This window comes from Pseudomonas sp. CH61 (assembly GCF_059429415.1).
In genome coordinates, this window is the sequence record NZ_CM182098.1 from 5,900,001 (window position 1) to 6,015,343 (window position 115,343).

The following is a 115,343-nucleotide window of genomic DNA, read 5'->3' on the forward strand; positions in this document are numbered from 1 at the left end:
CAGCGACTTATTTTCAGTGGCGAGCTTAACCGAATAGGGGAGGCGTAGCGAAAGCGAGTCTTAATAGGGCGTCTAGTCGCTGGGAATAGACCCGAAACCGGGCGATCTATCCATGGGCAGGTTGAAGGTTGGGTAACACTAACTGGAGGACCGAACCGACTACCGTTGAAAAGTTAGCGGATGACCTGTGGATCGGAGTGAAAGGCTAATCAAGCTCGGAGATAGCTGGTTCTCCTCGAAAGCTATTTAGGTAGCGCCTCATGTATCACTGTAGGGGGTAGAGCACTGTTTCGGCTAGGGGGTCATCCCGACTTACCAAACCGATGCAAACTCCGAATACCTACAAGTGCCGAGCATGGGAGACACACGGCGGGTGCTAACGTCCGTCGTGAAAAGGGAAACAACCCAGACCGTCAGCTAAGGTCCCAAAGTTATGGTTAAGTGGGAAACGATGTGGGAAGGCTTAGACAGCTAGGAGGTTGGCTTAGAAGCAGCCACCCTTTAAAGAAAGCGTAATAGCTCACTAGTCGAGTCGGCCTGCGCGGAAGATGTAACGGGGCTCAAACCATACACCGAAGCTACGGGTATCATCTTCGGATGATGCGGTAGAGGAGCGTTCTGTAAGCCTGTGAAGGTGAGTTGAGAAGCTTGCTGGAGGTATCAGAAGTGCGAATGCTGACATGAGTAACGACAATGGGTGTGAAAAACACCCACGCCGAAAGACCAAGGTTTCCTGCGCAACGTTAATCGACGCAGGGTTAGTCGGTCCCTAAGGCGAGGCTGAAAAGCGTAGTCGATGGAAAACAGGTTAATATTCCTGTACTTCTGGTTATTGCGATGGAGGGACGGAGAAGGCTAGGCCAGCTTGGCGTTGGTTGTCCAAGTTTAAGGTGGTAGGCTGAGATCTTAGGTAAATCCGGGATCTTAAGGCCGAGAGCTGATGACGAGTGTTCTTTTAGAACACGAAGTGGTTGATGCCATGCTTCCAAGAAAAGCTTCTAAGCTTCAGGTAACCAGGAACCGTACCCCAAACCGACACAGGTGGTTGGGTAGAGAATACCAAGGCGCTTGAGAGAACTCGGGTGAAGGAACTAGGCAAAATGGCACCGTAACTTCGGGAGAAGGTGCGCCGGTGAGGGTGAAGGACTTGCTCCGTAAGCTCATGCCGGTCGAAGATACCAGGCCGCTGCGACTGTTTATTAAAAACACAGCACTCTGCAAACACGAAAGTGGACGTATAGGGTGTGACGCCTGCCCGGTGCCGGAAGGTTAATTGATGGGGTTAGCTAACGCGAAGCTCTTGATCGAAGCCCCGGTAAACGGCGGCCGTAACTATAACGGTCCTAAGGTAGCGAAATTCCTTGTCGGGTAAGTTCCGACCTGCACGAATGGCGTAACGATGGCGGCGCTGTCTCCACCCGAGACTCAGTGAAATTGAAATCGCTGTGAAGATGCAGTGTATCCGCGGCTAGACGGAAAGACCCCGTGAACCTTTACTATAGCTTTGCACTGGACTTTGAATTTGCTTGTGTAGGATAGGTGGGAGGCTTTGAAGCGTGGACGCCAGTTCGCGTGGAGCCATCCTTGAAATACCACCCTGGCAACTTTGAGGTTCTAACTCAGGTCCGTTATCCGGATCGAGGACAGTGTATGGTGGGTAGTTTGACTGGGGCGGTCTCCTCCTAAAGAGTAACGGAGGAGTACGAAGGTGCGCTCAGACCGGTCGGAAATCGGTCGTAGAGTATAAAGGCAAAAGCGCGCTTGACTGCGAGACAGACACGTCGAGCAGGTACGAAAGTAGGTCTTAGTGATCCGGTGGTTCTGTATGGAAGGGCCATCGCTCAACGGATAAAAGGTACTCCGGGGATAACAGGCTGATACCGCCCAAGAGTTCATATCGACGGCGGTGTTTGGCACCTCGATGTCGGCTCATCACATCCTGGGGCTGAAGCCGGTCCCAAGGGTATGGCTGTTCGCCATTTAAAGTGGTACGCGAGCTGGGTTTAGAACGTCGTGAGACAGTTCGGTCCCTATCTGCCGTGGACGTTTGAGATTTGAGAGGGGCTGCTCCTAGTACGAGAGGACCGGAGTGGACGAACCTCTGGTGTTCCGGTTGTCACGCCAGTGGCATTGCCGGGTAGCTATGTTCGGGAAAGATAACCGCTGAAAGCATCTAAGCGGGAAACTTGCCTCAAGATGAGATCTCACTGGAACCTTGAGTTCCCTGAAGGGCCGTCGAAGACTACGACGTTGATAGGTTGGGTGTGTAAGCGCTGTGAGGCGTTGAGCTAACCAATACTAATTGCCCGTGAGGCTTGACCATATAACACCCAAGCAATTTGCGTCGAAGAGACCAGATTGCGGTGTGTGAAGACGAAACGAACCGAAAGTTCGATGTTCACAAACACCGAAAGCTGTCACATACCCAATTTGCTGAAGCGAGGCCATCTGGTCACGACTCAGTACCCGAATTTCTTGACGACCATAGAGCGTTGGAACCACCTGATCCCATCCCGAACTCAGCAGTGAAACGATGCATCGCCGATGGTAGTGTGGGGTTTCCCCATGTGAGAGTAGGTCATCGTCAAGATTAAATTCCGAAACCCCAATTGCGAAAGCAGTTGGGGTTTTGTTTTAGTAGAAACATCCGTTTTTGCTGGCTTGTTACCGTGTTGACGGGCCAGATACAGAATTTCTTGACGACCATAGAGCGTTGGAACCACCTGATCCCATCCCGAACTCAGCAGTGAAACGATGCATCGCCGATGGTAGTGTGGGGTTTCCCCATGTGAGAGTAGGTCATCGTCAAGATTGAATTCCGAAACCCCTGTCTGCTAACGCAGACAGGGGTTTTGTCATTTCAGGGCTTGTAAAAGCCAATTCTCACATCGCTTTACGTGCCTTGCTGGTACGGCGAGCCTGCCATTTGCGCCACCAGATGTAGACGCCAGTACCTGACAACCCTGCAATCAAAACACCTAACACCGCGATCATTACTTGCCCGGTCACACCAATGATCCTTCCTCCGTGTATCGGTAACTGCAACCGGTAAAACTGTTCCCCTAACGTCCCCTGTCCTGCGATCTCCTGCCCTAACAAGCGTCCATCCGTTCCATGAAAGAACAACCAGGATTTGCCATGGGCTTCAGTGTCGTGCTGCCCAAATCCTGCGCCGTAGAAGTTGTACTCAAAGCTGTAATACAACTCCCCGATCGCTGCAGTCAGTCCTAACCTTTTCCCCTCCTGTAGTGCCCTTTCGTACGCTTGCTGGTAACTCAACTGCGTCACCCCAAGATCACCAACAGGCATTCGCCCCCGAGCCTCATAGACGCTCGGCTCGATCGGTGAAAATAGCGACACCGCAGGCTTGAACACCTGGCTCGGTAAGTTCATCGCTACGCTGCTGACGGCGATCGGCAGCAACAACAGCCACAGCCACAATCCCCCCGCACGATGCAGATCGAAGTTCAGCCGGTAGGCATGCCCACCCTTGACCTTCCAGGCCGTCGACCACTTCTTCCAGAATGGCTTTCCTCTCGGCAATGTCAGCCACAGCGCAACGAAGCAATCGATCACCCAGGCAATGGCAACCAGGCCCATCAACAACAATCCCCAATTACCCGGCAACGTCAGGTTGTAGTGGAACTCAAGAATGAACGGGACAAAATTCTCCCGTTGAAAACAGCACTCGCCCCAATACCTCTGGCCCTTTTGCTCAGCATTCACCGGATCCAGATAGAACAACTGATTACGCTCAGCGAATGGCTGGCCGGTTCCCGGATCGTTACGCGGGACCATCGCAAGCAACGCGGTGTGGCCAGTCTCATTCGGGTACTCCATGTACCAGACCTGCAACTTTGGATGGGTACTCTGCACGGCATCAACCAATTCACCGGGCGGCAGTCGCTCACCCACTGCAGACGCGGCATAAAACTGCGGATTCAACCATTCATCCAGCTCATGATTGAACGCCAGGATGCTTCCCGTGACCCCGGCAAGCAGCAAAAAAACTGCGGTGGCCAAGCCGATATAACGATGCAACAAAACCAAAAACGCACGCATTGGAATTTCTCCACAGAAACGACAAAGCCAGCCCCTGAAACATCAGGGGCTGGCTTTTTTATGCACCGGACAAAGGCTTAGAACTGGTAGCTGACCGTCGCCGCGACGTTGCGCTCTTCACCCATGTAGCAGAAGTTCAAGCTCGCACAGGACGCCACGTAGGACTCATTGGTCAGGTTGTTCGCGTTCAGACGCACATCGACGCCCTTCAAGCCGACCTTGCTCAAGTCATAACCAATCGAGGCATCAAATAATGTGTAGGAAGGTACCTTCAGGGTGTTTTCCGCATCAGCCCAGCTGTAACCGACATATCGCACACCGCCACCCAGGCGCAGGCCATCGAGCGCGGCGCTGTCGAATTTGTAGTCAGCCCACAACGACGCCATATGACGCGGGGCCTGCGTCGGTGAGTTGCCTTTGTTCTCGATCACTTCGGTCGGTGTGCTCAAGGTGCTGACCATCGACTTCGAGTATTCGATATCGGTGAAAGTGTAGCTGCCGAGCACTTTGAGGTTGTCTGTCAGCTGCATGTGCGCTTCCAGTTCCAGGCCTTGCGAGCGCACAGCGCCGACCGCGCGGTAGAAGTTTTCCTGCGGCAGTTTGGTTGCCAGGTTTTCCTGATCGATGCGGAACAGCGACGCGGTGAACAGGTTGTCAGTACCCGGTGGCTGATACTTCAAGCCGACTTCCCATTGTGTTCCGTCGGTAGGAGCCAGCGGGTTGCCGGCGCTGTCGGCGTAGGAGTTAGGGTTAAACGATTCGGAGTAGCTGATGTAGGGCGCCAAACCATTATCGAACAGGTACAGCGCGCCGGCACGGCCGGTGAGTTTGGTGCGGCGATCATTGATCTCTGTGCCAACCGGACGTCCGGCCTCAGCGATACGGTTTTCGTCCGACGTCTCGACCCAGTCCTGACGCAAACCCAGCGAGAAACGCCATTTGTCCATCTCGATCAAGTCTTGCAGGTAGACCCCGGTCTGTTCCAGGCGCCGCAGGTAACTGGTCTCGCCATACATGTCGATCGCCGAATTGCCGTACACCGGATTGAACGCATTGATCGGTGCAAGACCGCCACTGGTCCAGTCGACCACGGTTTTACGCCGCTGATAATCCGCGCCCATCAGCACCGTGTGTTTGGTCGCGCCGGTGAAAAATTCCGCCTGGAGCATGTTGTCGACGATAAACGCATGCAGACGCTCATCCCCGCCGGTGTAATAGCGGTTAAGTTCGTTGCTGCTCGGCGAGGTCCAGCCATAGGCGTAGACCTGATCCAGGTTCACTTTGGAATCGAGATAACGAAAGTTCTGTCGCGCGGTGAAGACATCGTTGAAGCGATGTTCGAATTGATAACCGAACGATTGCTGATCACGCGAGTAACCATCGACGCCCGGCTCACCTTCGAAGAAGTGTGGCGAGATACGGTTGCCGTTGCGCTGATGAATGGTGCCGTCGGCCGGTACACCGCCGTGGTAACCGCCATCTGGATCGTGTTGCAGATAAGCCTGCAGCGTCAGCGAGGTGTCTTCACTGAAATCGATACTCAGCGTGGGTGCGAGAGCGAAGCGTTTTTCCTTGTTGTGGTCGAATTGCGTGTCGGACTGATCCGTTAACCCGGTCAGACGATAGGCAATACGCTTGTCGTCATCGACCGGGCCGCTGAAATCAAAACCGACTCCGCGCTGACCCTGCGTTCCAACCGTGGCTTGCACTTGATGGTAAGCCTCGTACAGCGGTTTCTTGCTGGTCAGCGCCACCAGGCCGCCTGGTGAACTGCGACCGTACAGCACCGACGAGGGTCCCTTGAGAATGTCCACGCGCTCCAGGAAATATGGGTCGACTTGCATGGTGCTGTAAGTACCGCTGTCGCCCATCGACTTGAGGCCGTCGAGGTAGATGTTGTCCACCGAGCCGTCGTTGAAGCCGCGCATTGCCACGTAGTCATAGCGATGAGTCGCGCCGTACGGATTGGTCAGTACGCCCGGGGTGTAGCGCATCGCTTGCGAGACAGTCTGCGAACCCTGATCGTCCATTTGCTCGCGAGTGACCACAGACACGCTTTGCGAAGTTTCCAGCAACGCGGTACTGGTCTTGGTGGCGATCTGGCTGTGAGTGGCGTTGTAGCCATCCATGCTGCCCAAGGCGTTGCCGAGGGCGAAGCCTTTGATGTCGGTGGTCGGCAGGGCCAGTGCTTCGGTCTGAGCCAATGGGCGCAGGATGTAACTGCTGCCGTCCTGACTAACTGCTTCCATACCGGAGCCACCGAGCAAATGGCTCAACGCCTGATCGGTGGAATAATCGCCCTGAACGCCCGGCGATTGCCGTCCTTGAGTTTGCTGCGGGGTCATCGACAACGTGATGCCAGCCTGACGGGCAAACTGATTCAGCGCCTCACCGAGAGGGCCCGCAGCCACATTGTAGCGATGGCTGACTTCACCGCCAGCGGGAGTCGCCGCCATGCTTATAGCGGGGATCACGACAACGCCCAGTGCGGTCGAAAACAGCGCCGCGCGAATAGCGTGGCGCAACAGGCCAGATTCGGAATTGAAATTCAGAGAGTTCTTACAGGTGGCGCGGACAGTCATTGTCGGTTTCCGTAGGCAGTCGCGAAGGCTGAGTTGAAGTGCTTACTGACTAAGCCGGACTGGCTGAGAAAACCCGCCAGAATAATTTCAGGCGATGCGCTCCAGCGTCACCCACCAACGCGTGCGATAGCGCAATTGCACCGGCAACGTCTGCGGCAGAATCGCCAGCAGTTTGTCGGTGTCTTCCAGGCGGAATACACCGGACAGACGCAGCTCCGCCACTTCCGACGCGCAATTCAGAAAGCCCTGACGATAACGGCTGACTTCGCTGAGGAAATCCCCCAGACGCATATTGCGCGTGACGATCAAGCCATCGACCCAGGCGCCAGCGTCCATGTCCAGCGTCGGGGCCGGACGGACCTGGTGATGGTCGATCAGATAACTCTGCCCGGCGAGTGCTTCTACCGAGGTGCCGCCGGAGTGGATGGCAACCTGGCCATGGGTGACGCTGAGCCGCGTGCAGTCATTGTCCTGACGCAGGATGAATCGGGCATCGAGGGGCTCATAAGTCCCGTGACGATTTTGTACCCGCAGCGGCCGATCAGTCGGCGTGCCCTCGTCGGAGCCACCACACGTGACAATGATCTCGCCGCGAGTCAGTTTGATCAGGCGCTGTTGCGCGGTGTAATCCAGATCCACCGCGCTGGCAGTGTTCAACTCGATCCGGGTACCGTCCGGCAACTGGAAGCCGCGCCGCTCGCCCGTCGCCGTAGCGTAATCGGCGCTCCATTGCTGCCAAGCGGCAGTGTCCTTGGCCAGCCATGCAGCGGAGCCCATCAGCAATGCGCCAGACAATAGCTTCAGCGCCTGTCGCCGGCCCAAACCCTGCGCACTGTTTTCAAGGGTGTTGAACGCCACTTGCGCACCGGGCACCGCGCGCAGGTTATTGCTCAACTCGGCTTGCAGCGACTGCACCCGTTGCCAGGCCAGTTCGTGCTCATGGTGTTCGGCGCGCCACTGTTCGCACTGGCGATTCAGGCGCGGATTGCCGTGATTGTTGCGCAGTCGCAACAGCCAGTGAATGGCCTGCTTGACCACCTGTTGCTGCGGCTCGGTGCGGCGGCTCAGAGAAAGATTATCCACAGGCATCAGCTTTCGTACCGCAGCACGTAGCAGTGATACAGCGCATCGGCGACGTAGCGTTCAACTGAGCGCAACGACAGTCCCATCTGCTCGGCGATCTGCTTGTGGGTCAAACCTTCGCACTGCGCCAGCAGAAAGGCCTGACGCACTTTCGGCTTCAGTCCTTCAAGCATCCGCGCAATGCTCTCCAGCAATTCGATCACCAGCGCCCGGGCTTCAGCACTCGGTGTTTCTGCTTCCGGCAAATGGGCGATCGTTTCGAGATAGGCCCGTTCGATTTCTTCGCGGCGCCAATGGTCGATCACCAACCCACGAGCGATGGTCCGCAGGAAGGCGCGCGGCGCCTTGAGTTCGAGGCGTTCGGTGCGTTGCAACAGACGGACGAAAGTGTCCTGGGCCAGATCTGCCGCATCCGCCGCGTTGCCCAGCCGTGCGCGCAGCCAAGCGTTAAGCCAGCCGTGATGACTACTGTAAAGCGCCTGTACTGCAAACTCAGGTGAGGACATGAACGCGAACGTCACAAATGATAATTACTCGCATTGTCATCAAGGGTTACGAAATTTGCAACAGCCACCCGAACATCAGCCCTGAAAAACATCGGGGAGGACGCTCTGGCACGCCGTTCGGCGGGAATCCTTCAGAAATGTCATCCATTTCCCGCTCAGCCCTAAGATTTCTCCGACACGTGCCGACAGACTGGTGAGACATGCGTGCACCAAAGTAGAGCGGCCTGAAGAACGCTGCCTGCGCTGTACATGGAATGTTGCATCCGGAACGCATCCCCACTTTTCGCATAAGAAGTCCCATGAAATGAATCTCAAGTTCAGCCATAAAATCCTGTTGGCCGCCTCGGGCGTCGTGGTCCTGGCGTTCGCGCTGTTCACCCTCTACAACGACTATCTGCAGCGAAACACCATTCGCCAGAACCTCCAGTCCTCTGTGCAGCAGGCCGGTGATCTGACCGCCAGCAGCGTGCAGAACTGGATGAGCGGGCGGATTCTGGTGCTGGAAAACCTCGCGCAGAACGTTGCCCATCAGGGCAAGGACGCGGATTTCCCGGGTCTGGTCGATCAACCAGCCTTCACCTCGAACTTCCAGTTCACCTACGTCGGTCAGGCCAACGGTGTGTTCACCCAGCGCCCTGACGCGAAGATGCCGGACGGCTACGACCCACGTCAGCGTCCTTGGTACAAGCAAGCCGTTGTGGCTGACAAAACCATGCTGACGCCGCCGTACATGGCGGCCGTCGGCGGGCTCGTGGTGACCATCGCCATGCCGGTGAAAAAGAACGGCGAGCTGCTCGGTGTGGTCGGTGGTGACCTGAGCCTGGAAACCCTGGTGAAGATCATCAACTCGGTGGACTTCGGTGGCCTTGGCCATGCGTTTCTGGTCAGCGCCGACGGTCAGGTGATCGTCAGCCCGGACAAAGACCAGGTCATGAAAAACCTGAAAGACATCTACCCGAACACCAGCGTGCGCATCGAGAAGGGCAACCAGAACGTCGTGCTTAACGGCCAGGAACGTATTTTGTCGTTCACTCCGGTCAGCGACCTGCCGAATGCGCAGTGGTACATCGGTCTGTCGATCGATCGCGACAAGGCCTACGCCGCACTGAGCCAATTCCGCACTTCGGCGCTGATCGCGATGTTTGTCGCCGTGGCCGCGATTGCCTTGCTGCTGAGCCTGTTGATCAATGTGTTGATGCGTCCGCTGACCACCATGGGCCGTGCGATGCAGGACATTGCTCAGGGCGAAGGCGACCTGACCCGTCGTCTGGTTGTGGAAAGCAAAGACGAGTTCGGTGAATTGGGCAGCGCGTTCAACCAGTTCGTTGAGCGGATTCACGCGTCGATTTCCGAAGTGTCTTCCGCCACCCGCCACGTGCATGATTTGTCGCAACGCGTAATGGCGTCGTCCAACGCCTCGATCGTCGGCTCTGACGAGCAAAGTGCACGCACCAACAGCGTCGCTGCGGCGATCAACGAGCTGGGCGCCGCCACGCAGGAAATTGCGCGCAACGCCGCGGATGCTTCGCAACACGCCAGCGGCGCGAGCGAGCAGGCCGATGACGGGCGTCAGGTGGTCGAGCAAACGATCCTGGCGATGACCGAGCTGTCGCAGAAGATCAGCCTGTCGTGCACGCAGATCGAAACCCTGAACGCCAGCACCGACAACATCGGCCACATCCTCGATGTGATCAAAGGCATTTCGCAGCAGACCAACCTGTTGGCGCTCAACGCCGCGATCGAAGCAGCGCGTGCCGGTGAAGCCGGACGTGGTTTTGCGGTGGTGGCGGATGAGGTGCGTAACCTCGCCCATCGCACCCAGGAATCGGCGGAAGAGATCCACAAGATGATCACCTCGCTGCAGATCGGTTCGCGCGAAGCGGTGACCACCATGAACGCCAGTCAGGCCTCCAGCGAGCAGAGCGTGGAAGTGGCCAACCAGGCCGGTTTGCGTCTGGTCAGCGTGACTCAGCGCATTGGTGAAATCGACGGCATGAACCAGTCGGTGGCCGCGGCGACCGAAGAGCAGACCGCCGTGGTGGAAACCCTCAACGTCGACGTTAACCAGATCAACCTGCTGAACCAGCAGAGCGTGGCCAACCTCAATGAAACGTTGAAGGATTGTGATGCGTTGTCGCAGCAGGCCAATCGCCTGAAGCAATTGGTCGACAGCTTCAAGATCTGACCTCAAGTCAGACCGCGTTATCGTTCATCGCGAGCAGGCTCACTCCTACAAATTAAACCGGGTTCCATCTGAAGGAACCCGATCAACTGTAGGAGTGAGCCTGCTCGCGATAGCGGTCTAGAACTCACCGCCGAACTCAGGCCTTAAACAAACAGCCTCAGCACATTCCCCATCGCATCATCCGCAAACCCCTGCACAAACTCCTTGAACCCCGGCAACGCCTCTTCACCGCCCGAAGCCGGCTCGGCAATGATCGTCCACGTCGCCCGGGATTTACCTGCGCCCAGCGACTCCACATTCATCGCCGCCCACAGATTCGCCACCCCCAGCGTGTTGTAAATCGTCGTCCAGGTCATGCTTCGCGCCTGCTCATCGCGGGAGTTGAGTTGCTCGACCACCACGTTGCCATCCTTGAAGAACTTCTTGCGCAGCGAGGACACGCCCTCGCCGGTCATTTCGATGTGCGACAGCGCCGGAATGAAACGGTCGAAACCGCCGAAGTGGCCGACCACCGCCCAGACTTGCGTCGCGTCCGCTGGCACTTCCACCGAAGACACAACGTGGCAGCCATGCGGGTTTTGGATCAGGGTATCCGGTTGCAAATTGCTCATGGTGTTGCTCCTTTTTGTTGGATCAGATGAAGTTGATTTGTTTCAGGTAGTCGCAGCCGCGACGCAGCAGCGCCGGGGATTTCTGCGGGTAGTGCGCGCCCATCTGCTGCACGCCGGCTTCAGCGTTGGCGTGGCCGATCAGGGAGATGTCGCCGATGTCTTCTTCGAAGCCGTTGAGGTAGAAACCGAGCACGCCGAACAGCGCGTTGTCGGCGTCGACCCGGCCCAGTTGCTGTTGCCAGTCAGCGACGCTGACCAACGCGAACTCGCTGCCGCTTTCGCGGAACGACGCGACATAGGCGTCCCAGCTCAATGGTTCGGGGTTATGCAGGTTGAACACCGCACGTTCCGGCGAATAACGGCTGGCGTGGAAGGCAATGAAACGGGCGAGAAAGTCCACCGGCATCAGGTCGAAATTCAGTGCGAACGCCGGTACCTGGCCGAGCTGGATCGAGCCTTTGAGCATCAGCATCAAACGGTTTTTGTGCGGCTGACAAACGCCGCTCAAGCTGTTGAAACTGATGTTGCCGGGGCGATACAGATTGACGCGTACGCCGCGTTCCCGCGCTCGTTCGAGGATGCGCTCGCCGACCCATTTCGACAGGTTGTAACCGTTGCGAATGTAGATCGGTGGCGTCAGTGCCGCAGGCAGTTCCAGCACCCGTCCCGCGTCATCGACCGTGCTTGAAGCCGACAGCGTCGAGACAAAATTGAAGACCTTTTTGCTCTGCCCTTCACACAAGCGCAGCAGGGCGAAAATCGGTTCGACGTTGTCCGCCGCCAGCGACTCGTAATCAAGCACGTGATTGACGTTGGCGGCGTTGTGCACCAGTGCGCCGAATTCACGATCCAGGCGTTGATAATCGTCGTCGTTCAGGCCCAGTTGCGGGCGCGTAATATCGGCCGCGTAAACCCGCACGCGACTCAGATCCAGATGCTCCAGGCGGTTTTCACTCAGTGACTCGGCAAAGCGTTGCGCCGCCGTTTTCCCGCCGCCATCGCGTACCAGACACGCGACTTCGCTGGCGCCCCAACCGAGCAGTGCCTCGACGATGTGCACGCCGACAAAACTGTTGGCGCCAGTGACGATGACCTTATGCACATCGCCCATGCGGCTGATCGGCAGTGGCTCGATATCAAGCGCGCGCTCGGCGTCGGCCATGGCCTGGGCGCTGAGCACGGCGCTGTCATCGGTGCCACGCACCAGCGTTGCCAGTTTGATGATGGTCGGCAGTTCGATGAAGCGGTTGATCGAGATGCTGCGGCCGAACTCCTCACGCAGCCGCAGCAACATCCGTGACAGCAGAATCGAGTGACCGCCGAGATTGAAGAAGCTTTCGTCGGTGGAAATGTCGCTGGTTGGCAGCTCCAGCAGCTCCGCCCAGATCTCCAGCAACAGCGCTTCGTCGGCATTCGCTGGCAGGCATTTCGGCCCGTTGTCCTGCACGCTCACCGGCAGTTCCAGCAGCGCCTTACGGTCGACCTTGCCGTTGCTGGCGAACGGCATGCTCGACAGCTCGGTCCACGCTACGGGTTGCATGTAGTCGGGCAGAAACTGCCGGGCGTGGGTCTTCAGTGCTTCGCGCGCGGTGTTCGATTGCGGCTGGGCGAGGAAGGCGAGAATGCGCCGCTGACTGTCGATCACTACTGCGATCTGCCGATACAACTGGCTCTCGCGCAGGCAGCGTTCGATTTCTTCCGGCTCGACCCGGAAGCCGCGAATTTTCACCTGATTGTCGCGCCGTCCGCACAGCTCGATGCCGTGCTCGCCCCACTTGGCCATGTCGCCGCTGCGGTAAGCGCGCAGCGTTTGGCCGTCCGGCAGATTCAGGGTCAGATAACGTTCGGCGGTCTGCTGTGGGTTGTTCAGATAACCGAGGCAGACGCCGGGGCCAACGATGAACAATTCGCCGACGGTGTTCTGCGGCACCGGTTGCAAATCGTCGTCGAGAATCAGCACCTGGCTGTTGGCGATCGGCGCACCGAGGCTGCGGTTGCTGTCGCCGGGTATCAGTTGACGCGCAGTGATCAGCACCGTGGCTTCGGTCGGGCCGTAAAGGTTGTGCAGCGTGCCCTGACGCGTCAGCTGCTCGATGACGAACGGCTCGCAGACATCGCCGCCGGTCGTCACCTGTACGCCTTCCAGTTGCTCTAGCGGCAGGATGCTCAACAGCGCTGGCGGCAGGAAGGCGTGGGTCAGTTGCCGGCGCCGGATCAACGCGACCAGTTGCAGCGGATCGCGCCGTTGCGTGTCGTCGGGCACCACCAGTTCGGCGCCTTCGAGCAGGGTCGGGAAGATGTCGATCAGTGATGAGTCGAAGCTCAGTGACGAGAACTGCAAGACCCGACTTTCTGCCTGCAACTGCACGTAATCGGCGCACCACGCCGAGAAGTGTGCAAGGTTGGCCTGACTGAGCAGCACACCCTTCGGATGCCCAGTGGTGCCCGAGGTGTAGAGCGCCATGCACGGCGCATCGAGCTCTGGGCGTCGGCACATCAGCGGTTGGCTCAGATCCGCGTCTGCGCTGGTGATGTGACTGACATCCAGCCCCGCCATGGTTTCGCCAAGCGGATGCTCGCCATCATGCAGCAACAACAACGCGCCCGAGTTTTGCAGAATGTGTTGCTGGCGCTGCAACGGATGACTCGGTTCCAGCGGCAGATACACCGCACCGCTGCCGAGGATCGCCAGAATCGAGGCGAACAGCGCCGGGCTTTTCGGCAGGCAGATGCCGACCACCCACGGTTGCGGATGTTGCTCGAGCAAGGGCTGCAAACGCTGTTGGATCGCGCGACTGTGGGCGTGCAGTTGGCGGTAGCTGATCGACTGTTCGGCGAGGTGCAGCGCCGGTCGTTCGGCATGACGGATCAGGCTTTGTTGCAGACGCTCGATCACTGGGAGCTGCGCCTGCTTCAGCAGCGCCGGATTGGCCGTGTCATTGAGGCGATGGACGTACGCCAGGCTGTCGAGAAACAGCAGGTTTTCCATCCGCTCGAAATCCGGTGCAGTCACCGGCGCGACCTGCTGAAGATAGTCAGCATCGCGGGAGATGCGGCTGACCAGCAGCGCCACTTCGTCCACCACCTGCGTCAGCACTCGCTGGCGCAGCGCCTGACCGTTGCCGGACGGCTCATCGCCGATCGGCACACGACTGATCAGTGACGAGCCGAGGAAGCACAGCAGGTCGAGTGTCGGCAAACCCGCCGCGCTCAGCGCGCCAACCCCCAAACGCAGATGCAGGTGTGGGATCGCGCAGAAATCGCCGGCGCCGATGAAGCCATCGTCGATGATCAAATCCACCGTCGATGCCGCCACGCCGCTGCGCCGCAAGGAGTGCCCGTGTTGTTCCAGTTCCTGCGCCAGGTCGGTCATGGCCTGGCTGGCGCCAATCAGCAAAATGTCGAGACGTTTCATGTCGGCCTCCTCATCAAACCAGGTAATCGCGCAAGGCGTGCTGCACGCACGGCGTGTCGAGCAGCGAGCTGTTGTGGAAGAACTTGACGATGTTGCCCACCAGCGGATGGTGGCGATTGATCGGGAACGCGAGCCCGGCCATCTCGTCCCTGAGCGAGCGCCGTGTGGCCTCGCTGACCGGCAGCGCGTCGATCAGGCGCAGGTCGAAGGATTTCTGGATGTCGTTGGTCAGGTAATGGCCGATGAACACCGGCAGAATCTGCGCGATGGTTTCGCGATCCGCCGCGCTGGCGGTGTGCCAATAGATGCGCACCATCCGCGCCCAGAAACTCGAATGGCGACCCTCATCGAGCAAGTGATCGGCCATCAGGCCTTTGATCGACGGCTTGACCGAGTCGTCGCGGGCGAACGCGGCGACATCGCCGGTCACGGTGTTTTCGGCGATGGCCACGCAAATCAATTCCATCGCGCTGCGCAGGTGTTCCGGTGCCAGCGCGACGGCGGCGGGAATAGCCCGGCTCAGTTCGATCTGATCGGGCAACTGAATCGGTTCGATGCCGGTCATCGCCACCGTTTGTTGCATGAAATCCATCGCCACCAAGGCGTGGTAATCCTCATCGACCACCACGGTCATCGCGTCGTAACGACAGGCAAACGGGAAGGCCACGGCGAAGCGATTCTTGGCGATGCTGCGCGCGGTCTTGTCGACGATCTCGGTCTCGAAAATCACTACGTCGTTGATGAATTTGTACAACGTCTGCACCAAGGCGAAATCGCGCTGCTGCGGACAGTCGCGCAGAAAGGTTTCGCTGAGCACCAGCGGCTGACGACTGAGCGGGTAGATCAGGCGTTCATCGTCTTCCAGCACGCGGCGCGGGCGAGTGCGGATGGTGGCGCGGTTCTCCCAGGCGTCGGCAAAGGATTGATAGTCGGCAGCGTTCATTGGGTCACCTCCGCCAACGGTTCGCGCATGCTCAGGCGCAGGCCGTCCCACAAGGCGATGCGGCTTTCCACGGCAGCGATGGCGCTGGCGTAGACCTCGGCTTCACGTTGCGGGTCGCCGTCGACCAGGCGTTCGAGCAGGTGTTCTGCCGCCGGGCCATGGTCTTCGGAGTCGACCTCGATATGCCGCTCCAGGTAATAGCGAAAGGTCGGCGCCTGTTCGATGCCGATGCCCCAGTCGTCAAGAATGCGCTGGAACATGGTCGGGATCACGCTCTCACGGCCATGCAGAAACGCCGCCGCCACGCTGTGCCCCGGGGCATGCAGGGCGGTGCGCAAGGTGTCGCGGACAAACTGCGCGGCGGCCGGATCAACCTCGACGCTTTGCAGCGCGACGTCATAGCTCACACCTTCCTGTTGCAGGGCGACAAAGCGCTCCACGGCCGTGGTACTCGCGCCGATTTCGCGCATCGCATCCAGGTACAACTCGAAATGGCTGTAATGACCTTCGTTCAGGCGATCATCCGATTCTTCACCCAGAACGATCTCGTTGATCAACCGGGCGGCGTGAGGGTCACGCGGCGGTAGCCAGGGCAAACGCGTGCAGGTCAGTTCCTGCTGCAGGCGTTTGGTCAGCGACATGAAATCCCAAACGGCAAATACGTGGGTTTCCATGAAACGCCGCAAGACCGATAACGAAGTGATCTCGGAAAAGATCGGGTGAATACTAAGTTCGGCTTTCTTCAGGGCGAGTTGGTTCTTATTGGGCATCATGATGTCCTTTATCGTTGATGTTAAATTGAGCTGTTCTGGCAGCTGCGCAATCATTGAAACGACGACTTAATTATTTTCTGTCGGCGGACGACAGGCTTCCTTCCTGATAGGTAAGTGCGGATCGATATACCTGTGACATGGCGTCATGTCTGCCCATAAGGCGCTGCCTGCTTGCTGCTGGCGTTGGGCGGGTGCCGAAGCGAAGAACAAAGTTCAAACTTGGCGAGGAAAAGCTAATACACCGACAAAGTATTTAACAAGTACATTCTTAATTATTTTAAGTTTGCTGTTTTTTGAAGTTGAGTAGATCCGATAAAACTTTTGGCTGAAGTTTTATTTGGGCGTAGTTGCTCCTTTCGGCGAATAACGGCCAAAATTGATCGATAAGAGTGAATGCCTCACTCGAAGCAACTTTCCAGTAATAAGAGTTGAATGATTTAAAAGGGCGGAAGTTGGCCGTGACCCCGCGCCATGACTTCCTTTTTCCCGTGGCAAGGCTCCTTCCGTAGGTTCCTGGTGCGGGGACTGCGCCGTCAGGGCGGCGCGTCGCCCGTTCTTTATGGGGTTGGCCGTTCAAGAGTGCGGGTAAATGAGCGCCACGGCTATTACCGATTCATCAACCGCGAGGTGCAAATTTCGGACTGAACGGCGCAGGGGGGTTAGAGCGGGCAGGCGGATCCGCCCACCCGAGGGTTGGCAGATCGCTGGGGGATTTGTAAGCGGGTGATTCGCGGGTAAGTACGCGCTCAGTGCGCGGCTTTGCGGCTTTGCGCGGCGGGGGTGGCGAGATAGCGGGTAATCACCTCGACGCCCCGATTAAGGTGCTGCTCGAGGAGTTTGATCGACAGTTCAATGTCGCACTCCTGCACGGCTTGCAGCATCGCCCGGTGATCGTCCTGGGACAATTTGCCCAGGCCCATGGCCTCAAGATTGAAGCGCAGAAAACGCTCTTCTTCGTTGAGCCCGTCTTCGACCAGGCGCAGCAAGCGTTGGTTGGGCGCCTTGCTGTACAGGGCCATGTGGAACAAACGGTTGAGCCGGCCGATTTCTGTGTAATCGTGTTGCGCCTCCAGCTCTTCGATGTAACCGGCCGCGCGCGTGTGATCGGCAGCGGTCAGCAACGGAATCGACTGGCGCATGGCTTCGGATTCGAGGAGGATGCGCAGCTCGTAGGTTTCGGTGGCATCGCCCTGAATCAATGGCGCGACCACTGCACCTTTATGCGTAGTAACGCTCAGCAGTTCCTGGGCTTCGAGCTGGCGCAAGGCTTCGCGTACCGGCATGCGGCTGACGCCGAACAAATCGGCCAGATCCTGCTGGCGCAGCGCCGTGCCGCAGGGCAGACGACCATCGAGGATTGCCGAACGCAGGGTTTCTTCGATCACCGACCGGGCCAGATGCGCAGGAATCGGTCCATCGACTTTAATGCTGTGCAGCGGTTTGGGCTTCTGTGTCACGACTACGCACCCTGTATGTCGGCCTGATTTGGATCCAAATGACACTAGTGATTGCTCTACAGGTTGTCAAACCTTGTAAAACATCGGGCGCCAACTGAAGTTTAGCGCGTCGTCGATGATCTCATGGTGCCATTGTTTTTTGCCGGGCTAAGCTTCACCATCAAACGCTTTCTATCCTGCCTCCTGGAAACCTGCTGTGGCGGTACGTTTCGCGATCCCCCGGACGTTGCGCTGGCTAGGCTGCGCACTGTTGCTGGCCGGCATGATGCTGGGCGGTCTGCATGCCGATTGGGATTTTTCCACGATAAGCCGCAAAGCCACGGCGCTCTACGGACCGTTGGGTGCCGGGCAGCAGCGCATTGATGCCTGGCAAAATCTGTTGGCCACGCAGAAACAGGTCAGCGAGATGGAAAAGCTCAAAGTGGTGAACCTGTTTTTCAATAAACAGGTGCGCTACGTCGAGGACATCGATCTGTGGCACGAGGTCGACTATTGGGAAACGCCGATCGAAGCCTTATGGAAAGGCGCCGGCGACTGCGAAGACTATGCGATCGCCAAGTATTTCAGCCTGCGCCACCTCGGGGTTTCCAGTGACAAGCTACGCATCACCTATGTCAAAGCGTTGCGCCAGAACCGCGCGCACATGGTCCTGACTTACTATGCCACCCCCGATGCCATGCCGCTGGTGCTCGACAGCCTGATCGATCCGATCCAGCCGGCGTCGCAGCGAACCGATTTGCTGCCGGTCTACTCTTTCAATGCTGAAGGTCTGTATTTGCCGGGGGCCAAAGGCAACAAGAAGGTCGGTGACACCAAACGCCTGTCGCGCTGGCAGGATGTCTTGAAGAAAATGCAGGCCGAAGGTTTCCCGGTCGAGACGACTAACTAGGAGCACGCGCTCAGATGTCTTTGTTCAAACAGCTGTTGATCGCTATCTGTCTGTTCCTGGTGGTCGCCTTCACCGGCAGCTTCATGGTCAGTCTGGAAAGCTCGCGCACCCAGTACGTCAACCAGTTGCGCTCCCACGCGCAGGACGCCGCGACGGCGCTGGCCTTGTCGCTGACGCCGAATATCGACGACCCGGCGATGGTCGAGCTGCTGGTCAGCTCGATTTTCGACAGCGGTTATTACGCGAGCATTCGTGTGGTCGATCTGAAGACTGATCAGACGATTGTCGAGCGCAGCGGCATTCCGGCCGTCAGCAATGTGCCGGACTGGTTCGTCAAACTGATCGGTCTGGAACCGGCTGGTGGCGATGCACTGGTCAGTCGTGGCTGGGAACAGGCCGCGCGGGTCGAGGTGGTCAGCCATCCGATGTTCGCCGTGGCCAAACTGTGGCAGAGCGCGTTGGGCAGCCTCGGCTGGCTGCTGATCTGCGGCGCAGTGAGTGCGGTGCTCGGGGCACTGCTGCTGCGTCGGCAGTTGAAGCCACTGGATTACATGGTCAAGCAATCGCACGCCATCGCCCGCCGCGAATTCCTCAGCCTGCCGGATCTGCCGCGCACGCCTGAGTTGCGTCGCGTGGTGCAGGCGATGAACCAGATGGTCGAGAAGCTCAAGGCACTGTTTCAGGAGCAGGCCGAGCGCAGTGAAAAACTGCGCGCCGAGTCCTATCAGGACAACCTCACCGGGCTGGCCAACCGCCGTTATTTCGAGATGCAGTTGAATAATCGGGTGAGCAACCCGGAGCAGGCCAGCTCCGGTTATCTGCTGCTGTTGCGGGTCAAGGATCTGGCCGGGCTCAACCAGCGTCTCGGTGGCCAGCGCACCGATGAACTGCTGAAAGCAGTTGGCGAACAATTGTCCCGCGAATGCGCGAAGTACCCGGAAACCCAGAACCTTGTCACCCGTATTCGTGGCGGTGAATTCGCCGTGCTGGCGCCGGGGCTGGTTCGTGAAGAAGCGCTGCAACTGGCGCAGAACCTCGACAATGCCTTGAGCAGTCTGCACGCTACCGGCGCGACCGACGTCGCGGCCGTGGCGTCGATCGGCCTGGCGCCATTCACCCACGGTGATTCGCCGCAACAAGTGCTGACGCTTGGCGATCAGGCGCTGGCGCAAGCCGAAGGGCAGGGCGAGCAGAACTGGGCCTGCATCGATCAGAGCCTGACGGCGGATGTCGGCGACGATCACCACGCTTGGCACCGTTTGCTCGATCAGGCCTTGAGTCAGCAGCGTTTCGAGCTGTATTTCCAACCGGTGGTCGCCGCCGCAGACACGCAACTGGTGCTGCATTACAAAGTGCTCTCGCGCTTGCTCGATGATCAGGGCCAGACCATCCCGGCCGGGCGCTTCCTGCCATGGCTGGAGCGCTTCGGCTGGACCGCGCGGCTTGATCGGCTGATGCTCGAACGCGTGCTGGAACAGATGAAAGCGCATGAGGATTCGCTGGCGCTGAACCTGTCCTCGGCGACCCTGGCTGATCCGCAGGCGCTGAACAAAGTCTTCGAGATTCTGCGTGCGCACTCCAACCTGGGTTCACGCCTGACCCTTGAGATCGGTGAGGAACAGCTGCCGGAGCAAGCGGTGTTGGAGCAGTTGACCCGGCGTCTGCGTGAACTTGGTTTCTCGCTGAGCCTGCAGCGCTTTGGTGGGCGCTTCAGCATGATCGGCAACCTGGCGCGGTTGGGGCTGGCGTACTTGAAGATCGATGGCAGCTATATTCGTGCGATTGATCAGGAGAGCGACAAGCGTCTGTTCATCGAGGCGATCCAGCGTGCGGCGCACAGCATCGATCTGCCGCTGATTGCCGAGCGCGTCGAGACGGAAGGGGAGTTGGCGGTGATTCGCGAGATGGGCTTGTACGGGGTTCAAGGGCAGTTGTTGGGTGAACCGAAGCCTTGGCGGTGAGTCATTGCAAAAGCAACCCTCACCCTAGCCCTCTCCCAGAGGGAGAGGGGACTGATTGGGGGATATTCGGGAGATACGCCGACGTGAAAGATGTCCGCTGAATCCGTAATCGACTCGACTTCTCAGGTCGATGTATAACGCCAGACACCTCGGTCGGCTGCTCTCCGTCGGGGAGAGGGCTTGTATGGGATTCAGGGGCAGTTGTTGGGTGAACCGAAGCCTTGGCGGTGAGTCATTGCAAAAGCAACCCTCACCCTAGCCCTCTCCCGGAGGGAGAGGGGACTGACCGTGGGATATTGATGTAATACGCCGACGTGAAAGATGTCCGCTGAATCCGTAATCGACCCGGTTTTTCAGGTCGATGTATGGCGCCAGACACCTCGGTCGGCCCCCTCTCCCTCGGGGAGAGGGCTGGGGTGAGGGTAGGCTTTTGATTACGGGGGATCAGATCAACCCGCCCTCATCCTCATCGATCAACTGGCTCAACCCGCCCAACGCTTCCCGCGCCTGTGTCCGGTCCATCAACTTGGCCTGGGCCGCCGGCGGCAGATCGGTGACACGAATCACGCCTTTCTGGGTCAGCACCTGAATCAGGTCGTCGAGGACCCGAATCATTTCGAAGTCACTCTGCTTGAGCTGTTTGAGGCTGGTTTCCACCACTTCGTTGGCGAACCAGGCCTGGATTTCATGGCTGTCGGCCGGCAGGGTTTCCGTGGCCTCGGCGTAGGCCGCGGCTTCCACGCGAATCAACAGACCTTGCGCATCGCGTTGCACGTAAAACATTGAGCATCCCTCGGAAATGAACCAGCGTCATGCTGTCAGCAGCATAGCCAACTGCGCGCGAGTATGCGGTGCGGCGACGCAATCGTCACCGGTCCGGACCGCACAAACGTGACGGCCGCCCCATTGGGGCGGCCGTCTTGTTCACGTATCAGCTGTTGTTGTGGTCGACCTTGATGGTCGGGTCACTGCCGGCAATCAGGTTGTGAATGTTGGCGCTCGACCAGTTGTTGCCTTCCAGTTTGATCGTCACGTCCGGGGTTGCCGCAGCAGCATCGCCGGAGTTGAACTTGCCCGCCGAGCTGACTTGCAGCGACGACGTGCCGTCGACCGTGGTGATCTTCAGGAAGTTGTCGATGGTGCTGCCGGTCTCGCCCTGCAACAGATCGCGCAGATCGATACGGTCACCGTCAGCGGCTTTGAAGTCCTTGATCACGTCGTTGCCGGTGTCGCCCGCCTTCCAGACGAAGGTGTCGGCACCCGAACCACCGATAAGGATGTCGTTGCCCTGACCGCCGATCAGCGTGTCGTTGCCAGTGCCGCCGAGCAGAATGTCATTGCCTTTGCCGCCATCGAGCCAGTCGTTGCCGCCCGAGCCGAAGAGGATGTCATTGCCTGCGCCACCCAGCAGCGTGTCGTTACCGTCATGTGCGCCGGAGACATCGAACGCCTGATAGTGCTCGGTGATGTACTGGTGCACGTTGCTGGTGGTGACTTTGCTGACATCGACCCCGGTTTCCTTGGCCACGAACGCCTGCATCGCCTGATAACCCTCGCCGGCAATGCCGTTGAAGCTCACCAGATCGCCGAACAGGATGTCATTGCCGTCGCCACCGCTGACGGTGTCGTTGCCCGGCATCGTCGCCTCGGTGTGGCCGATGATCGAGTTGGCCAGGTCCTTCGGATCGATGTTGGTCTGCGGCGTTTTGTCCGAGTCGTAAGGCTTCAGATCGTTGAGGCTGACATCGTTGTTCAGTCCGATAGCCTCGACGTTCGACAGACCGCTGAGCAAGGCAAAACCACTGGTCGAGTTACTGGTCGTTGCCGAGTTGGTGCTGTTGCCGGTACCCGCCAGACTCGACAACTCATAGGTGCCGTCGCCCTGCGCGTGGATGGTGCCCAGATTAGTGCCGCTCCAGCCCCACCACGAACTGTAGGTTTGCAGGGTCACTGTGCCGGCGCTGTTGATCGTCAACGCATGGGTATTGTCGATATAAGTGCTGAAGGTATCGCCCGGCTTGTAGTTGCTGGTTTTCACCACATCGTCGAGCTTCACGTTGCCGTACAGCGTCGGGTTGGTCTGCTCGCCGCTCTGGTAGTAGGTCGGCTGGCCGTCGGTGATGAAGTACGTGAGGTTCTTCGCCCCGCTGTTGGCCACCGCGTCAGCGCTCTGGAACCAGTTGGCCGTGGTTTTGAACACGTCCTCATAGTTGGTACCGCCACCGGAGGCCATCGAGTCCAGTACCGCTTTGAGTTGCGTCAGCGCGTTCGGGTCGTTGAGGTTCACCGACACCGACTTGTTGACCTGGGTATCGAAGTCGACGAGGAAAATGTTCACCGTGCCCGAATTGCTGCCGCCCAGGCTCTGCTTGAGGCTGTTGAACACCGAGGTCAGCGAGTCTTTGGCGGCGTTGAGCGACGAACTGCTCATGCTGCCGGAGCTGTCGACCATGAACGCGATGTTGTAGTTGGTACCCGGCACCACGGTCAGGCCACCGATGTCGGCGACGATGATGTCGTTGCCATCGGTGCCGGTGACGGTGTCATCGGCCGAGGTGGCGACAATGGCGTTGTAGACCGCTGGCACCACGCTGACCGGAATGGTCGCGGTGCTGCTGGCCGAGCCGCCGACCATCTCGGTGGAGGTCGAGGTCACGGTCAGGTTGAACTGGCCGTTGTAGTACGGCGGTGGCGTTACGGTCAGGCTGCCGAGGTTCCAGCCGGTGACGTTGGCGTCGCCGCTGCTGGCGGTGACGGTGAAGGTATGACCCGCGCCATCGCTGAGCACCGAGCCGACCGGTGCACCGCTGATCTTCACGCTCAGGGTTTCCGAGCCGTCGGTGTCGGTCAGGGCGGTGGTGATCGCCGACAGTTTCACCGTGGTGCCTTCGGCTCCGGTGTTGAGTTTGTAGCCGTCGTAATAGCCTTCGCCGTTGCTGCCGTGCAGATCGGAGACGGTCACGCCCGAATTGATCAGATCCTGCACGCCGGTGTAGATCGGCACGCCGGCGCTGCTCAGGTCGATTGGCGTGCTGCCGTTGACCGACAGGTTGACGTCGTAGCTGCCCGGGCCGCTCTGGTTGTGGTGGTAGATGTCCAGGGTGTAGTAGCCGCTGGTGGTCGGGGTGAACGAGCCGTTGAGGTTGCCGCCCACGCCCCACGTGGTCGAGGCCACGCTCTTGCCACCGATGGTCACCAACAGGCTGTCATCACCGATACCGCTGAAGGTGTAGGTCTTGCCGGCTTCCAGATAGATCAGGCCCGAGGTCTTCGACGCTGTGCCGGCGGTCACACTGCCGTCGGACTGCACGTTGTTCACATTGGTGCTGGTGTTCGGTGTGCCAGCGCCGTCGATCACATTTTTCAATGTGGTCGAATCTGCGCCGTTGCCGTTGGTGCCCAGACCCGACAGGCCGGTCCAGACTTCCTTGATCAGGCCGGTGGACTTCACGCTGTTGTCGGCCACGCTCACGGTCGGCGCATCCGCCACCGGCGTAATGTCGATTTTCACGGTGCCGGTGTTGCCCAGCAGTTGGCCGTCGGTTGGCTGGAACTTGATCTGTGCGTAGTCAGCCTGGTTGTTGCCCAGACCTGTGCCGCCGTAACCGTTGACGCCCGACTCGTTGGCATCCGGCAGGAAGCGCAGCTTGCCCGCGTCGATGTCAGCCTTGCTGAAGGTCTGGTTGTTGGCGACGTCTTTCCAGGTCGAACCGTCCAGATACTGCAGTTTGCCTTCGCCCGGCAGTTGGGTGATTTTGATGCCGAGGCTGCTGGCCGGGCTGTCGACGTCGGTCACACCGAAAGTCGACCAGCCGAGTACCAGCGGCGTGTCTTCGGTGCCGGTGACATTGCTCGGTGCAGCGACCGGTGCGTCGTTGACCGCCACCACGTTGACCGTGGTGGTCGCGGTGTTGGAGTAGTTGCCGCCATCGGTCACGGTCACGGTGATGATCCGCGGTACGGTGCTCGGGTTTTCGCTGCCGTTGGTGAAGCTGATGTTCTTGATGGCCTGCATGTAATCAGCCAGCGTCGCGTTACCGGACAGCGTCAGGGTCACGGTGCCGTTGGTGCTGTTGGCATTGATGGTGATGCCGTTGACGCTGTTGCCCAGGTTCAGCGCATCGCCGTCCTGACGGTTGGTCAGGACCACGGTGGCGCCGGTGAGCAGGGTGCTGTCCGGGTCAGTGATGCTGATGTCGGTGTCGGCAATCGACACGCCGGCGCCCGGGGTGTTTTCGGTGAAGGTCACCTTGTAGTCGGCACCGGTGGCGCCGCTGGAGTTGTTGGCGTCCAGGTCGAGCACGGGCGGCGCATCGTTGTCGATGATCGAGGTGCTGACGCTGCCATTGGTGCTGCTGACCGCAAGGTTCTCGAAGTTGCCGCCGGTGGCCGAATCGATCTTGACCACGAAGTTCTCGGTGCCTTCGGTGATCTTGTCATCGATGGTGGCGACGTTGAACTGCGCGCTGCTCGCACCGGCCGGGATCTTCACGGTGTACACGCCGGTGAAGTCCGAACCGTCGGCGGCGGTGCCGCTGTAGACGATCTTCAGGGTCACTTCGGTTTGCGCCGGGTGGTTCAGGCTGACCGTGTAGCTGGCGGTCTGGCCTTCGGTTACCGAACTGCTGCCAGTGATGCTGACGGTGGTGGTGTCGATAGTGTCGGTGACGTTGGTCACGGCTGGCGTGTTGCTGGTCACGAGGTTTTCGAAGCCCCCACCGCTGGTGCCAGTGATGGTTGCCTGCACGGTGCCGGCGTCTTTGTAGACGTCATCGGCTGGCGCTGGAACGGTCACGGTGCCGCTGGTTTTGCCGGCGTCGATGGTGATCACCGAGCCATTGCTCAGGGTTACGGTGACTGGCGAGCCAGCGGCGTTGGTCAGGGTCGCGGTGTAGGTGATCTGGCCACCTTCGGCCACGGTGCCGGTCGCGGACAGCGTCAGGTTGGTGGTGTCGACGGTGTCGGTCACGGTGGTGCTGACCGGGGTTTTGTCGGCCACGAGGTTTTCGTAGTTGCCGCCCGTGACGTTGCTGATCGAGTTGGTCAGCGGGGCGTGACCAGTCAACGCATCGTTCGGTGCGGTGGTGGTCACGGTACCGGTGGTCTTGCCGATGTCGATGGTGATGGTCTGACCGTTGGCCAAGGTCACGACAACCGGCGCGCCAGTCACAGCTGCACCGACAGTGGCGGTGTAGACGACGTTGCCGCCCTCAGCCGCAGAGCCGGTGGCCGTCAGCTTCACGGTGGTGGTGTCGATGGTGTCGGTGACGCTGGTCACGGCCGGAGCCGTGCTGGTGACCAGATTTTCGAAGTTGCCACCGGTGGCGGCGCTGATCGTTGCCTGGACGGTGCCAGCGTCTTTGTAGACGTCATCGGCTGGCGCCGGGACGGTCACGGTGCCGCTGGTTTTGCCCGCGTCGATGGTGATCACCGAGCCGTTGCTCAGGGTTACGGTGACTGGCGAACCGGCAGCGTTGGTCAGGGTCGCGGTGTAGGTGATCTGACCACCTTCGGCCACGGTGCCGGTCGCTGACAGCGACAGGTTGGTGGTGTCGACGGTGTCGGTGACGGTAGTCGAAACCGGAGTCTTGTCGGCGACAAGGTTCTCGTAGTTGCCGCCAGTGACATTGGTGATCGAGTTGGTCAGCGGTGCGTGGCCTGTCAAAGCGTCGTTAGGTGCAGTGGTGGTCGCGGTGCCGGTGGTCTGGCCAACACCGATGATGATGGTCTGACCGTTCGACAGGGTTACCACAACCGGCGAGCCAGTCACTGGAGCACCGACGGTCGCGGTGTAGACAACGTTGCCGCCCTCTGCCGCTGTGCCGGTAGCCGTGAGTTTCACCGTCGTGGTGTCGATGGTGTCGGTGACGCTGGTCACGGCCGGAGTCGTGCTCGGCACGAGGTTTTCGAAGTTGCCACCGGTGGCGGTGCTGATCGTGGCCTGCACGGTGCCGGCGTCTTTGTAGACGTCGTCCGCTGGTGCAGGAACGGTCACGGTGCCGCTGGTTTTGCCGGCGTCGATGGTGATTACGGCGCCGTTCGACAAGGTCACGGTCACTGGCGAGCCAGCGGCATTGGTCAGGGTCGCGGTGTAAACAATCGAACCGCCTTCAGCGACCGAATTGGTAGCGCTCAGCGACAGATTGGTGGTGTCGACAGTGTCGGTCACGTTAGTGCTGACCGGGGTTTTGTCAGCCACGAGATTCTCGTAGTTGCCGCCCGTCACGTTGGTGATCGAGTTGGTCAGCGGCGCATGACCGGTCAACGCATCGTTCGGTGCGGTGGTGGTCGCGGTGCCGGTGGTCTGGCCGACGCCAATAGTGATGGTCTGACCGTTGGCCAAGGTCACAACAACCGGCGAACCGGTGACTGGCGCGCCGACAGTAGCGGTGTAGACAACGTTGCCGCCCTCGGCTGCAGTTGTTGTTGCAGTGAGTTTTACGGTGGTGGTGTCGATCGTGTCGGTGACGCTGGTCACGGCCGGAGTCGTGCTCGGCACGAGGTTTTCGAAGTTGCCACCGGTGGCGGTGCTGATGGTCGCCTGCACGGTACCCGCGTCTTTGTAGACGTCATCGGCTGGCGCTGGAACGGTTACGGTGCCAGTGGTTTTACCGGCGTCGATGGTGATCACGGCGCCGTTCGACAGGGTGACGGTCACTGGCGAGCCAGCGGCGTTGGTCAGCGTCGCGGTGTAGATGATCGAGCCGCCTTCGGCCACCGAACCTGTCGCGCTCAGCGACAGATTGGTGGTGTCGACAGTGTCGGTCACGGTAGTGCTGACCGGCGTTTTGTCAGCCACGAGGTTTTCGAAGTTACCGCCGGTCACGTCGGTGATCGCGTTTGTCAGCGGTGCATGACCGGTCAATACGTCGTTAGGCGCGGTAGTGGTCGCGGTGCCGGTGGTCTGGCCGACGCCAATGGTGATGGTCTGACCGTTCGACAGGGTGACCACGACTGGCGAGCCCGTCACTGGCGCGCCGACAGTTGCGGTGTAGACGACATTGCCGCCTTCAGCGGCAGTGGCGTTGGCAGTCAGCTTCACGGTGGTGGTGTCGATGGTATCGGTAACGCTGGTGATAGCCGGAGTCGTGCTCGGCACCAGATTCTCGAAGTTGCCACCGATGGCGGTGCTGATCGTCGCCTGCACGGTGCCGGCGTCTTTGTAGACGTCGTCGGCTGGCGCTGGAACGGTCACGGTGCCGGTGGTTTTGCCGGCGTCGATGGTGATCACGGCGCCGTTCGACAGGGTGACGGTCACTGGCGAGCCAGCGGCGTTGGTCAATGTCGCCGTATAGACGATCGAGCCACCTTCAGCCACAGAGCCGGTCGCGCTCAGCGACAGGTTGGTGGTGTCGACGGTGTCGGTCACGTTGGTGCTGACTGGCGTCTTGTCGGCCACGAGGTTTTCGTAGTTGCCGCCGGTCACGTTGGTGATCGCGTTGGTCAGTGGCGCATGACCGGTCAATGCATCGTTTGGCGCTGCGGTGGTTGCGGTGCCGGTGGTCTGGCCAACACCGATGGTGATGGTCTGACCATTGGCCAAAGTCACGACAACTGGCGAGCCGGTAACCGGTGCGCCTACGGTAGCGGTGTAGACAACGTTGCCGCCTTCAGCCGCCGACTCAGTGGCCGTCAGTTTGACGGTGGTGGTGTCGATGGTATCGGTGACGCTGGTCACAGCCGGCGTCGTGCTCGGCACCAGGTTTTCGAAGTTGCCACCGGTGGCTGTGCTGATCGTCGCCTGCACGGTGCCGGCGTCTTTGTAAACGTCGTCAGCCGGCGCAGGAACGGTCACGGTGCCGGTGGTTTTACCGGCGTCGATGGTGATCACGGCGCCGTTCGACAGGGTGACGGTCACTGGCGAGCCAGCGGCGTTGGTCAGGGTCGCGGTGTAGACGATCGAACCGCCTTCAGCAACCGAGCCAGTCGCGCTGAGCGACAGGTTGGTGGTGTCGACAGTGTCGGTCACGTTGGTGCTGACCGGGGTTTTGTCAGCCACGAGGTTCTCGTAGTTGCCACCGGTCACGTTGGTGATCGCGTTGGTCAGTGGCGCATGACCGGTCAACGCATCGTTTGGCGCTGCGGTGGTTGCGGTGCCCGTGGTCTGGCCTACACCGATGGTGATGGTCTGACCGTTGGCCAGCGTCACGACGACAGGCGAGCCGGTGACGGCTGCACCAACAGTGGCGGTGTAGGTGACCGTGCCACCCTCAGTTGCCGACTCGGTCGCAGTGAGTTTGACGGTGGTGGTGTCGATGGTGTCGGTGACATTGGTCACGGCCGGCACGGTGCTCGGTACCAGATTCTCGAAGTTGCCGCCGGTCGCGGTCGAAATGGTTGCTTCGACTTTGCCTGCATCTTTGTATACGTCATCCGCCGGTGCAGCGACGGTGACGGTGCCAGTGGTTTTACCCGCCTCGATGGTGATCACGGCGCCGTTGGACAGCGTCACGGTCACTGGCGAGCCTGCGGCGTTGGTCAGCGTGGCGGTGTAAACAATCGAACCGCCTTCGGCCACAGAGCCGGTCGCGCTGAGCGACAGATTGGTGGTGTCGACGGTGTCAGTGACATTGGTCGAAACCAGCGTCTTGTCAGCCACCAGATTCTCGTAATTGCCGCCGGTTACACCGGTGATCGAGTTGGTCAGTGGCGCCTGACCGGTCAGCGCATCGTTCGGTGCGGTGGTGGTCACGGTGCCGGTGGTTTTGCCGACTTCGATGGTGATGTTCTGGCCGTTGGCCAAGGTCACCACGACAGGCGAGCCGGTCACTGGAGCGCCGACAGTGGCGGTGTAAGTGACGGTGCCGCCTTCAGCGACCGACGTATCAGCCGTCAGTTTGACGGTCGAGGTGTCGATGGTGTCAGTCACTTCGGTCACGGCCGGAACAGTGCTCGGCACCAGGTTTTCGAAGTTGCCGCCGGTGGCGGTGGAAATCGTCGCTTCGACTTTGCCGGCGTCTTTGTAGACGTCATCAGCCGGAGCAGGAACGGACACGGTGCCAGTGGTTTTACCCGCCTCGATGGTGATCACGGCGCCGTTGGACAGGGTCACGGTGACTGGTGAGCCAGCCGCGTTGGTCAGCGTCGCGGTGTAGACGATCGAGCCCCCTTCAGCGACCGAGCCAGTCGCGCTCAGTGACAGGTTGGTGGTGTCGACGGTATCGGTGACGTTAGTCGAAACCGGAGACTTGTCAGCCACCAAGTTCTCGTAATTGCCGCCGGTAACACCGGTAATCGAGTTGGTCAGCGGCGCGTGGCCGGTCAGGGCATCGTTCGGTGCGGTGAAGGTCACGGTGCCGGTGGTTTTGCCGACTTCGATGGTGATGTTCTGACCATTGGCCAGCGTCACGGTGACCGGCGAGCCGGTCACTGGAGCGCCGACAGTAGCGGTGTAAGTGACGGTGCCGCTTTCAGCCACGGAGGTATCGGCCGTCAGTTTGACGGTCGAGGTGTCGATGGTGTCGGTGACTTCGGTCACGGCCGGCACAGTGCTCGGCACCAGATTTTCGAAGTTGCCGCCCGTTGCCGTCGAGATCGTCGCTTCGACTTTGCCGGCGTCTTTGTAGACGTCATCCGCTGGCGCTGGAACAGACACGGTGCCAGTGGTTTTGCCGGCTTCGATGGTAATCACCGCGCCGTTCGACAGGGTCACGGTGACTGGCGAACCAGCGGCGTTGGTCAGGGTGGCGGTATAAACAATCGAACCGCCTTCGGCCACAGAGCCGGTCGCGCTCAGCGACAGGCTGGTGGTGTCGACGGTGTCAGTGACGCTGGTCGAAACCGGTGTCTTGTCGGCCACCAGATTCTCGTAATTGCCACCGCTTACCTCGGTGATTGCATTGGTGATCGGTGCGTGACCGGTCAATGCATCGTTCGGGGCGATGGTGGTTGCGGTCCCGGTGGTTTGGCCAACGCCGATGGTGATGGTCTGGCCGTTTGACAGGGTGACGACAACAGGCGAGCCGGTCACTGGAGCGCCGACAGTGGCGGTGTAAGTGACGGTGCTGCCTTCAGCGACCGACGTATCAGCCGTCAGTTTGACGGTCGAGGTGTCGATGGTGTCAGTCACTTCGGTGACGGCTGGAACCGTGCTCGGCACCAGGTTCTCGAAGTTGCCACCGGTAGCGGTGGAGATCGTCGCTTCGACTTTGCCCGCGTCTTTGTAGACGTCATCGGCCGGAGCTGGAACGGTCACAGTGCCAGTGGTTTTACCGGCTTCGATGGTGATTACCGCGCCATTAGACAGCGTCACGGTGACTGGCGAGCCAGCCGCGTTGGTCAGCGTCGCGGTGTAGATGATCGAACCACCTTCGGCCACGGTGCCGGTCGCAGTCAGCGACAGGTCAGTGGTGTCGACGGTATCGGTGACATTGGTCGAAACCGGCGTCTTGTCCGCCACCAGATTTTCGAAGTTGCCGCCGCTTACCTCGGTGATCGCATTGGTGATCGGCGCGTGGCCGGTCAATGCATCGTTCGGCGCGATGGTGGTCGCGGTGCCGGTGGTCTGGCCAACACCAATGGTGATGGTCTGACCGTTAGCCAGGGTCACGACCACAGGCGAACCAGTGACTGGCGCGCCGACGGTTGCGGTGTAAGTCACGCTGCCACCCTCGGCCGCCGACTCGGTCGCGGTCAGTTTGACGGTGGTGGTGTCGATGGTATCGGTGACGTTGGTCACGGCCGGCACGGTGCTCGGCACCAGATTCTCGAAGTTGCCGCCCGTTGCATCCTTGATCGTCACTTCGACTTTGCCGGCGTCTTTGTAGACGTCATCGGCAGGCGCAGCAACGGTCACGGTGCCGGTAGTTTTGCCAGCCTCGATGGTGATCACCGAACCGTTCGACAGGGTCACGGTTACCGGCGTGCCAGCCGGGTTGGTCAGCGTCGCGGTGTAGACGATCGAACCGCCTTCAGCCACCGAATCGGTTGCGGTCAGGTTCAGGTTGGTGGTGTCGGTAGTGTCCGAAACCGCGGTGTCGGCGGACTTGCCGTCGACCGCGAGTTTTTCGTAGTTGCCGCCGGTGGCGCCGTCGATGGTGACGCTCAGCGAGCTGCCACCGGCCAATGGGCTGTTCGGTGCAACGAAGTTCACCGAGCCGGTGGTTTCACCGACAGCGATGGTGATGGTCTGGCCGTTGGACAGGGTCACGACAACCGGTGAACCCGTCACTGGCGCGGTCACGGTCGCGGTGTAGACCACGGTTTCGCCTTCGGCGACGTTCGCCGTGGCAGTCAGCGACACGGTGGAGGTGTCGATGGTGTCGTTGACGGTGGTAACGGCCGGAGCAGTGCTGGTAACGAGGTTTTCGAAGTCGCCACCGGTCGCGCCTTTGATGGTCGCTTCAACGGTGCCGGCATCTTTGTAGACGTCATCTTTCGGTGCGTCGACGGTCACGGTGCCGGTGGTTTTGCCGGCGTCGATGGTGATCACGGCACCGTTCGACAGGGTCACGGTGACCGGCGAGCCAGCAGCGTTGGTCAGGGTCGCGGTGTAAGTGATCTGGCCGCCTTCGTCCACCGCGCCGGTCGCGGTCAGCGACAGATTGGTGGTGTCGACGGTATCGGTCACGGTGGTGCTGACCGGAGTTTTGTCGGCCACGAGGTTTTCGTAATTGCCGCCGGAAACGTCGGTGATCGCGTTGGTCAGCGGTGCATGGCCAGTCAGCGCATCATTCGGTGCGGTGGTGGTCACGGTGCCGGTGGTTTTACCCACTTCGATGGTGATGTTCTGACCGTTGGCCAGGGTCACCACAACTGGCGAGCCAGTGACTGGCGCACCGACCGTGGCGGTGTAGGTGATGGTGCCGCCTTCAGCTGCAGACTCGGTGGCGGTCAGTTTGACCGTCGAAGTGTCAATGGTGTCAGTGACGTCGGTGACGGCTGGCGTGGTGCTCGGAATCAGGTTCTCGAAGTTGCCGCCGGTGGCGTCCTTGATGGTGACTTCGACTTTGCCGGCGTCTTTGTAGACGTCATCGGCAGGCGCCGCAACGGTCACGCTGCCGGTGGTCTTGCCCGCTTCGATAGTGATCACCGAACCGTTGCTCAACGTCACGGTCACTGGCGTGCCAGCCGGGTTGGTCAGGGTTGCGGTGTAAACGATCGAACCGCCTTCCGCCACAGTGCCGGTGGCGCTGAGCGTCAGGTTGGTAGTGTCGACAGTGTCAGTAACAGTGGTCGAAACCGGAGTTTTGTCGGCCACGAGGTTTTCGTAATTACCGCCGGAAACGTCGGTGATCGCATTGGTCAGCGGCGTGTGGCCGTTCAACGCGTCGTTCGGCGCTGTGGTGGTCACGGTGCCGGTAGTCTTGCCGACTTCGATGGTGATGTTCTGGCCGTTCGCCAGGGTTACGACGACCGGCGAACCGGTGACTGGCGCGCCGACAGTGGCGGTGTAGGTGACGGTGCCACCTTCAGCCGCCGACTCGGTGGCGGTCAGTTTGACGGTGCTGGTGTCGATGGTGTCGGTGACTTCAGTCACGGCCGGAACAGTGCTCGGCACCAGGTTCTCGAAGTTGCCGCCGGTAGCGTCCTTGATGGTGACTTCGACTTTGCCGGCGTCTTTGTAGACGTCATCGGCCGGTGCCGCGACGGTGACGGTGCCGGTGGTCTTGCCCGCTTCAATGGTGATCACCGAGCCGTTGCTCAGGGTCACGGTCACCGGCGTACCGGCGGGATTGCTCAGGGTCGCGGTGTAGATGATCGAACCGCCCTCGGCGACCGAATTGGTAGCGCTGAGCGACAGATCAGTGGTGTCGACTGTATCAGTGACCGTGGTCGACACCGGGGTCTTGTCGGCCACCAGGTTTTCGTAGTTGCCGCCGGAAACGTTGGTGATCGAGTTGCCCAGCGACGCCTGACCGTTCAATGCGTCATTCGGCGCGGTGGTGGTCACGGTGCCGGTGGTTTTGCCGACTTCAATGGTGATGCTCTGGCCGTTAGCCAGAGTGACCACGACAGGCGAACCCGTGACCGGCGCGCCAACAGTGGCGGTGTAAGTGACAGTGCCACCTTCAGCGACAGTGGTGTCGGCCGTCAGTTTCACGGTCGAGGTGTCGATGGTGTCAGTCACATCGGTCACGGCTGGCGTCGTGCTTGGCACCAGGTTTTCGAAGTTGCCGCCCGTGGCGTCCTTGATTGTGACTTCGACTTTGCCGGCGTCTTTGTAGACGTCATCGGCAGGCGCCGCAACGGTGACGGTGCCGGTGGTTTTGCCCGCTTCGATGGTGATCACCGAGCCGTTGCTCAATGTCACGGTGACTGGCGTGCCGGCCGGGTTGGTCAGCGTTGCGGTGTAAACAATCGAACCACCTTCAGCCACGGTGCCGGTCGCGCTCAGCGACAGGTTGGTGGTGTCGACGGTGTCGGTCACCGACGTCACGGCCGGAGTTTTGTCGGCCACAAGATTTTCGTAATTGCCGCCGCTGGCGCCGTCGATTTTCACGCTCAGCGTGTTGCCGCCGGCCAGCGCATCGTTCGGTGCGGTGAAGTTGACGCTGCCGCTGCTGGCGCCGACCGGAATGGTGATGGTCTGGCCGTTGGACAGGGTCACGACAACCGGCGCGCCGGTGACCGGAGCGGTCACGGAAGCGGTGTAAACCACCACGCCGCCTTCAGTGGTGCTGGCGGTAGCGGTCAGCGAAACGGTGCTGTTGTCGATGGTGTCGGTCACGTCGGTGACCGCTGGAGTCTTGTCGACCACCAGGTTTTCGAAGTTGCCGCCGGTGGTCTTGGTGATGCTCGCGTCGACCTTGCCGGCGTCCTTGTAGACGTCATCGGCAGGCGCTGCGACGGTCGCGGTGCCGGTGGTCGCGCCCTTGGCGATGTTGATCACCGCGCCGTTGCTCAGGGTCACGGTCATCGCCGTGCCTGCCGGGTTGGTCAGGCTCGCGGTGTAGACGATCGAGCCGCCCTCGGCGACCGAACCGGTGGCGCTCAGGCTGATATTGGTGGTGTCGACCGTGTCGGTCACGGTGGTGACCACCGCGGAACGGTTGGCATCGACCTGCTCGAAGTTGCCGCCGCTGTGGCTGGCAATCGCCGTCTGTACTTTGCCGCCGTCGATGTACGGGGTGTTGGCAGGGGCAGCGAAGTTCACCGAGCCGCTGGTGGCGCCAGCGGCGATGTTGATCACCGCGCCGTTGGCCAGGGTCACGGTCATGGCGGTGCCGGCCGGATTGCTCAGGGTCGCGGTGTAGGTGATCTGGCCACCTTCGCTGACGGTGTCGCTGGCGCTGAGGGTCAGCGTGGTTTTGTCGACGGTGTCATTGACAGTGGTGCTGACCGGGGTCTTGCTGACGTCGAGTTTCTCGAAGTTGCCGCCAGTGGCGTCGGTCATGGTCACGGTGAGCTTGCTGACGTCTTTGTAGACGTCGTCGCTCGGCGCAGCGATGGTCACCGAACCGCTGGTTTTGCCAGCTTCGATGGTGATGGTCTGGCCGTTGCTCAGGTTGACGGTGACCGGCGTTTGCGCGGCGTTGGTCAGGGTCGCGGTGTACGTGATCGAGGTGCCTTCGAGCACATAGCTTTCAGCGCTGAGGGTCAGGTGCGTGGTGTTGATGGTGTCGGCAACGTTGGTCACCGCTGGCGTCGGATTGGCCACCAGATTTTCGAAATTGCCGCCGTCGGTGCCCTTGATGGTCACTTCGACTTTGCCGGCGTCTTTGTAGACGTCATCGGCCGGGGCTGGGACGGTCACGGTGCCGGTGGTCTTGCCGGCGTCGATGGTGATGGTCGAACCGTTGCTCAGGGTCACGGTCACCGGAGTGCCGGCCGGGTTGGTCAGCGTCGCGGTGTAAACGATAGAACCGCCTTCGTTGACGTTGCCGGTGGCGGTCAGCGAAACGGTGGTGGTGTCGACGGTGTCGGTCACGGTGGTGCTGACCGGAGTTTTGTCGGCGACCAGGTTTTCGTAGTTGCCACCGGTAACGTTAGTGATCGAGTTGGTCTGCGGTGCATGGCCGGCCAGTACGTCGTTTGGTGCGGTGGTCGACACGGTGCCGGTGGTTTGGCCGACAGCGATGGTGATGCTTTGGCCGTTAGCCAAGGTGACTACGACTGGCGAGCCGGTCACTGGCGCGCCAACAGTGGCGGTGTAAGTGACGGTGCCGCCTTCAGCAGCAGTTTCGGTGGCAGTCAGCTTCACCGTCGAGGTGTCGATGGTGTCAGTGACGTCGGTCACGGCTGCAACGGTGCTTGGCACCAGGTTCTCGAAGTCGCCGCCGGTGGCGTCCTTGATGGTCACTTCGACTTTGCCGGCGTCCTTGTAGACGTCATCGGCAGGTGCAGCGACGGTCACGGTGCCGGTGGTTTTGCCCGCTTCGATGGTGATTACCGAGCCATTGCTCAGGGTCACGGTGACGGGCGAGCCTGCTGCGTTGGTCAGGGTCGCGGTGTAAACGATCGAACCGCCTTCAGCCACGGTACCGGTGGCGCTGAGCGTCAGGTTGGTGGTGTCGGTGGTGTCGGTCACGGTGGTGCTGACCGGGGTTTTGTCAGCGACCAGATTTTCGTAATTGCCGCCGCTGACCTCGGTGATTGAGTTGGTCAGTGGAGCATGACCGGTCAGCGCATCGTTCGGTGCGGTGGCAGTCGCGGTGCCGGTGGTCTGGCCGACGGCGATGGTAATGGTCTGACCGTTGGCCAGGCTCACGATGACCGGCGAGCCGGTGACTGGCGCGCCGACGGTCGCGGTGTAAGTGACGGTGCCACCTTCAGCAGCGGTCTCGGTCGCGGTCAGTTTTACCGTCGAGGTGTCGATGGTGTCGGTCACGTCGGTGACGGCTGGCGTGGTGCTCGGAACAAGGTTCTCGAAGTCGCCGCCGGTGGCGTCCTTGATGGTCACTTCGACTTTACCGGCGTCTTTGTAGACGTCATCGGCAGGTGCGGCAACGGTCACGGTGCCGGTGGTTTTACCGGCCTCGATGGTGATCACGGCGCCGTTCGACAAGGTTACGGTGACGGGTGAGCCGGCTGCGTTGGTCAGGGTCGCGGTGTAAACGATCGAACCGCCTTCAGCCACCGTACCGGTGGCGCTGAGGGACAGATTGGTGGTGTCGGTGGTGTCGGTGACGGTGGTGCTGACCGGAGTTTTGTCAGCCACCAGATTTTCGTAGTTACCGCCGGAAACCTCAGTGATCGAAGTGGTCAGCGGCGCATGGCCGGTCAGCGCATCGTTCGGTGCAGTGGCGGTTACGGTGCCGGTGGTCTGGCCGACCGCGATGGTGATGGTTTGGCCATTGGCCAAGGTCACGACGACAGGCGAACCGGTGACCGGCGCGCCAACGGTCGCGGTGTAGGTGACGGTGCCGCCTTCAGCCACGGTGGTGTCAGCGGTCAGTTTGACGGTCGACGTGTCGAGGGTGTCGGTCACTTCGGTGACAGCCGGAACGGTGCTTGGCACCAGGTTCTCGAAGTTGCCGCCAGTGGCGTTTTCGATGGTGACTTCGACTTTGCCGGCGTCTTTATAGACGTCATCAGCGGGTGCCGCGACGGTAACGGTGCCGGTGGTTTTGCCCGCTTCGATGGTGATCACCGAGCCGTTCGACAGGGTCACAGTCACCGGAGTGCCGGCCGGGTTGGTCAGGGTCGCGGTGTAAACGATCGAACCGCCTTCAGCCACAGAGCCGGTGGCGCTGAGCGAAAGGTTGGTGGTGTCGGCAACGTCAGTGACGTTGGTGGAGACCGGGGTTTTATCGGCGACCAGATTTTCGTAGTTGCCGCCCGAAACGCCAGTGATCGAGTTGCTCAACGGCGCGTTGCCGGCTAGCGCGTCGTTAGGCGCGGAGGTGGTCACGGTGCCGGTGGTTTGGCCGACGGCGATGGTTATATTCTGGCCGTTGGCCAGGGTCACGACAACCGGCGAGCCGGTGACTGGCGCGCCGACGGTCGCGGTGTAAGTGACGGTGCCGCCTTCAGCGACCGAGGTGTCAGCCGTCAATTTCACGGTCGAGGTGTCGAGGGTGTCGGTCACTTCGGTGACGGCCGGAACGGTGCTCGGCACCAAGTTCTCGAAATTGCCGCCGGTGACGGTATTGATGCTGACTTCGACTTGGCCGGCGTCTTTATAGACGTCATCGGCTGGTGCTGGAACGGTCACGGTGCCGGTAGTCTTGCCCGCGTCGATGGTGATCACCGAGCCATTGCTCAGGGTCACGGTCACTGGCGTGCCGGCCGGATTGGTCAGGGTCGCGGTGTAAACGATTGAGCCGCCTTCAGCAACGCTGCCGGTCGCTGACAACGACAGATTGGTGGTGTCGATCGAATCGGTAATGGTGGTGGTCGCTGGCGTGGTGTTCGGCACCAGATTTTCGAAGTTGCCACCGGTTGCGCCGGTAATCGTGGTGCTGACCGTGCTGCCATTGTTGTAGACGTCGTTGGCCGCTGTCGGCACGTTGACGCTGCCGGTGGTTTTGCCGGCTTCAATGGTGATGGTCGAACCGTTCGACAGGGTGATCGTCACCGGCGTTTGCGCGGCGTTGGTCAGGGTCGCGGTGTAGGTGATCTGGCCACCTTCGACGACGGTGCCAGTGGCGGTGAGGCTGACGTTGGTCGTGTCGACCGAATCAGTAATCGTGGTCACTGCTGGCGTCGGGTTCGGCACCAGGTTTTCAAAGTTGCCACCGGTGGTACCGGTAATCGTAGTGCTGACGGTGCTGCCGTTGTTGTAGACGTCATTGGCCGGGGTCGGCACGTTGACGACGCCAGTGGTCTGGCCGGCTTCGATGGTGATGGTCGAACCGTTCGACAGGGTGACGGTCACCGGGGTTTGCGCCGGATTAGTCAGGGTCGCGGTGTAAGTGATCTGGCCGCCTTCGGTGACGGTCGAGCCAGCGGTCAGCGTGACCGTGGTGGTGTCGATCGAATCGGTGATGGTGGTCACCGCAGGCGTTGTGTTCGGCACCAGATTTTCGAAGTTGCCACCGCTGGCACCGGTGATGGTGGTGGTGACGGTGCTGCCGTTGTTATAGACGTCGTTGGCCGGGGTCGGCACGTTGACGGTGCCGGTGGTCTGGCCGGCGCCGATGGTGATGGTCGAGCCGTTCGACAGGGTGACTGTCACCGGGGTTTGCGCCGGGTTGGTCAGGGTCGCGGTGTAGGTGATCTGGCCGCCTTCGGTGACACTCGGCCCGGCCGTCAGGGTGACGGTGGTGGTGTCGATGGTGTCGGTGACCTGCGTCGTCGCCGGGTTGGTCGGCGGTGTCACGGTGATGCCGTTGCCGCCGGTGGTGCCGGTGACGGTCACGTCGATCTGGCTCGGGTCGTTATAAACCGTGTCGTTCGGCGCCAGCGGCACGTTGACCGTGCCAGTGGTGGACCCGGCCGGAATCACAATCACCGCGCCGTTGGAGAGGGTGATGGTCAGGTCGGTCAGCGGTGCCTGGGTCAGGGTCGCGGTGTACACCAGCACGCCGCCGGCTTCTGTGATGGTCGGCGTGGCGCTGAGGCTCAGGGTCGATTCACGCAGGGCGTTGGTGGTGGTATCGGTGGTCTGGCCGCCGGTGATGTTTTGCGCAGCCTGACCGGCAGCGTTGATGCCTGCGGTCGGGAAACCAATGGTCGGGTCAACACGGCCAGCGGTGGCGTCGAGCATCACGAAACTGTGACCACCCCCGGCGGCACCGCCCGTGCCTGCGGCGCTCGGGCCTGCAGCGGTGGCGTCAAGCGCGGTAGTCGGGTCGACACCGGCGGCGATGGCTTGCTGCAGTTCGGCTACCGACGGCGCAGCCTGCGCGGTGGCCTCAGCCAGGTCCGTGCTGGAGTCGGGCGCGGTGGCGCTCCACTGGGTTTCGCGACCCAGATCGAGAGTGCGGCCATCAGCCAATTCAAGCGACACGGCGCCGGAGAGGCCGGTGTCGACCTGGTCGCCGACAAACAGGCGATCGCCTTCAACGAGTACGCGACGTACACCCTCAGGGGAGACTACAAATACCTGACCGACAATGCTTTTGACGATGGCAACAACACTGCTCATTGAAGACTCTCCGGGTGTCACGTTCAGTTGACTTCCATGGACCTGAAGGCATGGGCGCCGACTCAGTCTGGACGTACTTTTAAAATTTGCGAATCAAGTTTGACGCGTTAATTCGTCAATAATTTGGCTAGATTCTTTCGCTATTAACTTTATGCCAAACTATTGACCTTCTGGGTGCCATCCTAAACAATCGCCCCACTAATGTCACATTGATATTTCCGCGGCGACCTGTCCTTCAGCGTGTGATCCAGTTCCTGTTTTGAACTTTCCGACATACGGTCAATCTGGTTGCCATCATCCGACGCAGCGCCACGTTTTGCTGTGATTCAAGACAAGAAGTTCTGGGAAATTCCTATCATGCGTTCGCCCCTGCTTTTCGCCGTACCCTTCGCTCTCGCCGCCTCGTTTGTACAAGCACAATCCTTACCAGAAGCCATGCAGCAGGCACTGGATGTCCATCCGGAAATCCAGGCAGGGGTCAACAGTCGTTTGGCGGCGGATTATCAATTAAGAGCGGCAAAAGGTGGATACCTGCCGAAGGTCGATCTGCTCGGCGGTTATGGCCGTGAAGGCACCGACAGCGTTACCACCCGCGCCAATTCCGGTAACCACTACGAAACCCTGAACCGTAGCGAGTCAAGTTTACGTCTCTCACAAATGGTCTTTGACGGTTTTGCGACGTCCAGCGAAGTCGGGCGTCAACAAGCCACCGTTAACTCTCGCGCCTACTCGTTGCTCGGTACTTCCGAGCGCACCGCGCTGACCGTCGCCCAGGTTTATCTGGACGTGCTGACCCGTCGTGAATTCGTGCGTCTGGCTGAAGAAAACCTCAAGAGCCACCAGCGCATTTACGACCAGATCCAGCTGCGCACCCAGCGCGGTGTCGGCAGCGGTGCCGACCTCGATCAGGCCGAAGCGCGAATGGCCCAGGCGCGCAACAACCTGATCACCGAGCAGACTAACCTCGCCGACTCGGAAACCAACTTCCTCAGCGCCGTTGGCCAGATGCCCGATCAACTCGAGCGTCCGGCGCCGTTCATGGCGATGATGCCGGCCAACCTCAATGAAGCGCGCCAGCAGATGCTGGAAAACAGCCCGATCCTGCGTTCGGCCGAATCCGACATCGCCGCCGCCGAGAAGCAATACGAAACCGCCAAATCGACCTTCTACCCACGTTTCGACGCCGAACTGGGCCGTACCGCCGATAACGATCTCGATGGCCAGAACGGCCACAACAACGAATGGCAAGCCATGCTGCGCATGCGCTTCAACCTCTATTCCGGTGGCAGCAACAAAGCCGATCTGGAATCCAAGTCGTACCTGTCGAACCAGGCGTTGGACATCCGCAACAACGCTTTGCGTCAGTTGAACGAAGAGCTCGGCCTGGCCTGGAACGCCTTGAACAATGCGAACGCGCAGGTGCCAATCGCGCAGCAATACGTCGATCACAGCACCTCGGTGCGCACCGCTTACCAGCGTCAGTTCAGCCTCGGCGAACGCACCCTGCTCGATTTGCTCGACAGCGAAAACGAGTTGTTCACCGCTTCGCGGCGTCTGGCGGAAATCAAAAACATTCAGTTATTTACTCAGTACCGAATCAAGGCGACCATGGGCGAGTTGCTCAGAAGCCAAGGAGTGGTCGCACCGTTGGCATCCGTTGTGCAGAACGACGTCAAGCCCAAGGTCCAGCTGCCTGGGATGAATTGAGTTATCCCTTTTCAACTGTCAAAGAGTGTCGAGCGTGGAATCAGAAGTCAGTCGAGTTCAACTCAGTCATGATCCACGCGCGTTGCACGACGATCCGTTACTGGACGGTCTGCTCGCCCTTTGCATGCTGCACCAGAAACCCGCCAGCGCGGCGATGCTGACCACCGGCCTGCCGCTGCCCAAACAACGCCTGAGTGTCGAGTTGCTGCCCCGTGCGGCGGCTCGCGCCGGCCTGCAAGGTCGGGTGCTACAGCGCAAGCTGGAAGAGATTCCGGCGATCGCCATGCCGGCCTTGCTGCTGCTCAAGGATGGCCGCAGCGCCGTCCTGCTCGGCTGGCAGGGTGACAACGAAGCGCGGGTGCTGCTCAGTGAAACCGACGGTGGCGAGTCCGTCGTCAGTCGCGAACTGCTCGCCGACGACTACACCGGCAAAGTCTTCTTCGCCCAGCCGCAGCACAAATTCGACGTCAACCACGGCACGCTGATTCCGCGTGCACGCTCGTGGTTCCGCGACACCCTCAAGCGTTCGCGCTGGCTGTATGCCGATGCGATCGCCGCGAGTTTCCTGATCAACATCATCGCCATGGCCGCGCCGCTGTTCGTGATGAACGTCTACGACCGCGTGGTGCCGAACCAGGCCGAAGCGACCCTGTGGGTGCTGGCGCTGGGCATCACCGGCGCCTACCTCTTTGACCTGATCCTCAAGAGCCTGCGCAGTCTGTGCCTGGATCTGGCCGGGAAGAAAACCGACCTGATCATTTCGGCGACGCTGTTCGAACGCATCGTCGGCATGTCGATGAAATACCGCCCGGCGCGGGTCGGCAGCTTTGCGCAGAACATCCACGAGTTTCAGAGCCTGCGCGACTTCCTCGCCTCGCTGACCCTGACCAGCCTGATCGACCTGCCGTTCACCATCCTGATCTTTATTGTTATCGCCATTCTCGGTGGGCATCTGGTGTGGATTCCGGTGCTGGCATTCCCGATTGCCCTGCTGATCGGCTACGCCTTGCAGAAGCCGCTGGTGGCGACCATGGAGCGCACCATGGCCCTTGGTGCCGAGCGCCAGTCGAGCCTGATCGAAACCCTCGCCGGCCTCGACGCGGTCAAGGTCAACAACGCCGAGAGCGAGCGCCAGTACCAGTGGGAACAAACCATCGGCACCCTCAGCCGCCTCGAACTGCGGGTGAAAATGCTCTCCGGTCTGGCGATGAATATCACCTTGCTGATCCAGCAACTGGCCGGGGTGATCATGATTGTCTTCGGCGTCTACCAGATCATCGCCGGCAACCTGAGCATGGGCGGTCTGATTGCCTGCTACATGCTTAGTGGCCGCGCCCTCAGCCCGCTGGCGTCGCTGTCCGGTCTGCTGACTCGCTATCAGCAAGCGCGAGTGACCATGACCTCGGTCGACCAGATGATGGAGTTGCCGCAAGAGCGCAATTTCGAAGAGCGCCCACTGAGCCGCAAGGTCCTGCAAGGCGCGATCGAATGCCGCCAGCTCAGCTTCACCTACCCGGAACAACAGAATCCGGCGCTGAAGAACATCAACCTGGTGATTCGCCCCGGCGAGAAAATCGGCATCATCGGCCGTAGCGGCTCGGGCAAAAGCTCCCTCGCCAAATTGCTGGTTGGCCTGTATCAGCCGGATGACGGCGCCTTGCTGGTCGACGGCGTGGATATCCGCCAGATTGACGTCAGCGAGCTGCGCTACAACATCGGTTACGTGCCGCAAGACATTCAACTGCTGGCCGGCACCCTGCGTGACAACCTCGTCTCCGGCGCACGCTATGTAGAAGACGAACTCGTCCTGCAAGCCGCCGAACTGGCCGGCGTCCACGAATTCGCCCGTCTGCACCCGCAAGGTTATGAGCTGCAAGTCGGCGAGCGCGGGCAGAACCTCTCCGGTGGCCAACGGCAGAACGTCGCGCTGGCCCGGGCCTTGTTGCTCAACCCGCCGATTTTGCTGATGGACGAGCCAACCAGTGCGATGGACAACACCGGTGAAGAACGCCTCAAGCAACGCCTCGCCGCCGTGATCGAAAACAAGACCGTGGTGCTGGTCACGCACCGGGCTTCACTGTTGTCGCTGGTCGATCGTCTGCTGGTGATCGACCGTGGACAAATTCTCGCCGATGGCCCGAAAGCCGCCGTGATGGAAGCGTTGAAGAAGGGGCAGATCAGTGTTGCTTAAGTCGGGTTTCAAGGATTCGATCCGTCGCTACTTCAAGGGCTCGGCATCGCTGCAGGGCCAGCCGCTGCCGGAGGTCAACAAAGCGCTGATCGAAGACGCCCCGCGCGTCGTGCGCCTGACCATCTGGGCGATCATCGGCTTCTTTATCTTCCTGCTGCTGTGGGCCAACTTCGCCGTGATCGACGAAGTGACCAAGGGCGACGGCAAAGCGATTCCGTCGTCGAAGATTCAGAAAATCCAGAACCTTGAGGGCGGGATCATCTCCGAGCTGTTCGTCAAGGAAGGTCAGATTGTCGAAGCCGGCGCACCGCTGATTCGTCTCGACGACACGCGATTTGCTTCTAACGTTGGCGAAACCGAAGCTGATCGTCTGTCGATGCTGTTGCGCGTAGAGCGCCTCAGCGCTGAGGTTGACGACCGGCCGCTGAATTTCCCCGAGGACGTGCTCAAAGCCGTGCCGGGTCAGGCAAAAAGCGAAGAATCGCTGTACATCAGCCGTCGTCAGCAACTGCACGACGAGATCGGTGGTTTACAGGAGCAGTTGATTCAGCGTCAGCAAGAGCTGCGCGAATTCGCCTCCAAACAAGCGCAGTATCGGCAGCAGCTCGGCTTGCAGCGGCAGGAAATCAACATGTCCGAGCCGCTGGTGGCCCAGGGCGCGGTGTCGCCGGTGGAAGTGCTACGTCTGAAGCGTGCCGAGGTGGAAACCCGTGGTCAGCTCGATGCCACGACGCTGGCGATTCCGCGCGCCGAATCGGCGATCAAGGAAGTGCAGCGCAAGATCGACGAGACGCGCGGCAAATTCCGCAGCGAAGCGCTGACCCAACTCAATGAAGCGCGCACCGACCTGAACAAGGCCAGTGCGACCGGCAAGGCCCTGGAAGACCGCGTCAGCCGCACGCTGGTTACCTCGCCGGTGCGCGGCATCGTCAACAAGTTGCTGGTCAACACCATCGGCGGCGTGATCCAGCCAGGCAGCGACATGGTCGAAATCGTACCGCTGGATGACACCTTGCTGGTCGAAGCGAAGATCCGTCCGCAGGACATCGCCTTCCTGCACCCGGGGCAGGAAGCGATCGTCAAGTTCACCGCGTACGACTACACCATTTATGGCGGGCTCAAAGCCAAGCTTGAGCAGATCGGTGCCGACACCATCACCGACGAAGACAAGAAAACCACGTACTACATCATCAAGGTGCGCACTGAGCGCAGCCACTTGGGTACCGATGAAAAGCCGTTGCTGATCATCCCGGGGATGGTTGCGTCGGTGGACATCATTACCGGCAAGAAGTCGGTGTTGAGTTATCTGCTCAAGCCGATCATTCGTGCGCGGGCTGAGGCTTTGCACGAGCGCTAGATTTGCAGCGCGGCTAATGGCCTCTTCGCGAGCAGGCTCGCTCCCACATTGGATCTTTGTTAAGCACTCATTTTGTGCTCACCAACGAACCCCTGTGGGAGCGAGCCTGCTCGCGAAGGCGTCAGCGGGAACACCACATCCCTGTCAGGAAGTGACAAAAACCGTCACTCACCATCCAGTCCATTCCGCCATATCGTTATTCATTAACGGTATTTAATTTCCGATTCTTATAGCTATAAAGTCATCCCCCTGCGTACCTGCCGACCAATCGGCGCGCCGCACGACCTGAACCAACACGCAATCCAGCGTGAGTGTCTGATCGACGAGCGCGCCCGTGAGCGTGCCGTGCGTGGGAGATGGAAAGATGTCCGCAGCTACTGCTTCCCCAAGCGCCGCGACCGCCGCGCCGCAATCCTTTGAAATCCGCCCGTTCAGCGGTGCCGTCGGCGCCGAAATCATTGGCCTCGACCTCACCCGGCCGATCAATGATCAAGACTTCGCGCGCATCCATCGCGCGCACCTGGATCACCACGTCGTGGTGTTCCGCGCCCAGCAAATCACCCCGCAACAGCAAATCGACTTCAGCCGCCGCTTCGGCGTGTTGCAGATCCATGTGCTCAAGCAGTTCCTGCTGGCCAATCACCCGGAAATCCTCATCGTTTCCAACATCATCGAAAACGGCCAGAACATCGGCCTCGGTGATGCCGGCAAATTCTGGCACTCCGACCTCTCCTATAAAGAGCTGCCAAGCCTCGGCTCGATGCTCCACGCACAAGAATTGCCGTCCGAGGGCGGTGACACGCTGTTCGCCGACATGCACAAAGCCTGGGACAACTTGCCCGAAGCGTTGCGCAAAGCGGTCGAGGGCCGCAGCGCTGCGCACTCCTACACGGCGCGTTACAGCGAAACCAAATTCGAAGGCAACTGGCGCCCGACCCTGACCCCGGAGCAACTGGCCCAGGTCGCGGAAGTGGTGCACCCGGTGGTACGCACGCACCCGGAAAACGGCCGCAAAGCGCTGTTCGTCAGCGAAGGTTTCACCACGCGCATCGTCGGCCTGCCGGAAGACGAAAGCCAGCAGCTGCTGACCGAGCTCTATGCCCACAGCGTGCTGCCGCAGAACATCTACCGCCATCAGTGGCAGCCCCACGATCTGGTGTTCTGGGACAACCGTTCGCTGATCCATCTCGCCGCCGGCTGCCCCGCGCACCTGCGCCGCAAGCTGTATCGCACGACCATTCAGGGCGACGCGCCTTTCTGATTCGCCGGAGATTGATCAAAAAATGAACGCTCCCTTGCAAGGCCACGCGGCCAGCAACCCGATCGCTCGCAGCGAAGCGCTGCTCGCGGTCGATCATGTCAGCCTCGAATACCGCACCCCGCAACGCGTGGTGCGTGCCACCCACCAAGTCAGTTTTGAAATCGACCCGGCCGATCGCTACGTGCTGCTCGGTCCATCCGGGTGCGGTAAGTCCACCTTGCTCAAAGCAGTGGCCGGCTTCATTCAACCGTGCGAAGGCGAGATCCGTCTGCAAGGCCAGCGCGTCGACGCGCCGGGGCCGGACCGGATTGTGGTGTTTCAGGAATTCGATCAGCTGCCACCGTGGAAAACCGTCAAACAGAACGTGATGTTTCCGCTGCTCGCTTCGCGCACGCTGAAGAAAAAAGAAGCCGAAGAACGCGCGCTGCACTATCTGGAAAAAGTCGGGCTGGCAGCGTTCGCCGATGCTTACCCGCACACCCTGTCCGGCGGCATGAAAGCGCGCGTGGCGATTGCCCGGGCGCTGGCGATGCAGCCAAAAATCCTCTTGATGGACGAACCGTTCGCCGCCCTTGATGCACTGACCCGACGCAAGATGCAGGAAGAATTGCTGCTGCTCTGGGAAGAGGTGCGCTTCACCCTGCTGTTCGTCACCCACTCGATTGAAGAGGCGTTGGTGGTCGGTAATCGCATCCTGCTGCTGTCGCCGCATCCCGGCCGAGTGCGCGCCGAAGTGCACAGCCATCAATACGATCTGCACAGCCTCGGTGGCGTGGCATTCCAGGAGTCGGCACGGCGCATTCATCGTCTGCTGTTCGACGAAGGCCAGTCGCCGGAAACCGAGCGTGACCACGACTTCAACGACATTCGCATCGCCTATTGAGCGGCCAGGAGGACTACCCGATGAGCCATTCATCATCTGTGCGTGAAGAATTCGAAGTTGTGCTGGAGCCGCTGACTGAAGTGCCGGTCGAGCGGGAGTTGTCGCTGGGTACGCGGCTGTGGCAACAGGGCTGGTTGCGTAAAGGGCTGATCCTGATTGTGCTAGCGGTGCTGTGGGAAGTGGTCGCGCGGATTCAGAACAATGACCTGATGCTGCCGAGTTTCTTGCAGACCAGCCACGCGCTGTTCGAGGGGCTGCTCAGTGGTGAGCTGCTGAACAAGGTGTGGATCTCGCTGGTGGTGCTGATCAAGGGCTACCTGATCGGCATCGTTTTGGCGTTCGCCCTGACTACGTTGGCGGTATCGACGCAGTTGGGCCGTGATCTGCTGAGCACGATGACCTCGATGTTCAACCCGTTGCCGGCGATTGCCCTGTTGCCGCTGGCGCTGCTGTGGTTTGGTCTGGGGCAGAACAGCCTGATTTTTGTGCTGGTGCATTCGGTGTTGTGGGCACTGGCGTTGAATACCTATGCCGGGTTTCTCGGCGTTTCCGAAACGCTGCGCATGGCTGGGCGCAACTATGGTCTGAAGGGTTTGCGACTGGTGCTGTTCATCCTGATCCCGGCCGCGCTGCCGTCGATTCTCGCCGGGTTGAAGATCGGCTGGGCGTTTGCCTGGCGCACGTTGATCGCCGCTGAATTGGTGTTTGGCGCTACCAGTGGCAAGGGCGGGTTGGGTTGGTACATCTTCCAGAATCGTAATGAGCTGTACACCGACAAGGTGTTTGCCGGGTTGGCGGTGGTGATTCTGATTGGCTTGCTGGTGGAGAATCTGGTGTTCGATACGCTGGAGCGGGTGACGGTCAAGCGCTGGGGTATGCAGCGGTAATTCTGTAGCGTTGCGGCTGGCCTCATCGCGAGCAGGCTCACTCCTACAGGGGATCTGCGTAGGACACAAAATCTGTAGGCACTGAAGATCTAATGTAGGAGTGAGCCTGCTCGCGATAGCGTCAGTCATGCCACCTCAATACTTGAAGAATGTTTGCTAGCATTGCGCCCAGATCAATACTGATCGGCCATGAGTGCTCAGCATGCAACTCCCGGACATGAACCTTCTGGTCGCCCTCGACGCCTTGCTCGACGAGGGCAGTGTGGTCGGCGCTGCACGGCGGATGAACCTCAGCCCGGCGGCCATGAGCCGCACCCTGACGCGGATCCGCGAAGCCATCGGCGATCCGATTCTGGTGCGCGCCGGTCGGGGGCTGGTGCCGACTCCCAAGGCATTGGAATTGCGCGAACAGGTGCGCGATGTGGTCGAACAGGCTGCGCTTTTGTTCCGCTCGGCGGACACCGTGGAGTTGAGCAGTTTGCGCCGCCGCTTCAGCATCCGCGCCAACGACTTTTTCATCGGTGTCTACGGCGGCAAGCTGTTCGACACCCTCGACCAACTGGCGCCGCACTGCGAACTGCGTTTCGTCCCCGAGGGCGACGGCGATGATGAAGCTCTGCGTGAAGGGCGCATCGACCTGAGCGTCAGCAACACCCGGCCCGTCACCCCGGAAGTCAAAGTGCAGAACCTGTTTTCTACACACTTTGTGGGCTTGGTACGCGAAGACCATCCATTACTCGACGGCGAAATCACCGCCGAGCGCTACGCCGGGTTTTCCCATATCAGCATGTCGCGACGCGGCATCGCGCGCGGCCCGATCGATACGGCGCTGAATGCGCTGGGGCTGGAGCGCCGTGTGGCGGTGATCGCGCCGAGTTTTCATGCGGCAATGTTCGCTTTGCCGGATTCCGACTTGATCCTGCCAGTGCCCAAGGAAGCGTTGCTCAGCGTCCGCCGGCTCGGGCTGAAACTGCGCTCGTTCGACCTGCCAATCCCGTTGCCGACGCTGATGCTGACTCAAGCCTGGCACCCCCGATTCGACAAAGATCCGGCGCACCGCTGGCTGCGCGAAACCCTCAAGGCCTGTTGCGACGAAACCTGGCTGGCTGCCCAGCCTTAATCCCCCAGCCAATACAAAACCTGTGGGAGCGAGCCTGCTCGCGAAAGCGCTGGATCAGTCACCAATGATATTGACTGACCTGACGCCTTCGCGAGCAGGCTCGCTCCCACAAGGGATATCCATTGATGCGTCTAGCGCACTTATAAGCTGCCAATAAGTCAATTTTCGTCATTGCCAAGCCCGACTAAGATGCTCCGGTATTTTTCCCTCCGGAGTGTGAATTCATGACATCCCTGACGGCAGCAGCGCCCATCGCTGTGGCCAACCCGGCGAAGGCGGCGACGCCACCGGTGTTCGGGGCGCGGATCATCATTGGCCTGGTCGGCGTGCTGCTGGCGGTGCTGGTGTCGGGCCTCAACGAGATGGTCACCAAGGTGGCCCTGGCCGACATCCGTGGCGCGCTGAGCATCGGTTACGACGAAGGCACCTGGCTGGTTGCCAGCTACACCGCCACTTCGGTCGCGGCCATGGCCTTCGCGCCGTGGTGTTCGGTGACCTTCTCGCTGCGCCGCTTCACCCTTTGCGCGATCGGTCTGTTCACGTTGCTCGGCGTGCTGTGTCCATTCGCGCCCAACTACGAAAGTCTGCTGCTGATGCGCATCCTGCAAGGTCTGGCCGGCGGTGCATTACCGCCGATGCTGATGACCGTCGCCCTGCGCTTTTTGCCAGCGAACATCAAACTCTATGGCCTGGCCGGCTACGCCCTGACGGCGACATTCGGCCCCGGCCTCGGCACGCCGCTGGCCGGTTTGTGGACTGAATACGTCGGCTGGCAGTGGACGTTCTGGCAAATCATCGTGCCTTGCCTGATCGCCATGGCGATGGTCGCGTGGGGCATTCCGCAGGACCCGCTGCGTTTGGAACGCCTCAAATCGTTCAACTGGAAAGGTCTGCTGCTGGGCTTTCCAGCGATCTGCATGTTGGCGATCGGTTTGCTGCAAGGCAATCGGCTGGACTGGTTCGAATCGAGCCTGATCTGTGGATTGCTCAGCGCCGGCGCGTTGTTGCTGGTGGCGTTTCTGATCAACGAGTGGTCGCAGCCGATTCCGTTTTTCAAGTTGCAGATGCTCGGTATTCGTAACCTGTCGTTCGCCTTGATGACCCTGGCCGGTGTGCTGATAGTTCTGCAGGCGGTGGTGTTGATTCCGTCGAGTTATCTGGCACAGGTGCAGGGTTATCGCCCGGCGCAGACTGCCCCGATCATGCTGATCGCCGCGTTGCCGCAGTTGATCGCGCTGCCGCTGGTGGCGGCATTGTGCAACCTGCGTTGGGTTGATTGCCGCTGGGTGCTCGGGATCGGTTTGAGCATGCTGGTGCTGTCCTGCCTCGGTGGCTCGCTGCTGACCGCGCAATGGATTCGCGACAACTTCTACGTTCTGCAATGGCTGCAGATCTTCGGTCAACCGATGTCGGTGTTGCCGCTATTGATGTTGTCCACCGGCAGCATCCAGCCGCAGGACGGGCCGTTCGCCTCCGCGTGGTTCAACACGGTGAAAGGCCTGGCGGCCGTGGTCGCAACCGGCGTGATCGAAGCGCTGACCACGGCGCGCCTGCATTTCCACTCAACCATGCTCGTTGACAGTCTTGGCAATTCGCCGCTCGCCGATCACAGCGATCCGGGCCTTGCCCATCGCCTGCACGAACAGGCTGTGGTGCTGACTTCTTCCGATCTCTATGTGTGCATGGCCGGCGTCGCGGTGGCGTTGATCCTGCTGATTTTCTGGCTGCCGACGCGAATCTATCCGCCGCGCGCGCCGACCTGATCGCTGTACTGAAACAGAAGGTTTTTATGACGACTCAAGCAAAGCAAAAACTCGCGGTGGCTGTGGCGGCCGCGCTGGCTGTAGGCGTGCTGGTGTATCTGGCGCTGCCCGGTGTGTTTGGCAAACGTACGCAGCAAAACACCAACGACGCTTTCGTCTCCGCCGACTACACCCTGGTGGTGCCGCGCGTGGCCGGTTTCATCAAGGAAGTGCTGGTGGAAGACAACCAGCAAGTGAAGGCCGGACAGTTGCTGGCGCTGATCGATGATCGCGATCTGCGCGCTTCAGCCGAGGCGGCGGATGCGCAAACTCTGGTGGCGCGAGCGCAGTTGCAGAACGCCAAAGCGACGCTGGAACGCCAGACGTCGGTGATCGCCCAGGCGCAAGCTTCGGTGGTGTCGGCCAAAGCTGAAATGGCTTTCGCCCAGCAGGAGTTGAATCGCTACAACCATTTGGCCGGCGTTGGTGCCGGCACCGTGCAAAACGCGCAACAGGCGCGCACGCGCATCGATCAGGCCACGGCTCATCTCGACACCGCCACGGCGAAACTGGCGGCAGAGCGCAAGCAGGTCGACATTCTTACCGCTCAACGTGACGCCGCCGAAGGCAGTCTGAAGCACGCACAAGCGGCACTGGAAATCGCCAGTTTTGAACTCTCCTACACGCGCATCACCGCGCCGCAGGACGGCATGATCGGCGAACGGGCCGTGCGCGTCGGCGCCTATGTGACGCCGGGCAGCAAGCTGCTGGCGGTGGTGCCGTTGCAGCAGGCGTATGTGGTGGCGAACTTTCAGGAGACGCAACTGACTGACGTGCAGCCAGGGCAAGAGGTGCAAGTACGCGTCGACAGCCTGGGTGGTGAAGCGCTGACCGGTCGTGTCGAGAGTATCGCCCCGGCGACGGGCGTGACCTTTGCGGCGGTGAAGCCGGACAACGCCACCGGCAACTTCACCAAGGTGGTGCAGCGGATTCCGGTGAAAATCATGCTGGAGCCAGGGCAGCCGCTGGCCGAGCGCTTGCGCGTGGGCATGTCGGTGGAGGCGAGCATTGATACCAAAAGCTCGGCGACATCGGTGCGTGAGGTGACTCAGCGATGAGCCGTGTTGATCGAACCGACGCCTTCGCGAGCAGGCTCGCTCCCACAGGGAAAACGCAATCCAAAATGTGGGAGCGAGCCTGCTCGCGAAGAGGCGCGTGGCAGCCAATCACCTTGAGTGCCTTGCTCGCAGTAACTCTCACCGCTTGCACAGTAGGCCCTGACTTCCAAAAGCCTCAAGCCACACAAATCGCCGACTGGGCCAAACCCGCCAAGTCCGCCCCCAGCCAAGCCGTCAGCGAACCCCTGAACGAACGCTGGTGGGAAGTCTTCCACGACCCGCAACTGTCCGCGCTCACCCAACGTGCGGTGCAGAGCAACCTCGACCTGCAACTGGCCAGCAGTCGTCTGCAGCAAAGCCGCGCGGCTCGCCAGGTGATCACCGCTGACCGTTATCCGAGCACCGCCGCCACGGGCAGTTACGCGCGCAAACGCAACAGCGGCGAGGGCCTGAACGACCCGTCCGGGCACAATGGCGATTCCGCCTTCAACCTGTGGGACGCCGGTTTCTCCGCTTCATGGGAACTGGATTTCTGGGGCCGCGTGCGCCGCGAAACCGAAGCCGCCGACGCCAACCTCGAAGTCGCCGAAAACGACCGTCGCGGGGTGCTGTTGGCGGTGCTCGCCGACACCGCACAAAACTACATTCAACTGCGCGGCGTGCAGAACACCCGCGCCGTCACCGAGCAGAACCTCGACGTCGCCCGGCACAGCTTGAAACTCTCGCAACTGCGTCTGGCCGACGGCGTGGCGACTGATCTCGACGTCGCCGAAGCCGCCGCGCAAGTCGCGGCCATCGAATCGCGCTTGCCGGCGCTGGAACAACGCCGATCGCAACTGATCAACGCGATCAGCCTGCTGATGGGCGAACCGCCACAGGCATTGGCCAAGGAGTTATCCACAGACGCCGCCGTGCCGCAGTCGCCGCTGCAAGTCGCCATCGGTCTGCCGTCACAATTGGCCGAACGCCGCCCGGACATCCGTCAGGCCGAAGCGCGCCTGCATGCTGCTACCGCCAATATCGGCGTGGCCAAAGGCGATTTCTATCCGCGCATCACCTTGTCCGGCAACCTCGGCTCGCAAGCCATGCAGCTCAGCGATTTCGGTTCGTGGGGCTCACGCGCGTTCGGCATCGGCCCGCAATTCAGCCTGCCGCTGTTCGACGGCGGACGCCTGCGTGGCATGCTGCAATTGCGTGAAGCACAGCAGCAGGAGGCCGCCGTCGCCTACCAGCAGACCGTGCTGCGCGCTTGGCATGAAATCGACGATCAGTTGACCGCTTACAACGCCAGCCAGCGTCGTCGCGACAGCCTCGCCGAAGCCGTCCGCCAGAACCAGATCGCCCTGCGCACCGCGCAACAGCAATACGTCGAAGGCGTGGTCGATTTCGTCAACGTCCTCACCGTGCAAAGCGCGCTGCTGGCGACGCAGGAGCAGTGGGTGGAGAGTTCGACCGGCGTGTCGCTGGCCATGGTCGGGTTGTACAAGGCCTTGGGCGGCGGTTGGCAATCGGTGTATCCATAGGCGAAAGTCGCCGCCGGGTTGCCGGGTGTCGTGAAAGCGCCAACCGGCATCGACGGTTCTGCTGTGGCTGACCTAAAGTGATGGGCAGGTTGGCGCGTCATACTCTCGTGGCGCTGCGGCGCGGCAAGAGGAAGCGATGGCGGTCAACAGAGTCACGCCAATGGGCGACACGCAAGACCCGTTTGCCGCGCCCGGTTCCTGGTTCGGCAGTCTGCGTTGGGTGCGCTGGGTAAAAGATCACTGGCTGTGGCCAATTCTGGTGCTGGCCGCGTTCGTGCGTTTTTATGATCTGACGGCGGCAGCGATCTGGGGCGATGAAGGCTCCAGCCTGCTGCTGGCGCGCTACTCACTGAGTGAAATCTGGCAGCACGCTGCATTTGATGTGCATCCGCCGCTGTACTTCATGCTGCTGCATGGCTGGGTCGTTATGTTCGGGGACGGCATTCTCGCGGTCCGCACTCTCAGTGCGCTGGCCGGCATTGCGGCGGTTGGGCTGGGCGTGTGGCTGGTGGATCGCCTGGCCACTCGCCGCGCCGCGTTCATCGCCGGATTGTTGCTCGCACTGCTACCGACGGCGGTGCGCTACAGCCAGGAAGTGCGCATGTACGCGCTGCTCGGTGCGCTGCTGATTGCCGCAAGCCTGGCGCTGGTCTACTGGATCCGGCACCCGCGACGTCAGCGCTATCTGGTGTATTACGTGCTGCTGATGAGTGCAGCGTTCTACACCCATTATTTCGCCGTGCTGGCCGCACTGTGTCACTGGGTTTATCTGCTCGGCATTCGCGTGCAGCGCGGTTATCGCTTCCGGCATATCCAGCGCGCGGACTGGTGGTTGGCGAATCTGGCAATCGGCGTGCTGTATCTGCCCTGGTTGCCAAAACTGCTCGACTTGATGCAGCACATGCAACAACTCGAAGTCGGCGGCGATGTCGGTTGGGAGCCAGCGGTGACGCTGGGTTCGTTGCCGTCGATGATCTGGTCATGGCTGATTCAGGACGATGGCGAGAGTCTGCCGCTGCTGGTCTTTGGCGCGCTGCCGTTGGCACTGCTGGTGCTGGCAGTTGTGGCCGTCATACGCGATCGCAGTGTGTCGCGCGGCAGCATTCTGCTGGCGCTGTACACCGGTCTGCCGCTGTTGCTGGTGTTCGCGGTGTCGTTCATCACGCCGGTATTCATTGAGCGATATCTGACGGCATTCGCCCTCGGTTTACCGATGCTGGCGGCGTTGGCCATTGATCGTTTGTATAGCCGCGTTCGCATGCTTGCTTTGGCGGTGCTGGTAGCGCTGGTCGGCGTGGAACTGGTCGGTGTGAGCAACAACGCCACGGTCGACAGTCATGATCAACTCGACACGGTCGTGAAGTACGTCAACCAGCATTTCCTTCCCGGTGACCGCATCGTCACCAGCGACATGCTCTGGTATCTGAGCTACGTCTACTACGATCGCAGCGGGGCGCAGGTGCGCCTCTTCACGCCACCTAAAGCCGATGGCCAATCGACGCGGCCAAATGAGTACGGGTTCGGCACGCTGGTGACGAGTGATGTCTATCTGAACAGCCTGACGGAGCTGTCAGCCGGAGGCCGGGTCTGGCTGGTCGGAACCGTCGACGAGCCACAAGAGTTCTCAGCGCTACCCGCAACCTGGCAGGCCAGCGCTGAAGTCCATGCGGGCGGGATGCAAGCACGCTTGTTCGTGCCCAAACCTGCGGGTGAATAGGCGGGTCAGGATTTCCCCGACAAATCCGCCATGCCCTTGAGCAATTCAATCGGCAGCGGAAAGACAATCGTCGAACTCTTGTCCCCGGCAATCGAACTCAAGGTTTGCATATAGCGCAACTGCATTGCCCCAGGCTGGCGACCGAGCATTTCCGCTGCCTGCATGAGTTTTTCCGAGGCTTGCAGTTCGCCTTCGGCGTGAATCACCTTGGCCCGACGTTCGCGCTCGGCTTCCGCCTGTTTGGCGATGGCGCGGACCATCGATTCGTTGAGATCGACATGCTTGATCTCGACGTTGGCAACCTTGATCCCCCAGGCATCGGTTTGCGCGTCGAGTACCTGCTGGATGTCGATGTTCAACTGCTCGCGTTCGGCCAGCAGCTCATCCAGTTCATGTTTGCCGAGCACCGCACGCAGGGTGGTTTGCGCCAGTTGGCTGGTGGCGGAAAGATAATCCTCGACCTGAATAATCGCCTTCTGCGGATCGAGCACGCGGAAATACAGCACGGCGTTGACCTTGACCGAGACGTTGTCGCGGGTGATCACATCCTGCGGCGGAACATCGAGCACCACCGTGCGCAGGTCGACCCGAACCATTTGCTGGACCACCGGGATCAGCAGGATCAGGCCGGGGCCTTTGACCTGCCAAAAACGGCCGAGCTGAAACACCACGCCGCGCTCGTATTCACGCAGGATGCGGAACGTCGAACCGGCGAGGACAATCACCAATAGCAGCAGCGCAACAAAACCGATTTGCAGACCCATGATCACTCTCCGAGCGGTGCCGCGTCAGTCGCGGCCACTTGCAGCAACAATCCCTTGCGCGCCACCACGCGTACCGGTTGCCCGGTGTGCAGCGGCGTGGCGCTGAGCACTTGCCAGCGTTCACCTTGCAGTTGCACCCAGCCATTACGGGCATCGCCCGGTTGCACCGTGGTGATCGCGGTCACGCTGCCGAGCAGGCCGGCGTCGCCACTGACCGCATGGCGCGGGCGGGTTTTCAGGGCGCGGATCAGCAGCGCGAGCAACAGCAGGGCGCTGATCAGACCGAGGCCGATCATCATCGGCACCGGCAACTCGGCGTTGCTCAGAATCAGCGCACCGATGACGAACATGATGATGCCGCCCAGCCCGATCACTCCGTAATTGGGCAGTGCAGCTTCAGCGATCAGGAAGACGATGCCCAAGGTAATCAGCCACAAACCGGCCGGACTCATCGGCGGCAACGGGGTGTCGGCAGCCAAGGCTGAGCCGCTGATCAGCAGGAGCAAGGCAAGCGCACAACATCGGCTGTTCACGTGACCCTCCGCGAGCGTCATGTCTGGTTCTTACAGTCTAGTTGAGGGTTGCAGTGGTTGAATTTTGATCAGTGTGAGGATGTGTCCAGTGGGCGGATTTACCGGCGTCAGCACGCCGCCGAACTAGACTCAAAGACACGGCAACCACCGTTCAGCGCAACACCGAGGTGCATCATGCGTATGGCAAGAAAGGTGCAGAGCAGCTTGAACCGGGCGCACTGCGAATACGACATCGTCGCTCATCGTCACTCGTCCAGCAGCCTGGAAACCGCGCGGGTCGCCGGAGTGCCCGCCGAGCGCGTGGCCAAATCGATCATCCTCGACGACCACCACGGGCATTACCTGATGGCCGTGCTGCCGGCCAGCCGTCACCTGGATTTGAGCAAAGTGCGCAACAGCGGCGAATGGCAACTGACCCGCGAAAGCAATCTGGCGCACATCTTCGACGACTGTGAACGCGGCGCGGTGCCGCCGCTGGGTGGCTCCTATGGCCTGGACATGGTCATCGACCCATTGTTGACGCGGCAGAAGGATATTTACCTGGAGGCGGGCAACCACAACTATCTGCTGCACATGAGCATGCCCGAGTTTCTGAAAATGGTGCCGCATGCCGAGGTGCGGGAGTTGAGTGATTAGGTGTTGCGGCGCTGGCACTGACGCCTTCGCGAGCAGGCTCGCTCCCACAGGTTGATCGCATTCCCCTGTGGGAGCGAGCCTGATCGCGAATAATCTTCCAAACACCCCATTTTTGAAGGAGTTGATCAATGGAAAGCCCAACACACAACCTCCCATCCCTGTTCAAACAACTCGGCCTCCCCGACGAACCGGTCGACATCGACAAATTCATCGCCACCCATTCCCCGCTCAAACCCGACCTGCATTTGGCTGATGCGTTTTTCTGGACGAAGAGCCAAGCGGAGTTTTTGCGTGACGAGATTCTGGATGACGCCGACTGGGCGGAGGTGGTGGATCAGTTGGATGTGTTGTTGCGTAAGGGCAGAAGTGTGTAAAAAAAATTGTAGGAAAAGGCTGAAATGTAAAAAAAACATGCGAGATGTAAAAAAAACTGGGCTTTAATCGTCGCAGTGAATTTTTTATGTGGACGATGACGATGCCAACTGTTGGATATGCCCACCTGCGTGATGCGCTGAAGCTTAATGCATTTGCCCCCAAGCGCATTGCGATGATCAAACCGGTTACCCGGATTACCTTGATCGGTGAGTGTCTAGCGGTTCCAAGCGGCGTCGCGCCGGCACAGGGTTCGACACTTGAGCACATCTTGTTTGCTCTGAAGCATGAGGGAATAAACCTGTGCATTCTTGCTCAGGCGCTTGAAACCGTTGAAGCGGACGAGTTGCTAGGTGAGTTGAGCCGATCACCTAACGGGGTATTTATCCGCAAAGCCTGTTTTCTTTGGGAAAGTTTCACGGGCAAACAGCTGGAATATTCCGTACCGGTTCGGGGCAACGTTGTCGCTTTGTTTGATCCCAAGCGTTATGTCACCGGGCCTGCAATTCGAAATAGTCGTTGGCGGGTAGATTTTAACGGGTTGGGGTCAATGCGTTACTGCGCCACAGTCGAGCGTACGACGGAGCTGCAGGCGCTGCTTGATCTGGACATCCTTGGTCGAGCCCAGGCTTTTATGGCGACGTTGCCGCCGGAAATGATGGATCGGGCAATCAATTGGGCCTATCTGCATGAGACCCGCGATTCTTTTGCTATTGAGAAAGAAGAGCCCAACGAAGAAAAGTCGCGCCGTTTTGTTCGGCTTCTCCGCCAAGCCCATGAGCGAACAGAGTTGAGCGAAGACTATTTGGTCGAGTTGCAGAACAGTACGGTTTCCAATCCTTTCGATAAAGCTGTGCTTTTCCGTCATGAACAGAACCATTTACACAACGGCTTGAGAGGCGCAGCTGGCGTCAGCTATGTCCCGCCTCCACCGCAATTGTGCAGGGAGTTGATGGACGAGTTGATGAGTTTTGCCAATCACTCAGCCAAGCAGGTTGATCCGTTGATAGCTGCAGCGGTTGTGGCTTTCGGGTTTGTCTTTCTTCACCCGTTCATGGATGGCAATGGTCGACTTTCACGTTTCCTGATTCACCAGACGCTTTGCCACTCTGGCGCTCTAAAAAATGGTTTGTTGTTACCGGTTTCCGTAGCGATGAAACACGAAGAGTCTGGCTATCTCGAAGCGTTAAAGGAGTTCTCGAAACCAGCAAGAGAGTTCTGGAATGTCACTTGGCTGGACGCTGATCAGATGGCTTTCGATTTTATTGGGCACGACTCGATCTATCGATTCTGGGACGGGACTCAATGTGCAGAATTTACCTTGCAGATGGCCTTGCGAGCATTGGAAGTGGAGCTGCGCGAGGAGACCGAGTTTCTTGAAAAATACGACTACGTCATCAAAGAGGTGAATGGGCGTTTTGACGTACGGGGGAGCGACCTCTCGAAACTGGTAATGATGTGTCTGGACAACGGTGACAAAGTTTCAAAGCATCGACGTAAGCAGTTCCAGTTCAGCGTGCCGGAGGAGGTTTTCGATTTCATTGAGCAGATTGCGGGTGATTTCGATTCGGTAGGCTAACCCTGAACAGGCAATTTGTTTCAAAACTTGACTGAAATTCCCCTCCAATGCGATATTGATAGTTAGCAAACTAACAGTGTGCATTTCCCCGTGCCGAACGAACTCGACGCTCTCCAGATGAACATCAGCAGTGCCATGGTGGTTGCCGCCAGGCATTGGCGGAAGATCTGCCAGACCACGCTGGTCAACTACGGAATCTCCGAAGCCTGCGCCGTGCCGCTGTTGATGATCGGCCGCTTGGGCGAGGGCGTGCGCCAGGTGCAAGTGGCGCAGGCGGCCGGGATGGAGAGTCCGTCGCTGGTGCGTCTGCTCGATCAGTTGTGCCATTCCGGCTACGTCTGCCGCACCGAAGATGCCCAGGATCGCCGCGCCAAATGCCTGAGCCTGACCGACACCGGGCGTGAACTGGTGCAGGCTGTCGAGATCGAACTGGTGCGCTTGCGTCATGAGGTGCTCGAAGGCATCGAGCAAAGCGATCTGGAAGCTACGCTTCGGGTACTCAGAGCTTTTGAGGCGGCCAACCCGCCATGGGTGGTTAATTCTTGAACGGTTTTTTCTCCGGCATTCCGCCGGCCCGCGACTGGTTCTACGGGGTGCGGACTTTTGCAGCGTCGATGATTGCGCTATACATCGCCTTGCTCATGCAAATGCCGCGTCCGTATTGGGCGATGGCCACGGTGTATATCGTTTCCAGCCCGTTTCTTGGACCGACCAGTTCCAAGGCGTTGTACCGTGCCATCGGTACTTTTCTCGGTGCCGCAGCGGCGGTTTTTTTCGTGCCGATGTTTGTTCAGAGCCCGTATGTGCTGGTGGTGGTCATCGCGCTGTGGACGGGGATTTTGTTGTTCCTGTCCCTGCAACTGCGCACGGCCAACAACTATGCATTGATGCTCGCCGGTTACACCCTGCCGCTGATTGCCTTGCCGGTGGTGGATAACCCGCTGGCGGTGTGGGACGTGGCGGAAGCGCGGACCGAAGAGATTTTCCTCGGCATCGCTGTCGCCGCCGTGGTTGGTGCGATGTTCTGGCCGCGTCGCTTGGCGCCAGTGTTCAACGACGCGGTGAGCAAGTGGTTCGCCGACGCGACGACCTACAGCCTGAAATTCCTCAGCCGCGATGTGCAGCCCGAAGAAGTCACTGCGCTGCGCATGGCCATGGTTGCCAACTTCAACAGCCTCGAATTGATGATCGGCCAGTTGCCCCACGAAGGCGCGCGACCGCAAACCGTGCGCAACACCAAGGAATTGCGCGGGCGCATGATTCATCTGTTGCCGGTGATCGATGCGCTGGAAGATTCGCTCTACGCCCTCGAACGGCGCACGCCGGAACTGGTGGAAAAATTCGCACCGCTGCTGGCCGCGACCCGCGAATGGCTCGCTCATCAGGACGCCGATCTCGATCGCTGGCAAGCCCTGAAAGATCAGCTCGAAGCCCAGCAGCCGAGCATCGAGGCACTTGAGGATCGCAGGCAGTTGCTGTTCTCAAATTCGATTTATCGCCTCGGCGAATTCATCGATCTGTGGCAAGACTGCCGCAGTTTGCAGGACGCGATTCTTTGCGAACGCCAGGACAGCTGGCGCGCGGTTTATCGCCACTGGCGCCTGGGTCGGCTCACCCCGTTTATCGATCGTGGGCTGATGCTCTACTCGGCGGCCTCGACCGTTCTGGCGATCATCACTGCCTCGGTGCTGTGGATTCTGCTCGGCTGGCCGGACGGCGGCAGCGCGGTGATTCTCGCCGCGGTGGCCTGTAGCTTCTTCGCCTCGATGGACGACCCGGCACCGCAGATTTACCGGTTCTTTTTCTGGACCGGCATGTCGGTTTTGTTCGCCAGCCTTTATCTGTTTCTGATACTGCCCAACCTGCATGACTTCCCGATGCTGGTGCTGGCGTTTTCCATTCCGTTCATCTGCGTCGGCACGTTGACGGTGCAGCCGCGGTTCTTCCTCGGCATGCTGCTGACGCTGGTCAACACCTCCTCATTCATCAGTATTCAGGGGGCTTACGACGCGGACTTTTTTGCCTTCGTGAACTCCAACCTCGCGGGTCCGTTAGGGCTGTTGTTCGCGTTTATCTGGACGCTGGTTGCACGCCCTTTCGGTGCCGAACTGGCGGCCAAACGCCTGACGCGTTTCAGCTGGAAAGACATCGTCGACATGACCGAGCCGGCCAACCTTGCCGAACACCGCAAATTGGGCGTGCAGTTGCTCGATCGACTGATGCAGCACCTGCCGCGTCTGGCCCTGACCGGCCAGGACACCGGCATTGCCATGCGCGAAGTGCGTGTGGGCCTGAACCTGCTCGATTTGCTCGCCTATACCCCACGGGTGACCGGCGCGCCGAACGCGCTGTTGCAGCAAGTGGTCAGTGAAGTCGGCGAGTATTTCCGCGCTTGCCTCAAGGCTGGCGAACGCTTGCCGGCGCCAGCGCCGTTGCTGATGACCCTCGATCGCACTCGTCGCGCACTCAATGGCCACGGCGACGATGAAACCCGTCTGAACCTGTTGCATGCCTTGAGCGGTTTGCGTCTGGCGTTGTTGCCCGGCGTCGAATTCGTCTCCAGTGCCGACTCCGAAGAACCGCTGCCCGATGGAGCGCCCCTATGATCGGTGATCTGGACATCAGCGGCATTTTCCTGCCGACCCTGCTGGTGTTGATGGGCATCACTTATGTGCTGTTTTTGCTGGTGCATGCCGTGCTTACGCGCGTGCACTTTTACCGTCTGGTCTGGCACCGGGCATTGTTCAACGTGGCCCTCTACGCGGTACTGCTGTACGGCGTGGACTCACTCAGTCGATACCTGATGACATGAAAAAACCGTTTTTGACCATCGGTCGCGTGGTACTGACCCTGCTGATCGTGACTTTTGCCGTTGTTCTCGTCTGGCGCATGGTGATGTATTACATGTTTGCGCCGTGGACCCGTGACGGCCACATTCGCGCCGACATCATCCAGATCGCTCCGGACGTTTCCGGGTTGATCCAACAGGTTGAAGTGAAAGACAACCAGTTGATCAAGCGTGGCCAGGTGCTGTTCAGCATCGACCAGGATCGCTTCAAACTGGCCCTGCGTCAGGCCAAAGCGGCTGTCGCCGATCGCGAAGAAACCCTCGCCCAGGCCCAGCGCGAAGCCAAACGTAACCGTGGCCTCGGCAACCTCGTACCGGCTGAGCAATTGGAAGAAAGCCAGTCGAAGGTCGCTCGCGCGCAATCGGCACTGGCCGAAGCCATGGTCACCGTGGACAGCGCTCAGCTCAACCTCGACCGCTCAGTGATTCGCAGCCCGGTGGACGGTTACGTCAACGACCGCGCGCCGCGTCCACAGGAATTCGTTACCGCCGGGCGTCCGGTGCTGTCGGTGGTCGACAGTAATTCGTTTCACATTGACGGCTATTTCGAAGAGACCAAACTCGACGGCATTCATGTTGGCCAGTCGGTGGATATTCGTGTAATCGGCGACCGCGCCAAACTGCGTGGGCATGTCGAAAGCATCGTCGCTGGTATCGAAGACCGTGACCGTACCAGCGGCAGCAACCTGTTGCCGAACGTCAACCCGGCGTTCAGCTGGGTGCGGCTGGCGCAGCGGATTCCGGTGCGGATTGCCTTTGACGATGTGCCGGAAGACTTCCGCATGATCGCCGGGCGCACTGCCACGGTATCCATTATCGATGACGCAAAAATCGACGATAAAAAGCAGGAGCCCGCGCAATGAGCAGGGCGCTGATGATCGCCGGGTTGGGCGTGATGCTCTCGGCCTGTCAGATGGTCGGGCCGGACTATCACGTGCCTGAGGATGCGGCGGTGCAGCGCAAGGATTTTCAGGGTGAACTGGCCGTGGCCGGCAAACCTGTAGTTTCGGCGCCGGTGCCGGCGGACTGGTGGCGGCTGTATAAAGATGCGCGGCTGGATCAACTGGTGCAGCAGGCCATGGCCTCCAACACCGATTTGCGCGTCGCGGCGGCGAACCTGCAACGGGCTCGCGCTCAGGTCGATGAGGCCGAAGCCGCGGGCGGCTGGAGCGCAGGTGTGAAGATGGGCGCGCAGCGTTTGCAAGAGTCTGGTCAGGCATTCTTGCTGCCGGAAAAAGTCCCGGTCGATAACGTCGGCGACATCGGCATCAGCGCTTCTTATCAGTTCGATCTGTGGGGCACCTTGCAGCGTGGCATCGAAGGCGCAAAGGCCAATGCCGACGCGACCCAGGCCGCGGCAGACACGGCGCGGATCACCTTGGTGGCGGATGTTGTTCGCGCTTACACCCAAGTCTGCGCGGCCAACGAAGAACGGGAGATCGCCCAGCACTCTCTCGACCTGCAATCGCAAAGCACCACGCTGATCCAGCGACTGCGCGACGCCGGTCGTGGTGACGAAACCCAGGTCACCCGTTCGCAAACCCAGTTCAAATCCCTGCGCGCCGACTTGCCGCGTTATGAGGCCGCGCGTCAGGCCGGGCTGTTCCGTTTGTCGATGTTGTTGGCGAAACCGGTTGATCAGTTGCCCGCCGGCACCGCGACCTGCGCCGAGTTGCCGAAAATCGCCCAGTTGGTGCCGGTAGGCGATGGCGCTGCGCTGCTCAAACGTCGCCCGGACATTCGCCAGGCCGAACGTCGTCTGGCCTCTTCGACCGCCGGGATCGGCGTCGCCACGGGCGAGTTGTATCCGGACATCAGTATCGGCGCGACCATCGGCACTGTTGGTCTCATCGATGACCTGGGTGATCCGTCGACCAACCGCTGGGGCTTTGGCCCATCGCTGAGCTGGAAAGTGCCGACCAACGGCGCCCGTGCGCGTATCCGCGAGGCTGAAGCCAGCACCCAAGGCGCACTGGCGCACTTCGACGGCGTGGTGCTCAACGCCATTCGCGAAACCCAGACCGGTCTGGCCCAGTACAGCGCGCTGTTGCAACGCCGCGATGCGCTGGCCGATGCCGAGCAGTCGGCGAAACTGGCCGCCGACCAGACTCACCGCTTCTTCCAGGCCGGCCGCGAGTCGTTCCTCGCTGACCTGCAAGCAACGCGCACCTACACCGACGTCACCGCGCAATTGGCCGCCGCCAACACCCAGGTTGCGATGAGCCAGATCGATTTGTTCCTCGCCTTGGGCGGTGGTTGGGAAAGCGGACGAACGAACGCTGCAAGCCCCGGCAAACCCTGAGGCCGTTGCTATGCTTTGAAGTGTTGAAGGGGCGCCCCGTGCAAAGCGCCCCTTCAGCGCACATTGCTAGCGCTGGTCTAGGGGAAACCAATAATGAAAAACCCTTACGCTCTCGGCTTCTGGTGCGCCTTGGTAGCGTTGTTGCTGCTCTCGGCCACTTATTTCTACGGCATCATGCTGGCTCACCAGATCGACAAGGCCATGGTCTTCCTCGACAGCGCCGTCGCGCTGATCGCGGTCATGGCAATCGTCGTCGTGGCGTGGGCGTCGATCCAGGTGCAGCGTGTCAAGAAACGGCAACTTGAACAGGGCAAGACTCTGGTGCTGATCTGGGACACCAAAGTCGCTCTGCGCCGGGTCGAAACCGTGTTCGACCGGTATTTCTGGGGCAGTTACTGGCAGCCGGGGCGAACCTTCGCCGAAGTCATGGGCGAACTCACCGGCACGCCGTTGGAAAAGAGCCTCGAAGCGCTGAAAAAGCAGTGCCTGGAACTCGACAAGCAGATTGATGGCGAGGGCTGGCACTGGCTCAACAATGCCCGCGAATTATCCGATGTCGCCACAGCGATGGCCCGTGAACGCTATCAACTGGATTTCTGCGATCCGCGCGCCGACGGGGCGGGCGGGGCGGTGATCGATCGGGACTTCGAAGTGCTGGTGTACACCTGGACCGCGCGGCTGAAAAGCTTTGATCATCAACTGGATGAGATTGAGGTTCAGTATTCCTGATTTTCTGCTGAATCATCTGGCCCCTTCGCGAGCAGGCTCGCTCCCACAGGTACAGCGTTGTCCTTGTGGGAGCGAGCCTGCTCGCGAAGGCGGACTGAAAAACAGCGAAACTCTTCCAGCCTAGCGACTGTCCACTCTCCCCATAGACACTCTTTAACCTTTAAACATTGGGCCACCTTGCGCGCCCGGTGCTAATCTCCACCGCTGAATTCAGCGGAGTCGAGCCGCGACCCGGTCACGGGTTCAGGGAAGACGACGACACTCACAGCCACGGAAATCGATCAGGTCATTCATGAATAAATCAGCAGGCGTGCTTCTCGGAATTGTTGTTGCCATCGGCGCGATCAGCGCAGGCGGGGCCTGGTACACCGGGACCAAGATCGAAGGCGTGCTCAACAACGCCGTCAGCAACGCCAACCAAGAGCTGCAAACCGCGATGGCCGGCTCCAACGGCACTGCATCGCTGGAGCTGGTGTCGCTGGAGCGCCACACCTTCACCAGCACCGCGCACTACCGCCTCAAAGGTGAAGGCGAGATGTTCGGCGATGCACCGGTCGAACTGCTGTTCGTTGATCACATCGAACATGGCCCGCTGCCGTTCTCGCGTCTGGTTTCGCTGAAATGGCTGCCGGTCATGGCCACCAGCAACTATGAGCTGGAAAAGAATCCGGCCACCGAAAAATGGTTCGCCGCCACCAAGGGCGCCGCGCCGCTCAAAGGCGTGACCAGCATCGGCTACGACGAATCCACCACCAGCACCCTCGATCTGCTGCCGTTCGAAACTGCACTGGATGAGCAGTCGAGTCTGAAGTTTTCCGGCCTGACCATGAACATTTCTGCCAACGCCAAAGCGCAGAAGGTCAAGGCGGACGGCTACATGGACAACCTGAAACTGGTCACCGTTGCTGAAGATCAGGCTCCGGTGCAGGTCGAACTCAACGGTCTGACCCTGGCCAGCAACCTCGCCAAGAGCAGCTACGGCTACTACACCGGGGAAAACACCCTGGTGCTGACCAACAGCAAAACCACCTTCGGCACCAAGCAATCGGTGCTTGGCGTGAAGAACTTCGAAATGAAGAACCTCACCGAAGAAAACGGCAGCAATGCCTCGGGCCGTGCGGACTATAAGGTTGGCGAAGTCAGCCTCAACGACAAGAAAATCGGTTCGGCGAACATGGCCATGAGCCTGAAGAACCTCGATATCCCTTCGACCATGTCGCTGATGCAGGTCTACCAGACCAAATTGCAGCCGTACGAAAAAGCCGCCGCCGAAGCCGCAGCCCAAGGCTTGCCAGCGCCGGAGCTGAACCTCACCGAAGCGGAAAACGCCCAGGTCAAAGCCGACCTGCAAAAACTGCTGGCTGCCGGCCCGCAGTTTGCGTTGGAAAACCTCTCGTTCAACACCGCCAACGGCGAGAGCAAAGCCAATCTGGTGATCGACCTGACCAAGCCGCAATCGATGGACTTGCCGCCGGATCAACTGGGCAAACAACTGATCGCATTGCTGGATCTGAATATCCAGGTGTCCAAGCCGATGCTGGTCGATCTGCTCAGCGTGCAGGCACAGCTGGATGGTCAGACCGATGCCAAAGCCATCGTCGATCAATCCAAGGAAGCGGCCGACATGTTCGCCGGCATGGCCGTCGGTTCGCAGTTGGCAGTCGTCGACGGCAGCAACGTGGTGACCAAGCTGCATTACGCCGCCAATCAGGTCGAATTCAACGGCCAGAAGATGACCGTCGAGCAGTTCATCGGCTTCCTGATGAGCAAGTTCGCCGGCGTCACGCAAGTGCAGTAATTCTGCGTTCTTGATAGCAACGCCCGGCCTCTGTATCGCACAGACGCCGGGCGTTTTGCTGTCTGGCGTTCGGGTTTTCGGCTGAACCGCCAGCACGATTCTGAACAATTATTGTGTTCCGGAGATCGGTCTGCGCTTGCGTGCAAAACTGCCTGACTAAGCTTGGCCGTTGCATCTGCATTGGCGGCCACCGTTACGAAAGGGCAAGGAGGGCATTGCGACCCGGCTGGCCATGTAAGGATGCTGACGAATGCCGCGGATTGATGTTCCCGTATTACATCGTGGTTTACGCCCTTTGTTTCGAGTCGCGCTGTGCAGCCAATTGCTCTGGCCGGCGCTGGCGTTTGCCGATACACCCTACGATCAGATGGTGCGCGACGCCCGTGCCGGGCAAACCACGCCCGCACTGACGATCTTGCGTCAGGTGCCGCCCGGCCAGTCGACCACCGGGCAGATCAGCGATCACCTGCAGATCGCCAGTTGGGCCGGACTCGACGCCGAAGTGGTGCAGGTCTATGAAACCCAGGGCCGCGACCGCGTGCTGCCGGTGCAGGCGCTGACCGCCACTGCCCGTGCCTATCGCAACCTCAAGCGTTGGGATCAAGCCACGCAGGTCTACAACAAGGCCTTGGCGCTGGAACCGGATAACGCCGACCTGCAATTGGGCCTGGCCCTGACCCAGGCGGATGCCGGCAAACCCGACGAAGCGGTGATCCGCGCCAAAGCGCTGGTGGCGGCCAAACCTGATGATCCGTCGCGCCGTCTCGCCTTGGGCTACGCCCTGACCCGTGACAACAAACCTTACGATGCCCTGTTCGAATACGATCAGGCCTTCAAGCGCGCCGGCAGCAAGCCGGAAGTCGCTCGCGAATACGTGGTTGCTCTGCAAAAGGCGCGTTTGCCGGAACCGGCGCTGCGTCTGGCCAATCAGCGTCCGGGGTTGATCGATCCGGTCACGTTGCGTCGCCTCGAAGGTGATCTGGCCGCCGAGCGCGTGCGTCTCGCCGAACTCGCCACCCGCAGTGAAAAAGAACGCTACGTCATCGCCGACCGCGCACTGGCCGACTACGACAAACTGCTCGCCACCTGGACACCGGACGCCACGGCTCACGACGACGTGATTCGCTGGCGCATCGACCGCATGGGCGCGCTCAAGGCCCGGGCGCGCACCGCCGACGTCATCACTGAATACCAGAAGCTGCAAGCCGAAGGCGTGAAGATTCCGACTTACGCCCTGCGTTGGGTAGCGGCGTCGTATCTGGATCAACGTCAGCCGGAAATCGCCACGGACTTGTATCGTCAAGTGCTGGCGGCGCCGGATGCCGATGTCGGCGACCGACTCGTAGACACCACTGCGCTGTACTACTCGCTGCTGGAAAGCGACCGCGCTGATGAGGCGCGCAAAGTCGCCGAGGACGCCGCCAAGTCCCAGCGTCCGCGTGTCGAACTCAAAGGGCTGCCCATCGGCAACCCCAACGATGAATGGATGGACGCCCAGCAACTGGCTGCGCAGGCCGGCACTTACAGCGCTGACTTGCCCCACGGTGAGGAGCGTTTGCAGACCTTGGTCGATCAAGCGCCGGGTAACGTCGGTTTGCGTCTGGCTCAGGCCGATTTGTACCTGGCCCGCAACTGGCCGCGCCGCGCAGAAATGCAGCTCAAGGAAACCGAGAGCATGGTGCCACGCGCCATGGGCCTGGAAATTGGCCAGGCCCACACCGCGATGGAATTACAGGAATGGCGGCAAATGGATGCGCTGACCGACGACGTCGTCGCACGCTATCCGGATAACCGCCAGGTACAGCGTCTGGCCCGTGAGCGCGAAGTGCATGACATGTCCGAGCTGCGCGTCGAAGCCTACGGCGGCAAGGCCAATGGTGGCGGTAGCGGCGATGCCGGAGCCGTCAGTGGCAGCCGCGATTTTGGCATCCAGACCACCCTGTACAGCCCGCCGATCGATGAAGACTGGCGCGTGTTCGCCGGGGTCGGGTATGCCACCGGTGACTTCGCCGAAGGCACCGGGCACCACCGCTTTCAGCGTGTTGGCCTGGAACGCCGCACCCGCGACATGACCCTCGAAGCGGAAGTGTCCAATCACGATTACGGTTTCGGCGACAAACAAGGCGCGCGTCTGGCGATCGCTCGCGACATCAACGATCACTGGCAGTACGGCGGCAGCCTCGAATACCTCTCGGCCGAGACACCATTGCGCGCGCTCAACAGCGACATCAAAGCCAATGGCGGCAGCGGTTTCATTCGCTGGCGCGCCAACGAAAGCCGCGAGTGGCGCCTGTCGGTAAGCCCGTCGCACTTCAGCGACGGCAACAACCGCGTCGAAGCGTTGCTCACCGGTCGCGAGGGCGTCTACAGCGCGCCGAACGTGCAGGTCGACGCCGGTCTGGAAGTCGGCACCAGCCACAACTCCAAGTCTGATGATGTGCCGTACTTCAACCCCAAATCCGACTTCAGCGTGATGCCGCTGGTCAACGTCAATCACGTGCTCTACCACCGCTACGAAACGGCCTGGAGCCAACAATTCCAGGCTGGCGCGGGAACGTACAGCCAGCGTGAGCACGGCACCGGCGGCATGGCCCTGCTCGGTTACGGCCAGCGTTATGCCTGGAACGACGTGTTCGAGGTGGGCGGTTTGCTCAGTGTGATCAACCGGCCCTACGACGGTGATCGGGAGACCGATCTGCGTCTGCTCGTCGACCTCACTTTCCGCTTCTAGAAGAGTTTGAAGATGCCTTTGATTTCGCGTTTCATCCTTCTGCTGGGAGCGCTGCTGATCAGCGCCTGCGCCCAGCAAGCCCCGGCCTTCGCGCCGCCGTCCGAGCGTCCGCTGGCGGCCAGCGAAAAACCCTGGCCGAAAAATCACGTGCTCGGCATTGCCTATCACGACGTCGAAGACCGCGATCCTGATCAGGCCGTAGTTGCGGTGCGCACCGAGCGCATGATCGAGCAACTCGCGTGGCTACGCGAGAACGGCTACAAACCGGTCACCGTCGACCAGATCATGGCCGCGCGCAAGGGTGGTCCGGAGCTACCGGCGAAAGCAATCCTGCTCAGCTTCGACGACGGTTATTCGAGTTTCTACACCCGCGTACTGCCGGTGCTGCGCGCCTATAACTGGCATGCCTTGCTGGCGCCGGTCGGCAGCTGGATCGACACGCCACTCAATCAACCGGTGGATTTCGCCGGTGCTCCGCGTGCGCGTTCCGACTTTCTGACCTGGGATCAGATCCGCGAAATCTCACGCTCCGGGCTGGTGGAAATCGCGGCTCACACCGACGCCAATCACAAAGGTATTCTGGCCAACCCGCAGGGCAACCTGCAGCCTGCGGCGGCCACCCGGCGTTATGATCCAGTGACCAAGCGTTATGAATCCGAGGCTGATTTCCAGGCGCGGATCCGCACTGACGTGAACAACATCTCGGAAAAAATCCGCAAGGTCACCGGCAACAAACCACGCGTCTGGGTCTGGCCGTATGGCGCGGCGGACGGCACATCGCTGACGGTAGTCGGCGAGGCGGGCTACGAAATGGCCCTGACCCTCGAAGACGGTCTCGACGCCCTCGACAACCTGATGAGCAGCCCGCGCTTTCTCGTCGCTTCGGATCCTGACGGCGAGCGTTTCGCCAACAGTATCGTCGACGTGCAGTCGGATTTCGTCATGCGCGTTGTGCATGTTGATCTGGACAACGTTTACGACCCGGATCCGGCGCAGCAGGACATCAACCTCGGAAAACTGGTGCAGCGCATCGCTGACTTGGGCGCCAACACGGTGTTCCTGCAAGCCTTCGCCGATCCCAAGGGCGATGGCCTGGTGCATTCGCTGTACTTCCCCAACCGTCACTTGCCGGTGCGTGCGGATATTTTCAACCGCGTCGCCTGGCAACTGCGTACCCGCGCTAACGTGAAGGTCTTCGCGTGGATGCCGGTGCTGAGTTTTGGTCTCGACTCGAAACTGCCGCGCGTGACCCGTTGGGACCCGAAAACCGGCATCACCTCGGTGGATCCGGATCAGTACCAACGCTTGTCGCCGTTCGATCCTGAAGTGCGACGGATCATCGGTGAAATCTACGAAGACGTGGCGCGCCTGACCTCGGTCAACGGCATTCTTTACCACGACGACGCGGTACTGTCGGATTTCGAAGATGCCGGTCCTGAAGCCTTGAAAGCCTACGCTGCCCACGGTTTGCCGGGTTCGATTGGCGCATTGCGCGACGATCCGGCAGCGATGCAGCGCTGGACGCGCTTCAAGAGCCAATACCTCATCGACTTCACCAACGAGCTGACCGCCAAAGTCCGTGCGATTCGCGGTCCGCAAGTGCAGACCGCGCGCAACATCTTCGCCGAGCCGATGCTCAACCCCGAGAGCGAAGCATGGTACGCACAGAACCTCGATGACTTCCTCGTGACCTACGACTGGACGGCACCGATGGCCATGCCGCTGATGGAAAAACAGACCCAGGCAGAGTCCGGCCCGTGGCTGGAAGCGCTGGTGGCCACGGTCAAAAAGCGCCCCGGCGCGCTGGATCGCACGGTGTTCGAGCTGCAGGCACGCGACTGGACGAAAAAGGATCAGGCCGACATTGACGCTGCGGTGATTGCGGACTGGATGGGTCGCCTCAAGCGTCAGGGCGCGACCAGTTTCGGTTACTACCCGGACAACTTCCTCGACAACCTGCCGGACCTGAAAACCGTAAGGCCTGCACTCTCCAACAAATGGAATCCATAACATGCTGGATAGACTGTTAGCCCTGCTTGTTCTGGCGATCGTCCTCGGCGTACCGCTGGGGCTGATCTTCCTGGTGACCGGGCAGTTCCTGATGGACTTCGTGTTCTTCTACCCGTTGTTCATGTCCGGCTTGTGGATTGCCGGCGGCCTGTATTTCTGGCTGCACTGGGAGCGCCACTGGCCGTGGCAGGACGACACCCTGCCGCCGCCACTGGAAGGCGAGCCGCTGATCTCGATCCTGATCCCTTGCTACAACGAAGGTGACAACGCCGCCGATACGATCCATGCAGCGCTGGCCCAGCATTACCCGAACATCGAGGTCATCGCGATCAACGACGGCTCCAAGGACAACACCGCCGAAGTGCTCGATGCGCTGGCCAAGGAAGATCCACGTTTGCGCGTGCTGCATCTGGCGGAAAACCAGGGCAAGGCTGTCGCGCTGCGCATGGGCGCCATCGCGGCGCGTAGTGAGTATCTGGTGTGCATCGACGGTGATGCGCTGCTGGCGCCGAACACGGCGGCTTATCTGGTCGCGCCGATGCTGGATAACGCACGCCTCGGCGCGGTGACCGGTAACCCACGGATTCGCACACGCTCGACGCTGGTCGGGCGGGTGCAGGTCGGCGAGTTCTCGTCGATCATCGGGCTCATTAAGCGAACGCAACGGGTGTTCGGGCGAATTTTTACCGTCTCCGGCGTGATCGTCGCATTCCGCCGTACCGCGCTGAACCGCATCGGATACTGGAGCCCGGACATGATCACCGAAGACATCGACATCAGTTGGAAACTGCAACTGGATCACTGGAGCATCTTCTACGAGCCGCGCGCGCTGTGCTGGATCCTCATGCCGGAAACCCTCGGTGGGCTATGGAAGCAACGACTGCGCTGGGCGCAGGGCGGGGCCGAAGTGCTGTTCAAAAACATCCGTGGCATCTGGCAGTACCGCCATCGTTACCTGTGGCCGCTGCTCTTTGAATACTGCCTGTCGACCGGGTGGGCATTCACCTTCCTGTTGTCGGTGATTTTCTGGGCCGTCGGCAAGTTTGTGGTCATGCCGGAAGCCATCGCGGTGGATCACCTGATGCCACCAGCGTTTACCGGGTTGCTGCTGGCCTTCGTCTGCCTGGTGCAGTTCGCGGTCAGCATCGTCATCGATCGGCGCTATGAGCCGGGGTTGGGCCGCACGATGTTCTGGGTGGTCTGGTATCCGTTGGTGTTCTGGCTTGTCAGCCTGCTGACCACGTTGGTCAGCTTCCCCAAAGTGCTGTTCGGCCAACATCAGAAACGTGCGCGTTGGGTCAGTCCTGATCGGGGCATCAAACCGATCGGCGATGACGAAGAGGAGGTCATCAAATGAAAATCATCCGGACTCGCCAGCGGCCCTTTCTGGTAGTGATCGATGTGATCCTCACCGTGCTGGCCTGGGTTGGCCTGCTGTTTCTGCTGATCCGTGGCTTGTGGCCGCTGGTCGAAACTCACGCTGGCGGGCCGCTGATCGATAAATCGGCGTTCGACGCGCTGGGCACCCTGCAGATTTATCTGTGGATTGCCTTGGTCAACGCGGTGATTCTGATTTCCTGGGCGCGTTATCAGCAGCGCAAGAGTCGCAGTTTTTCCCAGCGCAGGCTGCCGTCGCCGGTGATCGACGATGAAGGGCTGAGCAAGAGCTTCAAGCTTTGTGATGACCGCTTTCAGAAACTGCGCACGCCCGGGGTGATGACCATTCACAACGATCAGGAAGGCGACATCAGCCATGTGGTGACGCATTTCTGGCCGGTGCAAAAGGAAGAATTGCCACCGCCGCTGGCACCGCTGGAGCACCCGCGGGTGATCTTTCTGCATGCTGAAGATGATGACAATCGTGAACCTCTTCCCCGTTAATTGATCATTCCCACGCTCCGCGTGGGAATGCTTCTTGGGACGCTCCGCGTCCAGTGACGCGGAGCGTCAGGGGCTGCATTCCCACGCAGGAGCGTGGGAACGATCAATCGGCCGCTAATCGCGGATCAGTTCCCAAGCCTCTTCCATCGGCAGCGGTTGCCTCATGCGCTCGGTGAGTAACGCCATCGCTCTTTCTTTCTCGCAAGCCACGGCGGCAACTACCATACCGTTTTTACCGAACAGACCAATAAATGGCGGATGTTCAGGCTCGCCAAGAAACTCCACCTCATCCCAGTGCTCAGCGTGGCCAAGGTAGTCGTAATTCTTGCCGAAATGCCAGGTCCAGAAGAACGGCACGTCGAGGTAATGTTCGTCGCCACCGAGCATATTGGCAGCGGCGATACGCGCGTGTTGTTGAGCCAGGCGCCAGTGCTCGATGCGTTGCAACTGGCCGTTCAACGGGAACGTGGCGATGTCGCCGATGGCCCACAGATTTTCGCTCACACGCAGGCCGTCATCGACGCGCAATGACTGATCCTTTTCCCTCGGCAGTGACGCGAAAGCTTCGGTGGCCGGGTGCACACCGATCCCGGCCAGTACCAGATCCGCAGAAAGCCGCAGGCCATTGTCCAGCAGCACCGCCTCGACTTTGCCGTCGCCGATGATCTCGGTGGCCTCGTGTTCGGTAATGAATTTCACCCCGTTCTTTTCGTGCAACGTGCGAATCGTTTTGCCCACGGCTTCGCCGAATTGCGCGGCGAAAGGAATCGCGTGCCGAGCCAGCACCGTGACGTCGAGGCCGTATTGGCGCAGGGCCGAGGCGCATTCGAGAGCGATGAAACTGTCGCCGATGATCACCGCGCGTTGCTCGGGTTTGGCGGCATTCATTATTTGCTCTGCCTGGGCTTTTGAGCGCAGGACGAAGACCTGCGGCAGGTCGGCGCCGGGCAATTCCAAGGAATTGGGTTCACCGCCGGTGGCGAGCACGGCCGCGTCATAGCGCAGGGATTGACCGTCGCTCAGATGCAACGTCTGGTTTGCAGCATCCAGCGAGGTGATTTGGTTTTCCAGTCGCTCGATGCGCTGCTCTTTATAGAAAGTTTCATCTCGCAGCGGCGGCGCTTCCTCGGGTGGCATTTCCCCGGCGAGGACAAATTTGCTCAGCACCGTGCGGTCGTAACCGGCATCGGCCTCGCGGTCGATCATGACGATGCGGCCACCGAAACCCTTTTCCCGCAGCGCCGCTGCACACGCGGTGCCTGCCGCCCCGGCACCGACGATTACAAAAGTCCGCGAATCATCCGCTGGAGGTGCATGCGGATCCGGCAACGGCTGATCGTCGACCCAGACCTCCTCACCACGCAGTTCCAGCGGATAGCGCTTGAGGCCGTCGAGCGCCGGCGGTTCGCACAACGCGCCGTCCTCCGCGCGAAACGCAGCCTTGTGCCACGGGCAGATCAGGCGTCCGTGACACACCGCGCCCTCAGCCAACGGCGCGCCGGCATGTGGGCATTCGCCCTGAAAGGCGCGTAGCTGCTCACCGATGCGCAACAGCACAATCTTGCAGTCGCCGATTTCAACTTGCAGGCCACGGTCTTCAGGGACATCGGCAATACAGGCGACACGGTGCAGGGGCATGGTCGGCTTCCTCGCGGGCATTTCTCTTGTGAGTTTGCGCGGTAGTGCGAGGTTCAGCCATTTGCCACTGCCACGGCACGAACGGTACAGCTATAGTTTGCAGGCCGACGACGGCCCCACTGCACAAGGTGCTCCCGGAATGACCCGATTGACCTCTCTCAACCCCTGGCTGGCGGCCCTCGCCGTCACCCTTTGCGTGCAGTTTCCGGCGCAGGCCCAGGAGCGTTTCACCCTGAACATTCCGGGTGTTTCCGATAACCGCCTGTTCACCTCGGCCGCGGCCAGCGATGCGGCCGGCTGCGGTGGCAAGAACCAGTCGCCGGCCCTGAGCTGGAACGCAGGTCCTGCCGGTACCCAGAGTTATGCGATCGTCATGCACGACCCGGACGGCCAGAAAGGCCTGGGCGTCGATCACTGGATTCATTACGGCATCAAATCCACCACGCGCCAGATCGCCGCGGGCGTCGGCGCCAAATCCGCGTTCGAAGGTGTCGGCGGCACCAACAGCAAGGGCAATACCCATTACATGGGGCCGTGCCCGCCAGTGGGCGACAGTGCGCACCACTACATCATCCAGATCTACGCACTGGATTTGGCCCCGGATGCCTTGCCGGCCGGTCTGACCCGCGCTGAGCTGATGGAAAAAATCAAAGGCCATGTGCTGCGTAACAGCAGTGCGGTGCGGCGTTATCACCGCTGAAATTTTTTCGCGGCGTTTAACCCGAACTGAAAGGGCTGCCCGTCTCAGTGGATGAATGATCAATTTCATCCCGAGGTCAGCCCCCATGTCTCATCCTCTCTTGCGTCCTGTTGCGGTTGCTGTGTTGCTGGCGCTCGCCGGTTGCGGTGCTTCGTCCACACCCGATTCCGCCGCTGTGCCAGCGCCGGCGCAGCCTGAGGTGCTGGTTCAGCAGGAAGCGGTCATGGCTGACACCTCAATGGCCAAACGCGCGCTGTACAAGATGCCCAATGCGGGCGGTGCGCCGATGCCGTTGAGTGAAAGTTATCCACAGGGCTATCGCGATACGCAGCGCGAGCAATATCAGGCGTTGGCCGACAACCCGATCCATAGCGTCGTCGAAACCCCGGTTTCAACGTTCAGTGCCGACGTCGACACGGGCGCTTATGCCAACGTCCGTCGCCTGCTCAATCAAGGCCGATTGCCGCCGGAAGGCGCGGTACGGCTGGAGGAAATGGTCAATTACTTCCCCTACGACTACGCGCTGCCCAGCGACGGCTCGCCATTTGGCGTGACCACTGAACTGGCGACCTCACCGTGGAACCCGCACACCCGCTTGCTGCGCATCGGCATCAAGGCTTCCGACCGCGCCGCGGCGGAACTGGCCCCGGCCAATCTGGTGTTTCTGGTCGATGTCTCCGGCTCGATGGATCGCCGCGAAGGCTTGCCGATGGTCAAAAGCACGCTGAAATTGCTGGTCGATCAATTGCGCGATCAGGATCGCGTTTCGCTGGTGGTGTATGCCGGCGAATCGCGAGTGGTGCTGCAACCGACTTCCGGACGCGAGAAAGCGAAAATTCGCACGGCCATTGAACAATTGACCGCCGGTGGTTCGACCGCTGGCGCCTCGGGTATCGACCTGGCCTACCAAATGGCGCAGCAGGCCTTCATCCCCAAAGGCATCAACCGCATCCTCTTGGCCACCGACGGTGATTTCAATGTCGGCGTCAGCGACTTCGACAGCCTCAAACAAATGGCTGTGGATAAACGCAAAACCGGAATTTCCCTGACGACCCTGGGTTTTGGTGTGGATAACTACAATGAACACTTGATGGAACAACTGGCCGACGCCGGCGAGGGCAACTACGCCTACATCGACAACCTGCGCGAGGCGCGCAAAGTGCTGGTGGATCAGTTGAGTTCGACCCTCGCCGTGGTGGCAAAAAACGTCAAATTGCAGGTGGAGTTCAACCCGGCACAGGTCAGCGAGTATCGCCTGCTTGGCTATGAAAACCGAGCGTTGAAGCGTGAGGATTTCAGCAATGACAAAGTCGATGCCGGCGAAATCGGCGCAGGACACACGGTGACCGCGCTGTACGAAATTGTTCCGGCGGGCGAGAAGGGCTGGCTGGAGCCGCTGCGTTACGGCAAGTCGGAGCCAGTTGTTTCCGGGAAAAGCGGAGAATTGGCGATGCTGCGTGTGCGTTATCAACGTCCTGAGGGTGGGAAAAGTCTGCTGATCGAGCGGCCGATAGCCAATCAGACCGCGCCGGCTAGCGAGGATCTGCGTTTTGCTGCTGCCGTTGCCGCGTTTTCCCAGCAGCTCAAGGATGGCCGTTACACCGGCGACTTCAGCCTGAAAGACACGGAGACACTGGCCCGTGGCGCTCGTGGCGATGATCGCTTCGGTTTGCGCAATGAGTTCGTGCAACTGGTCGAACTGGCGCAGAGCTTGCGCAACTCAACCGCATCGAACGCGTTGGCCACTGAACAACGGATTGAATAAGTGAGTCGTCTGAAAGGCTTCATCAGTCAGCTGTTTGCCTCGGCAGACAGCTCAACCGCCAGCAGCGATGAATCGCTGCTGGCGCGTTATCGCGAGGGCGACGGCGCCGCGTTCGAGATCTTGTACGCGCGCCATCGCCAAGGCCTGTACCGGTTTCTGCTCGGCTTGAGCGGCAAACCGGAACTGGCCGACGAAGTATTTCAGGAAACCTGGCTGAGCCTGATTCGCAGCGCCAGTCAGCCACAAGGCCGGGCGACATTTCGCACATGGCTGTTCCAGATCGCGCGCAATCGCCTGATCGATCACTGGCGCAAGCATGGCGCCCAGCAACCGCTGCACGACAGTTATGATGAACAAGCGCATGCCGTCAGCGACGAGGCGAACGATCCCGAACAACTGCTCAGCCTCAGCCGCGACAACCAGCGTTTGGAAAGCGCCCTGCAAACCCTGCCCGCCGACCAGCGCGAAGTGTTCCTGCTGCGCGCCCACGGCGACCTCGACCTGGCACAAATCGCCAGCCTCACCGAAGCACCGCTGGAAACCGTCAAAAGCCGCTTGCGCTACGCCCAGCATAAACTGCGTCGGCTGCTGGCCGAGGAGGTACTGACATGACTGACGCCCGCCAGACACCCGAAGATCCGCTGATCAAACATGTGCGCGAACAGCACAACGCCAAACCACCAGCGCACCTCGATGCGTTCATCCTCAACGCCGCGCAGCGTCAAACCCCTGCGCCGAAACCAAGCCTGTGGAAACGCTGGCTCGACGTCTGCCGCAAACCGCGCTGGCAAGTCGCATTCGCCAGCCTCGTCGGCGTGGCATTGATGCTGTCGCTTGTCCAGCGTGCTCCTGAGCCGCTGCGTCAGTACGACTACATTCCTGCCCCCGAGCTAGCAGTGCCCATGACCGACACGGACTCAGCGCAACTGCACCGATTGTCTGCCCCGGCCGGCGCCCTGCCAGCACCTGTGCCGATGATCGAAATGGCCGCACCGATGCAAGATCAAGCGATCAGCGCCGATGAAACCAAACTCAGCAAACGCGCCACCGCCCCGGCCAATGGCCTCGACGCACAACTGCGCGAAGTCCTGCGCCTGCGCGAATCCGGCCAATCGCAAGCCGCCGACAGCCTGTTCAACAACCTGCACAAACGCTACCCGAACGCCGATCTCGATGCCCGACTTGAGCAGTTGCGGAAAAAATGACCACTTGATCCACCAGCCATTTGGCATTGCCCCGCAAAAACGCGCACTATCGGGGCATTGCCAATGCGCTGGAGGACAACGTGGCAGCAAAAATTGACCGCATCGCCCAACTGCTCAACTGCCCGGAGAAGGGCGAAGAGATGCGGCGCGCGATTACTGAAGCACGTAAGGAATTTCTGCTGAATCAGCCGGAAGAGGATGTCGTTGATGAAGACGAGGTTTTCGAAGAGGAGGTTGAGGAGGAAGAAGACGACGATGATTACGACGAGTTCGACTGGACGACGGAGTGACGTCGTTCGAGAACCAGCGCATCGCCCACAAAAAAGCCCCGGACCATCACAGTCCGGGGCTTTCTCGTTTAAATCAATGGTGCACCAGGCGGGATTCGAACCCACGACCCCTGCCTTCGGAGGGCAGTACTCTATCCAGCTGAGCTACTGGTGCAGCGGGCGACATCATACCTAGGTCGGCTCGGGGCGTCCATGCTGGGTTTCGGCACGGATTGTCAGTGCGCGTGTCGGCGCAAATCGCGGTATTCCATAAAGCGGTAACGTCCTGCAAAACCCTCGCTTGGCGCTTTCGCGGGACTGTTCTATGGTTTTGCTGCGGCTGAGGCTTTTGGCTCGTTGATCTGAAAAATTCCACAAACACGGCGTTTTTGTTCTTTTTTTCGAACGACCTATTGTCCTTTACCCCCTTTGATCCTACGATCCGTTTGAGATTTCAAACGCTCGTTGACTGGGCGTTGAAGCGCCGGTGTTTCGAATCGTGCACTGTCGATGCGCCACACCCGGTCACTGATTTCCCTGACGGCAGCCTCGCGAGGCGCCTTTCTACAATCATAATTTGCTCCGCGCAGGCCGCGGTGCTGTTAAGGAAAGCCGACATGCAGCTTAAAGACACCCTGTTGTTCCGCCAGCAAGCCTTCATTGATGGCGCTTGGGTCGATGCGGACAACGGTCAGACGATCAAGGTCAATAACCCGGCCACCGGCGAAATCCTCGGTACCGTGCCAAAAATGGGCGCCGCCGAAACCCGCCGTGCCATTGAAGCCGCTGACAAAGCGCTGCCGGCCTGGCGTGCACTGACCGCCAAAGAGCGCGCCGGCAAGCTGCGCCGCTGGTTCGAACTGATGATCGAGAACCAGGACGACCTCGCGCGCCTGATGACCCTTGAGCAGGGCAAGCCGCTGGCCGAAGCCAAGGGCGAACTCGTTTACGCCGCTTCGTTCATCGAGTGGTTCGCCGAGGAGGCCAAGCGCATCTACGGTGATGTGATTCCGGGCCACCAGCCAGACAAGCGCTTGATCGTGATCAAGCAGCCAATCGGCGTGACCGCGGCAATTACCCCGTGGAACTTCCCGGCGGCGATGATCACCCGCAAGGCCGGTCCAGCACTGGCTGCCGGTTGCACCATGGTGCTCAAGCCGGCTTCGCAAACACCATTCTCCGCTTTCGCACTGGCCGAACTGGCTCAGCGTGCGGGCATTCCTGCCGGCGTGTTCAGCGTGGTGTCCGGCAGCGCCGGCGACATCGGCAGCGAGCTGACCAGCAACCCGATCGTGCGCAAGCTGTCCTTCACCGGTTCGACCGAAATCGGTCGTCAGCTGATGGCTGAATGCGCCAAGGACATCAAGAAAGTTTCGCTGGAACTGGGCGGCAACGCGCCGTTCATCGTGTTCGACGACGCGGACCTGGATAAGGCCGTCGAAGGCGCGATCATTTCCAAGTACCGCAACAACGGCCAGACCTGCGTCTGCGCCAACCGTCTGTACATTCAGGATTCGGTCTACGACGCGTTCGCCGAGAAGCTGAAAGTAGCCGTGGCCAAACTGAAGATCGGCAACGGTCTGGAAGACGGCACCACCACTGGCCCGCTGATCGACGAAAAAGCCGTGGCCAAGGTGCAGGAGCACATCGCTGACGCTGTGGCCAAAGGCGCAACCGTGCTGGCAGGTGGTAAGGCGATGGAAGGCAACTTCTTCGAGCCGACCATCCTCACCAACGTGCCGAAAAATGCCGCCGTGGCCAAGGAAGAAACTTTCGGTCCACTGGCGCCGCTGTTCCGTTTCAAAGACGAAGCCGAAGTGATCGCGATGTCCAACGACACCGAGTTCGGTCTGGCTTCGTACTTCTATGCTCGCGACCTCGGTCGTGTGTTCCGTGTCGCGGAAGCGCTGGAATACGGCATGGTTGGCGTCAACACCGGGCTGATCTCCAACGAAGTCGCGCCGTTCGGCGGCATCAAGGCCTCGGGCCTGGGCCGTGAAGGCTCCAAGTACGGCATCGAAGATTACCTGGAAATCAAATACCTCTGCCTGGGCATCTAAGCCGGGAAAGGGTTCGCTGCAAACGCAAAGGGCACGAGAGCGCTGTCCCTTTGCGTGGTTTCAAACCGGAATTTTCTCTGCGGCCAGGAACGCCGTGGCAGTCGATCATCGCATGCTGCCACCGTCGATTTCTCCCGCTTAATCCTTGAACCACGCCGCCCGATGAGCGGCGAATGAGGACTGTAATGAGCAAGACTAACGCTGAACTGATGGCCCGTCGTACCGCAGCTGTTCCACGTGGTGTTGGCCAGATTCACCCGATCTTCGCTGAATCGGCAAAGAACGCTACCGTGACTGACGTTGAAGGTCGTGAGTTCATCGACTTCGCCGGCGGCATCGCTGTACTGAACACCGGCCACGTGCACCCGAAAATCATCGCCGCCGTGACCGAACAGCTGAACAAGCTGACCCACACCTGCTTCCAGGTACTGGCTTACGAGCCGTACGTTGAGCTGTGTGAAAAAATCAACGCCAAGGTGCCAGGTGATTTCGCCAAGAAAACCCTGCTGGTCACCACCGGTTCCGAAGCCGTGGAAAACGCCGTGAAGATCGCCCGTGCCGCCACCGGCCGCGCTGGCGTGATCGCCTTCACCGGCGCCTACCACGGTCGCACCATGATGACCCTGGGTCTGACCGGTAAAGTCGTGCCGTACTCGGCCGGCATGGGCCTGATGCCAGGCGGCATCTTCCGCGCGCTGTACCCGAACGAACTGCACGGCGTGAGCATCGACGATTCGATCGCTTCGATCGAACGCATCTTCAAGAACGACGCCGAGCCGAAAGACATCGCCGCAATCATCATCGAGCCGGTTCAGGGTGAAGGTGGTTTCTACGTTGCGCCGAAGGAATTCATGAAGCGTCTGCGTGCCCTGTGCGACCAACACGGCATCCTGCTGATCGCTGACGAAGTACAGACCGGCGCTGGCCGTACCGGCACTTTCTTCGCCATGGAACAGATGGGCGTTGCTGCCGACCTGACCACCTTCGCCAAATCCATCGCTGGCGGCTTCCCGCTGGCCGGTGTTTGCGGCAAGGCCGAATACATGGACGCCATCGCGCCAGGCGGTCTGGGCGGCACCTACGCCGGTAGCCCGATTGCTTGCGCCGCTGCACTGGCGGTGATGGAAGTGTTCGAAGAAGAGCAACTGCTGGACCGCTGCAAGGCTGTTGGCGAGCGTCTGGTCACTGGCCTGAAAGCTATCCAGGCCAAGTACCCGGTGATCGGCGAAGTCCGTGCCCTGGGCGCGATGATCGCGGTTGAGCTGTTCGAAAACGGCGACAGCCACAAGCCGAACGCTGCTGCTGTAGCGTCGGTTGTGGCCAAGGCGCGTGACAAGGGTCTGATCCTGCTGTCCTGCGGCACTTACGGCAACGTTCTGCGCGTCCTCGTACCGCTGACCTCGCCGGACGAGCAACTGGACAAAGGTCTGGCGATCATCGAAGAGTGCTTCTCCGAGCTCTGATCACCCCGTGTGACTTGATCGACAAAAAACCCGCTTCGGCGGGTTTTTTTACGCCCCTTGAAACACATCGGAGGCTTTAGCGCTGTATCGAATGGCCAGCATTGGCTAAGGTTCAGGCATTGCAAGGGAGAGCGCGCATGACTGCCGTTGATTTACCCGCCGTACCCCGAGTGCTGATTGCCGAGGCTGATCCGTGGTCTCGCGATCTGCTCAAACAAGTGTTGCTGAACGTGCGTTGCGATGCGCGACTGGATCTGTGTGCCGATGGCCAGCAAGCCATGTCGATGCTCAGTGAGGTGCCGTATGACCTCGCTATCGTCGATTGGGAGTTGCCCGGCGTCGATGGTTTGAATGTGCTGCGCAGCGTGCGTCAGCGCAAACGCAATCCGCCGCTGCCGTTCATTCTGATGAGCAGCCGCAACGACAGCGCCAGTGTGCGCGAAGCGATTCCGTTGGCGCCGACGGCGTATCTGACCAAACCACTGAACATGGAAAACCTGACTGAGCGTCTACAGGGCTTGTTGCTGAATGCCGGTGAAGAGGTGTTCTGTGAAGTGCCGGCATTGGCGCCGGGCATGACCTTGTCGGTGTTTCTCGAGCGCCGCCGCGAGCAAGCCGACGGCGCACCGTTGATGACCGATGTGCAAGTGGCGGTCAAACGCAGTCTCAATCCCAACGGTCTGGATTTGAAGCTGCTGGAAGACGAGATCAAAACCGATCCACAAATCACTGCCGTGTTGATCGCTGCGGCCAACAGCGCGGCGCAGCACCATGGCGCGCCGGTGCAAACATTGGCGCAAGCCCTGCATCGCTTGGGCACCGGACAGAGCATGAACCTGATTCTGGGGCTGGCGCTCAAGCGCAGCGCCAAGCTCAGTGATCCGTGCCTGGCGGACTATGCCGAGCGTTACTGGGGGCTGTCGCTGCACACCGCTGAATATGCGCGAACCCTCGCGCGGCTGCTCGATCTCGATCAGGAGCGCTGTTACTGCGCGGGCATGCTGCATCGCTTGGGTGATCTGGCGTTGCTGCGTTGTCTGCAGGAATGGCAGCAGGCGGGTGGTGAGCTGGATGAGCTGGAGGAAGTTGGCGAGGCGTTGGCCGAGTTTGGCGCGGCGTATGGTTCGGCCCTGCGTACTCGCTGGCGATTGCCGCTGGAATTGCGTGAGCTGATTGCGTCGGTCTACCAACTCGGCGGAGGGGTGTATTCCCGCGAGGCGCTGGTCATGAACATGGCGGCGCAGATGGCGCATCTGACCGAGCATGAAGGCGTTGAGGAACTGGCGAAGAGCCGCACGGCGCGGTTGCTCAAGATCGGTTTGCCGGAGTTGATGCGGATGCGCAAATAAACGACGTACACATTTCCAATGTAGGAGTGAGCCTGCTCGCGATAGCGGAGTGTCATACAAGAATTGTTCGTTTGACACTCCGCTATCGCGAGCAGGCTCACTCCTACAATTGATCTCTGTGTGGTTGAAATAGGGCTCAGGCAGAAATGATGCGGTTCTTGCCCTGTCGCTTGGCCTCATACATCGCCGCATCTGCTCGGGCGAACAGGCTGTCGAGGTTTTCATCGCCATCGGTCAGATTGGTCAGACCCTGGCTGACGGTGATGCCAAATGTCTGCCCGTCATGGCTGAAACTCAAGCGCTGAATCTCCTGCTGCAGCCGTTCAGCCACTTGCATGGCCATGTCCGGTGCGCAACCCGGAAACACCGCCGCAAACTCTTCCCCGCCAATCCGCCCGAACAGATCACCGCGACGTAACGAGCCGCGCCCGCACTCGGCGATCCGCTGCAACACGTTGTCGCCTTCGGGGTGGCCGTAACTGTCGTTGATCACTTTGAAGTCATCGATATCGAGCAGCAAAAACGCCATGGGCGAACCCTGCGCACGCGCCTCTTCGAACTCGCGGTTGGCGCACTCGAAGAAGTGGCGGCGGTTGCTGCTTTGCGTCAGCACGTCGGTGGTCGCCAAGCGATGCAGCTCGGTTTCCATCTGCTTTTTGTCAGTGATGTCCTCGGCGATGCCGACGATGATCACCGGTTGCCCCGGCTCGTCCTGACGGTTGATGAAGCACTTATCGCTGAGCCAGCGCACCTGACCGTCGGCGGCGATGATGCGGTATTCGCGATCCTCCACCGCGCCTTTGTGCAGGACTTCGGCGAGGCTGCGTTCGGCGTATTCCAGGTCGTCGGGGTAGATGCTGTCGCGCCATTGGTTGTAGTCGGCGAGCAGGAGGCCGGCGGAGCGACCGAAAATCCGTTCGTAGGCGGGGCTGACGTACAGCACCTGACGGGTTTCCCAATTGAAAGCCCAGAGCACGGCGTTGACGCTGACCAGCAAGGAGCTGAACAGCTGCTCGCGTTCGCTCAAACGGGCGACCTCGCCTTGGGCGTGCATCAACGCCATGAGGGTTTGCGCGGCCTCGGGCCACTGCGGGAGGGATGAGTCTTTTTGATTGTTGTTGACCATCGGCACAGATCTCAAAGGACGTGCCGCAATTCGACAACGGCCACAGTACAGCCCGCCGGGATGGCGAAGTGTCTTTGAGATAGGCGATTTTTAGCGAAGTTCCGAAGGGTGCACCCGGGAGCCGGGTGCACCGATCAACGGTCTCAGACCGCCGCAGGGCGCAGCGAGTAGGTTTTCAGCTGGTCAGCGAATTCACGCAGGGACTGGATACCACTGGCTTCTGCCTCGTGAATCCACTCTTTGATGGCAGCGAGCATGTCGTGGCCATTTGCGCTGGTCTTGACCCAGATCTGCTGCAGGGCCAGGCGTTTTTCGTAAATTACCTTCAACGCCTGACTGTGCTCGAGCATGGTCTGGATACGCAAGTGATGCCGGTCTTCCAGCAGGCTGGTTTCCCGCGACAGCAGACGTTTGGCGCGGTGGAACTGATGACGCACTGAATGATCGACCTTGGCCAGCTCTTGCTTGACCAGCGGGCCGATCACCAATTTGCGGTACTGGGCCATGATCTGAAAGCGGTTGTTGAGGATGGCCATGGCGGTGTCCATGTCCAGATTGCCCTTGCCTTCGACACGGTGGGCGATCGGCGCTACACGCTGAACCTTGGCCAGACGCAGGAAGCTGAAGACTTTGATCCACGCCCAACCGAGGTCGAATTCCCACTTTTTTACCGACAGCTTGGCCGAGTTAGGGTAGGTGTGATGGTTGTTGTGCAGTTCTTCGCCGCCGATCAGGATGCCCCAAGGCACCAGATTGGTTGCCGCGTCGCGGCATTCGAAGTTGCGATAGCCAACGGCATGGCCCAGACCGTTGATCACGCCGGCAGCCCACACCGGGATCCACATCATCTGGATCGCCCAAATGGTGATGCCGATGGTGCCAAACAACAGCAGATCGATAACGCCCATGATCGCCACGCCCAGCAGCGGGTAGCGGCTGTAGACGTTGCGTTCGATCCAGTCTTCGGGGCAGTTCTTGCCGTAGATGCGCAGGGTTTCCGGATTCTGCGCTTCGGCGCGGTACAGCTCGGCACCGGTACGCAGCACAGTGGAAAGACCTTTGATGACCGGGCTGTGCGGGTCGTCTTCGGTTTCGCATTTGGCGTGGTGTTTACGGTGGATGGCGGTCCACTCGCGGGTGTTCTGCGCCGTGGTCAGCCACAGCCAGAAACGGAAAAAGTGCTTCAGACCGGCATTCAGCTCCAGCGAGCGATGGGCCGAGTAGCGGTGCAGATAGACCGTGACGGCAACAATCGTCACGTGGGTCATCAGCAGGGTGACTGCGACCAGAGACCAGGCCGACAAGCCAAGAAAACCTTCGTACCACATAGGCTATAGGGCCCTCGATAAAGATAAAAACAGCCGTTGCATTATCACCAAGCACACAGATAAAACCAGTCGCCCTTTCAGATAAGAGTCGCTGGATGTTTCTTGACCTATAATTCCAACCTTTTTGTAGGGACATGGACAGCCGAATGCCTGCCACTTACCGCGATGCATTGCGTGCAGCGCTGCTCTATCTCGTGCTTGCCGCTGTCTGGCTGCAAGGTACTGATCATTTATTAAACAATTTCTTCGATAACTCCGTCGATCTTGCCCGATGGCAACTGATCAACGGTTACGTCTTTGCGGCGCTCAGCGCCGGGCTGATTTTTCTGGCGCGGGCGCGCTTGTGTGAGTTTCTCGGGATTGGCGCGCGTTTGCGCGAGCGCCACGCTGATCGCGAACGCCTGCGTCAGGCCGCGGCGGTCTTCGATTGCACCCGCGAAGGGGTGTTGGTGACCAACCATCAAGGGCTGATCGTGCACGTCAATCGCGCGTTCATCGAGATTACCGGTTATCAGCGTGAAGAAGTCATTGGGCAACAGCCGAGTCTGTTCAAATCCGGCCACCATCCGCCAGGGTTCTATCAGGCGATGTTCGCTACCCTTGAGTCGCAGGGCGAATGGAGCGGCGAGATCTGGAACCGGCGCAAAAGCGGCGAGATTTATCCACAGTGGCAGACCATCCGGGTCATTCACGATGATCAGGGCCGGCTCAGCCATTACGTCGCGGTGTTTTCCGACATCAGCGCGATCAAGGATTCCGAGCATGAACTCAAACACCTCGCACACCACGATCCGCTGACCGATCTGCCCAATCGTCTGCTGTTCAGCGATCGCGCCGAGCAGGCGCTGGCCTCGGCGCAAAACCACAAGCGCGGCTGTGCATTGCTGATGCTCGATCTCGATCACTTCAAGATGATCAACGACAGCCTCGGCCATAACGTCGGCGATCGCTTGCTCAAGGCCGTGGCGGCGCGTTTGCAAGCGCTGTTCGGCCCCGGCATTTCCCTGGCGCGGCTCGGCGGCGATGAGTTCGCGGTACTGGCGGAAAGTTGTCCACAGCCGGTGCAGGCGGCGGCGCTGGCGCAACGGATTCTCGATGCGCTGAAGGAGCCGTTCAGCATTGATGGCAATCAGTTGTTCATCAACGCCAGCCTCGGCATCAGCCTGTTCCCCAGCGATGCGCTAAGCGCCGAGCAACTGTTGCGCAATGCCGATGCGGCGCTGTTCAAGGCCAAGAGCAGCGGCCGTAACGGTTATGCCTTGTATACCGAAGAACTTACCGCCCACGCCCAGCAACGTGTGGAGATCGCATTCGAGCTGCGCCGCGCGCTGGAGCAGCAGGAACTGCGGGTTTACTACCAACCCGTGCATGACTTGAAAACCAGTCGCCTGATTGGCGTCGAAGCGTTGGTGCGCTGGCAGCATCCGGTGCGTGGTCTGGTGTCTCCGGCGGAGTTCATTCCGATCGCTGAACGCACCGGGTTGATCGCCGAGATCGACGCTTGGGTCATGCAGCAGGCGTGTCGACAAATGTGCCAGTGGCAGCAGGCCGGGCTGGTGCTGTCGTTTGTCGCGGTGAATGTTTCGTCACGATTGTTCGCTCGTCGTGAGTTGTACCAACAGGTTGCGCAGGTGCTGCACGACACCGGGCTGGATCCGGCGTATCTGGAGCTGGAGGTGACTGAAAGTGCGGTGATGGATGATCCGGAAGTGGCGCTGGAGCAGATGCACCGTTTGCGTGAGTTGGGTATTCGTCTGGCCATCGATGATTTTGGTACCGGGTATTCATCGCTGTTGCGACTCAAGCGCTTGCCGGTGCAGAAACTGAAGATCGATCAGGGTTTCGTCGCCGGGTTGCCGTGGGATGAGGACGACGCGGCGATTGTTCGGGTGATTATCGCGTTGGCCCGGAGCATGGGCATGCAGGTGCACGCCGAGGGTATCGAACAGGTTGAGCAGGCGGCGTTTCTGCTTGAGCAGGAATGCGATCTGGGGCAGGGGTATTGGTTTGGGCGGCCGGTTCCGGAGCAGGAGATTGATTGGGCGAGAACTCCGGTGATTGGTTAAAAGATCAAAAGATCGCAGCCTGCGGCAGCTCCTACACCGATCCCTGTAGGAGGGGCCGAAGGCTGCGATCTTTTGCTTCAACAGGCTGCAAACCCTTGCCCCGTCACATAATGTTTTTCAGTTATATAAACATTCTTAAATAGTCTTTTTAAGAATATCCGCGCCTCTCTTATATTGCTCCTACGCCGAACGCAGTGCCGCCCACTGCCAGGCAAATCCCATTCAAAGGAGCAGCACCATGAGCGCATCCCTTCGCAGCGTTGACGGTCAGGACGAAAGCGCCATCTTGCGTGAAATCCAGAGCGCCCTGCGCGATCTGCGTTTCGGCGCGGTGGAGATCACTGTGCATAACGCGCAAGTCGTGCAGATCGAACGCAAAGAGAAATTCCGTTTGCAGCAACCGGGCAAACAACCGGGCTGAGTTGAAGATCAAAAGATCGCAGCCTGCGGCAGCTCCTACAGGGGGCTGTGTGCAGGAGCTGCCGAAGGCTGCGATCTTTAGCCGGCACACCCGATTCCAGATATTCATAAGAAAAAGCCACCACCAAGAATTCCAGGAGCTTTCACCATGTCGTCGATTCGCCGTTACGCTTTGGCCGCCCTGGCCAGCGCTGTGTTTGCCGGTTCTGCCGTTGCCAAGGATTACGAGCTGCTCAACGTGTCGTATGACCCGACGCGCGAGCTGTATCAGGACTACAACGCTGAATTCATCAAGTTCTGGCAGAAAGATCACGCTGGCGACACCGTTAAAATCCAGCAATCCCACGGTGGTTCGGGCAAGCAGGGCCGTGCGGTGATCGACGGTCTGCGCGCTGACGTGGTGACCCTGGCCCTGGCTGGCGACATCGACGAAATCGCCAAACTCGGCAAGACCCTGCCGGCCGACTGGCAGAAGCGTCTGCCGGAAGCGAGCACGCCGTACACCTCGACCATCGTCTTCCTGGTGCGCAAGGGCAACCCGAAAGGCATCAAGGACTGGGGCGATCTGGTCAAGAACGACGTCTCGGTGATCACGCCGAACCCGAAGACCTCCGGTGGCGCGCGCTGGAACTTCCTCGCCGCCTGGGCCTACGGCCTGAAAGCCAACGGCGGTGACGAAGCCAAAGCCAAAGAATACGTACAGACCCTGTTCAAGCACGTGCCGATTCTCGACACCGGTGCACGCGGTTCGACCATTACCTTCGTCAACAACGGGCAGGGCGACGTGTTGCTGGCCTGGGAAAACGAAGCGTTCCTGGCGCTGAAAGAAGATGGCGGCGCCGACAAGTTCGACATCGTCGTGCCGTCGCTGTCGATCCTCGCCGAGCCACCAGTGGCGGTGGTCGACAAGAACGCCGAGAAGAAGGGCAACGAGCAGATCGCCGAAGCCTATCTGAAGCACCTGTACAGCCCGGCCGGTCAGGAGATCGCCGCGAAGAACTTCTACCGTCCGCGTGACAAGGACGTGGCCGCGAAGTACGCCCAGCAGTTCCCGAAACTGGACCTGGTGACCATCGACAAGGACTTCGGCGGCTGGAAAACCGCGCAACCGAAATTCTTCAACGACGGTGGCGTGTTCGACCAGATTTATCAGGCGCAGTAATCTGACCCACAACGAGCCTACTGTTTAGGCACACCACATGTGGGAGCGAGCTTGCTCGCGAAGGCGGTATTTCAGGCGACAGGGATGTTGACTGATACTTCCTCTTCGCGAGCAGGCTCGCTCCCACATTGATGCGTTTTTAACCAAGGACTTTTATGTCGCGTCGTATCTCCCCCGTCATACCCGGCTTCGGGCTGACGCTGGGCTACACCTTGGTGTACCTCAGCCTGATTGTGCTTATCCCGCTGGCGGCGATGTTCGTCCACGCCGCCCAACTCACCTGGGATCAGTTCTGGGCGATCATCTCCGCACCGCGGGTGCTTGCGGCCTTGAAGCTGAGCTTCGGCACCGCGCTGTGCGCTGCGATCATCAACGGCATCATCGGCACGTTGCTGGCCTGGGTGCTGGTGCGCTACACCTTCCCGGGGCGCAAGGTGATCGACGCGATGATCGATCTGCCGTTCGCCCTGCCGACAGCGGTGGCCGGTATTGCGCTGACTGCGTTGTATGCGCCGGCTGGACTGGTCGGCCAGTTCGCTGCCGACCTCGGTCTCAAAATCGCCTACACCCCGCTCGGTATCACTCTGGCGCTGACCTTCGTCACCCTGCCGTTCGTGGTGCGCACGGTGCAGCCGGTGCTGGCCGACATTCCCCGTGAGGTCGAAGAAGCTGCCGCGTGCCTCGGCGCGAAACCGTTGCAGGTGTTCCGCCACATCCTCGTACCTGCGCTGCTGCCTGCCTGGCTCACCGGTTTTGCCCTGGCGTTTGCGCGTGGTGTCGGCGAGTACGGTTCGGTGATATTCATTGCCGGCAACATGCCGATGAAAACCGAGATCCTGCCGCTGCTGATCATGGTCAAACTCGACCAATACGATTACACCGGCGCCACTGCCATCGGCGTGCTGATGCTGGTGGTTTCCTTCGTCCTGTTGCTGCTGATCAACTTGCTGCAGCGGCGCATCGAAACCCCATAAGGAGGCGCGAACATGTCCCAATCGTCTATTGCGGCCGCCTCTTCGGCCAACGCTGCACGCCGTGGCAGTGCCACTTCGCGCAGAATCCTGATCGGCCTTGGCTGGCTGGTTTTTTTCCTGTTTCTGCTGCTGCCGTTGTTCATCGTGGTATCGCAGGGCTTGAAAAATGGCCTCGGTGCGTTCTTCACCGCGATCTTTGAACCGGATGCACTGTCGGCACTGAAACTCACCGTATTCGCCGTGTTGATTTCTGTGCCGTTGAACCTGGTGTTCGGCGTCAGCGCTGCGTGGTGCGTGAGCAAATACTCGTTCCGCGGCAAGAGCATGCTGGTGACCCTGATTGACTTGCCGTTCTCGGTATCGCCGGTGATCGCCGGTCTGGTCTACGTGCTGATGTTCGGTGCGCAGGGCCTGTTCGGACCTTGGCTGCAGGATCACGACATCCAGATCGTCTTCGCCTTGCCGGGCATCGTGCTGGCGACGATCTTCGTCACCGTGCCGTTCGTGGCTCGTGAGCTGATCCCGCTGATGCAGGAACAAGGCACGCAGGAAGAGGAAGCCGCGCGCCTGCTCGGCGCCAATGGCTGGCAGATGTTCTGGCATGTCACCGTGCCGAACATCAAGTGGGGCCTGATCTATGGCGTGGTGTTGTGTACCGCGCGGGCCATGGGTGAATTCGGTGCGGTGTCGGTGGTGTCCGGGCACATTCGCGGGGTGACCAATACCCTGCCGCTGCACGTCGAGATCCTCTACAACGAATACAACCACGTGGCCGCGTTCGCTGTGGCGAGCCTGTTGCTGATCCTGGCGCTCTTCATCCTGCTGCTCAAGCAGTGGAGCGAAAACCGTATCAACCGCCTGCGCGCCAGCGCCGCGGAGGAATAATTCATGTCGATCGAAGTGCGTAACGTCAGCAAGAATTTCAATGCCTTCAAGGCGCTGGACAACATCAGCCTGGACATCCACAGCGGTGAACTGGTCGCGCTGCTCGGCCCGTCGGGCTGCGGCAAGACCACGCTATTGCGGATCATCGCCGGTCTGGAAACCCCGGATAACGGCAATATCGTTTTCCACGGTGAAGACGTTTCCGGCCACGACGTGCGTGATCGCAACGTCGGTTTCGTGTTCCAGCACTACGCCTTGTTCCGCCACATGACCGTGTTCGACAACGTCGCCTTCGGCCTGCGCATGAAACCGAAAAACCAGCGCCCGAGCGAAAGCCAGATCGCGACCAAGGTTCACGAACTGCTGAACATGGTGCAGCTGGATTGGCTGTCGGATCGTTATCCGGAGCAGTTGTCCGGTGGTCAGCGTCAGCGCATCGCTTTGGCCCGTGCCTTGGCGGTCGAGCCGAAAGTACTGCTGCTCGACGAACCGTTCGGCGCCCTCGATGCCAAGGTACGTAAAGAGCTGCGCCGCTGGCTGGCGCGCTTGCACGAAGATATCAACCTGACCTCGGTGTTCGTGACCCACGACCAGGAAGAGGCGATGGAAGTCGCCGACCGTATCGTGGTGATGAACAAGGGTGTGATCGAGCAGATCGGCTCACCGGGCGACGTCTACGAAAACCCGGCCAGCGATTTCGTTTATCACTTCCTCGGCGATTCGAACCGCTTGCTGTTGAGCGATGACAACCACGTGCTGTTCCGCCCGCATGAAGTGTCGTTGTCCAAGCATGAGCTGGAAGATCACCATGCTGCTGAGGTGCGTGATATCCGGCCGTTGGGCGCGACCACGCGGGTGACGTTGAAGGTAGAAGGGCAGACTGATCTGATCGAGGCCGAAGTGGTGAAAGACCACGACAGCCTGATCGGCTTGGCCAAGGGTGAAACCCTGTTCTTCAAACCCAAGGTCTGGCAGAAAGTCGCCAGCCTCTAAGATCAAAAGCTTCGCGAGCAGGCTCGCTCCCACAGTGGATGAGTGTTGAACACAAAATGTGTGAACAACCAAAATCCCTGTGGGAGCGAGCCTGCTCGCGAATGCGATTTAGATAGCCGCACGATTCGGATTGACCCGCACAACCCCCGCCCGCGCCTCGATCTGCTCTTTCAACTCATGGCGCATCCCCAGCATGAACGCCAACTCGGCCACCACAAACAACGGCCCGACAATCAGCCCGCTGACATCGTCGACAAACGCCGGTTTGCGCCCTTCATAGTGATGCCCGACAAACTGGATCACCCAGCCAACGACAAACATCGCCAGGCCGCTGCTCAACCAGACCATGGTGCTCTGCTGCGCCAATACATGCCCGGCCCAGACCGACAGGCCCATCAGCACCGTCATCAATACCCCGAGCTTCAATTCCAGACGCAGGTAAAACCACGCCGAGGCCAGCGCCAACACAACCGCTGGCGATATCCACAACCCGCCCAGCGACCATTCCGGGCGCGACAACAACACTGCCACGGCCACCACAATCAGCGGAATGCCGATAAAGTGGCTGGCGATGTTGCGCGGATCGCGGTGGTAGGCGGCGTATTGACTGAGGTGGTCGACGAGGCTTTTCATTGTTGTTCCTCCGGTAGGGTTGATCGCATCATCCCTCGGGATCAGGGTTCGCTCTGTCAGGCAGGCGACAATCCAGGAGTGTTTATGCAAATGCGTTCGCGATTGATGAGTGGCCAATGGTTCAGTCATCTACCGGTGTCCTTTCAGGATAGTCTGCTCGCGGTGGCCCGGGAGCGGCGGCTGACGGCGGGGCAGCGCTTGTTTCAGCGTGGTGATGCGCCGTGCGGCTTATACGCAGTACTCGACGGCGCGGTGCGCATCGGTGCGGTGAGTGAGCAGGGTAAGGAAGCGTTGCTGAGTCTGGTGGAAGCGCCGCACTGGTTTGGTGAAATCTGCCTGTTCGATGGCCAGCCGCGCACCCATGACGCCTATGCGGTCGGGCCGTGCACGTTGCTGAATATCCCGCAGGCGGTGCTGCTGAAACTGCTCGATGAGCAGCCGGTGTACTGGCGACACCTGGCGCTGCTGATGAGCCACAAACTGCGCCTGGCCTTCATCAACCTCGAACAACTTAGCCTGCTGCCAGCCCCGGCGCGTTTGGCCCATCGCTTGCTGATGATTGCCGAAGGTTACGGCGAACTCGACGCGCCACGCCGCGTGCTGCAATTGCCTCAGGAGCAGTTGGCATCGATGCTGTCGCTGTCGCGGCAGACCACCAACCAGATCCTCAAGGATTTGCAGGGGCAGGGGATTATCGGGCTCGGGTATGGCGAGATCGAAATCCTCGACGCCGCACGATTGCGCGCCCTCGCCACGATCTAGGATCCAACGCCGAACCATTGTAGGAGTGAGCCTGCTCGCGATAGCGGTCTGTCAGTCACAGATTGATCAACTGACAGATTGCTATCGCGAGCAGGCTCACTCCTACAGGGGGATTTGTATAGGGCTCAGGAACCGCGATAGGTCGAGAAACCGTACGGGCTGAGCAGCAGCGGGATGTGGTAGTGCTGATCGGTCTGCTTCACTTCAAAAATCACCGGGATTTCCGGGAAGAACGTATCGTGCTTGATCTTCTTGAAGTACTCGCCGGTCTTGAACACCACGCGGTATTCACCCGCTTCAAAAGGCTGTTTGGCCGGGAACAGTTCAGCAATCCGCCCTTGTTCATTGGTCGTGCCCTGCGCCAACGGCTGCCAGTTCTGGCCAACGTGTTTCTCCAGCGTCACGTCGATGCCCGGCGACGGCAGGCCGTTTTCCAGGTTGAGCACGTGCACGCTCAACGGATTGCCGGCGGCGAGGGCCAGACTTGAGAAAGCGCCCAGGCCGAACGCGGCGAGGGTCATGCGCATAGTCGTCATGAATGAAACTCCTTATTGGGAACGGGTTATGGCCAGACCGGTTTTCTCGGCAGCCTTGATCGCACAGTTTTCGTCTTGCTCACCGCCGCCGGAACCGGCCACGCCCATCGCGCCCACCAGTTCAGTGCCGAGGAACAGCGGGATACCGCCGCCAAGCAGCAGCAATTCATCGAGGGTGTTGAGGTTGGCGGTTTCCGGGTTGCTGCGAGCGCGTTCGGCGAACAATCGGGTCGCGGTTTTCGTCGACAGCGCGGTGTAAGCCTTGCGCTGGCTGGCAGCGGTGTTGTGCGGGCCTACGCCATCGCCGCGCAGGGTCACTAGCAGATTGCCGCCCCGATCGAGCACCGACACCGTGCCGGTGCAATTGGCCATTGCCGTGTCGGCGAGAAGGCGTGCAGTTTTCAGGTCGAGGTCGGCGTGACGCGGCAGCTCAGGGCTGGCGACAGCGGCACCACTGAGGCCGATCATCAGGCTTGCAACGAGGAATTTAACGGTCATGGACAGCCTCCAAAAGCGAAGGTCGCCACCTTAATCGTCGGTCCTCGTCAGAACCTCGTCAGTCTGATTACAAGTTTGTAATGGGCAACGCCGCCGAAGGCGCCTAGCCTGTGTGTCTGAATAATCGAGGTGTGCCATGCGTTTGCTGGTCGTAGAAGATGAAGCCAAAACCGCGAATTTCCTCGCCAAAGGCCTGGGCGAGTCGGGTTTCGCCGTGGACGTGGCGCTCAATGGCCTCGATGGCCGTTACTTTATCGAGCAGCAGGCATACGACCTGATCATCCTCGACGTGATGCTCCCCGGGCTCAATGGCTGGCAATTGCTGCAGCTGATCCGCCAGCGCGGCGCCACGCCGGTGCTGTTCCTGACTGCCAAGGACGCCATTGAAGACCGCGTGCGTGGGCTCGAACTGGGCGCCGACGATTACTTGCTCAAACCCTTCGCCTTCGCCGAACTGCTCGCGCGGGTACGCACGTTGTTGCGGCGCGGGCCGATGCGCGAAGCCGAGTCGTACACCATCGCCGATCTGGAAATCGACGTACTGCGCCGCCGCGTCAGTCGCGGTGGCCAGCGCATTGCCCTGACCAACAAGGAGTTCGCCCTGCTGCAATTGCTCGCCAGTCGCCAGGGCGAAGTGCTGTCGCGCACGCTGATCGCCTCGCAGGTGTGGAACCTGAATTTCGACAGCGACACCAACATGGTCGAAGTCGCGGTGCGCCGTTTGCGCGCGAAAGTCGATGACCCGTACATGCCGAAACTGATCCACACCGTGCGCGGCGTCGGTTATCAGCTGGAAGCCCCTGAAGATGCGCTCTAGGTCGATCGCCTGGCGCCTGGCGCTGGCGTTCGCATTGGTCTGCGCTTTGGTGTTGAGTGCGATTGGTGTGTTTCTCTATCGCTCGCTGGCCTCGGAAATCGCCTACCGCGACGACCTCGCGTTGCTCGGTCGACTGGAGCAAGTGCGCGCCTTGCTCGCCGACAGCGACAGCCTGGGGGCTTTGCAGGCTCGACCACGTTTGTATCAGAACATGCTCGGCAATCTCGACAGCCTGTTGCTGGTGCGGCGTGCAGATGGGGCGAGCGTGATCGCGATCAATCCACGGCAACGCGCTTTGCCCGCGCTGAACGCGATCCCTCGCGAGCAAACGCCACAGCGTCCCGATGTGCTGACGTGGCAAGCGCCGGACGGTGCCGAGCTGGCACTGTTGTCCGGCGAAGCGCAGGGGCCGAACGGCGAGCCGCTGACCGTCATCGCCGGCAAGGTGTTGGGCGAGCGCGAGCAGATGCTCGGTAGCTATCGCTTGCGCTTATATCTGTCGGTTGGACTCGGCGCTTTGCTCGCTTTTGCTTTGGGTTTACTGCTGCTACGACGGGGCCTGCAACCGCTACGTCAGTTAAGCGAAGCGGTACGCGGCATCGATCTGCGTAGCCTCGATCAACGCCTGCCCGCCAACGGCACGCCGGCAGAACTGCTTGAACCGGTGCAGGCGCTCAACGGCATGCTAGCGCGGCTGGACGACAGCGTGCAGCGCCTGTCGCAGTTCTCCGCTGACCTCGCCCACGAGATTCGTACGCCGCTGCACACGCTGTTGGCGAGCAACGGCCAAGCGCTGAATCATCCGCGCAGTACCGAGGAGTATCAGGAAGTCCTGGCCTCTAACATGGAAGAGTTCGAACGGCTCAAGCGCATGGCGGAAAACCTGATGTTCCTCGCCCGTGCCGAGCAGGCTGAGCGAGCGCTCAATCTGCAAACACTGGTTTTGCACAGCGTTGGTAGTGAACTGTGTGATTACTTTGAAGCCTTGGCCGATGACCGCGATCTGCGGCTGGACAATCAACTGCATGGCGAACTGCTTGCCGATCAGCAATTGCTGCAACGGGCGCTCGGGAATTTATTGGCGAATGCCGTGCGCCACGCTGACTCCGGAACCGTGATCAGCTTGCGCCGCCGCGACGAGTCGGGTTGGTGCTGGTTGCAGGTGCACAACCACGGGTCGGCGATTGCACCCGAGCATCTGGGCAAACTGTTCGACCGTTTCTACCGTGTCGATCCTTCACGGGCGGCGCCGGGGGATTCCGGTGGCTTGGGGTTGGCTATCGTGCAGTCGATCACGCAACTGCATGGGGGACAGGTGCGGGTGAGCAGTGATGCTGATGGCACCATTTTTGAGCTGGGTTTTGGTGTGAACAGGTGATTACTACTTGCTCACTCGGAATTAGGCTAATCTTGCTCACTGACTGCATCAAATGCGATGCAAATTAAGCAAATATCTGAATTTGCACCGTATTTGATGCAGGAAATAACATGGAACAGCTTGGTGAATTGATCAAAGCCCTGCGCAAGGCGAACAAAATGACTCAGCAGGCACTGGCTCAGCAATACGGAATGAGCCGCGCGACGATTTCGGGGATCGAAAACAACACTATTTCGGAAATCGGCCTGCGTAAAGTCGAAGCGATCCTCAACGGGTTTGGCTATGAGCTGACGGCGGTTCCACGTCAGTCTCGTCGACCGACACTCGATACGCTGCAAAAGGTTAACTTCCATGACTGAGTCGTCGGATCGATTAAACGTCTGTGTCGGCGGGCAAGCGGTAGGGACGTTGGCGCGCGGGCAAGATCGAGTCGACAGCGTCTTCAATTACCGCGAGGAAGCCAGTGCTGAAAATGCCGTGTCGCTGACAATGCCGTCCCGCCTGGAAAGTTATGGTTGGCAGCATGGTATCCATCCGGTTTTCGAGATGAATCTGCCGGAAGGTGCGCTACGTGATGAGCTGGTTCGGCGCTTCAGTAAGGCGGTTCGCGGCTTCGATGATTTTGCGTTGCTGGCTATTGTCGGCCCCTATCAGCTCGGTCGGTTATCCATTGCCAGCGCATCGATGACGGATCGGCCGCCCGAAACGTCTCTGGCCGATCTGCTGGTGCACGATGGTGCACAAGACCTGTTCGAGGAACTGTTGCAAACCTATGGTCAGTATTCCGGTGTGTCCGGTGTGCAACCCAAAGTGCTGGTGCGTGACAGCGCGGCCGCGATTGATCGCCTGACTCATCGCGGGTCCACTCACCTGGTTAAAGCTTTTCGCGCCGATGAATATCCGCATTTGGCGACCAACGAATACTTTTGCATGCGTGCTGCGCAACACAGCGGGCTTGAGGTTCCGCAGTTTGAACTGAGCGAACATGGCAAGTTTCTGGTAATCGAGCGCTTTGACTTGAGCCCTACGGGCTACCTCGGTTTCGAGGACTTCTGCGTACTCAATGGTTGGTCATCGAAGGCCAAATACGACGGCTCTTACGAAGGTGCGGCCCGGCAGATCAAAGCATTTGTGTCACCCGCGCTGCTCAATCAGGCGCTGGAAGCATTTTTCAAAATAGTGGCTTTGTCCGCAGGCCTGAAAAACGGCGACGCGCATCTAAAAAATTTTGGCGTGCTTTACGAAAACTGCGGCGAGGAATCAGTAATCAGGCTCGCCCCCGCATACGACATCATCACCACTTCGGTCTACATAAAGAACGACAGTATGGCGTTGCTGTTGGGTGGTTCGAAGGCTTGGCCAAAGCACAAAATGCTGGTGCGCTTCGGTCGAACTGCCTGCAATCTGACCGAAGCGCGTTGCAATGAATTACTGCAGCAAGTCGCTAATGGCATGCAGGTAACGATGGACGAAATGGCCGGGTACAGCGCAGGTCATCCAGCGTTCGCTGAGATGGGTGCTGCGATGATCGAACAATGGTTGTCTGGTATGGCGCGCAGCCTGATTAAAAGCTGACAATCAGCGCAACCCATCGCGAAACTGCCCCGGCGTCATCCCGGTCCAGCGCTTGAACGCGCGGCTGAAACTGCTGGTATCAGCAAAGCCCAGCAAATAACTCACCTCACTCAACGAACACTGCGGATCGCGCAGGTGCAGCAGCGCCAGATTTTCGCGGCTCTCATTCAGCAACGTATCAAATCGACAACCCTCATCCGCCAAGTGCCTTTGCAGGCTGCGCAAACTCAGGTGCAAGGCCTGAGCAATGCGCTCTGCACTCGGCTCACCTTCCGGCAGTTGTTCTTCAATGGCATCGCGCACCTTGCGCTCCCAGGTCAGCGGCTGGAGCTGAGCCATGGTGCGTTTGAGCACGGCCTCGTTGTGTTCGGCGAGTTCCGGGTTGGCGTCGTCGAGGTGGCTGTCGAAGTCGGCGAGGGCGAATTCCAGGCGATCCTCCGCACAACCAAAATGCACCGGAGCGCGGAAGACTTTGTGCCATTGGTGCGCATCGCTCGGCTCCGGGCGGCGCAGGTAAACGGCCAGCGGCGCATAATCGCGACCAAGACGATTACGGCAGGTGCGCACGTAGATCGCGGTAAACGCATCGATGGCTTCGAAGGCTGGCGCCGGATTGCCTGACGGAATTTTCAGACGGAATTGATAGCGATCATCGCTGCGGTTCAGCTCCAGCTCCAGCGCATCGCTGACCACCGGGTGATAGCGCACGATACGTTCGAACACCTCGCGCAAACTGCCGCTGGCCACTAGCGCATACCCGAGGGCATGGAACGTGGTAGGACTGACAAAGCGCGACACGCGCAGACCAAGCGCCGGGTCGCCGCTGACCTGCACGGCGATTTCCCACAGGCGCGTGGTGCCGGACAGCGGATAGCGCGCGTTGGGGTCGTCCATCAAATTCGGATCGAGCCCGGCCTGTTGGCACAAGGCAATGCTGTCCAGCCCCAGCGCATCGAGTTGTTTGCGCAAGGCACGGGTCCAGCTGGCGAGGGAGGTCGGTTCCTTCATGCTGATTGGCGCTTCCGGTCAACAGGTTGGCGTTCTCGGCTACCGCAATTGAAGCCTTGGCGAGGCACGATGCGAACATCATAAACCCGAGGATGGAAGCATGGACGGTACTTCTGCAAGTCCCCAGCGACACAATGCGGCCCAGCGATCAGCGCATATTCGCCAAGTGGTGCTGGCCAAAGGCATCGAACTGCGCGAGCGCTACCCGATTCTCAAGCATCAGGATGCGCTGGGGGCGGGGATTCTGGCCTTTGCGCTGATCGGGATGATCGGCTCGGCGGCGCTGTACATCACCGGCCACATGGCGTGGTGGGCGTGCCTGTTGCTCAACGCGTTTTTTGCTTCGCTGACCCATGAGCTTGAGCACGACCTGATCCACAGCATGTATTTCCGCAAGCAGCGTGTGCCGCACAATTTGATGATGGCCCTGGTCTGGCTGGCGCGGCCGAGCACGATCAATCCATGGATTCGTCGCCATCTGCACCTCAATCACCACAAGGTCTCCGGCACTGAAACCGACATGGAAGAACGCGCGATCACCAACGGCGAGCCGTGGGGTTTTGCGCGCTTGCTGATGGTCGGCGACAACATGATGTCGGCCTTCATCCGCTTGCTGCGGGCGCCGACCTGGGCGCACAAGTGGAGCATTCTGAAACGGGTTTTCAAAGTCTATGCACCGCTGGCGCTGGTGCATTGGGGCGCGTGGTATGTGTTTCTCGGTTTTCACGCGGCCAATGGCATCGGCTATCTGCTGGGCTCGCCGATCGAATGGTCAGCGACAACGTTGTCGGTGATGCAGGTGATCGATATCGCCGCTGTGGTGATTATCGGCCCGAACGTGTTGCGCACGTTTTGCCTGCACTTCATCAGCTCGAACATGCATTACTACGGCGATGTCGAGTTGGGTAATGTGCTGCAGCAGTGTCAGGTATTGAACCCTTGGTGGTTGTGGCCGTTGCAGGCGTTCTGCTTCAACTTTGGCAGCAGTCACGGGATCCATCATTTTGTCGTGAAGGAGCCGTTTTACATTCGCCAGATGACGGTGCCGGTGGCGCATAAGGTGATGCGTGAGATGGGGGTGCGGTTTAATGATTTTGGGACGTTTGGGCGGGCGAACCGGTTTGTTCGTCGGGATGAAGTTGCGGTGTCTGGTGAGGCGGTTGAGGCCTGACAAGCTGCCCCTCACCCTAGCCCTCTCCCGGAGGGAGAGGGGACTGATCAATCGGGGGATATTGGGGAACTACGCCGACCTGAATGTTTTTCTTTGAATCCATAATCGACCCGATTTTTCAGGTCGATGTTTGACGAAAGACACCTCGGTCAGTCCCCTCTCCCTCCGGGAGAGGGTTAGGGTGAGGGGCTCTTGATTCTGTATCAATCCGGCTGAAACGGCGACTCACTGAGAATCACCCCGGTCTCCTCGACATACTGCTGCCAATGCCCGATCAACGCGCTGAGCTTGTCCGGCCGACTCACCGCCAGATCATGAATCTCCCCCGGATCACTGCTCAAATCATACAGCTGCCAGGTCGCCGGCCCGACCGGCCCGGGGATCCACACGGCCTTCCACGACCCCTGCCGAATCGCCCTTCGGCCAAACAATTCCCAACCCGTCACCGTGTGCTCGTCATGCACCTGCGCAGTCTCGCCGGACAAGAATCCCAACCACGATTTGCCACGCAACGGCGCCACCGGTTTGCCGTGCCAGAGCTTGCCTGGATGACGCACGCCCGCCAGATCGAGAATGGTTGGCGTGATATCCATCACCGTGCCGAAACCATGGCTGATCTGCCCTTTGATCGCCAACTGCGGATAGTGCAACAGCGCCGGCACGCGAATCCCGCCTTCAGTGGTAAACGCCTTGAACAACCGCGATGGCGCGGTCGCCACTTGCGCCCAGTTCGGCCCGTACCAGACGTAAGAATTGGCCCGGCCAATGTTGTCGAGGCTGTTGTCGTAATGCTGGCTGAGGTACGTCACCAGTTCCGGGCCGAATTTGGGGAACGCTTCAAGCAGCGCACCTTCGGCACCGTTGTCGGACATGAACAGGATGAACGTGTTGTCGAGCTGCCCCTGCTGGCGCAGATAATCGACAACCCGGCCAATGTTCCAGTCCATGCGCTCGACCATTGCCGCGTAGACCTCCATGGCCCGCGCGGAAATCTGTTTTTGTTCCTCGCTCAATGCGTCCCACTGCTGGGTCAACTGAATCAAAGGATGCGGCTCGACGTCTGGCTCAATCAGGCCGAGGGCTTTGAGTTTTTCCAGTCGCTCCAAGCGCAGCACCTCGGGGCCTGCGTCATAGCGCCCACGGTATTTCTCAACGATCTCGGCAGGCGCCTGCAACGGCCAGTGCGGCGCGGAGAACGGCAAATAGGCGAAGAACGGCCGGGTCTGGTCACGTTCCTTGAGGTACTGCAGCAACTTGTCGCCAAAGGCATCGGAGGAATAAAAGTCCTTCGGCAACTCATCAAGGAAAGTATCGTCCTCGATGTACAGCGCCGGAGTGGATTTCAGCAGGCCGGGGGTTTGCTCGTCGTAGGTCGGCTCGAAACCGTAGTGGTTGGCCGCGCCCGGCAGCAGCGAAAACGAGCGCTCGAAACCCCGCGCATGGGGCGCCAGTTCAGCCTTCAAACCGAGGTGCCATTTGCCGCTCATCAACGTTTGATAACCGGCCTCGCGCAGCAACTCCGGCAGCGCCACCACGCGGTCGTTGAGGTAGCCCTCATAACCCGGTTTACCGATCAGTTCCGGCGTCAGCGTTTCGGCCATGGTGCCGATGCCGGCGATGTGGTGATCGGTGCCGGTGAGCAACATCGAGCGGGTCGGCGAGCAGGTCGGTGCGGTATGAAAATCGGTGAGGCGCAGGCCGTTGTTGGCCAAGGCGTCGAGATGCGGCGTGGCGATTTCGCCGCCGAACGCGCCGATGTCGGAGAAGCCTAGATCGTCGGCCAGAATCACCAGAAAATTGGGACGTTGCGGCATCGCAAAACTCCTGTTCAGCAGGCAATGAACGTCAGCGGCAGATCGCGGATCTGTACCGGTACGCTCGGTTGGTAATGGTCGTCACTGGTCAGCTCGTGCAGCAGCTCTTCACGCAACTGATGGAAGTCGAAACTGCTGCGCTGGCGCGGGTGCGGCAGGGCGATGTCGACCACTTGCTTGATCCGCCCCGGGCGCGGCTCCATCACCACCACGCGATCGGCGAGGAAGATCGCTTCTTCGACGTCATGGGTGACGAGGATCGTGGTGATTTTTGCGCGGTCGCGAATCGCCAGCAGTTCGTCCTGCATTTGCTGGCGGGTCAGCGCATCAAGCGCGCCGAACGGTTCGTCGAGCAGCAGAATTCTTGGACTGGCAACCAGGCCGCGAGCAATAGCCACACGCTGGGCCATGCCACCGGAGAGTTGGTGCGGATAAGCGCGGGTGAAGTCGCGCAGGCCGACCAGCTCGATGAAGTCGTTGATCCGCTGTTGCTTCTGCGCCGCGCTCAGCGGCTCGTTGACCAGGCCCAGGCCGATGTTGTCCGCGACGGTCAGCCACGGAAACAAACGGTGCTCCTGAAAGACGATGCCGCGCTCGCCGCCAATGCCGCTGACGGCTTTGCCATCCACAGTGATCTGCCCGCGAAACTGCGTGTCGAGGCCGACCAGCAAACGTAGCAAGGTAGATTTGCCGCAACCGCTGGAGCCGACAATGGCGACGAATTCGCCCTCGGCGATATCGAGGTTGAATTCGCGAATTGCCTCCAGTTCGAAACCGTCGACATCGAAGGATTTGCCTACATGTTTAAAGCTGACAATCGGTGCGTTCATGCGTGTCTCCAGCGGGTCGCGCGAATTTCCAGGCGTTGGCCAATGAGGTTGAGCAGGGCGCCGGTGAGACCGACGAAAAGCATGCCGGCCATGATCAGATCCATGCGCAACAACTGTTGTGCGCCGATCATCTGGCTGCCGATGCCGCCGTTGGACGGCATGAAATATTCAGCACCGATGGTGCCGAGCCAGGCGTAGATCAGGCTCAGCCTGAGCCCTGCAAAAATCCCCGGCGCGGCGCCCGGCAGCACCAGCCGACGCAAGCGCTGCCCGAGGCTGAGGCGCAGGACTTGAGCGGCTTCGTTGAGTTGTGGCGAGAGGTTGGCGACGCTGCGTTGCGTGGCAATAAACAGCGGAAAGAACGCGGCGAGGGCGACGAACACCCACTTCGCCAGTTCGCCCAGACCGAACCACGCGGTAAGCAGCGGCACCCAGGCGAAAATGGCGATCTGGCGGAGGGCGGCGAGGGTCGGACCGAGCAGGCGTTCGCTGGTGCGCGACAAGCCCAGCAGCAAGCCGAGGGCGAAACCGAGTCCGCCGCCCAACAGCAAACCGCCGAGGGTGCGACTGAGGCTGAGCGCCATGCCGCTGATCAACGTGCCATCAAGCAGACCGTCCCATGCCGTGCTCAAAACGGCCAACGGGCTGACCAGAATGTTGGCATCGACCCACTGCAGTTCGTTTGCCAATTGCCACAGCGCCAACAAGCCCAGCGGCAGCAGCCACGGTTGCAGACGCTGCCAGCCTGCATAGCGCGGGCCGCGACGAATTTCGGCGGTGGCCGGATGCGGCCAGTGCACCAGTTTCTTGTCCAGCAGGCCGATGCCGCGATCCATCGCCACACCAATCAAACCGATCACCACGATGCACACGAACACGATGTCGAGCATGAACAACTGCCGCGCCCAGACCATCAGGTAACCGATGCCTTCACTGGAGGCCAACAGTTCGACCGCCAGCAACGAAGTCCATCCGGCGGCCAGTGCCAGACGCACGCCAGCCATGAACGCGGGGAGGGCGGCGGGCAAGACCAGGCGACGCACCAGCAAGTGCGGCGGCAGACGCAGAACCGCGGCGGCTTCACGCAATTTCGGTTGAGCGTCGCGTACGCCGACCAGTGTGTGCAGGGTCACCGGCACCACCACCGCTTTGATCAGCACCACCAGTTTCAGCACTTCGCCGATGCCGAAAAACACCATGAACAAGGGAATCCACGCCAGCGTCGGTATTTGCGACAGGCCGGCGAAGGTCGGGAAGATCAGGCGTTCGAGACGTCGGCTAAAACCCAGCGCAGCACCCAGTACCGCGCCCGCTGAAATCCCTGCGAGCAAACCCCAGAACAAGCGTTGCAGGCTGATCCACAAATGGCTCCACAACTCGCCTTGCGACAACTCGACAGCGCTGCTCCACACCAGCGACGGTGCGGGCAGGATCTGTTCGCTCATCCACTCATTGCGTGCGGCCAGCCACCACAGGGCGAACAGGCTCAGGGGCAGCAGCCACGGCAACAGACGTTGGTTCAGGCTGGGCCAGGTACGGCGGCTTTTCAGCGGCGGCGCGGGGAGTGGGAGACTGAGCAAGGATTGGCGGGCCATGGGTGACCTCCGTTGTCGGGTTGGCTCAAGATCAAAAGATCGCAGCCTTCGGCAGCTCCTACGGGGGGAATGCGTCCTTGAATTGACCCCTGTAGGAGCTGCCGAAGGCTGCGATCTCTTGCGATATTAACTAAGGGCTAATGGTTATAAGCAATCTGTAATAAGTTGTTTTTAGAGATAAGCAGCGCCATTTAAGGCTTCCAGACCACACGCATCCAATGCATTCGAAGAATATTTTCGATGCTGTTAATGCATACGCCGCTGCAAGCCCCGTTAATGCTTGCTTAGCGTTAAAAGCTATAAAAATGTGCATTTATAGTATTTAAGCGTAGGTGTGCATTCGGCCTACTTTCGGCTCCTCAACGCCCGTCGTGATCAAGGAGCTGCACCCATGAACCTCCCCTTCAAACGTGTTTTCAGTCTGTTTGCCGTTCCTGCACTGGCGGGCCTGCTGGCGTTCACCGCTCACGCTGATGAACTCAAGGAAATCAGAATCGCCGTGCCCGACCTGAGCGCCGGCACTCAGCACAGCGGTGGGGGCGTGGTTGATGTGTTGCGCGATCAGCAGATTTTCGAAAAGGCCTTTGCCGATCAGGGCATCAAGATTCAGTGGAGTTTCTTCAAAGGTGCCGGGCCGGTCATCAACGAGGCATTTGCCAATGGTCAGGTTGATTTGGCGTATCTGGGCGATCTGGCGGCAATCATCGGCAAGTCCAATGGCCTCGACACCCGCTTGCTCAGTGCCACTGCGCGTGGGGTGAAGCAGTATCTGGGCGTGGTGCCGGGTTCGGGCATCAAGACCCTGCAGGATTTGAAAGGCAAGCGCGTGGCGATCTTCAGGGGCACTGCAACACAGTTGTCGTTTGATGCGGCACTGGCCAGCCAAGGCTTGAGCGAGAAGGATCTGAAAGTCATCAACCTCGACTTCACCGGCGCGACCGCTGCGCTGGCAGCGAAGCAGATCGATGCATCGTGGGGCAGTTCCGGATTGGCGGCGCTACAGACCAAAGGGCTGGCCGAGTTGCCGCTGAACACCAAGGATCTCGGTGGCGCAGGCAGCGTGCAGTCGGTATTGGTCGGCACGGGCAAGTTTGTCGATGCGCACCCGGAGGCGGTGGCGAAATTGCTCAAGGCGCAGCAGCAGGCGGTCGAGTGGCTGACCCAGGACAGCAACAAGGCTGCCTACGTGCAATTGGTCTCGGGGCTGGCGAGTTATCCGCCGGTGATCCTCACCGAGGATCTGAAGGATCAGAAATTGAGCGAGGTGTTCCCGTCGACGCTGGATCCGGTGTTCCTTGGCAGCTTGCAGGACAAAGTTGATCTGGCGGCGCAGCAGAAGCTGATTCGCAAGCCGTTCAAGGTCAATGATTGGGTGGCGCCTGAACTGGCAGCGGCCAAACTCTGAATCTTTAGCGCCTGCTCTGGCCTCTTCGCGAGCAGGCTCGCTCCCACAGGGTTCTTAGGTGAACACAGATTCTGCATTCGCCACTGAACCACTGTGGGAGCGAGCCTGCTCGCGAAAGGGCCCTAAACAGCGACACTGACTTCCTGCCGATCCACCGCCACCAACGTCTCGATCAGCGCCCGCGCCGCCGGCGACAGGCGAAACCCGGTGCGACTGACAATCCCGCAGCGCGCATTCATGCTCTCCAGGTTCTGCGGCAAATTGCGCCAGTGCAGCAACACCAGCGAACCCTTGGCAATGTCCTCGACAAACGCCTCTTCCGTACCGACGCCAATCGCATTCGATTGCAGCACCACTTTCACCAGTGCCGGAAAATGCTCTGTCTCGATGGTCGGGGAAAAATCGATGCGCCCACTGAGGTTCGCCAATAATTTGCGAATCCCCGGCGGGATCAGCGTGGTCGCCAACGGGTAGTCGAACATGTCGTTGGTCGACAGGCTTTCCTTGGCCAGCAACGGATGCCCGGGCCGGCAGAAAAATACCCCGCGCTTGGGTGTCAGCGCCTGGGTCTGGAAGTTCGGATCAGACTCGAAATGACGGATGTCGGCGATGAAGAATTCGATCTCTTCACGGCTCAATGCGCGGCTGAGTTTTTCCCAGTTATCCACCTGAAAACAGGTGCGCACTTTCGGGTGCGCGTTGATGAATTGCGCCACCGCATCCGGCACCAGTTTCACCGCTGGCGCCGGGCCGCAACCGAAGTGCACCTCGCCGGCGTCGAGCTTGGTCATCTGCGTCACTTCAGCACTGAGCAGCGCCGCGCCTTGTACCAGGCTCAGGGCATGTTGCAGCACCACCTGGCCCTCAGGCGTGGGGCGCAAATCTTTGTTGCCGCGATCCACCAGCACGCAGCCGAACTCCTGCTCGAGCCCCTGAATACTGCGGCTGAACGCCGGTTGAGTGATGCCCATCGCGTCCGCCGCACGGACAAAACTGCGGTGTTCGTTAAGGGCGATGAAGTAACGCAACTGGCGAAGATCCATATGCTTTTCCGGCATCCTAAAAATAGCTCGAAGGCATTTGCGACGAGGGTTGTTAGAGGTTTTAAATGCAAGCTCTTATTCCGTCAACGAAGCATGTGAATATCTATTAGATGTAAATGGAATATAGATAGAGCGTTGTTTCGCTGCCGTCCAACCGTAAGCAGTCGATGAGGGCCTACCCATGAGCAATGCCGCACTCGCAGTAAAACCCGCTGTCCACGCGCTGGAAATTCATCCGGTGGCCGGTCGTATCGGCGCCGAGATTCGTGGCGTGCATTTGTCCGGTGAGCTGGACACCGCCACGATCGAAGCGATTCAACAGGCGCTGGTTCAGTACAAAGTCGTGTTCTTCCGTGAGCAGACCCAGCTGGATGATCAGCGGCAGGAAGCCTTCGCCCATCTGCTCGGCGAACCCGTGGCGCACCCGACCGTGCCGTCGCGTGAAGGCACGCGTTATCTGCTCGAGCTGGACGGCGCTGAAGGTCAGCGCGCCAACTCTTGGCACACCGACGTGACCTTCGTCGACGCCTACCCGAAAGCCTCGATCCTGCGCTCGGTGGTGGCCCCGGCCTTCGGCGGCGACACCCTGTGGGCGAACACCGCGACGGCGTACAACGGCTTGCCGACCGAGCTGCGTGAACTGGCCGACAAACTGGTCGCAGTGCACAGCAACGAATACGACTATGCCAGCGCGAAACCGGACGTCTCGGCAGAGAAGCTGGAGCGCTATCGCAAGGTCTTCACCTCCACCGTTTACGAGACAGAGCACCCGGTAGTCCGCGTGCACCCGATCAGCGGCGAAAAGAGCTTGCTGCTCGGGCATTTCGTCAAACGTATCAAGGGTTATTCGCAGGCGGATTCGGCGCACCTGTTCGGGCTGTTGCAGAGTCATGTGATCCGCCAGGAAAACACCGTGCGCTGGCGCTGGAAGGCCGGTGATGTGGCGATCTGGGATAACCGTTCGACGCAGCATTATGCGATTGATGATTACGGCACTCAGGATCGGGTGGTGCGTCGGGTGACGTTGAAGGGGGAAGTGCCGGTTGGGGCTTCTGGGCAGCGTAGCCAGACCATCAAAGGTCGCGATTGAAGATCAAGAGCCCCTCACCCCAGCCCTCTCCCAGAGGGAGAGGGAGCCGACCGAGTTGTCTTTCGGGATGCATCGACCTGAACCACCTTATCGATCATGGATTCGGTGAAGCACGATCAGGTCGGTGTACCTCTGAAATATCCCCCATTCAGTCCCCTCTCCCTCCGGGAGAGGGTTAGGGTGAGGGTGAGGGGCTCTTAAAGCTACCAAACACCAATCTGAACAACCTTCTCGGACTCCGGCTCTCCATAACGAAACCGTTGCCCACGCAAATCAATCTCCTGATGACTGATCGTCGTCCGTCGCTTCAACCCGCGCACCCACTCAAACAAATACCCCGAATGCTCCTCGCGCACCGCCGCATACGCCGGGTCATCCCCCAGATCACGCAGCTCCTGCGGATCATTCAGCAGATCAAACAACTGCGGTCGAAAACCGTCGTAAGCCAGGTATTTCCAGCGCTCGCTACGCACCATGGTCATGCGGCAACGGTCGATCGGCTGGCCCAGACGCTCACGTGCCGGCGCTTGGAAGGCGTAGTCGTATTCGCTGATCGCATAGCGGCGCCAGTCCGGATTTTCACCGTGCAGAAGCGGGATCAACGAACGCCCTTCAAGCCGATGCTCTGCCCCCGGCAATCCCAATGCCTGAAGAAACGTCGGCAACGCATCAATGGTTTCCGCCAGTCGATCATCGACGGTTCCTCGGGTGACATCCGCCGCCGCCCGAGGGTCGCGCACGATCAACGGCACCCCCACCGCCTGCTCCAGCAAAAACTCCTTCTCGCCAAGCCAGTGATCACCGAGAAAGTCACCGTGATCGCTGGTGAACACGATCAACGTGTCATCCCAGCGACCGTTGCTCTGCAGAAAATCGAACAGCCGCCCGAGTTGATCATCCACCTGCTTGATCAGACCCATATACGTAGGGATTACAGTCAATCGTACTGAATCGCGGGAAAAGTTGAGGCTTTCCTCATGCTGGCGAAAGGCAGTGTATACGGGGTGTTTGCTGGCTTCGGAGGGCGTCGCGCGGACCGCTTCGAGAATCGATTTCGTACTGTACAAGGCGTGGTACGGCGCTGGTACGATGTAGGGCCAGTGCGGTTTGATATAGGAAAGGTGTAAACACCACGATTTCTCGCCTTGCTCGGTGATGAAGTCGATGGCTCGATTTGTAGTGTAGACAGTCTCTGAGTGCTGCTCGGGAATTCGTGCTGGCAAATTCGCATGACGCATTTGCCAGCCGCTGAGGATTTCACCATTGGCGCCTTCGGCGGCGTTGGCCCAGTCGTGCCAGGGGTTTTTGCCGTCGAAGCCGTGTTCACGCAGGTAATGGGTATAGGGCGCGGATTCGCGTTTGTCATCGAACAGCGGGTCGTCGGGATAGATGCCGTCATGGCGCATGTACGGTTCGAAGCCGACTTCGTTGAGGATTTCGGCCTGTTCGCTTTCGGGATTGATCGCCAGGCGTTGCAAGGCATCGACATTCGCCGTGGCGTGGGTCTTGCCGACCAGCGCGGTACGAATGCCGTGCGGGCGCAGATAGTCGCCGATGGTCAGTTCTTCCAGCGGCAACGGCACGGCGTTCCACGCGACTTGATGGCTGCTGACATAGCGTCCGGTGTAAGCCGACATCCGCGACGGGCCGCAGATCGTGCCTTGGGTGTAGGCGTGGCTGAAACGTACGCCGGCGGCAGCGAGTCGATCGATGTTGGGTGTATGCAGATGCGGATGGCCGTAGCAGGACAGGTAATCGCGGCGCAGTTGATCGCACATGATGTACAGCACGTTGCGCACGGGGTTTGGCGGGGTGGGCATGGGGTTCACCGGTCAGTGGGACAGGCGAGGTTTTTCGCTTTCAGTGGGGGTGTTCGGCAAGTGCATTTGGGGAATGGGTTTTATGCAGGAAATGCATGGGTGGCTGTACTGGCGCTATCGCGAGCAGGCTCACTCCTACAGGGGAATGCATTTCAAATGTAGGAGTGAGCCTGCTCGCGATAGCGGTCGATCAGACGGCAAGTCTATCCAGCGAACACACCTCCTCATCCACCGCATCAATCGCCTTGATCTGCTCAATCATCGCCTCCGCCAACGGCGACAACCGATACCCCGCGCGGCTGACAATCCCATAACGCGTGTACAACTCCTCAAGATCATCCGCCAACCCTTCAATGCGCAAACACACCAACTCACCCTTCGCTTGATGCAGCGCATCGGAATATGCCCCGACAATCCCGATCGCATCTGAACGCAGCACCACACTGAGCAAACTGGAGCTGTTTTCACACTCCACATTCGGCGTGAAATCCGGCCGCCCACTGAGGTCGACAATGACCTTGCGCAGGTTCGGCGGACGAATACTCACCGCCAGCGGATAGCTCATCAATTGCTCGGCCGTGACCCGCTCAAACCCGGCCAAAGGGTGGCCGGCACGGCAGCAGAAATGCCACTTGCGCGGTCGCAACCGGTGGGTCAGGTAATCCGGATCTGCCTCGAAGTGCCGAGTGTCCGCGACAAAAAATTCAAACTCTTCGCTGAGTAACCGCTTGCTCAGACTCTGCCAGTCATCGACCTGAAACTGCACCCGCGCTTTCGGATAGCGGCCGATGAAGCTGCCAATCGCCCGAGGAATCAAACCCGCTGCCGGCGCTGGCCCACAACCGAAGCGTAATTCCCCAGCCTCAAGCCCATTGAACTGACTGATCTCGTTGGCCATCTGCTGCGCGCCACTGACCAGTCGCCGCGCGTGCTCGAGCAGCACCTGGCCCTGTTTGGTCGGCGGTAATTCCTTGCGCCCGCGATCAACCAACTGACAGCCGACGCTGTGTTCCAGCGCCTGAATGCTACGGCTGAACGCTGACTGCGACAGGTTCACCGCCTGCGCGCCGGCGACGAAGCTGCGTTGTTCAGCCAAGGCGATGAAGTGACGAAGTTGACGCAAGTCGATATGCATTTTTCACATAAAAAATATCCGGGAAATGCATTGGATATGCATTAGGTCGACTCCTTATAAAGGCAATCTCTTATGCAGTAAATATTTGTAAATCCATAAATAAATAACTTAAAAGAATATGCAGCACTGAAGATGTCTGTGTGTTTTTTGACCAGGAGCCGCGCCATGAGTCCGTTGAACCTTGCGTCACCCCTAACGCCACGACGGCTCAAACGTCTGCCTCTAGCCCTGTTGCTGGCAGGGAGCGCGAGCTGGACTCACGGCTACGCCGCCGATTCTGAAACCCCGGCACCGGTGCCGGCCGGCAAGCCTGCCGCCAACAGTTCGCAACTGGAAACCGTGACCGTCACCACCCGCCGCCGCGAGGAAAGTTCGCAAGATGTACCAACGCCAATGAGCGTGGTCAGCGGGCAGAATCTGGAGACGCAACGGGTCTACCGAATTCAGGATTTGCAGCAATTGGTGCCCAGCGTCAACGTCGCCTACATGCACGCACGCCAGTCCAGCGTGTCGATCCGCGGCCTCGGTAATAACCCGGCCAGCGATGGCCTGGAAGGCAGCGTTGGCTTGTACATCGATAACGTTTATCTGGGCCGTCCGGGGATGGCGGTGTTTGACTTGATGGACATCGAACAGCTCGAAGTCTTGCGTGGTCCGCAGGGCACGCTGTTCGGCAAAAACACCACCGCTGGGGTGATCAACATCAGCACCCGCGCGCCAAGCTTCACCCCTGAACGCAGCATAGAAACCTCGGTCGGCGAGGACGGTTATTTCCAGACCAAGGGCACGATTTCCGGGCCGCTCAACGATCAACTGGCCGGGCGTTTTTCGGCCTACCGCACCCGTAGCGACGGCGACATCAAAAACGAATACGACGGCCATGATTTGAATGGCGGCTCGCGCGAGGGCTTCCGCGCGCAACTGCTGTTCAAGCCCAACGAAGATTTCAACCTGCGCTGGATCGGCGACTACAACGAAGAGGATTCCAGCGCGGGCACCCGTGTGCTCTACAACACCGGGCCGACCATCAACGGCGTCAACCTGTACCAGTCGCGCGCCAACGCGGCCGGGGCAACGTTGGTCAACGGTTCGCACCGCAAGGTCAATTTGGACAACGACCAGCATGTCACCGTGCATCAGGGTGGCACCTCGGTGGAGGCTAACTGGACGCTTCCGAGCGATTTCACGCTGACCTCGATCAGCTCCTATCGCTTCTGGAATTTCACTCCGCGCAACGACGACGGCCTCAACGTGCCGGCGAGCTACAACGCCGGGGTGTCGGTGGAGGACAAACAGTACTCGCAGGAATTTCGCCTGGCCTCGCCCAAGGGCGAGTTCTTCGATTACGTCGTCGGCGCCTACTACTTCGGTTCGGATCTGGACAATAAATCCTTCGCTTATTACGGCCCGCAAGCCGATATCTGGAATGGCACCGCGCGCGGTGCGCTGGCCAACGTCACCAGCATTGGCAACGGCCATATCAAGACCGACAGTTTTGCGCTGTTCGCCCAAGGCACATGGCACCTCAGCGAGCGGCTGGATTTCACCGCCGGGGTGCGTGGCACTTATGAAGAAAAATCCGCTTGGGTCACGAGGGATGCGCCGATTGGTGGCGCTGCTGTAACAGGCGCGGCGGCCACCGCACGACGTGGTCGTGCCGGCGCTTACGATTCCGGCGATTTGAATCAGTACAGCTCCAGTCCCTCTGGGCTGCTCAATCTCAGCTACCGGATCACCGACGATGTGCTCGGCTACGCCACGTTATCCCACGGCGAGAAATCCGGCGGGGTTAACCTCGCCGTCGGTTCTGCGCCGGTGGCCGGCGCCGATTCGCTACTGATCGGCACTGAACGCGCGAACAACGCCGAACTCGGCTTCAAGAGCACGCTGTGGGATCACCGTCTGCAACTCAATGCCAACGTGTTCTGGACGCAGGTCAACGCTTACCAGACCAACGCCTACGACGCGGAAAACCGCGTGCAATACCTGACCAATGCCGGCTCCGTGCGTTCGCGCGGCGTCGAGTTCGAGAGCACGGTGATCCCGTTGCGCGGCCTGACTCTGAACATCAACGGCTCCTACAACGACGTCAGTTACCTCTCGTACAAAGATGCCCCGTGCCCGCCGGAAGTCAGTCAGGCGCCGGGTGCTCCAGCGTCTTGCGACCTTAGCGGCCATCAAGTGGTCGGCGCCTCGAAATGGATCGGCAACGCCAACGGCGAATACAAATGGAATCTGGATAACGGCTTCGAACCTTACGTCACCGCCAGCTATGCGTTCCGCTCCAAAGCCGTCGGTACGGTCGAGGATTCCGACTACGGCCAGATCCCGAGTTACGCCGTGGTCAACTTCTCCACCGGCCTGCGCGGTGACTTCAACCAGGGCCAGTGGGACGTGTCGCTGTGGCTGAAAAACGCTTTCGACAAAACCTATTACACAACCCTGTGGACGGGCGGCAATGGCGGCTATGAAGGCTTGCTCGGCACGCCGCGCACGTTGGGCGTCACCGGTCGCTACGACTTCTGATTCGTCACTCAAGGAGCTGCATCATGTTGCGTATCAAAACCGCTTTGCCGGTGTTGCTGTCCGGCGCAGTGCTCAGTGCCGGCGCCTTCGCCGCACCGAGTGTTTACCCGACGGGTGTCACCCGTTACGACCCGAACAAGGCGTTCAACCAGTACGTGATTTTCAGCGGCGCCGACAAACAGACGCACTTGATCGACATGAACGGCAACGAGGTGAAAACCTGGCCACAGGCAGGTTTCCCGTCAGCGATCATCGATCCAAAACTGGTCGGCGGCGAGCGCGGGCATGTGTTGCTGCAACTGAGTGACAAGGATCCCGGAAAACTCGGTTCGGCCGGCAACGGTCTGGGCAATCAGAGCGTCGGCGAGCTGGACTGGAGCGGCAAAGTCGTCTGGCAGTGGGGCGACAAGGCGCCCGGTGGCGCCGCGCAACAGCACCATGATCAGCGCCGTTTGAGCAACGGCAACACCGTGGTGCTGGCGAACAAGGTGCACACGGTCAAAGGCTTCAAAGTGCCCGAGGTGATCGACGATGCGATCTATGAAGTCAGCCCCGACGGCGCGGTGAAATGGCAGTGGTTGGCCTCGGAGCATCTGAATGAGTTCGGCTTCACCGCCGAGCAGTTGAAGCTGGTCCGTGCCAGTGAGAATCCGGACTACCTGCACATCAACAACCTCAGCCTGGTAGGGCCGAACAAGTGGTTCGATGCCGGTGACAAGCGCTTCAATCCGGACAATCTGCTGATCGATTCACGCAACGCCAACTTCATCGCGATCATCGACAAGAACAGCGGCAAAGTAGTCTGGCGTCTGGGTCCGAATTTGCCGCTGATCAACCCGAAAACCGCGCAGAAATTGCCGCGTTCGGTGGATCAGTTTGTCGGTCAGCATGATGCGCACATCATTCCGGCCGGATTGCCTGGAGCCGGCAACGTACTGGTGTTCGATAACCAGGGATCGGCGGGTTATCCGAACGTCACCCTTGGACTGATTTCCGGTTCGCGGGTATTGGAAATCGACCCGGTGAAAAACGAAATCGTCTGGCAGTACAGCGCGGCAAATTCGAAGCAGCCGGGCTGGGCGTTCTACAGTTCGTTTATCAGCAGTGCGCGGCGCTTGCCCAACGGCAACACGCTGATCGACGAAGGCATGAATGGACGGTTTTTCCAAGTGACGGCC

78 protein-coding genes, 1 tRNA gene and 3 rRNA genes (2 of these 82 cut by a window edge) are annotated in these 115,343 nt (G+C 60.0%); 55 read left to right on the forward strand and 27 right to left on the reverse strand.

Translation table 11 applies throughout. The features are described from left to right. From AC5SEM_RS26670 to rrf (AC5SEM_RS26680), 3 genes are all read left to right on the forward strand, one after another. Window positions 1-2,323, forward strand: a 23S ribosomal RNA gene (locus AC5SEM_RS26670); it begins 571 nt to the left of the window's first position. 151 nt (window positions 2,324-2,474) lie between these two features. Beyond that, window positions 2,475-2,590, forward strand: a 5S ribosomal RNA gene (gene rrf, locus AC5SEM_RS26675). Between the two features lie 105 nt (window positions 2,591-2,695). Next, window positions 2,696-2,811: ribosomal RNA gene (rrf, locus tag AC5SEM_RS26680) — 5S ribosomal RNA — on the forward strand. A gap of 72 nt (window positions 2,812-2,883) precedes the next feature. On the opposite strand, the gene AC5SEM_RS26685 is transcribed toward rrf (AC5SEM_RS26680), so the two are convergent. The 4 genes from AC5SEM_RS26685 to AC5SEM_RS26700 all read right to left on the reverse strand — a co-directional run bounded on the left by AC5SEM_RS26685 (window position 2,884) and on the right by AC5SEM_RS26700 (window position 8,233). Further along, entirely contained in the window at window positions 2,884-4,062 is a 1,179-nt protein-coding gene (locus AC5SEM_RS26685) for a PepSY-associated TM helix domain-containing protein (RefSeq protein ID WP_495471618.1), read from the reverse strand. A 77-nt stretch (window positions 4,063-4,139) separates the two neighbouring features. Continuing rightward, window positions 4,140-6,644: a TonB-dependent siderophore receptor gene (locus tag AC5SEM_RS26690; protein ID WP_495471619.1), complete on the reverse strand. Its 2,505-nt coding sequence runs from the start codon at window positions 6,642-6,644 to the stop codon at window positions 4,140-4,142. Between the two features lie 87 nt (window positions 6,645-6,731). Then, window positions 6,732-7,733: a FecR domain-containing protein gene (locus AC5SEM_RS26695; protein WP_495471620.1), complete on the reverse strand. Its 1,002-nt coding sequence runs from the start codon at window positions 7,731-7,733 to the stop codon at window positions 6,732-6,734. After that, entirely contained in the window at window positions 7,733-8,233 is a 501-nt protein-coding gene (locus AC5SEM_RS26700; RefSeq protein ID WP_026000801.1) for a sigma-70 family RNA polymerase sigma factor, read from the reverse strand. The genes AC5SEM_RS26695 and AC5SEM_RS26700 overlap by 1 nt, the downstream gene beginning before the upstream one ends. A gap of 304 nt (window positions 8,234-8,537) precedes the next feature. Between AC5SEM_RS26700 and AC5SEM_RS26705 the strand changes: the two genes are divergently transcribed. Continuing rightward, a complete protein-coding gene (locus AC5SEM_RS26705; RefSeq protein ID WP_077570036.1) occupies window positions 8,538-10,418 on the forward strand; it encodes a methyl-accepting chemotaxis protein in 1,881 nt (626 codons plus the stop codon). Between the two features lie 143 nt (window positions 10,419-10,561). Here AC5SEM_RS26705 and AC5SEM_RS26710 read toward each other — a convergent pair whose 3' ends face one another. From AC5SEM_RS26710 to AC5SEM_RS26730, 5 genes are all read right to left on the reverse strand, one after another. Then, window positions 10,562-11,029, reverse strand: coding sequence for an SRPBCC family protein (locus tag AC5SEM_RS26710; protein WP_495471621.1), 468 nt, complete (start codon window positions 11,027-11,029; stop codon window positions 10,562-10,564). Between the two features lie 22 nt (window positions 11,030-11,051). Beyond that, a complete protein-coding gene (locus tag AC5SEM_RS26715; protein ID WP_495471622.1) occupies window positions 11,052-14,444 on the reverse strand; it encodes an amino acid adenylation domain-containing protein in 3,393 nt (1,130 codons plus the stop codon). A gap of 13 nt (window positions 14,445-14,457) precedes the next feature. Continuing rightward, the gene (locus AC5SEM_RS26720; protein ID WP_495471623.1) at window positions 14,458-15,387 is read right to left on the reverse strand and encodes a diiron oxygenase; all 930 of its coding nucleotides are present in this window, start codon (window positions 15,385-15,387) and stop codon (window positions 14,458-14,460) included. After that, the gene (locus AC5SEM_RS26725; protein WP_419789284.1) at window positions 15,384-16,157 is read right to left on the reverse strand and encodes a DUF3050 domain-containing protein; all 774 of its coding nucleotides are present in this window, start codon (window positions 16,155-16,157) and stop codon (window positions 15,384-15,386) included. Before AC5SEM_RS26725 ends, AC5SEM_RS26720 begins: the two co-directional genes overlap by 4 nt. 749 nt (window positions 16,158-16,906) lie before the next feature. Further along, a complete protein-coding gene (locus AC5SEM_RS26730; protein WP_495471624.1) occupies window positions 16,907-17,617 on the reverse strand; it encodes a GntR family transcriptional regulator in 711 nt (236 codons plus the stop codon). Between the two features lie 196 nt (window positions 17,618-17,813). Between AC5SEM_RS26730 and lapG the strand changes: the two genes are divergently transcribed. Beyond that, window positions 17,814-18,506, forward strand: coding sequence for a cysteine protease LapG (gene lapG, locus AC5SEM_RS26735; protein WP_016987655.1), 693 nt, complete (start codon window positions 17,814-17,816; stop codon window positions 18,504-18,506). A gap of 14 nt (window positions 18,507-18,520) precedes the next feature. Next, window positions 18,521-20,467 (forward strand): cyclic di-GMP receptor LapD, encoded by a 1,947-nt coding sequence (gene lapD, locus AC5SEM_RS26740; RefSeq protein WP_495471625.1) that lies wholly within the window; start codon window positions 18,521-18,523, stop codon window positions 20,465-20,467. A gap of 444 nt (window positions 20,468-20,911) precedes the next feature. Here lapD and AC5SEM_RS26745 read toward each other — a convergent pair whose 3' ends face one another. Both AC5SEM_RS26745 and AC5SEM_RS26750 read right to left on the reverse strand, forming a co-directional pair. After that, a complete protein-coding gene (locus AC5SEM_RS26745; RefSeq protein WP_007918987.1) occupies window positions 20,912-21,250 on the reverse strand; it encodes a hypothetical protein in 339 nt (112 codons plus the stop codon). A 148-nt stretch (window positions 21,251-21,398) separates the two neighbouring features. Next, on the reverse strand, window positions 21,399-39,437 hold the full coding sequence (locus AC5SEM_RS26750) for a LapA family giant adhesin (RefSeq protein WP_495471626.1): 18,039 nt from the start codon (window positions 39,435-39,437) through the stop codon (window positions 21,399-21,401). 357 nt (window positions 39,438-39,794) lie between these two features. Here AC5SEM_RS26750 and AC5SEM_RS26755 point away from each other — a divergent pair, with 357 nt between their 5' ends. The 11 genes from AC5SEM_RS26755 (at window position 39,795) to AC5SEM_RS26805 (ending at window position 54,943) form a co-directional block, all read left to right on the forward strand. Then, a complete protein-coding gene (locus tag AC5SEM_RS26755) occupies window positions 39,795-41,144 on the forward strand; it encodes a TolC family outer membrane protein (RefSeq protein ID WP_007918308.1) in 1,350 nt (449 codons plus the stop codon). A 34-nt stretch (window positions 41,145-41,178) separates the two neighbouring features. Beyond that, the gene (locus AC5SEM_RS26760) at window positions 41,179-43,335 is read left to right on the forward strand and encodes a type I secretion system permease/ATPase (protein WP_077570054.1); all 2,157 of its coding nucleotides are present in this window, start codon (window positions 41,179-41,181) and stop codon (window positions 43,333-43,335) included. Next, window positions 43,325-44,692, forward strand: a complete 1,368-nt coding sequence (locus AC5SEM_RS26765) for an HlyD family type I secretion periplasmic adaptor subunit (protein WP_007918311.1) — start codon at window positions 43,325-43,327, stop codon at window positions 44,690-44,692. The genes AC5SEM_RS26760 and AC5SEM_RS26765 overlap by 11 nt, the downstream gene beginning before the upstream one ends. A 364-nt stretch (window positions 44,693-45,056) precedes the next feature. Next, a complete protein-coding gene (locus AC5SEM_RS26770) occupies window positions 45,057-45,953 on the forward strand; it encodes a TauD/TfdA dioxygenase family protein (protein ID WP_495471627.1) in 897 nt (298 codons plus the stop codon). Window positions 45,954-45,975: 22 nt separating this feature from the next. Then, window positions 45,976-46,836, forward strand: a complete 861-nt coding sequence (locus AC5SEM_RS26775; protein WP_116029366.1) for an ABC transporter ATP-binding protein — start codon at window positions 45,976-45,978, stop codon at window positions 46,834-46,836. A gap of 20 nt (window positions 46,837-46,856) precedes the next feature. After that, window positions 46,857-47,723 (forward strand): ABC transporter permease, encoded by an 867-nt coding sequence (locus AC5SEM_RS26780; RefSeq protein ID WP_331693390.1) that lies wholly within the window; start codon window positions 46,857-46,859, stop codon window positions 47,721-47,723. A gap of 202 nt (window positions 47,724-47,925) precedes the next feature. Beyond that, entirely contained in the window at window positions 47,926-48,843 is a 918-nt protein-coding gene (locus AC5SEM_RS26785) for a LysR family transcriptional regulator (RefSeq protein ID WP_471896314.1), read from the forward strand. A 224-nt stretch (window positions 48,844-49,067) separates the two neighbouring features. Further along, window positions 49,068-50,606 carry an MFS transporter gene (locus AC5SEM_RS26790; protein WP_495471628.1) on the forward strand — a complete coding sequence of 513 codons (1,539 nt, stop codon included), beginning with the start codon at window positions 49,068-49,070 and terminating at the stop codon, window positions 50,604-50,606. A gap of 26 nt (window positions 50,607-50,632) precedes the next feature. Continuing rightward, entirely contained in the window at window positions 50,633-51,703 is a 1,071-nt protein-coding gene (locus AC5SEM_RS26795) for an HlyD family secretion protein (RefSeq protein WP_495471629.1), read from the forward strand. After that, a complete protein-coding gene (locus tag AC5SEM_RS26800) occupies window positions 51,700-53,226 on the forward strand; it encodes an efflux transporter outer membrane subunit (RefSeq protein ID WP_495471630.1) in 1,527 nt (508 codons plus the stop codon). The genes AC5SEM_RS26795 and AC5SEM_RS26800 overlap by 4 nt, the downstream gene beginning before the upstream one ends. Window positions 53,227-53,362: 136 nt before the next feature. Further along, window positions 53,363-54,943, forward strand: a complete 1,581-nt coding sequence (locus AC5SEM_RS26805) for a glycosyltransferase family 39 protein (RefSeq protein ID WP_495471631.1) — start codon at window positions 53,363-53,365, stop codon at window positions 54,941-54,943. 5 nt (window positions 54,944-54,948) lie between these two features. Here the strand turns inward: AC5SEM_RS26805 and AC5SEM_RS26810 are convergent, their stop codons facing one another. Together AC5SEM_RS26810 and AC5SEM_RS26815 are read right to left on the reverse strand one after the other, a co-directional pair. Beyond that, window positions 54,949-55,707, reverse strand: a complete 759-nt coding sequence (locus AC5SEM_RS26810) for a slipin family protein (RefSeq protein WP_077570069.1) — start codon at window positions 55,705-55,707, stop codon at window positions 54,949-54,951. A gap of 2 nt (window positions 55,708-55,709) precedes the next feature. Next, the gene (locus AC5SEM_RS26815) at window positions 55,710-56,261 is read right to left on the reverse strand and encodes an NfeD family protein (protein ID WP_110720832.1); all 552 of its coding nucleotides are present in this window, start codon (window positions 56,259-56,261) and stop codon (window positions 55,710-55,712) included. Between the two features lie 153 nt (window positions 56,262-56,414). Here AC5SEM_RS26815 and AC5SEM_RS26820 point away from each other — a divergent pair, with 153 nt between their 5' ends. From AC5SEM_RS26820 to pgaD, 14 genes are all read left to right on the forward strand, one after another. Then, window positions 56,415-56,876 (forward strand): aminoacyl-tRNA deacylase, encoded by a 462-nt coding sequence (locus AC5SEM_RS26820; RefSeq protein ID WP_038367331.1) that lies wholly within the window; start codon window positions 56,415-56,417, stop codon window positions 56,874-56,876. Window positions 56,877-57,004: 128 nt separating this feature from the next. Further along, on the forward strand, window positions 57,005-57,250 hold the full coding sequence (locus AC5SEM_RS26825) for a DUF2789 domain-containing protein (RefSeq protein WP_150708653.1): 246 nt from the start codon (window positions 57,005-57,007) through the stop codon (window positions 57,248-57,250). 86 nt (window positions 57,251-57,336) lie between these two features. Continuing rightward, window positions 57,337-58,827: a Fic family protein gene (locus AC5SEM_RS26830; RefSeq protein WP_495471632.1), complete on the forward strand. Its 1,491-nt coding sequence runs from the start codon at window positions 57,337-57,339 to the stop codon at window positions 58,825-58,827. A gap of 117 nt (window positions 58,828-58,944) precedes the next feature. After that, window positions 58,945-59,373 (forward strand): MarR family winged helix-turn-helix transcriptional regulator, encoded by a 429-nt coding sequence (locus tag AC5SEM_RS26835; protein WP_038367319.1) that lies wholly within the window; start codon window positions 58,945-58,947, stop codon window positions 59,371-59,373. Beyond that, a complete protein-coding gene (locus AC5SEM_RS26840) occupies window positions 59,370-61,433 on the forward strand; it encodes an FUSC family protein (protein ID WP_212620649.1) in 2,064 nt (687 codons plus the stop codon). The genes AC5SEM_RS26835 and AC5SEM_RS26840 overlap by 4 nt, the downstream gene beginning before the upstream one ends. Beyond that, the gene (locus AC5SEM_RS26845; RefSeq protein WP_007917703.1) at window positions 61,430-61,639 is read left to right on the forward strand and encodes a DUF1656 domain-containing protein; all 210 of its coding nucleotides are present in this window, start codon (window positions 61,430-61,432) and stop codon (window positions 61,637-61,639) included. The genes AC5SEM_RS26840 and AC5SEM_RS26845 overlap by 4 nt, the downstream gene beginning before the upstream one ends. Then, window positions 61,636-62,538: an efflux RND transporter periplasmic adaptor subunit gene (locus tag AC5SEM_RS26850; RefSeq protein ID WP_137219072.1), complete on the forward strand. Its 903-nt coding sequence runs from the start codon at window positions 61,636-61,638 to the stop codon at window positions 62,536-62,538. The genes AC5SEM_RS26845 and AC5SEM_RS26850 overlap by 4 nt, the downstream gene beginning before the upstream one ends. Next, complete coding sequence (locus tag AC5SEM_RS26855; RefSeq protein WP_495471633.1) at window positions 62,535-63,977, forward strand: efflux transporter outer membrane subunit; 1,443 nt, start codon at window positions 62,535-62,537, stop codon at window positions 63,975-63,977. The genes AC5SEM_RS26850 and AC5SEM_RS26855 overlap by 4 nt, the downstream gene beginning before the upstream one ends. A gap of 93 nt (window positions 63,978-64,070) precedes the next feature. Beyond that, a complete protein-coding gene (locus AC5SEM_RS26860; RefSeq protein ID WP_495471634.1) occupies window positions 64,071-64,706 on the forward strand; it encodes an NADH:ubiquinone oxidoreductase subunit N in 636 nt (211 codons plus the stop codon). A 292-nt stretch (window positions 64,707-64,998) separates the two neighbouring features. Then, window positions 64,999-66,504 (forward strand): YdgA family protein, encoded by a 1,506-nt coding sequence (locus tag AC5SEM_RS26865; RefSeq protein WP_495471635.1) that lies wholly within the window; start codon window positions 64,999-65,001, stop codon window positions 66,502-66,504. Between the two features lie 250 nt (window positions 66,505-66,754). Further along, window positions 66,755-69,235: a poly-beta-1,6 N-acetyl-D-glucosamine export porin PgaA gene (gene pgaA / locus AC5SEM_RS26870; RefSeq protein ID WP_495471636.1), complete on the forward strand. Its 2,481-nt coding sequence runs from the start codon at window positions 66,755-66,757 to the stop codon at window positions 69,233-69,235. A 12-nt stretch (window positions 69,236-69,247) separates the two neighbouring features. Beyond that, entirely contained in the window at window positions 69,248-71,245 is a 1,998-nt protein-coding gene (gene pgaB, locus AC5SEM_RS26875) for a poly-beta-1,6-N-acetyl-D-glucosamine N-deacetylase PgaB (RefSeq protein WP_137219069.1), read from the forward strand. Window position 71,246: 1 nt separating this feature from the next. Then, on the forward strand, window positions 71,247-72,602 hold the full coding sequence (pgaC, locus tag AC5SEM_RS26880) for a poly-beta-1,6-N-acetyl-D-glucosamine synthase (protein WP_495471637.1): 1,356 nt from the start codon (window positions 71,247-71,249) through the stop codon (window positions 72,600-72,602). Continuing rightward, window positions 72,599-73,126 (forward strand): poly-beta-1,6-N-acetyl-D-glucosamine biosynthesis protein PgaD, encoded by a 528-nt coding sequence (gene pgaD / locus AC5SEM_RS26885; protein ID WP_495471638.1) that lies wholly within the window; start codon window positions 72,599-72,601, stop codon window positions 73,124-73,126. The genes pgaC and pgaD overlap by 4 nt, the downstream gene beginning before the upstream one ends. Window positions 73,127-73,240: 114 nt before the next feature. Here pgaD and AC5SEM_RS26890 read toward each other — a convergent pair whose 3' ends face one another. Continuing rightward, window positions 73,241-74,764 (reverse strand): FAD-dependent oxidoreductase, encoded by a 1,524-nt coding sequence (locus AC5SEM_RS26890; RefSeq protein ID WP_495471639.1) that lies wholly within the window; start codon window positions 74,762-74,764, stop codon window positions 73,241-73,243. A gap of 139 nt (window positions 74,765-74,903) precedes the next feature. On the opposite strand from AC5SEM_RS26890, the gene AC5SEM_RS26895 reads away from it, so the two are divergent. The 5 genes from AC5SEM_RS26895 to AC5SEM_RS26915 all read left to right on the forward strand — a co-directional run bounded on the left by AC5SEM_RS26895 (window position 74,904) and on the right by AC5SEM_RS26915 (window position 78,724). After that, a complete protein-coding gene (locus tag AC5SEM_RS26895; RefSeq protein ID WP_077570099.1) occupies window positions 74,904-75,464 on the forward strand; it encodes a YbhB/YbcL family Raf kinase inhibitor-like protein in 561 nt (186 codons plus the stop codon). 85 nt (window positions 75,465-75,549) lie between these two features. Further along, window positions 75,550-77,229: a vWA domain-containing protein gene (locus AC5SEM_RS26900; RefSeq protein WP_495471640.1), complete on the forward strand. Its 1,680-nt coding sequence runs from the start codon at window positions 75,550-75,552 to the stop codon at window positions 77,227-77,229. Between the two features lie 30 nt (window positions 77,230-77,259). After that, complete coding sequence (locus tag AC5SEM_RS26905) at window positions 77,260-77,841, forward strand: RNA polymerase sigma factor (protein WP_034151939.1); 582 nt, start codon at window positions 77,260-77,262, stop codon at window positions 77,839-77,841. Next, entirely contained in the window at window positions 77,838-78,434 is a 597-nt protein-coding gene (locus AC5SEM_RS26910) for a hypothetical protein (protein WP_495471641.1), read from the forward strand. Before AC5SEM_RS26905 ends, AC5SEM_RS26910 begins: the two co-directional genes overlap by 4 nt. A gap of 20 nt (window positions 78,435-78,454) precedes the next feature. Then, window positions 78,455-78,724, forward strand: coding sequence for a hypothetical protein (locus AC5SEM_RS26915; protein WP_259698349.1), 270 nt, complete (start codon window positions 78,455-78,457; stop codon window positions 78,722-78,724). A 77-nt stretch (window positions 78,725-78,801) separates the two neighbouring features. Here the strand turns inward: AC5SEM_RS26915 and AC5SEM_RS26920 are convergent. Then, a tRNA-Arg gene (locus AC5SEM_RS26920) sits at window positions 78,802-78,878 on the reverse strand. Between the two features lie 442 nt (window positions 78,879-79,320). Here AC5SEM_RS26920 and gabD point away from each other — a divergent pair. From gabD to AC5SEM_RS26935, 3 genes are all read left to right on the forward strand, one after another. Further along, entirely contained in the window at window positions 79,321-80,763 is a 1,443-nt protein-coding gene (gabD, locus tag AC5SEM_RS26925) for an NADP-dependent succinate-semialdehyde dehydrogenase (protein ID WP_495471642.1), read from the forward strand. Window positions 80,764-80,948: 185 nt separating this feature from the next. Continuing rightward, window positions 80,949-82,226, forward strand: a complete 1,278-nt coding sequence (gene gabT / locus AC5SEM_RS26930) for a 4-aminobutyrate--2-oxoglutarate transaminase (protein ID WP_007917687.1) — start codon at window positions 80,949-80,951, stop codon at window positions 82,224-82,226. Window positions 82,227-82,363: 137 nt separating this feature from the next. Continuing rightward, the gene (locus AC5SEM_RS26935; RefSeq protein ID WP_077570109.1) at window positions 82,364-83,575 is read left to right on the forward strand and encodes a response regulator; all 1,212 of its coding nucleotides are present in this window, start codon (window positions 82,364-82,366) and stop codon (window positions 83,573-83,575) included. A gap of 136 nt (window positions 83,576-83,711) precedes the next feature. Here AC5SEM_RS26935 and AC5SEM_RS26940 read toward each other — a convergent pair whose 3' ends face one another. Both AC5SEM_RS26940 and desA read right to left on the reverse strand, forming a co-directional pair. Then, on the reverse strand, window positions 83,712-84,701 hold the full coding sequence (locus AC5SEM_RS26940) for a GGDEF domain-containing protein (protein WP_137219064.1): 990 nt from the start codon (window positions 84,699-84,701) through the stop codon (window positions 83,712-83,714). 143 nt (window positions 84,702-84,844) lie between these two features. Beyond that, window positions 84,845-86,029, reverse strand: a complete 1,185-nt coding sequence (desA, locus tag AC5SEM_RS26945; RefSeq protein ID WP_116029347.1) for a delta-9 fatty acid desaturase DesA — start codon at window positions 86,027-86,029, stop codon at window positions 84,845-84,847. Window positions 86,030-86,175: 146 nt separating this feature from the next. Between desA and dibA the strand changes: the two genes are divergently transcribed. From dibA to AC5SEM_RS26975, 6 genes are all read left to right on the forward strand, one after another. Next, the gene (gene dibA / locus AC5SEM_RS26950) at window positions 86,176-88,095 is read left to right on the forward strand and encodes a phosphodiesterase DibA (RefSeq protein WP_495471643.1); all 1,920 of its coding nucleotides are present in this window, start codon (window positions 86,176-86,178) and stop codon (window positions 88,093-88,095) included. Between the two features lie 238 nt (window positions 88,096-88,333). Next, window positions 88,334-88,516 carry a sulfur starvation response protein OscA gene (gene oscA / locus AC5SEM_RS26955; protein WP_077570118.1) on the forward strand — a complete coding sequence of 61 codons (183 nt, stop codon included), beginning with the start codon at window positions 88,334-88,336 and terminating at the stop codon, window positions 88,514-88,516. 147 nt (window positions 88,517-88,663) lie between these two features. Continuing rightward, window positions 88,664-89,677, forward strand: a complete 1,014-nt coding sequence (locus AC5SEM_RS26960) for a sulfate ABC transporter substrate-binding protein (protein ID WP_038367242.1) — start codon at window positions 88,664-88,666, stop codon at window positions 89,675-89,677. 155 nt (window positions 89,678-89,832) lie between these two features. Next, window positions 89,833-90,651: a sulfate ABC transporter permease subunit CysT gene (gene cysT, locus AC5SEM_RS26965; protein ID WP_495471644.1), complete on the forward strand. Its 819-nt coding sequence runs from the start codon at window positions 89,833-89,835 to the stop codon at window positions 90,649-90,651. Window positions 90,652-90,663: 12 nt separating this feature from the next. Continuing rightward, entirely contained in the window at window positions 90,664-91,536 is an 873-nt protein-coding gene (gene cysW, locus AC5SEM_RS26970; RefSeq protein WP_038367233.1) for a sulfate ABC transporter permease subunit CysW, read from the forward strand. A gap of 3 nt (window positions 91,537-91,539) precedes the next feature. Beyond that, entirely contained in the window at window positions 91,540-92,529 is a 990-nt protein-coding gene (locus AC5SEM_RS26975) for a sulfate/molybdate ABC transporter ATP-binding protein (protein ID WP_007963490.1), read from the forward strand. Between the two features lie 108 nt (window positions 92,530-92,637). Here the strand turns inward: AC5SEM_RS26975 and AC5SEM_RS26980 are convergent, their stop codons facing one another. Then, window positions 92,638-93,162, reverse strand: a complete 525-nt coding sequence (locus AC5SEM_RS26980; protein WP_495471645.1) for an Mpo1 family 2-hydroxy fatty acid dioxygenase — start codon at window positions 93,160-93,162, stop codon at window positions 92,638-92,640. Window positions 93,163-93,246: 84 nt separating this feature from the next. On the opposite strand from AC5SEM_RS26980, the gene AC5SEM_RS26985 reads away from it, so the two are divergent. Further along, window positions 93,247-93,924, forward strand: coding sequence for a Crp/Fnr family transcriptional regulator (locus AC5SEM_RS26985; protein WP_495471646.1), 678 nt, complete (start codon window positions 93,247-93,249; stop codon window positions 93,922-93,924). A 125-nt stretch (window positions 93,925-94,049) separates the two neighbouring features. Here AC5SEM_RS26985 and uraH read toward each other — a convergent pair whose 3' ends face one another. After that, window positions 94,050-94,460, reverse strand: a complete 411-nt coding sequence (gene uraH / locus AC5SEM_RS26990; protein ID WP_495471647.1) for a hydroxyisourate hydrolase — start codon at window positions 94,458-94,460, stop codon at window positions 94,050-94,052. A gap of 12 nt (window positions 94,461-94,472) precedes the next feature. After that, window positions 94,473-94,958 (reverse strand): GlcG/HbpS family heme-binding protein, encoded by a 486-nt coding sequence (locus tag AC5SEM_RS26995; protein ID WP_331693431.1) that lies wholly within the window; start codon window positions 94,956-94,958, stop codon window positions 94,473-94,475. Between the two features lie 136 nt (window positions 94,959-95,094). On the opposite strand from AC5SEM_RS26995, the gene AC5SEM_RS27000 reads away from it, so the two are divergent. The 4 genes from AC5SEM_RS27000 (at window position 95,095) to AC5SEM_RS27015 (ending at window position 98,728) form a co-directional block, all read left to right on the forward strand. Continuing rightward, window positions 95,095-95,775 (forward strand): heavy metal response regulator transcription factor, encoded by a 681-nt coding sequence (locus tag AC5SEM_RS27000; protein ID WP_137218296.1) that lies wholly within the window; start codon window positions 95,095-95,097, stop codon window positions 95,773-95,775. Continuing rightward, window positions 95,765-97,153, forward strand: coding sequence for a heavy metal sensor histidine kinase (locus tag AC5SEM_RS27005; protein ID WP_495471648.1), 1,389 nt, complete (start codon window positions 95,765-95,767; stop codon window positions 97,151-97,153). The genes AC5SEM_RS27000 and AC5SEM_RS27005 overlap by 11 nt, the downstream gene beginning before the upstream one ends. Window positions 97,154-97,263: 110 nt before the next feature. Continuing rightward, window positions 97,264-97,512 carry a helix-turn-helix domain-containing protein gene (locus AC5SEM_RS27010; protein ID WP_007917667.1) on the forward strand — a complete coding sequence of 83 codons (249 nt, stop codon included), beginning with the start codon at window positions 97,264-97,266 and terminating at the stop codon, window positions 97,510-97,512. Continuing rightward, window positions 97,505-98,728 carry a type II toxin-antitoxin system HipA family toxin gene (locus AC5SEM_RS27015; RefSeq protein WP_495471649.1) on the forward strand — a complete coding sequence of 408 codons (1,224 nt, stop codon included), beginning with the start codon at window positions 97,505-97,507 and terminating at the stop codon, window positions 98,726-98,728. The genes AC5SEM_RS27010 and AC5SEM_RS27015 overlap by 8 nt, the downstream gene beginning before the upstream one ends. A gap of 3 nt (window positions 98,729-98,731) precedes the next feature. Here the strand turns inward: AC5SEM_RS27015 and AC5SEM_RS27020 are convergent, their stop codons facing one another. Continuing rightward, window positions 98,732-99,736, reverse strand: a complete 1,005-nt coding sequence (locus AC5SEM_RS27020; RefSeq protein ID WP_495471650.1) for an AraC family transcriptional regulator — start codon at window positions 99,734-99,736, stop codon at window positions 98,732-98,734. A gap of 100 nt (window positions 99,737-99,836) precedes the next feature. On the opposite strand from AC5SEM_RS27020, the gene AC5SEM_RS27025 reads away from it, so the two are divergent. Then, on the forward strand, window positions 99,837-100,907 hold the full coding sequence (locus tag AC5SEM_RS27025) for a fatty acid desaturase (protein ID WP_495471651.1): 1,071 nt from the start codon (window positions 99,837-99,839) through the stop codon (window positions 100,905-100,907). A 203-nt stretch (window positions 100,908-101,110) separates the two neighbouring features. On the opposite strand, the gene AC5SEM_RS27030 is transcribed toward AC5SEM_RS27025, so the two are convergent. From AC5SEM_RS27030 to AC5SEM_RS27040, 3 genes are read right to left on the reverse strand one after another with little or no spacing between them, the layout of a single operon-like run. Then, a complete protein-coding gene (locus tag AC5SEM_RS27030) occupies window positions 101,111-102,721 on the reverse strand; it encodes an arylsulfatase (protein ID WP_495471652.1) in 1,611 nt (536 codons plus the stop codon). 14 nt (window positions 102,722-102,735) lie between these two features. After that, window positions 102,736-103,551 carry an ABC transporter ATP-binding protein gene (locus AC5SEM_RS27035; RefSeq protein WP_150750241.1) on the reverse strand — a complete coding sequence of 272 codons (816 nt, stop codon included), beginning with the start codon at window positions 103,549-103,551 and terminating at the stop codon, window positions 102,736-102,738. Next, window positions 103,548-105,146, reverse strand: coding sequence for an ABC transporter permease (locus tag AC5SEM_RS27040; RefSeq protein ID WP_495471653.1), 1,599 nt, complete (start codon window positions 105,144-105,146; stop codon window positions 103,548-103,550). The genes AC5SEM_RS27035 and AC5SEM_RS27040 overlap by 4 nt, the downstream gene beginning before the upstream one ends. 391 nt (window positions 105,147-105,537) lie before the next feature. On the opposite strand from AC5SEM_RS27040, the gene AC5SEM_RS27045 reads away from it, so the two are divergent. Further along, entirely contained in the window at window positions 105,538-106,551 is a 1,014-nt protein-coding gene (locus AC5SEM_RS27045; RefSeq protein WP_495471654.1) for an ABC transporter substrate-binding protein, read from the forward strand. 122 nt (window positions 106,552-106,673) lie between these two features. On the opposite strand, the gene AC5SEM_RS27050 is transcribed toward AC5SEM_RS27045, so the two are convergent. Continuing rightward, window positions 106,674-107,594: a LysR family transcriptional regulator gene (locus AC5SEM_RS27050; RefSeq protein ID WP_064117472.1), complete on the reverse strand. Its 921-nt coding sequence runs from the start codon at window positions 107,592-107,594 to the stop codon at window positions 106,674-106,676. A 181-nt stretch (window positions 107,595-107,775) separates the two neighbouring features. Here AC5SEM_RS27050 and AC5SEM_RS27055 point away from each other — a divergent pair, with 181 nt between their 5' ends. Next, window positions 107,776-108,684, forward strand: a complete 909-nt coding sequence (locus AC5SEM_RS27055) for a TauD/TfdA dioxygenase family protein (RefSeq protein ID WP_495471655.1) — start codon at window positions 107,776-107,778, stop codon at window positions 108,682-108,684. A 203-nt stretch (window positions 108,685-108,887) separates the two neighbouring features. Here the strand turns inward: AC5SEM_RS27055 and AC5SEM_RS27060 are convergent, their stop codons facing one another. Both AC5SEM_RS27060 and AC5SEM_RS27065 read right to left on the reverse strand, forming a co-directional pair. Beyond that, window positions 108,888-110,504, reverse strand: a complete 1,617-nt coding sequence (locus tag AC5SEM_RS27060; protein ID WP_495471656.1) for an alkaline phosphatase family protein — start codon at window positions 110,502-110,504, stop codon at window positions 108,888-108,890. A 190-nt stretch (window positions 110,505-110,694) separates the two neighbouring features. Further along, window positions 110,695-111,639: a LysR family transcriptional regulator gene (locus tag AC5SEM_RS27065; protein ID WP_116029333.1), complete on the reverse strand. Its 945-nt coding sequence runs from the start codon at window positions 111,637-111,639 to the stop codon at window positions 110,695-110,697. 165 nt (window positions 111,640-111,804) lie between these two features. On the opposite strand from AC5SEM_RS27065, the gene AC5SEM_RS27070 reads away from it, so the two are divergent. Next, window positions 111,805-114,165 carry a TonB-dependent receptor gene (locus AC5SEM_RS27070; RefSeq protein ID WP_212620630.1) on the forward strand — a complete coding sequence of 787 codons (2,361 nt, stop codon included), beginning with the start codon at window positions 111,805-111,807 and terminating at the stop codon, window positions 114,163-114,165. A 23-nt stretch (window positions 114,166-114,188) separates the two neighbouring features. Then, window positions 114,189-115,343, forward strand: partial view of an aryl-sulfate sulfotransferase gene (locus tag AC5SEM_RS27075; protein ID WP_495471657.1) — the 5' portion only. Its footprint extends 189 nt past the window's final position; the window shows 1,155 of its 1,344 coding nt (coding positions 1-1,155); its start codon is at window positions 114,189-114,191; its stop codon lies beyond the right edge, outside the window.

Coding starts and splice junctions, on each gene's coding strand:
- cysW (WP_038367233.1), top strand. CDS start 90,664: ATGTCCCAATCGTCTATTGCGGCCGCCTCTTCGGCCAACGCTGCACGC.
- AC5SEM_RS27055 (WP_495471655.1), top strand. CDS start 107,776: ATGAGCAATGCCGCACTCGCAGTAAAACCCGCTGTCCACGCGCTGGAA.
- AC5SEM_RS26850 (WP_137219072.1), top strand. CDS start 61,636: ATGAAAAAACCGTTTTTGACCATCGGTCGCGTGGTACTGACCCTGCTG.
- AC5SEM_RS26820 (WP_038367331.1), top strand. CDS start 56,415: ATGCGTATGGCAAGAAAGGTGCAGAGCAGCTTGAACCGGGCGCACTGC.
- AC5SEM_RS26745 (WP_007918987.1), bottom strand. CDS start 21,250: ATGTTTTACGTGCAACGCGATGCGCAAGGTCTGTTGATTCGCGTGGAA.
- AC5SEM_RS26895 (WP_077570099.1), top strand. CDS start 74,904: ATGACCCGATTGACCTCTCTCAACCCCTGGCTGGCGGCCCTCGCCGTC.
- AC5SEM_RS27050 (WP_064117472.1), bottom strand. CDS start 107,594: ATGGATCTTCGCCAGTTGCGTTACTTCATCGCCCTTAACGAACACCGC.
- AC5SEM_RS26755 (WP_007918308.1), top strand. CDS start 39,795: ATGCGTTCGCCCCTGCTTTTCGCCGTACCCTTCGCTCTCGCCGCCTCG.
- AC5SEM_RS26835 (WP_038367319.1), top strand. CDS start 58,945: ATGAACATCAGCAGTGCCATGGTGGTTGCCGCCAGGCATTGGCGGAAG.
- AC5SEM_RS27015 (WP_495471649.1), top strand. CDS start 97,505: ATGACTGAGTCGTCGGATCGATTAAACGTCTGTGTCGGCGGGCAAGCG.
- desA (WP_116029347.1), bottom strand. CDS start 86,029: ATGTGGTACGAAGGTTTTCTTGGCTTGTCGGCCTGGTCTCTGGTCGCA.
- oscA (WP_077570118.1), top strand. CDS start 88,334: ATGAGCGCATCCCTTCGCAGCGTTGACGGTCAGGACGAAAGCGCCATC.
- AC5SEM_RS26815 (WP_110720832.1), bottom strand. CDS start 56,261: ATGACGCTCGCGGAGGGTCACGTGAACAGCCGATGTTGTGCGCTTGCC.
- AC5SEM_RS26790 (WP_495471628.1), top strand. CDS start 49,068: ATGACATCCCTGACGGCAGCAGCGCCCATCGCTGTGGCCAACCCGGCG.
- AC5SEM_RS26805 (WP_495471631.1), top strand. CDS start 53,363: ATGGCGGTCAACAGAGTCACGCCAATGGGCGACACGCAAGACCCGTTT.
- AC5SEM_RS26985 (WP_495471646.1), top strand. CDS start 93,247: ATGCAAATGCGTTCGCGATTGATGAGTGGCCAATGGTTCAGTCATCTA.
- AC5SEM_RS27060 (WP_495471656.1), bottom strand. CDS start 110,504: ATGCCCACCCCGCCAAACCCCGTGCGCAACGTGCTGTACATCATGTGC.
- AC5SEM_RS26860 (WP_495471634.1), top strand. CDS start 64,071: ATGAAAAACCCTTACGCTCTCGGCTTCTGGTGCGCCTTGGTAGCGTTG.
- AC5SEM_RS26720 (WP_495471623.1), bottom strand. CDS start 15,387: ATGAACGCTGCCGACTATCAATCCTTTGCCGACGCCTGGGAGAACCGC.
- AC5SEM_RS26865 (WP_495471635.1), top strand. CDS start 64,999: ATGAATAAATCAGCAGGCGTGCTTCTCGGAATTGTTGTTGCCATCGGC.
- AC5SEM_RS26975 (WP_007963490.1), top strand. CDS start 91,540: ATGTCGATCGAAGTGCGTAACGTCAGCAAGAATTTCAATGCCTTCAAG.
- AC5SEM_RS26960 (WP_038367242.1), top strand. CDS start 88,664: ATGTCGTCGATTCGCCGTTACGCTTTGGCCGCCCTGGCCAGCGCTGTG.
- pgaD (WP_495471638.1), top strand. CDS start 72,599: ATGAAAATCATCCGGACTCGCCAGCGGCCCTTTCTGGTAGTGATCGAT.
- AC5SEM_RS27070 (WP_212620630.1), top strand. CDS start 111,805: ATGAGTCCGTTGAACCTTGCGTCACCCCTAACGCCACGACGGCTCAAA.
- AC5SEM_RS26750 (WP_495471626.1), bottom strand. CDS start 39,437: ATGAGCAGTGTTGTTGCCATCGTCAAAAGCATTGTCGGTCAGGTATTT.
- AC5SEM_RS26800 (WP_495471630.1), top strand. CDS start 51,700: ATGAGCCGTGTTGATCGAACCGACGCCTTCGCGAGCAGGCTCGCTCCC.
- AC5SEM_RS26810 (WP_077570069.1), bottom strand. CDS start 55,707: ATGGGTCTGCAAATCGGTTTTGTTGCGCTGCTGCTATTGGTGATTGTC.
- pgaA (WP_495471636.1), top strand. CDS start 66,755: ATGCCGCGGATTGATGTTCCCGTATTACATCGTGGTTTACGCCCTTTG.
- AC5SEM_RS27020 (WP_495471650.1), bottom strand. CDS start 99,736: ATGAAGGAACCGACCTCCCTCGCCAGCTGGACCCGTGCCTTGCGCAAA.
- AC5SEM_RS26715 (WP_495471622.1), bottom strand. CDS start 14,444: ATGAAACGTCTCGACATTTTGCTGATTGGCGCCAGCCAGGCCATGACC.
- AC5SEM_RS27045 (WP_495471654.1), top strand. CDS start 105,538: ATGAACCTCCCCTTCAAACGTGTTTTCAGTCTGTTTGCCGTTCCTGCA.
- AC5SEM_RS26900 (WP_495471640.1), top strand. CDS start 75,550: ATGTCTCATCCTCTCTTGCGTCCTGTTGCGGTTGCTGTGTTGCTGGCG.
- AC5SEM_RS26705 (WP_077570036.1), top strand. CDS start 8,538: ATGAATCTCAAGTTCAGCCATAAAATCCTGTTGGCCGCCTCGGGCGTC.
- AC5SEM_RS26825 (WP_150708653.1), top strand. CDS start 57,005: ATGGAAAGCCCAACACACAACCTCCCATCCCTGTTCAAACAACTCGGC.
- AC5SEM_RS27035 (WP_150750241.1), bottom strand. CDS start 103,551: ATGAACGCACCGATTGTCAGCTTTAAACATGTAGGCAAATCCTTCGAT.
- AC5SEM_RS26935 (WP_077570109.1), top strand. CDS start 82,364: ATGACTGCCGTTGATTTACCCGCCGTACCCCGAGTGCTGATTGCCGAG.
- gabD (WP_495471642.1), top strand. CDS start 79,321: ATGCAGCTTAAAGACACCCTGTTGTTCCGCCAGCAAGCCTTCATTGAT.
- AC5SEM_RS26700 (WP_026000801.1), bottom strand. CDS start 8,233: ATGTCCTCACCTGAGTTTGCAGTACAGGCGCTTTACAGTAGTCATCAC.
- AC5SEM_RS27065 (WP_116029333.1), bottom strand. CDS start 111,639: ATGCATATCGACTTGCGTCAACTTCGTCACTTCATCGCCTTGGCTGAA.
- AC5SEM_RS26780 (WP_331693390.1), top strand. CDS start 46,857: ATGAGCCATTCATCATCTGTGCGTGAAGAATTCGAAGTTGTGCTGGAG.
- uraH (WP_495471647.1), bottom strand. CDS start 94,460: ATGACGACTATGCGCATGACCCTCGCCGCGTTCGGCCTGGGCGCTTTC.
- AC5SEM_RS26855 (WP_495471633.1), top strand. CDS start 62,535: ATGAGCAGGGCGCTGATGATCGCCGGGTTGGGCGTGATGCTCTCGGCC.
- AC5SEM_RS27010 (WP_007917667.1), top strand. CDS start 97,264: ATGGAACAGCTTGGTGAATTGATCAAAGCCCTGCGCAAGGCGAACAAA.
- gabT (WP_007917687.1), top strand. CDS start 80,949: ATGAGCAAGACTAACGCTGAACTGATGGCCCGTCGTACCGCAGCTGTT.
- AC5SEM_RS26785 (WP_471896314.1), top strand. CDS start 47,926: ATGCAACTCCCGGACATGAACCTTCTGGTCGCCCTCGACGCCTTGCTC.
- AC5SEM_RS26775 (WP_116029366.1), top strand. CDS start 45,976: ATGAACGCTCCCTTGCAAGGCCACGCGGCCAGCAACCCGATCGCTCGC.
- AC5SEM_RS26980 (WP_495471645.1), bottom strand. CDS start 93,162: ATGAAAAGCCTCGTCGACCACCTCAGTCAATACGCCGCCTACCACCGC.
- pgaC (WP_495471637.1), top strand. CDS start 71,247: ATGCTGGATAGACTGTTAGCCCTGCTTGTTCTGGCGATCGTCCTCGGC.
- AC5SEM_RS26910 (WP_495471641.1), top strand. CDS start 77,838: ATGACTGACGCCCGCCAGACACCCGAAGATCCGCTGATCAAACATGTG.
- AC5SEM_RS26845 (WP_007917703.1), top strand. CDS start 61,430: ATGATCGGTGATCTGGACATCAGCGGCATTTTCCTGCCGACCCTGCTG.
- AC5SEM_RS26995 (WP_331693431.1), bottom strand. CDS start 94,958: ATGACCGTTAAATTCCTCGTTGCAAGCCTGATGATCGGCCTCAGTGGT.
- pgaB (WP_137219069.1), top strand. CDS start 69,248: ATGCCTTTGATTTCGCGTTTCATCCTTCTGCTGGGAGCGCTGCTGATC.
- AC5SEM_RS26940 (WP_137219064.1), bottom strand. CDS start 84,701: ATGGTCAACAACAATCAAAAAGACTCATCCCTCCCGCAGTGGCCCGAG.
- dibA (WP_495471643.1), top strand. CDS start 86,176: ATGCCTGCCACTTACCGCGATGCATTGCGTGCAGCGCTGCTCTATCTC.
- AC5SEM_RS27030 (WP_495471652.1), bottom strand. CDS start 102,721: ATGCCGCAACGTCCCAATTTTCTGGTGATTCTGGCCGACGATCTAGGC.
- AC5SEM_RS27000 (WP_137218296.1), top strand. CDS start 95,095: ATGCGTTTGCTGGTCGTAGAAGATGAAGCCAAAACCGCGAATTTCCTC.
- AC5SEM_RS27025 (WP_495471651.1), top strand. CDS start 99,837: ATGGACGGTACTTCTGCAAGTCCCCAGCGACACAATGCGGCCCAGCGA.
- AC5SEM_RS26890 (WP_495471639.1), bottom strand. CDS start 74,764: ATGCCCCTGCACCGTGTCGCCTGTATTGCCGATGTCCCTGAAGACCGT.
- AC5SEM_RS26770 (WP_495471627.1), top strand. CDS start 45,057: ATGTCCGCAGCTACTGCTTCCCCAAGCGCCGCGACCGCCGCGCCGCAA.
- AC5SEM_RS26795 (WP_495471629.1), top strand. CDS start 50,633: ATGACGACTCAAGCAAAGCAAAAACTCGCGGTGGCTGTGGCGGCCGCG.
- AC5SEM_RS26725 (WP_419789284.1), bottom strand. CDS start 16,157: ATGCCCAATAAGAACCAACTCGCCCTGAAGAAAGCCGAACTTAGTATT.
- cysT (WP_495471644.1), top strand. CDS start 89,833: ATGTCGCGTCGTATCTCCCCCGTCATACCCGGCTTCGGGCTGACGCTG.
- AC5SEM_RS26710 (WP_495471621.1), bottom strand. CDS start 11,029: ATGAGCAATTTGCAACCGGATACCCTGATCCAAAACCCGCATGGCTGC.
- AC5SEM_RS26695 (WP_495471620.1), bottom strand. CDS start 7,733: ATGCCTGTGGATAATCTTTCTCTGAGCCGCCGCACCGAGCCGCAGCAA.
- lapD (WP_495471625.1), top strand. CDS start 18,521: ATGTCTTTGTTCAAACAGCTGTTGATCGCTATCTGTCTGTTCCTGGTG.
- AC5SEM_RS26690 (WP_495471619.1), bottom strand. CDS start 6,644: ATGACTGTCCGCGCCACCTGTAAGAACTCTCTGAATTTCAATTCCGAA.
- AC5SEM_RS27040 (WP_495471653.1), bottom strand. CDS start 105,146: ATGGCCCGCCAATCCTTGCTCAGTCTCCCACTCCCCGCGCCGCCGCTG.
- AC5SEM_RS27005 (WP_495471648.1), top strand. CDS start 95,765: ATGCGCTCTAGGTCGATCGCCTGGCGCCTGGCGCTGGCGTTCGCATTG.
- AC5SEM_RS26830 (WP_495471632.1), top strand. CDS start 57,337: ATGTGGACGATGACGATGCCAACTGTTGGATATGCCCACCTGCGTGAT.
- AC5SEM_RS26685 (WP_495471618.1), bottom strand. CDS start 4,062: ATGCGTGCGTTTTTGGTTTTGTTGCATCGTTATATCGGCTTGGCCACC.